This is a genomic window from Shewanella sp. BJSY2023SW001 (genome assembly GCF_047314685.1).
Taxonomy (GTDB): Bacteria; Pseudomonadota; Gammaproteobacteria; order Enterobacterales; family Shewanellaceae; genus Shewanella; species Shewanella indica.
Map to the genome: position 1 here is coordinate 114,288 of NZ_JBKORF010000011.1, position 107,310 is coordinate 221,597.

The window sequence follows — 107,310 nt, forward strand, 5'->3', positions numbered from 1 at the left end:
ACAGACTACTTATGGTACTTGACTGAGTCTGAGCTTGATAAAGACTATTAAAATAACTGCATAAGAACCAGGCCTCTGGCGACAATCAGTTATTATCAGAAACGTCGGAACAGCAGATCATTACGTCCGGACGCCTTAACCTGATACATCAAGCGATCGGCATCGGCAAGTACCGAAAGCGGATCTCGACTTCCCGGATCTGCGTAGACGGCTCCTATGCTAATACTGAGTGGCAGTTCGCCCACTTTGGTCGAAAATGGTGCTTGTCCTACGGACAACAATAAACTCCTTGCCAGCTTTTGGGTTCCGCTCTCTGTCATCCCCAATTGCAGGATACAGAACTCCTCTCCGCCTACCCGGGCAAATACGGCATCTTCTGGCAAAAGAGTTGCCACCCTCTGTACCAGTTGGCAGATGAGCTCATCCCCTACAAGATGACCATAACTGTCATTGATCCTTTTAAAATCATCAATATCAAACAGCAACAGGGTTAAACTATCGTAACTGCGGCTGTCGCAAGCTTGTTCCAATGCCTCCATAAATGCCCGTCGGTTGCTTATTCCTGTCAGGCTATCGGTTGCCGCCAAATGAAGCAACTCTGCGTTAACTGCTTCCAGTTCTGCAGTGCGGATAGCCACAGTGCGACGAAGCATAAATACGTAGCTTATGACAGCCAGAAAAAGCAAAGCCAAAACAACTTGCAATAGATAGCGTGGATAAACCGTTTCCACATACATCCAACGATTTAGGATCCTTTGGTATTCGGCATCAGGAATGCGCGCCAATCCTTGCCGAATTTCTTCCTGTAAAGTGATATTCCCCTCTTTGACGGCCGAGCGAATTTGAGCACTGTAAAGATGACGAACCGGAACAAAAAGTGTAGGTTCTTGCGAGGTGTAAAGGTAGAAATTGGCAACCTGGAGATCAGCAACAAAGGCTTTTAACCTTCCCGCTACTGCACTTTTGAGCATCTGCTCGTTACTGGCATAAACAATTAAGCTGGTATTTGGAAACTCTCGACGAACGAAAGCCTCTTCATAGCCGCCGCTCACCACTCCCACTTCACCACCGCTATCCAGATAACGGCCAGGCTCTGTACCGAGCAATGCCTGGTTGAAGAACAGTTGACTCTCTATGCCAAGTAGCCCCTGGGCATAATCGAGATAATGCTCTCTTTCCTGAGACCAAAGCAATCCGGCATGAATATCGGCCTGACCGCTGCGAACCAAATCCAGCGAGTGTTGCCAATCGGTCAATATGAATCGGATTTTGACTCGATTGGCCTTGGCATATTCACGCCAAATATCCACTAACATGCCGCTGGGTTCACCGGCATCATTCAGGTAAGAAAACGGTTTCCAGGAACCTGAGTTGGTGACAACAAGCTCTCTGATCGGAACTTCAATCTGACCCTTATTCGTTTGCTCTGCAGCCAGGCTTTGGCCAACTACCAATAGCAGAGGCAGAAAAACAAGCCTTGTTTGACTTTGACATAGCCGAGACAGAGTAATCGACAACAGCTGAAGCCAAGGAGTAAGAGAGACAATAACAGCAAGTTTCATCAGGCCGGAATATCCTTTCAAGGCGCGACATTGGCGGGTCATACCCAGGTTGGACACCCGGGTTCAAAGACGGCCACCAGAAACACAAAATACTAACATTGGAGCAGGCATTCCGGCATCAACTTTCAGCAACGGCGGATCCGTACCACTTTCATGGTTTCCATCTCAAATCCGGCTACTATAGTGGTTTGGGGATAATAATCGACCGATACTCTGGCGCCTTTGAGCGAACGGTATTTTTTGGGGCGTTTGAAACGAAATGGTGCGTCGCAATTTTCCAACATCAGTGTGTGTTGGATCCAGTCGCCTTCATCCCTTTGGGTATGGGAGACAACCGTCTTATCTTCGGTGTGATAAAGTGGTGAGTGTTTCTCTGTCAATACGTCAGCTATTGTCATAATGCATTTACCTCCGATAGGTCGCTTCTGACTATGTATCCAAGGTCCTGACGGGCCCGACCTTGCCCGTCCAGCTCGGGCAGTAGCTTCACCTTTTGCTTCCATTTCCTTTTAAGAAGCAAATGCGAGAGACCTGGCTGTAAAGTCGCTTCCGCTTTTAGTGGCGATAGCGGCAGGGAAAAGTATTCCTGCCGCGGCAGATTGGCGGTAGCTTTTCAGTCGGGTCTGGGCAAACAGAATCCCCCCGGACGTATAGTCTCCGAGGAAAGGTCAATATAAGGTGAGCAAACATTGTAGCAAATTTGCACAGAAAGATCTTGATGAAAAAAGAGACTGATATTTTGTTAAACCAAATTTTCAGCTAAAGCAGCCCCCATTAATAAGAGGTATCATTCTAAAAGACTAATCCCCACGGATAGCTTTTACCCCTGTTTATGGCCACTTGTCTCCTGATGACTCAAAATCATTGCTAGTCACCGTTATATGGAGAGCCTAAGGTATATGAACAGCTTAAGGTCGATAAGCCGCTCCCTTTCTCAAGGTGATTACCATGTTGGTTCCTGTCAGATTTTCCAAATGTTGCAGTCTTCTAATTGGGATTGCGCTGGGCCTGACCGCTTGTCAAGATAACACACAAGCGCTATGGCATGACTACGCGGAGCGTCTTAGCCGAGTCACTGAACAAAGCTTTATCGCCCCTGATTATCTTCCCAAGGATAATCGCCTCTTGAATAGCGTCGGCGAGATACAAGCTCCCTCCACAAGAATGTCATTGCCATTGCTGAACAGCCTGGGGTTGATGCATTGTCGTCTGGGTGAGCTCATAGCAGACCACAACTCAATTCTTGGTAAAGTAGCCGAGCCCAGCGAACAGTTTAAGTATCAACTGGCCTTTATTCAGGCTGCACCGGCTTGTTTGCAAAGCCTCAGCCTTGATGATCAAAGCAGACGATTGTTGACGGAAGCCAAGTTACAGAAACAAAGAGAGCTGATGGATTGGTTCTACTGGATGTTATTAAAAGACAGAGCTTTGGATAAACTCCTGTTCATCAGCCATGATTCACTTTCACGTAGATCCCCCCTTGCCGGACTAACCGAAACCGAATTGGCGCTAGCCAACTTGGTGAAACTCAAAACCGATATAGAGCTGGCACAATCTGGCCGTATTTCCTGGCACGCATTGGATGTCACAAACCTTGACTCTGCACTGACTGAATTGGCGCGCAGCCGGATTATCGCCCGTAACATGCGAAGCCAGTCGATCAGCCTTCTTTGGTTAATGCAGCTTAACGATTGGTTGGAACCACAGCTAGCTCTTCTTTTATGCCGTCCCGGCCATAGCAAACAACGTCAGGAGATATTGCAGCGAATACTAGTACGAAACTTCACCGGACCGATACAGCAGCAACTGAGTCACAGTCGTCACATACAGCGACGCTTGGGCAACATGTTGCAAAGTCTCTATCAAGGAACACCTCATGCTGAACGCATTGAATATTTCTTTGCCGAAACCACAGGTGGTCCGAAAGACCTCCTAAATGCACGTCTCAATGATGAACTCAAACGTCATGTACATTGGTGGCAAAAATTAAGAGACTCCTGCAACAGTACTCCGGCAGGTTGATTAATAACATAAACAATTGAATAATAGGCTTTTATAATTTAATTACTTGACGTGCCCTCAAAGAGTTATGTTGCTCAATGGTTGTATTTTGGTAGCATTGCAACAATATCCTATGCTATTCAATCAGTGAGTTTTAATGAGAATACTTCAGGTTAGTCGGTGGTTCAGTCCACTAATACATCAGTTTTTAGCTTTTACCCGTCGACTTCACTCAGAGATAAGCCAGCGACTTGCCAAATTAACCATAGCTCAAAAGCTCTATCTGCTGGCCCTTTTCAGCTTACCGTTTTATGAAGACCATCCGGCATTACCAACTTTGCTGACGGTAAGTGCATTGATTATTGAGTTTTGGCCATTATTTAACAAGCTGTGGCATTCATTAGCCGGCAAAGCCATGATACTGCTATTTTATGCCACCATTGCCAACTTTTCCCTGGCCAGCAGTGGTGCCATAGTTAATGAAGTCACAGGGGTTTCTGCGGCACATTTTAACTATACGCATAACTTTGCCCTGTTACTTGAACTCCCGGTTTGGATGGTTATCACCAGTAGTATCGCCTTGTTATTATTACAAATGCTGTTACCTTTCTATCTGGCAGGCCTATTATTGCTTAAATTGGTAGGGCTCATTGGTTTCAAGTGGCAGCCGAAATACGCTTATCCCGTCAGTACAGCATTTGTCAGACTCACATTGTCTTTTTTAATCCTTCATCATCTTATGTTATTGATAGATATGGAACATTTTATTGAGAGCCGTGTTCGACTTGATGATGATGGCGTGAGTTTCTCCTTCAATGGTCAATTCAAACCGGACAATAAGCAATTGAGTAATACTAACCAATCGAAAGCTGATGCTGATAACACTGACCATGTGAATTTGAAGGATGAAACTCACGAGGGAAACGCCATTAATGAGGATAACGCTGATCGTCCTGAGTCGGTTAAAGCCGAGGAGGAAGCTGCAGTTTATTCAAGGTTTACCGCGGCCTATCGCCAAAAAGTGAGACAACTGGTAGCGGATTTCGCTTTCGGTATGGAGGCAGATGGCCGTAGCCGCTGTCAGTTGGCTGAGTCTGCCCATGCTGTTGAGCTTAATGATTATGAGTTACTGCAAATCCAGCAGGATCACCAAACACTCTATGGTTATCGTTTTGAAGTAATCCCCTGTATTTCACCGGCCTTTCCAATAACAAAAACAAGACCTTGAGGCTTTTATTCTTCAAGCGCTGCAGAGCCCAAGTCGGCACTTGGGCTCTATAGCGTCATTCTGCCAGTTCCTTTTCCAACTGTTGAGCCACAGCTTCCGGTGAGCTGGACCGGCGGGCAAATAGTGAGTAAGCCACAGGGATCACCAACAGGGTAAACACTGTAGCCAGCAAGATGCCGGAGAGCACCACCACACCAATAACAAAACGGGTCTCGGCGCCGGCACCTTGGGCAAGCACCAGAGGCACGGCGCCGGCGGCCGTGGTTATACCTGTCATCAGTATCGGTCTGAGCCTTTGGTTGGCTGCCTGCAAAATAGCGGCGTCGAACTCAAGTCCCTTATCCCTGAGCTGATTGGCAAACTCGACGATAAGAATGCCGTTTTTGGCCGCCAGCCCTACCAACATGATGATGCCTATCTGGCTGTAGATATTCAGACTTTGGCCGGTCAGCAGCAGGCCCACCAAGGCGCCCACGGTTGCCAGCGGTACAGTCAGCATGATCACCATAGGGTGGATATAGCTTTCAAACTGCGCCGCCAATACCAGGAACACAATTCCCAGCGCCAACAGGAACACGAAGTACATGGAGCTGCCGGACTCCTGATAGTCGAGCGACTGGCCTTTGTAACTTATCAAGGCTTCTGCCGGTAGATAGGTGTGGGCCAAATCATTGAGATAATCGAGCGCCTCACCCAGGCTATAACCTTCCGCCAGACTGGCCTCCAGGGTTATCGCCCGCATCCGGTTGTAACGATTGAGCTGACTGGCGTCGGCAAACTCCTCTATGCTCACCAGATTCGAGAGCGGGATCAGCTGCTTACTGCGATCTGAGCGCACATAGATATTCTGCATATCCGAGGCGGTGTTCTGGCTTTCGCGGTTGCCTTCAATGATCACATCATACTCTTCACCGTCGCGCATAAAGGTGGTTACCAGGCGCGAACCCAACATGGACTCAAGCGTACGCCCGATATGAGCAATGGAGACCCCGAGATCCGCCGCCCTGTCTTTATCGATGACGACTCTGAGCTGAGGCTTGGTTTCCTTGTAGTCATGATCCAAACCGACCAGATTGGGATTTTCCGCCGCTTTTTCCAGCATAATGTCGCGCCATCTGGCGAGCTCCTCATAACTGGGACCGCCAATGACAAACTGTACAGGTTTACCGACACCGCGGCCAAAGGCCTGGCGCATCACGGGAAATGCCCTGACGCCGGCGAGATCGGCGAGCCTGCCACGGATATCATTGATGATCTCCTTGGCGGGACGGCGCTGGCCCCAATCATTGAGTACTATGATCGCCATACCGTTGGAGAAGTTGGCCGAGCCGCCCCAACCGCGAGGCGCACGGATCAACAAACGTTTGACTTCGCCGCTGTCGACCAAAGGCATCAAACGCTGTTCCACCTCGTTCATATAGGCTTCAATATATTCATAGCTGGCGCCCTCCGGGCCATTGACCATCAGGAACATTGAGCCTCTGTCTTCCTGAGGAGCAAACTCCTGCGGGATCTGTTTAACCATGTAGGCACTGGCCCCGAGAGCCACCACCACCAAAAGGGAAGCCAACAAGGGATGCTTCATGGCGCCGGTAAGACTGCGGCTGTAAAAGCCTGCCAGAGCGTTCATTCCCTTATCGACCTTGCGCATCAGCCAGGTATCCTGGCTCGCGGGTTTAAGCAGCTTGGAACACATCATGGGGCTGAGTGTCAGGGCCACTATCGAGGAAAACAACACGGCAGCACTCATGGTGACGGCAAACTCTTTAAACAACTTGCCGAGATCGCCATCAAGGAAGGTGATCGGCATAAATACCGCCACCAATACCGCCGTAGTAGCAATAACCGCAAAGGCCACCTCTCGGGCGCCGAGGAAAGCGGCTTTCAGTGGACTGTCGCCCTCTTCGATACGGCGGTGAATGTTTTCCAGCATCACGATGGCATCATCCACCACCATGCCGATGGCCAGGATCATCGCCAGCAGGGTCAAGAGGTTAATTGTGTATCCCAAGGCGTAAAGCACGATAAAAGTGGCTAGTAGCGATACGGGCACAGTTAGCGCCGGGATCAACATGGCGCGCACACTGCCAAGGAACAGGTAGATGACGATGATCACCAGAATAATGGCGATAAACAGCGTCTGATAAACCTCGTCGATAGAGGCTTCGATAAATACCGAGCTGTCGTAGGAGCGTTTGATCTCCATCCCCTGGGGCAGAGTCGGGTTGATCTCATCCACCAGTTTATTCACTGCCCGCGCCACTTCCAAAGTATTGGCGGTAGACTGTTTGGAGACCCCAAGGCCTATCATGGCCTCGCCGTTACCGCGGAACATGATCCGCTCTTCCTCCGAGCCAATTTCGACCTGAGCCACATCTCCGAGCTTAACCAGGTAACCGTCGCCCCCTTGGGTCAGCGCCAGGTTGGCAAAGTCTTCGGCGGTGCGAAAGCTACGCTCAAGCCGCACGGTAAAGTGGCGCTCTTTGGATTCGATGGAGCCGGCCGGCAGTTCGACGTTTTCCGATCGTAGCGCCGCTTCGATATCGGCCACCGTCAGGTTACGGGCTGCCAGCGCCTGGCGGTCAATCCAGACCCGCATGGCGTAGACCTTGCCGCCACCGACACGCATATTGGCCACCCCGTCGATGACGGAGAATCTGTCGGTGAGGTAACGACGGGCATAATCGGTGAGTTGCAAAGTGGTCATCTGATCCGACACCAGATTAAGCCACATGATCACTTCATCACCGCCATTGGCCTTTTGTACTTCCGGCGGATCGGCCTCTTCCGGCAGGTTATCGAGCAAACCTGAAATACGGTCGCGGACATCGTTGGCCGCGGCTTCAATATCGCGGTCGATATCAAATTCCAGCACCACGGAAGAGCGGCCGTCTGTACTGGATGAATTGATATGGCGTATGCCTTCAACGCCACTGATCCTGTCTTCAATCAGTTGAGTGATCCGGCTTTCCACCACGGAGGCACTGGCGCCGCGATAACTGGTATCTATCGAGACTATCGGTGGGTCAATATCCGGATATTCGCGCAGTGGCAACTTACCGAAGGACACCAGACCGAAAGCGATCAACAAAAGACTGATGACCGAAGCCAAAACCGGTCGTTTAACGGAAATGTCTGTCAGTATCATGCTGTGGTCTTCGCCTCTTCAGCCGTCAGGAAGCTGAAATGTTCCTTGAACTCCACCTTGACCTTGTCACCGGGACGGACCTTGAGGATCCCGCGAATGATCACCTGCTCACCCAGCTCGACGCCTTCGAGAATTTCCACCCAGCCACGGCTGCGCAGCCCTATGGTGACCTGTCGCTGTTCTACCACACCTTCGCTGTTGGCCAGATAGAGGTAGTGGCGGTTTTGAATAGGAATAATAGCCGACTCTGGCAGCAGTAACGCCTCACGGTTTTGCTTGATAAGCTTCACTTTCATCAACATACCCGGCAGCAGTTGACCATCCGGGTTGGGGATTTCGGCGCGCACCACGACTGCCCTTGTGGTAGGGTTAACCCGGCTGTCGATAGAAACAACCTTGCCGCGAAACAGCTTATCCGGATAGGCTACCGCACGGGCTTCCACGATTTTGCCCGGCAACAAGTCCTGAATAAACCGCTCGGGAACCGAAAAGTCCAACTTGATAACCGAGATATCATCCAGGGTGGTGATCACCACGCCCGGGGTCACCAGGCTACCGACCGAGACTTGGCGTAATCCCAGGCGACCGTTGAAGGGGGCGGTGATCTGCCTGTCCCGCAGTGCCGCCTGGGCCTGTTCGACTTCGGCCCTGGCACTTTCTATCAGGGTTTGCAGTCGGTCGCGTTCGGTTTCAGCCACTGTCTTGCTGGTGACAAGCGAGCTGATGCGGTCAAACTCACGGGTATTCTCCCGCACCTTGATCCTGGCCAATTCCACCCTGGCCTGCTGCTCGGCGTCCTGCAGTTTAGCAAGTAGCTGTCCTTGCTTGACTATCTGACCATCATCGAAACGAATCAAGGTCACCACATCACTGACTTTAGGGGTGATGGTTACTGATTCATAAGCCTTGGAGGTACCAAGTGCTTCCACTTCATCCCGTACGGCCTGAATGGCGGCCTTATACACCACAACATTGGGTACCGGGCGGGCCTTTTTCTCCGCCGGGGCTTGCTGCTGATGCCATTGTTGATAACCAATGGCAGCGGCCGCCAGTAGTACCACTAGGAGTATTGTTTTTTTCATTGATTGTCCGAAGGTACAGAGTTTTATGGGTAAAACAGTTTACCCTGCGACTTATCGGCTTCAATACGTTTTACTTTTACTTACAAATTACATTTATTTGACATAGATAGACACACAGTCAAAACATCTGCATTAACCACTACCAGCCAGAGATACCGGCCGCCTAATTCCACAGAAAACAAAGAGTGTTCTGCATAAGGCCATATAAGCAGTGACTGACTTATTTCATCATTCGTTCTGTATAACTGAATGCACAGCATAAAGATTACACAAAAACATTACAAATTAAGTGGTTATAGAGAAGAGTTAGTTGATACTGCCGAAGGGCTCTGGTGGCTAAAAGTCCCTATTGCCTGGCAAGCAATAAAAAAGGCGCCGAATTCGGCGCCTTTCCAATCAAACCGGCAGCAATAAACTAGAAGCGCTTAACGCACCTTGCGATCTTCGCGCATTAACTCCGCCAGATTCTGATAAACGGCTTCAATGGTTTCATTGGCGAGTGGCTGATCGGCCACATCGTGCAGACGAATTTCAGTCTGTTCTTTGTTGGCAGCATCTTCTTTCAGCAACAAACGATAACTGCCCTCTTTGAGCGCCAACTTGTTATCGCCCCACAAGGAACTCCAGAAGCCGGAGTTGTCATTCAGATTAACGTAGAACAAGCCTTTGCTTGAGTCCATGTCCACGACTTCCAAGCCAAGCTCCGGCAGTACTATCCGTAGACGATCCCAGGTGCGCTTGAAGGGCGCATCGGCCACCCAGTAGCTCTCACTGTCACCACCCTGAGACAGTGACATATCAATGCCCAGACTCTGCTTGATGCGGTTGGCCTTGATCATCTGTTCACGCTTGAGGCTCATATAGGCCACAGCACTGTTGAGCATGTCTATGGTGTAACGGCGCTTGTCTTCACCGCTGAGCAATACCGGCAGCTCTGAGCCGTCATAATGCTCTTCGTGGTCGATAAGTGTGATCAGCAAATTACCGGTACGGCCATGAGGGCGAACTTCAACATCAAAACGAAAACGCTGCCGCAGTTGGTAGACTTTATCGCTGCCAAACCAGGAAGAATCGAGCACCTGCTCTGTCTCGATCCAGTCGGTCTCGATAGAGCCTTTATCATAATCTTCAGAGACTACGCCATAGCTTTGCTTTTGCAGATAACCCTTAACTGTACTGTAAATCTCCTGTTTGAGATCAACACTGTTGTCAATGGACTCAACCACCACTTTAATGTTGTCACTGCCCTCTTCCACATGGGTGCCTTCCGCCATAGGCAGTACTTGCAAAGGCGGACGAATATCGAGTTTTTCACCGACAAACTCGGGATTGCTTTTGGCGCCCGCTTGCGGGATCTCAAACTCTTTACTGAATCTTGGAGTGTCCAAACCTTCCGGGATCACCAAAGGTGCTGAAGTGCCGGCATCTACGTATTCGAAGTCGCCATTGGCCTGGCGACGATCAATCGGCGTACTGCAGGCTGTAACAGCGACAACCATCACTAAGGGGGTAACTTGCTTTAGCATTAAATTATTCAACCTCTATCCCGGCTTTTTGCATTGCGTTAAGCAACAGACCATGAAACTCTTCGGAAAGTTCAGTCAGAGGCAAACGAATTGTGCCTTCGCTGATGAGTCCCATACGGTGAACCGCCCATTTAACCGGTATTGGGTTTGCCTCACAAAAGAGTGCGCTGTACAAGCCGCTCAGGGATTCATCAATGGCTTTTGCCTCTACGGATCTTCCTTGCAGCGCCGCATCACACATAGCCTTGAATGCCTTAGGGACGATATTATTGGCAACCGAGATCACCCCATTGCCGCCAAGAGCCAAAAATTCACGCGCCGTGGCATCGTCGCCACTGAACAGCAGAAAATCGTCACCGCAAAGCTCACGCAGTTGCTTCACCCGGGAGAGGTCGCCTGTGGCTTCTTTCACCCCAATGATGTTGGGCACATCACAAAGCTGGGCAACGGTTTCCGGCTTCATATCAACCGAAGTGCGGCCGGGAACGTTATACAGAATTTGGGGAACATCCGTGCTGGCTGCAACCGCTTTATAATGGGCAACCAAGCCTTTAGGTGTTGGCTTGTTATAGTAAGGAGTAACCCCCAACATGGCGGCCACGTCGAGTTTCGACAATTCCCGGGTCAGTTCTATGGCTTCGGCGGTGGCATTGGCACCATTACCCCCGATAACGGGAATACGACCTGCGGCAAAAGAAAGAGTTTGCGACACCACTTCAAGGTGTTCGTGAATGGGCAGAGTGGCTGATTCGCCTGTGGTACCAACTGCAACTATGGCATCAGTCCCCTGTTTGATATGAAATTCCACCAAACGCTCGAGACTTGCAAAATCCACTGAGCCATCGCCTTGCATGGGCGTAATTAAGGCTACGATGCTTCCGTTTATCATCTTATGTCCCCAAGATTTCAGGATTCGCTATGGTACTGGTGCAGCCAGCCAATGACAAGCACTGTCAGGGCTAACAAATCGAATAAGTTGTGGTAGCATGGTTGACTGCACAAAAAACTCAGCTCACAGGGGCTGAGTTTTCGCTCTATGATACCGGAAATATGAGGAAAATTCATGACCAACTACCTGGTCGTTACCGCTATGGGCGCCGACCGTCCCGGCCTGGTCAGCAAATTGGCAAGATTAGCCAGTGATTGCGACTGTGACATAGTTGACAGCCGCATGGCGCTGTTCGGCAACGAGTTTACTCTAATTATGATGTTGTCCGGCTCCTGGGCATCCATTACCAAGATAGAAACCAGCCTTCCCAGTCTCAGTGTCGAGCTTGAGCTGATGACAGTGATGAAGCGCACCTCCAAGCACACGCCGCAAAATTATATCTCGCGTATTGAAGTGACTTTCAATGGTCAGGATCAGCGTGGCACCATGAAGCGCATCTCGCAGTTTTTGGCAGACAGATCTTTGGATCTCGGTGCGGTACGCTCATATTCGGAAGAGTTGCCGGACGGCAGCCAGACTCAGCACGTTTTCCTGGCCATCAATATCCCGGAAAAAGTCGAATTGGATAAGCTGGAAACCAGCATTCAAGCCTTGGCCGAAGAGATGTCCCTGACCTGCAACATCAAACGTATGCAAGGAATTGCGGTTCCCAAGGCCGATTGAATCCCACTTATACCAAATAAAGATCAAAAGGATTGAACGCATGAACACCTTAAATGCAGGCGATAAAGCGCCACTCTTCACCCTTAAAAACCAAAACGATGAAAATGTTTCACTGCAAGATTGCCTGAAAAAAGGCCGGGTACTGGTGTACTTCTACCCCAAGGCGATGACGCCGGGCTGCACAGTGCAAGCCTGTGGTCTCAGAGACAGCAAGACGGAACTGGACGAATTCAATGTAACCGTGCTTGGAATAAGCACTGATCCCGTGGCGAGACTGGGCAAGTTTATCGATAAGCATGAGCTCAACTTCACTCTGCTCAGCGATGAAGATCACGCAGTAGCCGATGCCTTCGGCGTCTGGGGCGAGAAAAAATTTATGGGCAAAGTTTATGATGGTCTGCACCGCCTGAGTTTTCTGATTGACCAGGACGGCACCATCAGCCACAGATTCGACAAGTTCAAGACCAAAGATCACCATCAAGTGGTGCTGGACTATCTCAAGGGATAAATCCCGTGGCTAGTTTGCCGGCTTCTATTGCGGGCACTTGCTACATAGCTAACCTAAGTTCTGTAGCTCCGAGCCTGAAATACTAAAAAAGTCCGCAATGCGTAATGCCGTTCACTTAATGTGAACGGCATTAATCCATCGGCGTCATTATTGCTTAATCAAAAAATGAAAAAGCCCGCCTGTTTGCACAAACGGACTTCTCTGAATATGGCAAAGGAGCAGGGATTTGAACCCTGCATAAGGGCGCTATAAACCCAGCAATCCTCAAAGCGGTGCCAAGCTAGCAGCAATCATCAAAACTGAGAGACGAAAAAGCCCGCCTGTTTGCACAAGCGGGCTTCTCTGAATATGGCGGAGGAGCAGGGATTTGAACCCTGGATGGGCTATAAACCCATGCCGGTTTTCAAGACCGGTGCATTCAACCACTCTGCCACCCCTCCGAACGCTGCAAATACTATAGTGAGCGTCTGAGACTGTAAAGTAGAAAATGTCATGGTCTTATCTATTTGCTCAATCTGCACTCAGTCCTTAGGTGTTTCTTCTGCATGCATTGCCAAACGCGCCGGATCCGGCTTGGTAAAACCTGCCCTCACCTGCGACCAGTCGGCAAACTGACGCAGTTTATAGCCAGCAAATACCAGCACACTGCACCCCAGGATCCCCCAGGCAATAGCAGTTTCCCCGGCCGTGGCCCACACAGCAACCAGGCTTGATGCTCCGAATGCCAAGGTGATCTGTAAAAAGTTTTGCAGACCGGCCGCTTTGGAGGCGCACTGACTGAAATGTTGCAGCGCACTGTTAACCACTATCGGATAAATGGCACCATTGGCGGCGGCCAGTACAGAAAACGCAATTAGCAGTGGATAGATGGTTTGCGCCTTGAATACCAAAGTCGCCAAGGCTATCGCCAGCACACACAAACCAAACAGCGCCAGCAACAGTTTAAGCGTCATCTCACTGCCTACCCTGCGGATAAGCAACTTGCTGGCATAGCCACCGACGATAAACATGATGGTTTGCGGAATAAAGCTTAAACCTATGGCATCTGCCTGGTAGCCGTGCTGTTCCATCACTATCGGCCAGAGTGTCAGGTAGGCGAAGAAAGCCCCGGAACATGCACCATAGATGAGTACATTGCCCAAATAACCTGTGTTGTTGAAAAAGGTCTTGTAAGCCACTTTTTCTTCAGCTTTGGCCGAGCCTTCGCTTGCCGGCTTAACCAACACCATGGTCAATGCCATCAATGCCGTTGCCGTCGCTGCCAAAATGAAAAATATCGCTTCCCAGCCCAGATGCCCAAGCACCTTGGCGCCGAGAATGGGCGCCAATGCCGGTGACAAGGCCACCAAGGGCATGATGTTGGAGAAAATGCGCTGTGAGTCTTTGGCATCATACTGCTCTACCACCAAAGCCTGCCAAATGACGGCAGCACTGCAGACGCCTATCGCCTGGAAGAAACGGGCACAGTTGAGCATGATGATATTGTCACTGAAACCTATACTGACTGTCGCCAGGGCAAACAACGCCAAACCACCGAGCAGTGAGTTGCGTTTACCGAAACGCTGCACCAGAGGGCCGTAGAGCAGTTGCCCCAAGGCCAATCCGGCCAGGAAAGAGGTCAAGGACATGGCTACTTGAGAAGCGCTGGCATCAAGAGAGCTTTCAATTGCTTTGAATGCTGGGAGATACATGTCGGTCGCGATGAAAGCCAACATGCTCAGAAGCGCGAGATAGCATAAAAACATGAAATATTTAAGAGTCATATACAACCTGGTTACAACTTAAGATAAAAGTAATATGAATGCCGGTGCAGTCTAAAGCCTTGCTCTATCGAGGTGAAACGTTTATTTTTGACTTGTGCCTTCAAATATTCTCACAGCAAGGAATCGCCATGCTTTCTGAACAGTCGTTACAACTTATCGATATTGTTTCTCACCTTGGCAGTTTCACCGCCGCAGCCAACAAGCTGCATAAGGTGCCCTCCGCTGTGAGTTATGCCATTAAGCAGATTGAGGAGGAGCTGGGGGTTGTGCTGTTTGAACGCCATCACCGCAGCGTCAGTTTGACGCCCGCCGGAGCTCACTTCGTCAAGGAAGCCAGGATCATGCTCAAGCAACTGGACGATCTGAAACGGGAAACCCAGCGGGTGGCCAATGGTTGGCAACCGACGCTGTCCATCGCTTTGGATAACATAGTCAGGGCAGACAGGATCAGTGTGCTGATTGCCGACTTCTATCGCCACTTCACCGATGTGGAGCTGATCATTCGCATTGAGGTGTTCAACGGTGTTTGGGAAGCCTTGTCTACCGGGCGCAGCGATGTTGCCATAGGGGCGACCACCGCCATTCCGGTCGGCGGCGCCTACCATCACAGAGACATGGGCGACATCGAGTGGGCATTTTTGGTGAGCAAGTCTCACCCATTGGCGGCCATAGACCGGCCTCTGGAGGATGAAGAGCTCAGGCCCTTCCCCTCTATTTGCCTGGACGATACTTCCAGAGAGATCCCCAAGCGCCACACCTGGTTGCTGGACAATCAGCGCCGCTTGGTGGTGCCTGACTGGATCCGTGCCATCAACTGCTTCCGCGAAGGCTTGGGGATAGGCTATATGCCGGTGCACCTTGCCAGCCCCTTTATTCGCGCCGGAGCCTTGGTGGAAAAACAGTTAGCAACGCCGCTACCGGCCAGTTCCTGCTGTCTGGCTTGGAATGCCAATAAGATGTCACCGGCGCTCAAATGGGTACTGGATTATCTGGGCGATACCGAAAAACTGCACAGAGAGTGGCTCGCCTGACTTTAATTCATAAAGGATTCAGTGTTTAATGGCACAATCTATAACAGGAAACCTGCAGCGGAACCATATAAGGTTTAAGCTGCTCTAACATGGAAACTAGCCGGGCCATTAACCCTGGCTATGTCAGTCAACCTTCGGAGAAGCAAATGACTCAGCAAACCCTTTATTCGAGCCAAACTTCCACTATGGAAGTGAACAAAATGCTCAGAAACACCTACATGCTGCTGGCAATGACCATAGGGTTTTCAGCCGTATGTGCCGCCATCGCCATGGCGATGGGAATCGGCCCCATGATGTCACTGGGACTTTCCATCGGTGGCTTGGTGTTGCTGTTCGTTACCCTGAGAAAAGCGGAATCCGCCGCCGGGATCTTTTGGGTATTTGCCTTTACCGGTATGGAAGGTGCGTCTCTGGGTTATATCCTCAACCATTACGCCGGCATGAGTAACGGTCCTGAGTTGATTATTCAGGCCTTTGGTCTGACATCAGCCATCTTCGTCGCCCTGTCGGCCTATGCCGTGACCACCAAGAAAGATTTTTCCTTTATGCGCGGCTTCTTGATTGCTGGTCTGGTGGTCGTCATTGCCGCAGCAGTGATCAATATCTTTGTCGGTAACGGCGCAGTATTTATGGCGGTCAATGCGGGTATCGCCCTGCTGATGACAGGTTTTATCCTGTTTGATACCAGCCGTATCGTTAATGGTGGTGAGACCAACTATATCCGCGCTACTATCGCCCTTTACCTGGATTTCCTCAACCTGTTTATCAGCCTGCTGCACCTTATGGGTGTTGGTGGCGATGACTGATCCCCACGGGATGGAAAATAGGTTAAAATGGCCCTAATTCAGGGTCATTTTTTTTGGTATGAGCAAACTTATTATTATGGTGAATGGCAGTGTCTACGGCCCGGCGGCCGGCTTCCATGCACTCAAATATACTCGGGCTGCGCTGCAAGCGGGCCATGAGGTTCACTGCGTATTCTTTTATCAGGACGGCGTAAGTCAGTCCAATGCCCTATGCGCGCCGGCATCGGACGAATTGGACTTAACTGCCGCATGGCAACAGTTGGCAAAGGAGTGGCAGCTTAATCTGGTGAACTGCGTCTCTGCCGCCCTGCGCCGCGGTGTGCTTTCAGCACAGGACGCCAAGGACAACGCCAAAGCGAGTGCCAATCTGGCCGCTGGCTTTACCATGGGAGGGCTTGGCGAGTTGGTCACCGGGCTTGAAAAGAGTGATCGTCTGGTGAGTTTTTAATGAAGAAAATAACCATTATTTTTCGCCGGGCTCCGCATGGTTCGGCTTCCGGGCGCGAAGGCCTGGATCTGGCGCTGCTGAGCGCCAGTTTCGAGCAAGAGGTGAGCCTGATATTTACCGATGAAGGCGTGCTTACGCTGCTGAAGCAGCAGCAACCTGAGCTTATCGGCTGCAAGGATTATATCGCCACCTTAGGTGCGCTGCCGCTCTATGACATAGACACTGTGCTGGTCTGCAAGCAATCGCTGCAGGAATTGGGACTTGGCCGCACCGAACTGGTTATTCCTGCCACCATTTGTGATAACGAGCAGATCCGCCAGACTCTGCTTGATGCCGATGAGGTCATGGTTTTCTGATGATATTACACCAAATACAAACATCGGCGGCGCGCGATACTGCGCTGTCCTGCGCACTGAGATATGCCGGTAAGACAGATGTGTTTCTGCTGGCCGGCGATGCAGTAAGCGCCCTGCTGAAACGTCAATGGGCCATGGCGCTATCACCATTTAAAGTGGTGCTGGTGGCTGATGATGTTAAGGCCCGCGGGCTGGAAGACTTTCTTGGTAATTATGAACAGTTGGATTATCCGGCGCTGGTAGCGCTGACATTGGCTCATACAAAGGTTATTTCGTGGTAGATTTCATTCAATTCAATGACAAGCAGATAGCGACCGATCCTCAAGGGTACTTGAAGCAGGTTTCCGATTGGACGCCCGAGCTGGCGCCCGTTATCGCCGCAGGTGAAGATATAGAGCTGACCGCTGCCCATTGGGAAGTGGTTAACTTTGTGCGTCACTTTTATCTTGAATACAAGACCAGCCCGGCTATCCGGGTTTTGGTCAAGGCAATCGGCCAGGCGCTGGGGCCGGAGAAAGGCAACTCCAAGTACCTCTACACCCTGTTCCCTATGGGGCCGGCCAAGCAGGCAACCAAGATTGCCGGGTTGCCCAAACCGGCCAAGTGTATTTAGAGCAACTCGATTTCGCACACAAAAAAGCCCCGAACTTCGGGGCTTTTTACTATGCAGAATAACTATTTTAAATTCTCATATACCAGCATGGCTGCCTTGCCGAGCGTGGCTAAAAACAGGGCAGAAAAAACTGCGATGACGGCCACGTAGGCAAGCCAGCGCAGGTAGCGCTGACCTTTATCCATATGACCTCACCCATCAACCTATTTTTTCAATGCCACCCATATAGCTGCGCAGTGCTTCAGGTACTGTGACACTGCCATCGGCATTCTGGTAGTTTTCCAAAATGGCTACCAGCGTGCGACCAACTGCCAGACCTGAGCCATTCAGAGTGTGGATAAGCTTTGGCTTGTTGTCGTCTTTGGAGCGATAACGGGCCTGCATTCGCCGCGCCTGGAAGTCACGCACGTTAGAGCAGGAAGAGATCTCACGGTAGGTATTTTGAGCCGGAACCCACACTTCAACGTCGTAGGTCTTGGCGGCACCAAAGCCCATATCACCGGTACACAGGACGATAGTTCTGTGTGGCAGACCCAGCTTCTTCAGTACGTTTTCGGCGTGACCGACCAACTGTTCCAATGCGGCTTCAGAATCTTCCGGCTTCACCAATTGCACCATTTCGACCTTGTCGAATTGGTGTTGGCGGATAAGGCCGCGAGTATCTTTACCGTAAGAGCCGGCTTCACTGCGGAAGCATGGCGTGTGAGCAGTCAACTTGATAGGCAACTCGGCCTCATCCAGTATGGTGTCGCGGGCCAGGTTAGTCAGCGGCACTTCGGCGGTTGGGATCAGGCTAAGCCCCTGGCCTTCCTCTGTGGCCGGTTTGGTGTGAAACAGATCTTCACCAAATTTGGGCAGTTGGCCTGTGCCCTTAAGGCTGGCTTCGTTGACCAGTAAAGGCACATAGCATTCGGTGTAGCCGTGCTCCTGAGTATGCAAATCCAGCATGAACTGCGCCAGAGCGCGGTGCATACGGGCAATTTGGCCCTGCATAAAGATAAAGCGTGAACCCGTTACCTTAACGGCACTCTTGAAATCCAATCCTTTGAGCTGTTCACCGAGATCCACATGATCCCGTACCGGGAAGTCGAACTCCCTTGGTGTGCCCCAGCGGCGGATTTCCACGTTGTCGTTCTCGTCTGAACCCACAGGTACAGATTCATCCGGCAAATTGGGAATGCTCATGGCAATAGCATCCAGCTCTTCGAGCAGCGCACTCAGCTCCTGCTTTTTACTGTCCAGTTGGCTGCCGAGATCGCCTACCTGCGCCATGATTGGAGCAACGTCCTCACCGCGGGACTTGGCTTGACCTATGGACTTGGAGATGGCATTGCGACTGGCCTGCAGCTCTTCGGTTTCCACCTGCAGCGACTTACGCTTTTCTTCCAGCTTGGTCAGCCTGTCTACATCGAGGATAAAACCGCGGGTCGCCAGGCGCTCCGCAGTTGTTGCGAGTTCATTACGCAGATATTTTGGATCTAACATGTCTACTTGTCTTATCAGTTATACGCGTGAAAAAATCAGCAGTTGCCCCAGGTAAACCATGGCCAGGCACAGTCCCAGGTTCAACGCCACATTCAGAAATGCCTTTAGCAACTCACCTCCCTGTATCAGCAGTAAGGTTTCATTTGAGAAAGTCGAGAAGGTTGTCAGTGCTCCAAGAAATCCGACACCGACCAGCGCCTTGATCTCAGGGCTGATATGACTGAGTTCTCCCAGTGCATAGATCATCCCCATCAGAAATGAGCCAAGTACATTAACAACCAGTGTACCAAAAGGAAAACCACTGCCAAATAGCTGGAGCACAAATATCGATATCAGGTAGCGCAAAACTGCGCCGGTTGCACCGCCAAGGGCGACAACGGTCAGATTAATCATACCTTTTGTTCTCACTTTGGCGGTCGAGCTGGCAAAGCTGCGCCAACTTATCGCGGATCCGTTTCTCGAATCCCCGCTCAGTCGGATAATAAAAACGACTCTCGGCCAAGGCTTCGGGGAAATAACATTCGCCGGCGGCGTAAGCATTGGCCTCATCATGAGCATAACGATAGCCTTCACCGGCACCAATGGATTTCATCAGTTCGGTCGGCGCGTTTCTCAAATGCATGGGAACAGGCTGCTGGCCGGTTTCCCGGGCCAGTTGTCTGGCCGCCTTAAAGGCTGTATACACCGCATTACTCTTGGGCGCCGAGGCCAGATAAACAATCGCCTGCGCGATGGCACGCTCGCCCTCTGCCGGGCCGACCCGGTGGAAACAGTCCCAAGCGTTGAGAGCGACTGTCATTGCAGTAGGATCGGCATTCCCCACATCTTCAGAGGCTATCGCCAGCAGGCGTCTTGCGACATACAGGGGATCGCAGCCCCCTTCCAGCATGCGACAAAACCAATAGAGCGCCGCATCTGGCGCCGAGCCGCGAATCGATTTGTGCACGGCAGAGATCAGGTCGTAATATTGATCGCCATTCTTATCAAACCCCGCCAACTGTTCACCGGCTACCTGCACCAGCATGGCCTCGGTAAAACTACCGCCGTCCGGCAGCATGTCACTCATCAGCTCCACCAGGTTGAGAACCTTGCGGGCATCACCATCGGCGAGAGTCGCCAACTTGGCCATCAGCTCCTGCGGCATCTGCAACCTGCGTTTGCCAAGGCCACGCTCTTCATCAGCGAGCGCCTGGGTCACTATGGTAGCAATCTCGTCTTCATCGAGACGCTTAATCAGATAAACCCGCACCCTGGAAAGCAAAGCGTTATTGATTTCAAACGAAGGGTTTTCTGTGGTGGCGCCGATAAAAATCACAGTGCCATCTTCAATAAAAGGCAGAAAAGCATCCTGCTGGCTCTTGTTGAATCTGTGCACCTCATCGACAAACAGCAAGGTGCGCTGGCCGCGCGATTGCGCCACATTTTTGGCATGTTCTATCGCCGAACGGATCTCTTTCACCCCGGATGTGACCGCAGATATTCGTTCCACGTGAGCGTTGGCATAATGAGCGACCAGCTCTGCCAGTGTGGTCTTTCCGGTACCCGGCGGCCCCCAGAACATCATGGAATGGGCCTTGCCTGCCTCCAGTGCCAGTCTCAGCGGTTGCCCTGGTCCCAGCAGATGTTGTTGACCGACGTATTGCTCCAGCGTCGCCGGGCGCATTCTTGCAGCCAGAGGGCGAAAGTCGGGGGCGAAATCAAAGCTCAGGCTGGACAAGGTTAACCTTCCCGCCCTGGGCGCTGATCGTCAATGGAAACGCCTTCGGGAACCTCAAATTTAAACAGTGTCTTGTCGCTATCTGTCAACGGCTGTTGCCCGCTCAGGTTGAACTGACTGAGATTACCCTGAGTGTCTTTCAGTGCCAGTTGGGTCAAAGTATTATCATTGAAACAGACGCTGACCCGCTGTACTCCGGCCTCTTCAGTCTTGGGTGCTATCTGGAAACACTCTTTGTCCAGAGTGATGTTATAGCGAGCCCAACTGGCCTCGTCACGGCGCACCAAAAGCGTCATGGGCGAAGCGGCAATGGCATTTTCCAGCGCCAGCACGCTCACTTCCTCGGCGAACGGGTTATAGAGCCAAACGTCTTTGCCATCTGCCACTATCACAGATTCATCCGGCTGTTGCAGATGCCAGTAAAACTGATTCGGCTGCGCCAAGGCGAGCTCGCCACTGCCTTGCTGAATAAGTTTGCCATTAATATCTGTAACCTGCTGCTGGAAATCGGCTTTCAGACCGGCAATGGCATCTAACTTAGCTTTGAGTTGTCCGGCATCATCGGCCACGGCCGGTAAGCTCATTGCCAGAGCAAGAAACATAACGCTTTTTTTCATCTGTACCTCAATCTGTCTTATCTTGGCGGCGGTGGCGCCAAGACTTCGCGGTTGCCATTATGGCCCTGGGCACTGACCACCCCTTGAAGTTCCATCTGCTCTATGATGCGAGCGGCGCGGTTATAACCTATCTTGAACTTACGCTGCACACTGGAGATAGAGCCCCGGCGGGTTTCGGTAACAAAAGCCACGGCTTCGTCGTAGAGTGCATCCAGCTCCTCCTCGCCGCCTTCCGGTGCTTCACCGGGCAGCAACACCTGTTCGCCGTCACTGGCCCCCTGAAGAATTTCTTCAATATATTGAGGCTTACCGCGGGCATGCCAATCAGCAACGACCGCATGCACCTCGTGATCGTCCACAAAAGCACCGTGAACCCGGTTGGGCACGCCGGTACCCGGGGGCAGATAGAGCATATCGCCCATCCCGAGCAGGGTTTCGGCGCCTTGCTGATCCAAAATGGTGCGCGAGTCGATGCGGGAAGAAACCTGGAAAGCGATGCGGGTGGGAATGTTGGCCTTGATAAGGCCTGTTATCACATCCACAGACGGGCGCTGGGTCGCCAGAATCAGGTGTATACCGGCAGCGCGGGCTTTCTGGGCGATACGGGCAATCAGCTCTTCCACCTTCTTACCGACTATCATCATCATGTCGGCAAATTCGTCCACGACAACCACGATAGAGGGCAACTTGTCGAGTTCAGGCGCCGTATCTTCCATGCTTTCGTTGGACTTCCAAAGCGGATCGCATATTGGCGTACCAGCGGCCTTGGCCTCGGCGATTTTGGCGTTGAAGCCCTTGAGGTTACGTACCCCGAGCGCCGACATCAGTTTGTAGCGCCGCTCCATCTCACCAACACACCAGCGCAGGGCATTGGCGGCCTCTTTCATATCCGTAACCACTTCACACAAGAGATGCGGAATACCTTCATAGACAGAAAGCTCCAGCATCTTGGGATCTATCATGATAAAACGCACATCTTCCGGGCCGGATTTGTACAACAGACTGGTGATCATCACGTTGACCCCGACCGACTTACCTGAACCTGTGGTACCAGCCACCAAAAGGTGCGGCATCTTGGCCAAGTCCACCACGACCGGATCGCCGGCAATGTCCTGTCCAAGCACCATGGTGAGATTGGATTTACTGTCCTTGAATGCCTGGCAATCAAGCACATCACGCATAAATACGGTTTCGCGGAACTTGTTGGGCAGTTCCAGCCCCACATAGGCCTTACCCGGAATAACCTCGACCACCCGCACACTTTCAGCCAGCAGAGAGCGCGCCAAGTCCTTGGATAAGTTAGAAATTTTTGAAGCCTTGACCCCGGGAGCCAAGTCCAGCTCAAAGCGGGTAATCACAGGGCCGGGATAGACTCCGACCACTTGCGCGGTAATATTGAAGTCAGCGAGTTTGCTTTCCACCAAGCGTGCAACCTGATCCAGTTCTTCTTCACTGATGGGGTTCTTCTTGCGATTGGGCACATCCAAAAGTGAGATGCTCGGCAAGGGATCCATAGGTTGCTTACGTTCTTTGGAAGTGCCCTCTTCACCGGGCAAAATAATAATGCCGTTTTCAACCCTGGCTTTCTGGGCCTGCAATTGCCGCTCTTTATGACTGATAGCCCCAGTAGAAGCACGCTTGTCGAAGTCTATTGTGTCACTACCTTCGGTATTATTCTGCCAAGGCGGCGTGTCGGCAGCATTATCGGTCGCACTTCCGGCAACCCCGGAAAAAAGCACAGGTTCTACCCTGCCCTGACGCTTGTGCTCAGTATCAGTGTTCTCATCGGCCATTTCCGCGTCTTCCCGCTCCAGAGATTGCTGATCCTTTTTACGGAAACGACTCAGCAATCCAGGCTTCTTGGCGGGCGGCTCTATGACCTCATCTTCATCGTCTTCGAGCACTTCTTCCGGCTCAAGTTCATCGCGTTCACGGCGGAACTTGTCCACTACCGACATAAAGCCGCGGGTATCTTCGGTTTCTTTCGGACCAGACAGACGTGCCGGCAACTGTTTGAGCTTGAGAAAACACCAGATAGTTGCCAAGCCTGTGAGCTCGACTATGGTAAGCCAGCTTATTCCTGTCAGCAGAGTGAAACCCGCGCCGACAAAGCAAAGTAGCAGCAGTGTGGTACCCAACTGGTTGAAGTAAGGCAGCATGGCTTGGGCTATCACGTCGCCGGCCACGCCACCGGCAGAAAACTCATAGATATCACCGGCATTCATACTGGCCAAGGCAGCCAGGCTGAGCACCATCAACAAGAAGCCAATCAAGCGCAAGCCGACCGAGAAATAATCCACTTCCAACAGTTTGTGAGCGCGCCTGAAGATCAACCAACCGGTTCCGGCAATGATGATAGGGATTAAGTAGGCGGTGTAGCCAAAGAAATAGAACAGGACATCGGCCAGCCAGGCACCTACGGCACCGGTGACATTCTCGATCTCCCCTTGATAGTTAGACTGACTCCAACCGGGATCGCCCGGATGAAAGCTGCCCAGCGCCAACAGTATATAGATGGCGATCATGCAGCACAGAATAAGCCCCCCTTCCAGCAGGCGTTGCAGGCCACTGAGGGTTCTGACACTATTTCCCTGAGACAAATGCGATTTCCATAAGCAAACGAAAAACGGATGGATTTAAGATACCAGAATCAACCTGAATGTGCAGCGAATAAGCCTACGAAAGCCACTAAAAGCAAGTGGATAAGGAGACTTTGTGTATTAGACTTTCTATTCCGGATTAAAAAGCAAACAGCAGTGGTGAAAAAGGAGCCAAATTGACTCCTTTTTCGAGGACGATATCGGGATCAAGCTTCGGCTGAAATACTGATGGCTACTTTACTGGTTTGCTTCACTTCTTCCATTACCACATAGGTACGGGTATCGGATACGGAAGGCAATTTCAATAGGGTTTCGCCCAATAATTTACGGTAAGCAGACATATCCGACACCCGGGTCTTGAGCAGATAATCGAAATCGCCGGATACCAGATGGCATTCCTGAATATCATCCAAAAGCTGTACTGCACGGTTAAATTTATCAAAGACTTCGGGAGTATCTCTGTTAAGGGTGATCTCAACAAACACCAGTAAAGATGCACCTAAAAAGTGCGGGTTGACCAGTGCGGTATAACCGTTAATGTAGCCTTGTTTTTCAAGACGCTTAACGCGTTCAAGACAGGGTGTTGGACTCAAACCAACACGTTTGGAAAGCTCAACGTTGGAAATGCGACCGTCAATTTGCAGTTCATTAAGAATATTACGATCGATACGATCCAAGTCTTTTACAGGACTCTTTTTATTATTTACCATATTTTTAACCTTGTTTTATCACTAAAACAACATTTAATTTTGCGTATGTCACAAGTTTAGCAGCATAATCTGCCCGGGCAATACTATACTAGACTTTCCTGAATTGATCACGTTCAGGTCACTATAAAATAACAATTATGCCCATTAAAAGTGGGTTTTTTAGTATATTGAGGCTCGAAAATGATAATTGGTGTTCCAAAGGAAATCAAAAACCATGAATATCGCGTGGGTATGGTGCCGTCCAGCGTACGCGAGCTCACTATGCATGGCCATCAGGTTTTTATCGAAACGAATGCTGGTAATGGGATCGGTTTTACCGATCAAGACTATATCAATGCCGGAGCGTCCATTTTGGACACGGCCGCCGAGGTTTTTGCCAAGGCTGAGATGATTGTCAAAGTCAAAGAGCCACAGGCCGTAGAACGTGCCATGTTGCGCCATGATCAGATCCTCTTTACCTATCTGCACCTTGCCCCTGATCTGCCCCAGACAGAAGAACTGATTAGCAGCGGCGCTGTTTGTATCGCCTATGAAACAGTTACCGATGATCGTGGTGGCTTGCCTTTGCTGGCTCCCATGTCAGAAGTAGCCGGACGTATGTCCATCCAGGCCGGAGCAATGGCGCTGGAAAAATCCATGGGTGGTCTGGGCATGTTGCTCGGTGGTGTTCCCGGAGTTGAGCCAGCCAAAGTTGTGATCATAGGTGGCGGTATGGTTGGAACCAATGCCGCACAAATGGCAGTCGGTATGGGCGCCGATGTAGTGGTGCTTGATCGTTCTATTGATGCACTGCGTCGTTTGAACGTACAGTTTGGCTCCAAAGTTAAGGCTATCTATTCTACGGCAGACGCCATTGAGAAACATGTGCTGGAAGCCGATCTGGTCATCGGCGGCGTGCTGATCCCCGGGGCGGCGGCGCCCAAGCTGGTTACCCGAGAACATATTAAGAAGATGAAGCCAGGTGCCGCGATAGTGGATGTCGCCATAGATCAGGGTGGTTGTGTGGAAACCTCTCATGCCACAACTCACCAGGATCCTACCTATATCGTCGATGATGTAGTGCATTACTGTGTGGCCAATATGCCGGGCGCTGTGGCGCGTACTTCCACCTTTGCCCTGAACAACGCAACCCTGCCCTACATTCTCAAGCTGGCCCGTCTGGGTTACCGCGACGCGCTCTTGTCTGATAAGCACTTGCAAAATGGTCTTAACGTGATGCACGGTAAGATCACCTGTAAAGAAGTCGCTGTAGCACACAATATGCCTTATACCGCTGCCAACGAACTGTTACAGTAAATAAATTAGTTATAGCGTTAAAGGAGCCCAAGGGCTCCTTTTTTTCGATTAAGCCAATCTTGAAGATTCTGTTCCAAGCGCTTTACCCTTTGGGGGAAATTACCTACAATCGCTGCTATTTGCCAAGGCACGGAGAGAATAAAATGAGCCAAGCCAAACATTGTAACCTACTTATCTTGGGGTCTGGCCCCGCCGGCTATACCGCAGCCGTTTATGCTGCCCGCGCCAATCTCAAGCCAGTGATGATCACAGGTATCCAACAGGGTGGCCAGTTGACCACAACGACCGAAGTCGAAAACTGGCCCGGCGATGCCGAAGGCCTGACAGGTCCTGCGCTAATGGAACGGATGCAAAAGCATGCCGAGAAGTTCGATACCGAAATCATCTTTGACCATATCAATGAAGTTGACCTGCAGCAGCGCCCTTTCACCTTGAAAGGTGACAACGGTGAATACACCTGTGATGCGCTGATCATAGCTACCGGCGCCTCGGCCAAGTATCTCGGTCTGCCATCTGAAGAAGCCTTCAAGGGCCGTGGTGTATCTGCTTGTGCCACCTGTGACGGTTTCTTCTACCGCAACCAGAAGGTGGCGGTGATCGGCGGTGGTAACACAGCGGTTGAAGAAGCGCTCTACCTTTCCAACATCGCGGCTGAAGTACACTTGATCCATCGCCGTGACAGCTTCCGCTCTGAGAAAATTCTTATCGACCGTCTGATGGATAAAGTCGAAAACGGTAATATCATTTTGCATCTGGATAGGACTCTCGATGAAGTGACTGGCGATGCCATGGGGGTTACCGGACTCAAGATGAAGAGCACCAAAGACGCCAGTATTTCCGAGTTGGAAGTGGCTGGGGTATTTGTCGCCATTGGCCACAGTCCCAACACAGGTATCTTCGAAGGCCAGTTGGAGATGAATGGCGGTTATATCAAGGTCGAAAGCGGCCTTAACGGTAATGCCACCCAGACCAGCGTCAAAGGCGTATTCGCCGCCGGCGATGTGATGGATCAGCACTACCGTCAGGCCATCACCTCAGCCGGAACCGGTTGTATGGCGGCTCTGGATGCCGAGCGCTTCCTGGATGCCCAGAAATAAGCTCTGCCGATATACTGAAAAAGCCAGTCATTGATGACTGGCTTTTTTGTCTGAGACATTAAAATATAAGTAAATCACAGGCATGAAAAAAGGGACCTTAAGTCCCTTTTTAACAGCAACTACAACTTATCTCCTGAGAGATTAGTTTGCCAGTGCTTCCTTCGCTTTTTCTACCAGAGTAGCAAACACTACTTTGTCGAATACAGCGATGTCTGCCAAAATCTTACGATCGATTTCGATAGACGCCTTTTTCAGACCGTTGATGAAACGGCTGTATGAAAGACCATTCTGACGAGAAGCCGCATTGATACGTGCAATCCACAGTTGACGGAATTGACGCTTCTTCTGGCGACGGTCACGGTAAGCATATTGACCTGCTTTGGTTACTGCTTGTACCGCTACACGGAAAGTACGTGAACGGGCACCGTAGTAACCTTTGGCAAGTTTAAGAACTTTCTTGTGACGAGCTCGTGCAGTTACACCACGCTTAACTCTTGGCATTTTTCAATTCCTCCTAATTAAGCGTATGGCAGTTGGCGTGCAATCATTGGCACGTCAGCTTTGGCAACTAAACACTTGGCGCGCAGATGACGCTTACGCTTGGTGCTCTTCTTGGTCAGGATGTGACGCAGATGGGCTTGCTTACGCTTGAAACCATTGGCGGTTTTCTTAAAACGCTTCGCTACACCCTTGTCGGTTTTCATTTTAGGCATTACTAAAACTCCGCATTGGGATATTAATAAAACGCAAGGCGAGCAAAGGCCCGTAGACCTTTGCTACTTTTCAGGGTTGCCCTGCTATTTCTTCTTGGGCGCCAGCACCATGATGGCTTGTCGACCTTCCATTTTCGGGAAGGATTCAACAACCGCATACTCTTCCAGATCGGCCTTGATACGGTTCAAAAGATCCATACCCAGGTTCTGGTGTGCCATTTCGCGTCCGCGGAAACGCAGCGTAACTTTCGCTTTGTCTCCATCTTCTAGAAAACGAATCAGGTTGCGTAGTTTTACCTGATAGTCGTTTTCATCAGTACCAGGGCGGAATTTAACTTCCTTCACCTGGATCTGTTTCTGCTTCTTCTTCTGTTCTTTCTGGGCTTTTGCCTTGTCGAACAGATATTTACCGTAGTCCATGATACGGCATACAGGCGGCTCAGCATTAGGACTGATCTCAACCAGATCCAGACCTGCCTCATCGGCTACTTCCTGAGCCTCTTTGATGCTGACGATACCAATGGCTTCACCATCAACGCCATTCAAACGTACCTCAGGTACGCCGGTAATTTCTTCATTAATTCTATTCGGGGCCGCCTGACGGCCTGCTGATTTTTTGATCTTTATGACCTAATCCTCCAACAATTCAAGACTACGGAGCGAAATTTGTTGCTTGACCTTAGCGGCGAAATCATCGATTCGCATCTTACCTAAGTCCACCCCGTCTCGGGTACGCACAGCGACTTCCCGATTTTCCATCTCCTGATCACCTATGACCAGCAAATAAGGAACCCGCCTCAAAGTGTGCTCGCGTATTTTAAAGCCTATTTTTTCATTCCTCAAGTCTTTAGAGGCACGTATGCCCTGTTCCTTGAAGAATTCGACTACTTCTTCAACATAATCAGCTTGTTTGTCTGTTATGTTCATAACAACAACCTGCACAGGGGCCAGCCAGGTTGGGAAACGACCGGCGAACTCTTCGATGAGAATACCGAGGAATCGCTCCAAAGAGCCCAAAATCGCACGGTGGATCATCACAGGAGTCTGACGGCTGTTGTCTTCGGCAACATAAGTTGCGCCCAGACGACCTGGTAAAGCGTAGTCAAGCTGCACTGTACCACACTGCCAGGCACGGTCCAGACAATCGTGCAGAGTGAACTCGATTTTAGGACCGTAGAAGGCGCCTTCACCGGGCAGGATTTCAAATTCAATATCGTTGCTGCGCAGCGCTTGTTTCAGAGCTTCTTCTGCCCTATCCCACATGGCATCATCACCGATACGCTTTTCTGGACGGGTAGAGAGCTTAACCACGATATTGCTGAAGCCGAAAGTGGAATAGGTGTCGTACACCATCTTGATACACTTACTGACTTCGGATTGCACCTGCTCTTCAGTACAGAATACGTGCGCATCGTCCTGGGTAAAACCACGAACCCGCATAAGGCCGTGCAAGGCACCTGAAGGCTCATTACGGTGACAGCAGCCGAACTCGGCCATCCGCAGCGGCAGGTCACGATAAGACTTGAGGCCCTGGTTGAAGATTTGCACATGACCGGGGCAGTTCATCGGCTTGACGGCGTATTCGCGGTTCTCACTGCTGGTTGTAAACATCGCTTCGGCGTATTTATCCCAGTGACCTGAACGTTCCCACAGCACACGGTCCATCATCAGCGGGCCTTTCACTTCCTGGTAGTCGTACTGGCTCAGCTTCTGGCGAATAAAACGCTCAAGCTCGAGGAATACGCTCCAGCCGTCATTATGCCAAAACACCATGCCCGGCGCTTCTTCCTGCATATGGTACAGGTCCAGCTGCTTGCCGATTTTACGGTGGTCACGCTTGGCCGCTTCTTCCAAGCGAGTCAAATGAGTCTTGAGCGCTTTCTTGTCTGCCCAGGCAGTACCATAGATGCGCTGCAACATCTTGTTGTCTGAGTTACCACGCCAGTAGGCGCCGGCAACATTCATCAGTTTAAAGAAATGGCAGAAACGCATGTTGGGCACATGAGGACCACGACACATGTCTGTGTATTCTTCGTGGTGATACAGTGCCGGAGTGGCATCACGGCTAATGTTTTCGTCCAGGATTGCCACTTTGTAAGGCTCGCCGCGAGATTCAAAAGTATCACGGGCTTCCTGCCAGCTAACCACGCGCTTGACTACGTCATAGTTGGTCTTGGCCAGTTCCAGCATGCGTTTTTCCAGCTTCTCCAGATCTTCCTGGGTCAGTTTATGATCCAGGTCGATGTCATAGTAGAAGCCGTTATCAATAACAGGACCAATCGCCATCTTGGTTTCGGGCCACAGTTGTTTGATCGCATGACCCAACAAATGCGCGCAAGAGTGACGAAGGATTTCCAGCCCTTCTTCATCTTTGGCCGTGATGATCGACAGTTCTGCATCTGTTTCGATCAGATCACAGGCATCTTTCAACTCGCCGTTGACTCGTCCGGCAATACAGGCTTTCGCCAGGCCAGGACCAATATCAGCAGCAACATCGAGTGTAGAGACTGGGTTGGCAAACTCGCGTTTGCTCCCATCGGGAAGTGTAATTACGGGCATGAAAATTCCTTGTCCAGTGGTGACCCACACGTAGGGCCACTTGGTTATCAATGATAAAAAAGTATGTTAGCCCTTGGGTTAAGGCAGTACAGGAGCCTTAAGGTCTCCGCCGGGCAGACTGGTAATTTTACGGGATAAGGCCCGGCCCACGCAACCCAAAAACATTCAATGAATAAGCTTTGGCTCACAGGCCGGGGCTATACTTACTTTATGTTGTGAGCTTGGGTTCTATCGTCCAAAGGCATAGGGCTGAACGGCGGAGGAGGAAACTATGCAACTTAAAAGTCAAACTATTTGTTGCCCCCATTGTGGCCACCATCAAAAAGTAGAGCTCGATGCCAGCGGCGGCGACCAGGAGTTTTACAATGATTGTCGGGTATGCTGCAACCCCATCCACATGAGGCTGCACATCAATGACCAGAGGCATATGATAGAGCTTTACGTCGATGGCGATGACGAACAGCTCTACTGAGAGTTACCACATAAGATCGTCCGGAATGACATAATCTGCGTAAGGGTCCTCTTCATCCGGCACTTGCTCCGCGTTGTTCTCGGCTTGCCACAAATAGCCACACCAAGCCGGCACCAACAGATTGACCCGCTCGGCGAGTTTATGGGGCACCAGATAGCTGCTTTGCTCAATTCGCACTATCCCCAAACGGCCACCAAGTAGCTGATTCTGGAGTTTTTCATTGATATACAATGGGTATATCTTGTTCTCCAACGTATAGTTGAACTTGATTTCGCCATCTTTCGGCAGCGCCACCGCATTTTGCTTAATCTCAGTGACCAGGCCACGAACCAAGCCTTTCTCTGTGGCCTCGGCAAAGCGTTGTTCATTGAGTGCCTTATCCTTTTCTGCCTGCTGCTTTTTCTGCTGTGCGATTTGCGCCTTCAGCTGGGCAGAGCCATCATCAATATTGGACTTGCGGTTACGTTTCTTCTGGGTTTTGACATCGCGAACTTTTTGCTTGCTGGCGAGCCCCGCCTTAAGCAACTGTTCCTGTAATGCGTTTGCCATTTTATAATCTCTCTCTTGCTACTTACTTGATTCTAGCTTTGCTGCCAGCGCCCCGAGTTGACTCATGGCCGCACTGGCACCGCCAAGCGACCAACCACCGTCGACCGGTAATATGGTTCCGGTAATATAGGAAGCCATTGGCGAGGCCATAAAGAGTGCGGCATTGGCCAAGTCTTCGCCCTCACCATTGCGTTTTAACGGTACACTCTCTGCCACCTGTTGTTGCAACTGCGCCGACGGCGCCAAGCGATTAAATCCTTCGGTACCGGCAATTGGACCAGGCACCAGGGAGTTTATCCGTATGCCTTCAGGCCCCCATTCCAACGCCAGTGTGCGGGTCAACATATCGACTCCCGCCTTGGCGGCACAAACGTGGACCTGCATCGGCATGGCAATATACGCCTGCGGCGCCGAAATTTGAATAATGCTGGCGCCAGGGCGCTTAAGCATAGGATAGGCTTGTTTCAACACCTGAAAACTGCCCAACAAATCGATATCCATGACAGATTTGAAACCGTTGGCGCTGAGTTTGGCGGCGCTGGCTGGGAAATTGCCGGCGGCGCCACTGACAAGCACATCAATATGCGGGAAACTCTGGGCCAAAACTGTAAAGCCTTGCTCGAGTGCCGGCAAATCCCTGACATCGAAGCTCAGGCCCAGATGTTGACCTTGCGGATTGGCTTCATTCAATAACGCCACTGCGGCTGCCACTTTTTCCGGGTTACGGCTGGCAACCGCCACATGGGCACCGGCTACTGCGAACGCCTTGGCGATACAAAGGTTAATGCCGCTGGTACCCCCGACGACCACTACATACTTACCCTGATAATCGAACATTGAGCTTCTCTCCTATCCACTGATCATTCGTTATTCCGGTCCATACTGCAAGTCGCCGGTATGTCGCAAGTTTATGCCAACGATTGATGTATCGCCTGCAATGTCGCCAAAGGATCGGCCGCTTGAGTAATGGGTCGACCTATGACCAGATAATCTGAGCCCGCGGCCATAGCTTCGGCCGGGGTCATGATGCGTTTTTGATCGCCGGCGTCACTGCCCGCCGGACGAATACCCGGAGTCACCAGTTTGAAATCGGCGCCAAGTTCGGCCTTGAGCATACTGGACTCTCGGGCCGAGCAGACCACACCATCGAGACCGGCTGTTTGCGTCAGGCGCGCCAGTCTTCGAACCTGCTCTTCAGCACTGCCTTCAACACCAATAAGCTTGAGCTCATCGTCGCTCATTGACGTCAGCACAGTAACAGCAATCAGCAAGGGGGCGTTATCCCCATAAGGTAATAAGGCCCGGCGGGCAGCTTCCATCATGGCGAGACCGCCACTGGCGTGGACATTCACCATCCACACCCCCATTTCGGCGGCGGCAGCTACCGCTTTGGCCACTGTATTGGGAATATCGTGAAACTTCAGGTCCAGAAACAGCTCAAACCCTCGGTCATGGATCTCTTTCACCAGTTGAGGCCCGAACAGGGTAAACATCTCTTTGCCTACCTTAAGGCGGCACATAGACGGATCCAACTTATCAATAAGTTGCAATGCTTTGAATTTATTATCAAAGTCCAAGGCGACCACAATAGGTGTCTCTGTCATTTTTACTCCGTTATCTGAGGGTTATTCACCGTCCAAACCGCGAACCCGCTTAATACTGCCCCAGCTCTTGCAGGATGGGCAGTGCCAATACAAGGTATGTGCCGGGAAACCACACTCCCGGCAGCGGTAACTTGGACGGAATCTAATTTGTTGCTCTACCAATTTTTCCAGCATCGCCAGGCTATCTCGTGCCTGGCCCTGCTCAGCTTGCTTGATGTGCATCTGCATAAGGTGCTGGAACCCCCGCATGGTGGGGTGACGATAGAGAGCTTGCATCACCATGTCTTCGGCGCCTTTGATATCGCCGTCTTCAATCATACGCTGCGCCAATGCCACCACAACTGAAGCACCCGCGCCCTTATCTATGGCGTGAGCCAACAGTTCGCGATAACCTTCAATATCCTTGAGCTCTTGATAGAGCTGGCGGGCACAGGCGAGTGCATCGGCAAAAAGCTCGGCATCGGCGTCAATCAGTTGATTGAGCATCTGTTTGGCCTGAGGTAACTGTCCGGCATCCAAGTAGGCGTTGGCCAGTGACAACAAGGCGCGGCCACATTGAGGGTCTTGCTTGAGTGCGGCTTGAAAGCCCTTGAGTTTTCCCGCTTCATCGTCAGCTTCTTCGGCCAATTGGCAATGGAAATGGGCGATGACGGGTTTCAGACCCTGCTGGCTTTTTCGTGGCAAGCGCTTGGTGATATCTATCGCCTTTTGCCAATCTTTGGTGGTTTGGTAAATGGAGATCAGTTGGGTTTCCGCTTCTTCGCTGTGATCGTCCTGACTGACCAGGTTAAGGAAAATCTCCTCAGCCCTATCGTAGAACCCGGCGGCCATATAGTCCTTACCCAGCTCCATCATCGCCATGTCTCTTTGCTCGGTGGCGAGATTGGGCCTGGCTATCAGGTTTTGGTGAATACGAATAGATCTATCTACTTCACCCCGTTTGCGAAACAAGGAACCCAAAGACAGGTGAGTGTCTATGGTTTCATCATCGACATCCAACATGCTGATAAAGAGATCAACAGCCTTGTCCGACTCATTGGAGAGCAGAAAGTTGAGCCCGGTGAAGTAGTCTCGGCTCAGTTTCTTTTGTGCTGAATTCTGTTTCTGCTTCAAACTGCGGCGGCCCATGTACCAACCGTAAGCCGCAGCAATAGGCAGCAACAGAAAGAGGAGTTCGAGCATACTAGGCGTCTTGCCCCTGCTGCTGAGTTAAGGTCTGGATCTTCTTGCGGGCATTACGCAATGACAGTTTCAGCTTCATGATGTAGTAGAAAGCAATGACCCAGCTGAGGATAAACCCCGCCAGAAATACCACGGCCAACACCACAGGCAAGCGGAACTCTCCCTGTGCCACAAAATAACTGATGGTGACCAGCTGTTCATTACGAGAGCCAAATACCAGTGCCACTACAAACAACATTGCCACCAGTACGGTTGCGACAAATGACTTCACGTTGCACTCCATAAACGCGTTTCAATGTTCTGATTATCCAGTAATTTGACTGAGCTGACCAGCTTTAGCCAAGCTCCGGGCATAAAAAAGCCCCCTTTCGGAGGCTTTTAATACAACAGCGATTAACGGTTATAAGCGTCAACGCGTTCGCGCAGTTCTTTGCCTGGCTTAAAGTGCGGGACGTACTTGCCATCCAACTCGACTGATGTTCCCGTTTTGGGATTACGACCAGTGCGAGGTGCACGATAGTGAAGTGAAAAGCTGCCAAAGCCACGGATCTCTATGCGATCACCGCTTTCCAATGTTTTAGCCATTTGCTCCAACATCTCTTTGATGGCGCCTTCTACTTCTTTCGCCGACAGTTGCGACTGCCCACTGGCGAGTTTTTCGATCAGTTCGGATTTAGTCATCCTAGCTACCCCTATTATCAAGCCAAACACAGTCACCTAACAGGGGGCAAGCCCCCTGTACTACAGGCACTTACTTACGAGCTGCTTTAAACGCTTCAGCCATTGCATTAGTCATGATAGCGTCATCCTGCTTGTTCAGGTTAGCCATCACTTCTTTTTCTTCAGCTTCGTCTTTAGCACGTACAGACAGGCTGATTGCACGGTTCTTGCGATCTACGCCCATGAACTTGGCTTCAACGCTGTCACCTACATTGTAGACGCTTGATGCATCTTCAACACGGTCACGGCTGATGTCAGATACACGGATGTAACCTTCAACAGTGTCAGCCAGCTCAACAGTAACACCTTTGGCGTCAACAGCAGTAACAGTACCAACTACGATAGTACCTTTCTTCTTGTCGGCCAGGTAGGCGTTGAATGGATCGTCTTCAGTCTGCTTAACACCCAGGCTGATACGCTCACGCTCTGGATCAACAGACAGAACCACTGCAGTGATTTCGTCGCCTTTCTTGTACTCGCCAACAGCGTCTTCGCCGCTACCGTTCCAAGAGATGTCAGACAGGTGAACCAGACCGTCGATACCGCCGTCCAGACCGATGAAGATACCGAAGTCAGTGATAGACTTGATCTTACCGGTAACTTTGTCGCCCTTGGCATAACGGTTAGCGAAGTCTTCCCATGGGTTGGTCTTGCACTGCTTGAGACCCAGAGAAATACGACGACGCTCTTCATCGATGTCCAGAACCAGAACTTCAACTTCGTCACCCAGGTTAACAACCTTGGATGGGTGGATGTTCTTGTTGGTCCAATCCATTTCAGAAACGTGTACCAGACCTTCAACGCCTTCTTCGATTTCAACGAAGCAGCCGTAGTCAGTCAGGTTGGTTACGCGACCAGTCAGACGAGTGTTTTCTGGGTAGCGCTTGCTGATTTCCAGCCATGGGTCTTCACCCAGTTGCTTCAGACCCAGAGATACACGAGTGCGCTCGCGATCGTACTTCAGTACTTTGACGTTGATTTCGTCACCAACATTCACGATCTCAGATGGGTGCTTAACACGCTTCCAAGCCATGTCGGTGATGTGCAGCAGGCCGTCAACACCGCCCAGATCAACGAATGCACCGTAGTCGGTCAGGTTCTTAACGATACCTTTAACTGCTTGACCTTCTTGCAGGTTTTCCAGCAGAGCATCACGCTCAGCGCTGCTTTCAGATTCGATAACAGCACGACGAGAAACAACAACGTTGTTGCGCTTCTGGTCCAGCTTGATAACTTTGAATTCCAGTTCTTTGTTTTCCAGGTGAGCAGTATCGCGTACTGGGCGAACGTCAACCAGAGAACCAGGCAGGAACGCACGGATACCGTTCAGCTCAACGGTGAAACCGCCTTTAACCTTGCCATTGATGACACCGATTACAGTTTCAGCATCTTCGTAAGCTTTTTCCAGAACGATCCAGGCTTCGTGGCGCTTAGCCTTTTCGCGAGACAGTTGAGTCTCACCGAAACCGTCTTCAACGCTATCCAGCGCAACGTCAACTTGGTCGCCAACGGCGATTTCCAGTTCACCTTGAGCATTTTTGAATTGCTCAGCTGGGATTGGGCTCTCAGATTTCAGACCGGCGTCAACCAGTACCATACCGTTTTCGATGGCAACTACAGTACCACGAACGATAGAACCTGGGCGGAATTCCAGTTGTTGAAGGGATTGTTCAAACAGATCAGCAAAAGATTCAGTCATGTTAATTAACTTTAAGTAATAAACCACGTATCTATCCTGAACGTGGAGTCAGTAAAATAACTCGCCTCTTCCCTGTGGCGAATGCCTATCCCGCCAGTCTCAGAGACTGACGTCAGATAATTTGTCAACTATGTGCCTGAGCGCCAGCTCCAGCACAGTCTCAATTCCGAGTCCGGTAGTATCTATCACCAAGGCATCTTCTGCGGGCACCAAAGGCGCTACTGCGCGATTCATATCCCGGTGATCTCTTTCCTGGATCTCGGTTAAAAGACGCTCGATATTAACATCGAAGCCCTTGTCCTGCAACTGATTATAGCGCCGCTGGGCCCTTTCCTCAGCCGAGGCTGTCAAAAATAATTTGACCGGTGCATGCGGGAAAACAACGGTTCCCATATCCCGGCCATCAGCTATAAGCCCGGGGGCAACTCTGAAAGCGCGCTGCCTTCTGAGTAAGGCTTCTCTCACCCGGGGAAACGCCGCCACTCTTGAGGCTGCGTCAGAACATTCTTGAGTGCGAATGGCATGGCTGACATCTTCGCCTTCCAGCACCACTTTTATGGCTTCATTTCCGGCTCCCGCCAGAAACTGTACATCTAGGTGCGCGGCCAACAGGGTGATGGCTTCTTCGTTATCCAGTTCCACATCGTGGTGAATAGCGGCAAGTGCCAGCACTCGATATATGGCACCACTATCGAGCAGTTTCCATCCAAGTTTGTTGGCAAGCAACTGACTTATAGTGCCTTTTCCCGCACCGCTTGGGCCGTCAATTGTGACAACAGGCGCCCGTTCAGACATAAATTCCTCCGCAGTAATTATCATCTTCCATGAGGACACAGTATGAGTTCACCGAAAATGAGCGGCCAATATTATATATCAACTGCATGCTTTCCGTATGCTGAATTCAAGGTCAATTTCGGACTGCTGTTGTCAACAGCCCGAAATTCAGCCGCTTAACCGGCCAAGGCCGTAAAGCGTTGGAAGTAATCCGGGAAGGTTTTTGAGGTGCAATCCGGGTCATTAATGGTGACGCCGCAATCAGCAAACGCCAGCAGCGAAAAACACATGGCCATGCGGTGGTCGTTATAGGTATCGATGGCGGCATGCGTGGGCGCAAGCGGTGGATTTACCAAAATATAATCCTCACCCTCTTCCACCTCGGCACCAATTTTACGCAGTTCTGTGGCCATGGCGCTGAGACGATCTGTCTCCTTGATACGCCAGTTGTAGATATTGCTAAGGCGAGTCGGCCCTTTGGCAAAAACCGCAGCTGTGGCTATGGTCATTGCCGCATCGGGAATATGGTTCATGTCCATATCTATGCCCATGAGCTGGCTGCCCCTGGCAATAATATAGTCATCTCCCCATTCAATCTCGGCGCCCATGCTCGCCAGCGCATCGGCAAACTTGACATCACCCTGAATGCTGAGACGGCCAACTCCGGTAACTTTCACTTCACCGCCGGCGATAGCGCCTGCAGCCAGGAAATAAGACGCCGATGAGGCATCGCCTTCCACCAATACCTTGCCCGGTGACAGATAACTTTGACCGGATGGGATCTCAAAACGCTGATAGTCGTGGTTGATGACCTTAACACCAAATTGCGCCATCAAGGCCAAAGTAATATCAATATAGGGCTTGGAAACCAGTTCACCCTTGACCTTGATATTGACAGCGGTACCGGCCAGCGGCGCAACCATCAGTAACGCGGTAAGAAACTGGCTGGAGAGATTACCGGCAATTTCCACATCCCCGCCACTGAGGCCCGTTGCCTTGATTTTTAATGGCGGGAAGCCGGGATGTTTCAGATATTGAATATCTGCGCCCAAGGCCTTGAGACTGTCGACCAAATCTCCTATTGGCCGCTCCTCCATTCTGGGTTCACCCGTGAGAACAAACTCACCGTTCCCCAGAGTCAGCGCGGCGCACAATGGCCGCATAGCGGTGCCGGCATTACCGAGAAAAAGCTCTTGCAGCTTGTCGCTGTTGATTGCGCCGCCAAGGCCCTGCACACTACAGTGGCTTTTGTCTTCGGAGAGCTCAAATTGAACGCCGAGCTGTTTCAGCGCTGCCAACATGTGACGAATATCATCTGAGTCGAGCAGATTGGTCAGTTCTGTGCTGCCCTTGGCCAGGGTTGCCAATAGCAGCGCCCGGTTGGAGATACTCTTGGAGCCGGGGATGTTGACCTCCCCATGCATTCTACTTATGGGATCCAGTCGCAATTGCTTCATCTTTTTTGGATTCTTGCATCTGTGTTTGACGGCATTGCAGCGTTACGCCACATACCGCCAAAGCGGGTTAAAAGACCTTGTCACCGATTATGGGATAAAACCGGTAAATCAAGACAAAAGATTAGATACAGCGAGTGCTGATAGGCCTGAATTAAGTGTTCGTGGCATTAAAGTTACCTGAGCGCCACAGGGATTCAACCGTTTTTTGCTGAAAAAAGCCGATTTCAGCGGAAAATTATTCAACTAGCGCTAAATAAGCTCTTTAACTCTCCGATAGACGTTCCAACAAGTGATACAGAGAAACGACTCTGCTTTCTTGCAACAGAGCTTTACACCCTGGAAGCCCAGCTTGCCAGTTGCACCACTCAGACTATCGCTTACTGCAACCTCACCAGCCGTTAACAAATAACCTAAATATCGTTATGCTAATCTTCTTCAACAAGTATTCAATCCAGGGAACCCTATGTTCAGCACACTCAAGGCGATGCCAGCCGATCCCATTCTTGGGCTGCTCAGCCAATATCGCGACGACCCTCGCCATGAAAAAATTGATTTGGGCGTTGGTGTCTATAAAGACATCTTGGGAAATACCCCCATCCTCGACTGCGTTAAGACCGCCGAGCAGCGCCGCACCGCCACAGAAACCACTAAGGTGTATATCGGCCCTGCCGGTAGCAGTGATTTCAATCGTCTCATTGCCGAGCTGGCATTCGGTGAGCAGCACCCTACCCTGAGCGCAGGACGCATTCGCAGTGTATCCACTCCCGGCGGTACAGGCGCGCTGCGGGTCGCAGCCGACTTTATTAAACGTTGTCGCCCAGGCGCAACCATTTGGGTCAGCGATCCTACCTGGGCCAATCACACCGGACTTTTTGAGGCGGCCGGTCTCAAGGTTGAGCGTTACCCTTACTATGACTACGCCACCAAGGCGCTGAAGTTTGATGAAATGCTCGCCAAACTCAACACTCTTGGGGAAAACGATGTGGTGCTGCTGCATGCCTGTTGTCACAACCCATCGGGCCAGGACCTCAGCACCGAGCAGTGGGACCAAGTGGTACAAGTCGCCGTCAAACGCGGTTTTACCCCGCTTATCGATATGGCTTACCAGGGCTTTGGTGACGGTGTCGAAGAAGATGCTTACGGCGTTCGCAAGATGGCAGCGGCCGTGGAAGACATGTTGCTCTGCTCCTCTTGTTCAAAGAATTTTGGCCTTTATCGCGAACGTATCGGCGCTTGCAGCATCATAGCCAACAACAGTGCTGCCGCCGATGTCGCCTTGTCGGTACTGCTTTACGTGGTGCGTTGCCTCTACTCCATGCCGCCTGCCCATGGTGCCGCGTTGGTGGAAACCATTCTCGGCGACAATCAGCTCAAGCAGCAGTGGCTGGATGAACTCAAGGTGATGCGTGACAGGATAAACGGTAACCGTGCCATTCTGGTTGAGCGTTTAAAGGCGGTAGGCGTCGAGCAGGACTTCAGCTTTATCGCCCGCCAAAAAGGGATGTTCTCCTTCCTTGGGGTGTCGCCAGAGCAGGTTGAACAACTTAAGCAGGAGTTCGGTATCTATATGGTGGATTCAAGCCGGATAAGTATCGCCGGGATAAGCGATAGCAATGTCGATTACCTTGCCAAGTCTATCGCCAAGGTGTTGCAAGATTAAAATTGGAGAGTGAGATGAAAAAAGCGAATGCCGAGGCATTCGCTTTTTTATGGGATAGTTGTAATAAAACGATTTTCGCCAGGGTTCAGCTGCTGTGCTTCGCCGCAAACGCCTTCATAAAAGCAACCAGGGCCTCAACGCCGGCCAAAGGCATGGCGTTATAGATACTGGCACGCATCCCGCCGACAATTCTGTGCCCCTTAAGAGCCACCAAACCTGCGGCCTCCGCCTCTTTCAGGAACTCACCATTGAGCGACTCATCGGCCAATTGGAAAGTCACATTCATCCGCGAGCGGTTTGGCGTCGCCACACCATTGCGGTAAAAGTCCAGTTCATCGATACAGGCATAAAGCAGTTCGGCCTTGGCTTTGTTGAGCTCTGCCATCGCCTCGATACCGCCCACCCGGTGCAGCCACTCAAACACTTCGGCCGCCAAATACCAGGCAAAAGTAGGGGGAGTGTTAAACATGGAATCGTTTTCGGCCGCCAAGCGATAATCCATGATGGACGATTGCGGCATGGCCGGCAAAGCCAGCATCTCTTTACGCACTATCACTATGGCCAAACCGGAAGGGCCGATATTTTTTTGCGCCCCGGCATAAATGAGCCCGTAACGACTGACATCGATTTCACGGGACATGATAGTGGATGACATATCCGCCACAATTGGCCAAGGAGACTCCAACTCTTCAAAAATTTCGATACCATCTACCGTCTCGTTAGGGCAATAGTGCACATAACGATACTTGCCACTATCACCTTCCAGCTTAGGCAAGGTTACTTTGTTGAGTCCATTGATCTTTTCAACTATGCTTTGGCTATCAATCCTGTCATCTCCGGCCAGCTTCCTGGCCTCTGCCGTGGCTGATCTTGACCACTGACCGCTCTCCAAATACAGGGCTCTGCCGTTATTGCCCAAAAAATTATTCACGACAGCAGAGAACTGACCGCGACCACCGCCATGCATAAACAGTACATGGTAATCTTCGGGAATATTCATCAGCGAGCGTAATCTGGACTCGGCAGCCTTGGTGAGATCGATAAAGGCCTGACTGCGGTGACTGATCTCCATGACGGAGACACCGTGCCCCTGCCAGTCCAGTAATTCCTGCTGGGCTTTTTGCATTACCGCGGCCGGCAACATGGCTGGTCCGGCACAGAAATTATAAATCGTGCTCACTTCATTGTTCTCCTTGAAAAAAAGAGCGTCCAACTGGACGCTCATATATGCTTGATGCTGTTATTCCTGCTCGGCTTCAGGTGCTTCGGGCGCTTGGCCTTCAGTATCCTCGGCGGCAGGTTCGGCCGCTATGGGTTCGCCGTTTTCATCGAATTCCACTTCGTCTTCATCAGACTGGATTTCATCGATACGCTGTAAACCCACCACGGCCTCGTCACCGGCAGTGCGGATAATGGTCACGCCCTGGGTATTACGGCCTATGATAGAAACGCCGGCCGCCGGGGTTCTCACCAGTGTGCCCTTGTCGCTGATCAGCATTATTTCATCATTGTCGCCAACCTGAACCGCGCCGACTACGGCGCCGTTACGCTCGCTGACCTTGATGGAAACCACACCCTTGGTAGCACGGCTCTTGGTTGGGTACTCACTCAGCTCGGTACGCTTACCAAAACCATTTTCTGTCACTGTCAGAATGGCACCATCTTCTTTTGGCACTATCAGTGAAACCACTTCCTGACCATCTTCGAGTTTGATACCGCGAACACCGGTGGCGGTACGGCCCATGGCGCGCACCTGATCTTCGCTGAAGCGTACCACCTTACCTTCGTTGGAGAACAGCATGATTTCGTTGCTGCCATCGGTCAGGTCAACGCCGATCAACTGGTCACCGTCTTTCAGGTTAACGGCGATAATGCCGTTGGCTCTTGGACGACTGTACTCAATAAGCGATGTCTTCTTCACTGTGCCGTGGGAAGTCGCCATGATGATATACTTGTCGGCTTCGTATTCACGAACCGGCAGAATCGCCGTAATGTGCTCGCCCTCAGACAATGGCAGCAGGTTCACAATAGGTTTACCGCGCGACTGACGGCTGGCCAGCGGCAACTGATAAACCTTGAGCCAGTAGAGCTTGCCGAAGTCGGAGAAGCACAAAATGGTGTCGTGGGTATTGGCAACCAACAGTTTCTCAACGAAATCTTCGTCTTTAACCTTGGTAGCCGCCTTACCCTTACCGCCGCGGCGCTGCGCTTGGTAATCGCTCAGAGGCTGATACTTGGCATAACCCAAATGCGACAGGGTTACTACCACATCTTCTTCGCAAATAAGGTCTTCGAGGCTGATATCCACGGCTGAAGCATTGATCTCGGTGCGACGCTCGTCACCATATTGCTCAAGTACTTCTTCCAACTCTTCTTTGATCACTTCCATCAGACGCTCTGGGCTTCTGAGGATATGCAGCAATCCAGCAATCAGCTCCAGCAGTTCTTCATATTCCTGGAGGATCTTCTCGTGCTCAAGACCGGTCAGACGGTGCAGACGCAGCTCTAGGATAGCCTGGGCTTGCTGCTCAGTCAGATAGTAGAGACCATCGCGAATACCAAACTCCGGCTCCAGCCACTCGGGACGGGCGGCATCATCACCGGCTTTTTCCAACATGCCCTGCACGTTGCCGAGCTGCCAACCGGTTTCCACCAGTTTAACCTTGGCTTCGGCCGGTGTTGGAGAGGCCTTGATCAGCGCAATCACAGGGTCGATGTTGGCCAGGGCGATAGCCAGGGCTTCCAGAATATGCGCGCGTTCGCGGGCTTTACGCAGTTCAAACACGGTTCTGCGGGTGACCACTTCGCGGCGGTGCAGAATAAAGGCTTCCAGCATCTCCTTGAGGTTAAACAACTTGGGCTGGCCATTGGTCAAAGCCACCATGTTGATACCAAAAGAGGTTTGCATCTGGGTCTGGGCATAGAGGTTGTTGAGTACCACCTCGGCGACTTCGCCGCGCTTGACCTCAACCACAATGCGCATACCGTCTTTATCAGACTCATCGCGCAGGCCGCTGATGCCTTCAATTTTTTTGTCTTTTACCAGCTCGGCAATTTTTTCAATCAAACGAGCCTTGTTCACCTGGTACGGGATCTCGGTAACAATGATCCGCTCGCGGCCATTGTCTTCGGTTTCCACCTCAGCACGGGCGCGCATAATCGCCTTACCGCGGCCGGTACGGTACGCTTCCTCTATGCCTTTCTTGCCATTGATAATGGCGGCAGTCGGGAAGTCCGGGCCCGGGATATACTCCATCAACTGTTCGATAGACAGCTCAGGTTCTTCAATAAGCGCCAAACAGCCTTTAACCACTTCGTTCAGGTTATGCGGCGGAATATTGGTGGCCATGCCCACCGCAATACCGGAGGAACCGTTGACCAGCAGGTTGGGGATCCGGGTCGGCAATACGGCCGGGATCATTTCGGTGCCGTCGTAGTTGGGGACATAATCGACGGTTTCTTTCTCAAGGTCAGCCAGCAGTTGATGCGCCAGCTTTTCCATACGAATTTCGGTATAACGCATGGCCGCCGCGGCATCGCCGTCGATGGAGCCGAAGTTACCTTGACCATCTACCAGGGTGTAACGCAGCGAGAAAGGCTGTGCCATCCGCACTATGGTGTCGTATACGGCGCTATCACCATGAGGGTGATACTTACCTATCACGTCACCGACAACACGTGCCGACTTCTTATAGGGTTTGTTCCAATCGTTTTTCAGCTCGTTCATCGCAAAGAGTACGCGGCGATGCACCGGCTTGAGGCCATCGCGTACGTCTGGCAATGCCCGCCCGACGATAACGCTCATGGCGTAATCCAGATAGGAGTTCTTTAGTTCGTCTTCAATATTTATTGGCGAAATTGATAAAGCCAGATCAGTCATAAACTGCTCGATCCCCTTAAATTAGCTGACAACTTGTAATCCGTGTCATTGTCGAGCCCAACAAACGTGATTTGGCATTCTAACACAGTTATTTAATGTCGGAAGTCCTTAAAGCCGCCTTTGCAGCCAAAAACGCCAAGGGCATGATACAAGTCGCGAGCAGGGGCTGATATCACTGTCATAGACATGAGTTCCGTTGTTGTTTTTATCATCAAAAACCGAATCTTGCTGATATTTTGTCCAGCTTTTGGCCTTTAGTGCCGCCGATCACATTGAGGCGCCAATTTATACTGCCCTTCCCTATGGCTTATATGGTTATAATAGGCGCATCCTTAATATTGCTGTTTCAGGTCCGAATATGTCTTCTCAACCCAATGTCGACCCTCAGGAAATTGCCAAGTTTGAAAGTATGGCCGCCAGTTGGTGGGATCCTGCCGGTGAATTCAAGCCGCTGCATGAACTCAACCCACTGCGCCTTAATTATATAGATGCCCAATCCGGCGGTATCTTTGACAAACTGGTGCTGGATGTCGGCTGTGGCGGCGGCATTCTTTCCGAGAGCATGGCCCGCATTGGCGCCAAGGTCACCGGGCTGGATATGGGTTTTGAGCCGTTGGAAGTCGCCAGGCTGCATGCGCTGGAAGCCGGCGTTAGCATAGACTACCTGCAAGAAACTGCCGAAGTGCATGCCCAGAATCATCAGGGGCATTACGACACAATTACCTGTATGGAAATGCTCGAGCATGTACCGGATCCGCAATCTGTGATCCAGGCTTGTTGCGATATGGTCAAGCCCGGTGGTTGGGTGTTCTTCTCCACCATTAACCGCAACATCATGTCCTGGGTGCAAACCATACTCGGTGCCGAGTATGTGCTGAAAATGCTGCCGCCCGGAACCCATGACCACAGTAAGTTTATCCGCCCATCCGAGTTAATCGCCATGGCGGAAAACACTGAACTATTGTGTCGTGACGCGCTGGGCATAAAATACAACCCCTTGAGTGGCGTATTCAGTTACACCAAGAGCGTTGACGTCAACTACATGATTGCCTGTCAGCGCCAGGACTGATGCCATGACGCCTAAGCTGCCGTTTCAAGGGATTCTGTTCGACTTGGATGGAACTTTGGTGGATACCGCCGAGGACCTGACCGAAGCGCTGGCCTTGGCGCTGGCATCCCATGGGGTATCGATAGAAGATAAGCGCAAACTTTTGCGCACTCTGGCCTCTCACGGCTCGCTTGCCATGGTGCAAGCCGCCGTGCCCCAAGCCTCAGCCGAAGAGCAGGAGCATCTCCGGCAAGCGATGCTCAGGGAATATGATGCGGTCAACGGCCAAAAAGCCTGTTTGTTTGAAGGCATAGAAGCCTTGCTGGACAGTGCCCGTTCAAGAGCTATGCCGCTGGGGATTGTCACCAATAAACCAGCGCGTTTTACCCGTCCCTTGTTAGAGCGCATCGGGCTGCTTAAACGCTTTGATGCTGTGATCAGTGCCGATACTACCCTCTATCGCAAGCCCCACCCGGCTCCTATGTTACTGGGGGCCCAGCAGCTTAACTGCGCGACCGAACGTATTCTCTATCTTGGCGATGCAGAGCGCGACATAGCCGCGGCGCAGGCGGTTAATATGCCCTCTGCCATCGCCATGTGGGGATATCTGGCGGCAGAGGATAAACCGGCAGACTGGGGCGCAGATTGGCAGTTGAACCATCCACAGGCAGTAATGTCTCTGCCATTGTGGTAACAAGGTAAGAAAAACGCTAAATCGGCACTGTTTTCCCGAGGGGACAAGGCCTTAATGAAAGTCGCAGTCCGGATGCTACTTTAACCGAGCGGATCTGCGCAAGATCGCGGATCGCTGCTTATTTTAGCAGTCGATCACCTTGAGTGAGATCGCTTAATTTTCAACCATGATGACTGTGCGCCAGCAATGATGCAGCTTTGCGGAATCGGCCATTCAATATCCTCAAGATATCCACAAGATATACCCAAAACTCAGGCTTGCAAAAAGTGCCATACCTCACTATCTTGTTATCCAAGATATAGAAAAACACCATATCTTGTGTATCAGTCGCAATCAAACATACTAGTCTTGCACTGAAAACTCCCGGTTAACAGAGCCCACTCGGGCCGCCGTCGTTAACTGTTCGGTTGATTGTTTTACAAGGGAAGGTTTAATGACGCCGACGCGTCATTGTCACAGATATTACAACCAAGGCCTATCTTCAATGAATAGCACTATGACAGTTACCAAACGCAGTGGCGCACGCGAGACCATAGATCTCGATAAGATCCATCGCGTTATCACCTGGGCAGCCAAAGGATTAAACAACGTCTCGGTCTCCGAGGTGGAGTTACGTTCTCACCTGCAGTTTTACGATGGTATTCCCACTGAAGCCATCCATGAAACCATTATCAAGGCCGCAGCCGATCTGATCTCTCCCGACTCTCCGGACTATCAGTTCCTGGCCGCCCGCCTTGCTGTTTTTCATTTGCGTAAGAAAGCCTTTGGTCAGTTTGAGCCGCCAAAACTGGTTGATCATGTCAGCAAGTTGGTTGCCATGGGCAAGTACGACAAGCACCTGTTGGAAGACTACAGCCGTGAAGAGTTGGATGTACTCGACAGCTATATCGACCACTGGCGCGACATGAACTTCTCCTATGCTGCCGTCAAACAGCTGGAAGGCAAGTATCTGGTACAAAACCGTGTGACTCATGAAGTCTACGAAAGTGCCCAGTTCCTCTACATTCTGGTCGCCGCCTGTCTGTTTGCCCGTTATCCGAAAGAAACCCGGCTGCAGTATGTCAAAGACTTTTATGATGCGGTTTCTACCTTCAAGATCTCTTTGCCGACCCCTATCATGTCCGGTGTGCGTACGCCGACACGTCAGTTCAGCTCTTGCGTGTTGATCGAGTGTGATGACAGCCTGGATTCTATCAATGCCACGGCCTCATCCATCGTCAAATATGTCAGCCAGAGAGCCGGTATCGGTGTGAACGCCGGCCGTATTCGCGCCCTGGGCAGCCCTATTCGTGGCGGCGAAGCCTTCCACACAGGTTGTTTGCCTTTTTACAAATATTTCCAGACTGCGGTGAAATCCTGCTCCCAGGGCGGCGTTCGCGGCGGTGCTGCAACCCTGTTCTACCCTATCTGGCACCTGGAAGTTGAATCGCTGCTAGTACTGAAAAACAACCGTGGTGTTGAAGACAACCGTATCCGTCACCTGGACTATGGCGTTCAGATCAACAAGCTGATGTATCACCGGATGATCAAGGGCCAAAATATCACTCTGTTCAGCCCATCGGACGTTCCCGGCTTGTATGATGCCTTCTTTGCCGATCAGGACGAATTCGAACGCCTGTATGTGAAATATGAGCAAGATCCGAGCATTCGCAAGAAGACCCTTAAAGCGGTCGAGCTCTTCTCGCTGATGATGCAGGAGCGCGCCTCCACAGGTCGCATCTATGTGCAGAACGTGGATCACTGTAACACCCACAGCCCCTTCAACGCCGAAGTGGCCCCTGTGCGTCAATCCAACCTGTGCCTTGAGATTGCCCTGCCAACCAAGCCACTGAACAACATTGACGATCCCAATGGCGAAATCGCCCTTTGTACTCTGTCAGCGCTGAACCTGGGTGCGATAAAAGACTTGGGCGAACTGGAAGGCCTTGCCGATTTGGCCGTGCGCGCCCTGGATAACCTGCTGGATTACCAGGACTACCCTATTCCCGCTGCCAAGACGGCATCGATGAACCGCCGCACTCTGGGTATCGGGGTCATCAACTTCGCCAACTATCTGGCCAAGAACGGCGTGAAATACTCTGATGGCAGCGCCAACGGCCTGACCCACAGAACATTTGAAGCCATACAGTACTACCTGCTCAAAGCCTCGATGAATCTGGCCAAAGAGCTGGGTGCCTGCCCGCTGTTCCATGAGACCACTTATTCTCAGGGGATCATGCCGGTAGATACCTACAAGCGGGATCTGGACAAGATTTGTGATGAGCCGCTGCACCTGGATTGGGATGCCCTGCGTCACGATATCAAGCAGCATGGCCTGCGTAACTCGACTCTGTCGGCACTGATGCCATCCGAGACCTCTTCGCAGATCTCCAACGCCACCAATGGTATTGAGCCTCCACGCGGCCTTATCAGCGTCAAGGCCAGTAAAGATGGCCAGCTCAAGCAAGTGGTGCCCGATTTTGATGAGCTCAAGGACAAGTACGAGTTGCTGTGGCAGATGCCCAGCAACGACGGTTACCTGCAGTTGGTGGGTATTATGCAGAAGTTTGTCGATCAGGCGATTTCGGCCAATACCAACTATGACCCATCCAAGTTTGAAAGTAACAAAGTTCCAATGAAGCTGCTGCTCAAGGATCTGTTGACCGCCTACAAACTCGGGGTCAAAACCCTTTATTACCACAACACCCGGGACGGTGCTTCCGACAAATTCGATGACATTACCAGCATCGAGAAGGAAGACGACGGTTGTGCCGGCGGCGCCTGCAAGATTTAAGCAGGATTAAGTAACAAGTTCGGGGCCCAGGTGGCCCCGTTGTTTGGAAAGAGTAGATCATGGCTTATTCAATTTTTTGTCAAACCCCCAACGATGCCACCCGCGAACCTATGTTTCTCGGTCAAGCGGTTAACGTGGCCCGTTACGATCAACAGAAGTACGAAGTATTCGAGAAACTGATCGAAAAGCAGTTGTCTTTCTTCTGGCGCCCGGAAGAAGTGGATGTCAGCCGCGACAAAATCGATTTTGGCGCCCTGCCGGATCATGAAAAGCATATCTTCCTCTCCAACCTCAAGTACCAAACCCTGTTGGACTCGATTCAGGGCCGCAGCCCCAATGTGGCTTTCCTGCCGCTGGTGTCCCTGCCCGAGCTGGAAACCTGGATTGAAACCTGGTCCTTCTCCGAGACCATTCACAGTCGTTCCTACACTCATATCATTCGCAATATTGTCAACGACCCATCCGTGGTGTTCGATGACATAGTGGTCAATGAGGAGATCCTCAAGCGCGCCGGCGATATTGCCGAGTATTATGACCGCCTTATCGAGCTGACTCAGTTGTATCACCTGCATGGTGAAGGCAAGTTCGACGTTAACGGTCGCACCCTTGAAGTCACTACCCGCACCATCAAAAAAGCCCTCTATCTGTGCATGATGTCGGTCAATGCGCTCGAAGCGATACGTTTTTACGTCAGCTTCGCCTGCTCCTTTGCCTTTGCCGAGCGCAAACTGATGGAAGGCAACGCCAAGATCATTCGCCTGATCGCCCGCGATGAAGCTTTGCACCTGAACTCAACCCAGCACATTATCAACCTGATGCAGGGTGGCAAAGATGATCCTGAGATGGGTGAAATCGCCAAAGAGTGCCAGCAGGAAGCTTACGATCTGTTCCTGCGCGCCGCCGAGCAGGAAAAGGCCTGGGCCAAGTACCTGTTCAAGGATGGCTCCATGATAGGCCTGAACGAAACCATTCTCTGCCAATATGTGGAGTTCATTACCAATCAGAGAATGAAAGCGGTTAACCTGGGCGCACCATACAGTGAGCAGAGCGATCCCCTGCCCTGGATGAAAAACTGGCTGGAAAGCGATGCCGTACAGGTGGCGCCTCAGGAAGTGGAAGTATCATCCTATTTGGTCGGCCAGATAGATTCGGCTGTCGATGACGATGAGTTCTCCGACTTTGACCTTTAACAAAGCCCCTATCGTGCTGCTGCGCGGAGAGCCCTTGCTGCTGTATACCACAGAGCACAGGACTCTCCTGGCAGCGCTTGAAGCCCGTAAGGTGAGCATTTTTTCCGAGTGCCGCAGCGGGTTTTGCGGCGCCTGCAAGACCCGGGTGCGCAGTGGCTCGGTCACTTATCTGACCACGCCATTGGCCGAGTTAAAGGCGGATGAATGCCTGCCCTGCTGCTGTGTGCCTACGGAAGATCTGGACTTGGACCTCTCCAGCGAAGGTGCCGACATGCCGCTGCTGCGGGTTAAACATTTGGCCTGAAACAAGCGCAAAAAACGCCGTCAATGGCAGATCTCCTACAGTCAAACAAGCGTTTTTTCGTTGTAAATCCTGCCTGACTCCGGTACTCTGCCGGACTTATGAAATCAGACTCAAGTTATTCATTCAAAAGTCTTTATTGCGCTTTTGACCGCTACCCTCTGCCCAAAGGCGCTTCGACCCATATACGTTATATGGCGTCAACCCTGTTTGCCTTCCAGTCCCCCGGTATGCTCTATCTGCAAGGTGATCCCCAGATGCCTTCCTGGCAGCAGGAAACCCTGTCACTCGGCAGCAATCCCAGCGAGGTAAGCAGTGAGGTCAGTATCGTCAGGCACCAGCTAAACCCAAGTTCGGGCAATAACGTACTTGCCAAGGCGCTGGACTATGCCAATCAGCTTGGGGCGCTGCTCAGGCAAAATCGCGATACCCTGACATTGGCGCAGTTTCGTGATCCCTGGGCGGGGGTGCCTTTGCTGGATCATCGCAAGGACAATCCAGCGCTCAAGCTAGTTTATGAGGTCAATGCCCTGCCCAGCATAGAGCTGCCTATTCACCTGTCGCTGCCGCGAAAAACCCTGGCCAAAATCAGCGCCTGGGAGCAGCGTTGCCTGGATGGTGCCGATCTGATTGTGACCCCATCAAGAATCACGGCTGCCGGCCTTGAAAAACGCACTACCACTCCAGTAGTCTATCTGCCAAACGGCGCCGAGTTGCCGCCTGCCGAGCCATTGAGGCAAGCAGAGGATGCGAGGCTACCCAGGCTCATCTATTTTGGTGCTGCCCAGCGCTGGCAGGGGCTTAGGGATCTGCTCAAAGCCTTTGCCTTGGTGCGTCAGCAGTTGGAGGTCGAATTGGATCTCTGCCTGTCACTCGAAAATCGCCAGGCCCGGCAGGTAAAGGCCTGGCTCAAGTCCATGGAACTGGAAGATTGTGTTTCGCTGCATTTTGGGCTGGACCAAGCCAGTCTCAGGCAAAAAATCCAGGCCGCGAGCGCGTCTTTGGCGCCGCTCACGCCCTGCAGGCGCAACATGCTTCAGGGATGCTGCCCTTTGAAAGTACTCGAATCCATGGCTTGTGGCACCGCAGTTATCGCCTCGGATCTACCTGTCATTCGTGAGCTGGTAACCCATGAAGTCCATGGGCTCTTGGTTCCCCCCTCCAGGCCCTCCGAGCTCGCCAGAGCCTGTATTGAGCTGCTCAGTCAACCGGCCAAGGCCAAAGATTTGGGCCTCAAGGGCCAACAAAGGGTGACAGAGCAGTTCCAATGGCAACAGATCTGCACTCAACTCAGCGACTTGTATCAACAGCTGAGCCAAGGCCCCATGCAAGCTACCGCTTAATAGCACCTGTTTAATGTCAAGGAAACGATATGGAAACAGCCATAAACCCTTTTAACGCCCCGCTTCACTACTGGCGAATGCGCAAAGTGTTCAAGCAGTTAACCCCGGTGGAGCAAGAATTTATCCGCACCAGGAAGTTGGATGCAACCCATTCGACCCAGCACTGGTTACTGTTTCTCAAGCGCCTGACCCGATTGGATCGTATGGGCAGCCCATTGAGACGCCAGTTTCGCCGCAGCCGCAATTGGTTAATAGGTTTCACTATTGTCAGCATATTCCTGCCCGTACCTCACCTGGTGGTGTATGCCTTGGTGGGTTTGACTCTGGCCTCGATATTATTGCTTCACAGCTGCAACAATATGGACGTCAACGACAATGTGCGCACCGGCCTTATCAAATTGATGCAGGTACTGGCGATGGAGACCAACAGCGTGCAACTGAAACTGGATCTCGACTCCATACACAAGCGTAAGCCGGCCCGAACCGAAAAGCCTGAGAAAAATACCCAACTGGCCTACTTTGAAGTGCCACTGTTGCAATTCAGGGCCAAACTCAAGGACGGCAATGAGCTGCAACTGCGGGTGGATGATGTTATCTGTCGTCGTAAACGCACCCGTCGCAACGCCCGAGGCAAAGTCAAAACCAAGATCAAGTACAAGGGACGGCGCAGCATTCGCAGCTGCCTGACGCTGAATGCTGAATATTATCATCTACGCCAGGGTAAACTGGCACCAACGAGCAAGGCACAGACTCAAAACGGCATCACCAAGGTGAAATCCAACTCCACCTTTAAATTTATCGGTGAGTCACGTTTGATGGATGCCGAGAATATTCTCAGAACCATCGCCAAGTCCTATCAACAGACCAGTATTCGAGCCAGGGGATAATATGAGTCAGTGTCAGTTAAAAGTCGGTTTTTTCACCCTCAGCCCTTGCGGCCAACCTGCCGTTGGCAGTTGCAGTGAGTGCCAAGCCAGTGTCTGCGAGCATCATCTGGATCCCAAAACCTGTCTGTGTTTCCAGTGCGCCGCCAAACCCTTGAAGGTCGGCAAGGAAGTCTATGAAGATCCACACTCAGGCACCAAGTATGAGCAATTGAGCCTACAAGGCGTTAAACCTGAGGATCCGCTTGCCGGTTTCGCCCTCAAGCAACTGTATCTCGGCAGTGCCTGGTACCAACTGCACACCAAACACGGCAGTTACAATAAAGAGTTTGATGCCGAGGACTTTGCCGCTTTTGAGCTCCCTGTCGACGAAGATGATCAGCAGTTGCCGGATTACGAGTACCGGGATATCTATGACAGCTAACCCCAGGCTACTGTGGCTGACTCAACACTACCCGCCGGCCAAAGGCGGCATGGCATTGTCCTGCGATAGACTGGTGCGCCATTTGCGGCGGCTCGGGGTACATATCACCCTTTATCATTTACGCTCCGGCGGCCTGGAAAAGGAGACCGGCTATTTTGCTGAGCAGGGTTGCGATCACAGCTTTCCCATGGGTACAAACCCGGCGCACTCGCTCAATCTTCTGTGGCACAAGCTGGAAGGTGAATATGATGCTGTCGTTGCCTATGGCTATCCCTTCTCCATGCATGCCGGGCGGGTCTTTGCCGCCTGGCTTGGGCTACCGCTCATCACATTGCTGCGCGGCAATGACTTCGACTTGAGTATTCTCGATCATCGTCGCTATCAAGTGCTGCAGGATACGCTGCAAGCCAGCGCGCTGGTATTGACCGTCAGCGCCGACAAGGCAAAACGGGTCAAAGCCCTGTGGCCGCAAGTCAGAGTGCACAACATGAGTAATGGCCTGGATAGCGAACGTTGGCGACCACTGCCGCTGGATAAAGAGCAAGCCAAAGCCTGGCGTTCCAATAACCTGGAAAATCCCAGTCAGCCTGTGATTGGCCTGTTCGGCCATTTGAAAGAGAAAAAAGGTTTGGCCTTTTTTATCGAGACCTTCAAACGCAGCCCCTTGGTACACAACTGCCATCTGTTGTTGATTGGCGAGCTGGATGAAAGCGCCGCCGAGCTATTGCAAACCCTGCCCGAGGGCAGTTACACCCTGGAGCCGTTTCTTGACAGGTATCAGCTGATAAGCCGTTATCTGGTATGCGACCTTATCGCCATTCCCTCTTTCTATGAGGGAACACCCAATGTGCTGCTGGAGGCGGCGGCGCTCAACATCCCTGTGCTCGGCGCCTGCTGCGGCGGTATGGCCGATCTTATCTTCGACAGCCTGCATGAGCGCGAAAAGCATGTCTTTGATGGCCGTTTGACTGACAGTGACGCAGCAAATAATCTCCGCGGCCAAACGGACTCAGGTTATCTGTTTCATCCAACTTCGGCGGAATCGCTTTTGGATGCGTTGGTGCGTTGGCAAACCGATACCGCTTCGATTCGCGCCGCCAAGAGCCAGGCTTTGTACCAAACAGTACTGAGTCAGTGCAGCGCCGAGGCTGAAGCCGAGCGTTATTTTTCTGTCATCAAGTCTCTGGTCGCTCAAACGGCGAGTCACTGATGCTTATCTATTACGCCCCCGGCGGCGGACTCGGGCACTTGAGCCGGGCACTGAAAGTGCTCGGCTTTATCAAGGCGCAGCAAGCGTTGGTGATCACAAGTCCACTGCCGTTAGCGGTCGACACGCTGCTACCAAAGGGCATTCAACACATAAGTCTGCCGCCCGGGCTTCAAAGCCGAGCCGAACTCAGCGCTTGGCTCAAGCAGTTACTGGCATCGCTCAACAAGCAACAAGCGTGTCGGCTCATGCTGATAGATGCCTTTCCCGGGGGCATTTGGGGCGAGCTTGGTGATATCCCCTTGCCTGGCAAACTTGTCTATATCGCCAGATTGCTCAACTGGAATGTCTATCGCCAGCGTATTGCCCATATTCCCCGTTTTCAGCAAATCTGGTTTTGTGAATGGCCGACCCCGGAGCAAGAGCTGGCGCTCTCCAATCAAACGGGCCAACGCTTCTGGCTGCCGTTACTCGGCGAAGACAAGTCCAAAGGCGCAACCCCAAAGGGTCTTGAAAAGCCTAAACAGACTCTGGTGATCCACTCGGGAAGCCTTGCCGAGCAGGCTTTGCTGCTTGAACACGCCACAAAGGCGGGAGAAACGATAGATATTATTGCGCCGCCGCGCCCGAGCGCCGATGCAGGCTTTAATAACAAACCCCTTGATAGCAAATCCCTTGATAAGCGTGCTCTGAGCGAGTTCAACAACTGCAACAACAAAGAGCACAAACCTGGATTAACCCGGTTGCAGCTGTACCCGGCCTCAGATATTGGCTGGCAGTATCAAAGGGTTATCTGTGGCGGCGGCTTCAACCTGGTAAGCGAATATATCCTTCATCCAGGCGCCCTCTTCGTGCCCCTGACCCGGGCGCTGGATCTGCAGCATTTGCGTATCGACCGCGGCTTGGGTGGTTTTTTACCGCCGCCCGGGTTGAGCTCAATACCGAAAGATATCCTCAAGCGGCTTTGAAACGCTCATTTAGTGTTGAAAGCTTGTCACTCAAGGCTGTGACTCGGCTATCCGGGCGTGAATACGGTTGACCTCCAGCAAAGCCGCACTGCCGTACCAAGCTTTAAGTTCCATAATAAGGCTACCGGCCTGAACCGCAGGATCACTGGCCGTCAAGGCTTCAGCCTCAGCCAAACTGGCAACATCAAAGATATAAATCCCCCGCCACTCGCCGCCATCGATAAAGGGCCCGGCATGCCTTCAGTTAGATACCTTGAACGCCAATTGCTGAATAAGCCACTCTCTACAAAAGAGAAGGCCAAAAGGACTTATTCGCACCTTCCCTAAACCCGGTTAGAGACTAGATCCGCATCGCCAATTCTGCACCCTGACGAATGGCGCGTTTGGCATCCAACTCGGCAGCAACATCAACGCCGCCAATGAGGTGCATTGGCAAGCCGCACTCTTCCAGTTCCGGCAACAGCACACGGTTGGATTCCTGGCCTGCGCAGATCACCACAGTATCCACTGGCAGCAGTTGCGGCTTGTCATCAATCAGTATGTGCAATCCCTGGTCATCAAAGCGCTCATAGCTGACCCCACTGAGCTCTGTCACCTTGTGCTGCTTAAGCACCATGCGATGGATCCAGCCCGTGGTCTTACCTAAGCCTTTACCCAGCTTGCTCTTCTTGCGTTGCAACAAATACAGCTCTCTGGCCGGGGCATGCGCCTGGGCTTGTTTGGCCAGTCCGCCGCGCTCGGCGTAACTTGTGTCTATGCCCCACTGACGATACCAGCGCTCCGGCTCCAGCGTGCTGGACTCCTGCTCGCCGAGGAAATGCGCCAAGTCAAAACCTATGCCACCGGCGCCGATAAGTGCCACCCGCTGGCCGACTTCCACCTCGCCCCGCAGCACCTGTTGATAACTGACCACCTTGGGAGAATCAAATCCGGGCAAGTTGAGCTCTCTTGGTACAACACCACTGGCGACCACCAACTCATCAAAAGCCTCATCCCTGAGCACAGAGGCGTTGAGCGGCGTATTCAAACGCAGGTCCACCTTAAAGTGTGCGAGGCGATTCTTGAAATAGCGTATGGTTTCGTTGAATTCCTCCTTGCCGGGGATCTTGCGCGCCAGGTTAAACTGGCCACCGACTTCATCTCGGGCTTCAAACAAAGTCACCTTGTGCCCCCGCTCAGCGGCGTAGACGGCAAACGCCATCCCCGCCGGGCCCGCGCCCATCACAGCCAGGCGTTTGGGTGACTCAGTCTTGGGGAAATTAATCTCTGTCTCATAGCAGGCTCTTGGATTAACCAGGCAAGTAGCACGCTTGAGCGAGAAGGTATGATCGAGACAAGCCTGATTACAGCCGATGCAGGTATTGATGGCTTCGCTTTGATTGGCCGCGGCTTTGTTGACAAACTCAGGATCGGCCAGGAAAGGCCTGGCCATAGACACCATATCCGCCTGCCCCGAGGAGAGGATCTGCTCGGCTATCTCAGGTGTATTGATCCTGTTGGTGGCCACCAAAGGAACACTGAGTTCTTTTTTCAAACGTTCAGTGACCCAGGCAAAGGCGCCTCTGGGTACGCTGGTGGCTATGGTCGGGATCCTGGCCTCATGCCATCCTATGCCGGTATTGATGATAGTGACACCGGCTTGTTCCAGCGCTTTGCCGAGTTCTATGACCTCCTCAAGGCTTGAGCCCTTGTCGACCAGATCCAGCATAGACAAACGAAAGATAATGATGAACTCGGGCCCGACCTTGGCGCGGATAGCGCGAACAATTTCCAGTGGCAGGCGAATACGGTTGGCAAAACTGCCGCCGTACTCATCGCTGCGCTGATTGACCCGCTCACAGATGAACTGATTGATGAGATAGCCTTCAGAGCCCATCACTTCCACGCCATCATAACCGGCCCGTTTGGCCAATTCGGCAGAGGTGGCATAATCCTTTATGGTGCCACGGATTTGCCGCAAAGACATGGCGCTCGGCGTAAATGGGGTAATGGGTGACTTGACCTTGCTCGGTGCCAGTGAAAAAGGATGATAGCCATAACGACCGGCATGAAGGATCTGCATACAGATCTTGGCGCCGCCCTCATGCACGGCGCGGGTAACGATTTGGTGTTTGCCCACTTGCCAGGGAAAACTCAGCTGACAGGCGTTGGGGGCCAAACGGCCGCGAAAGTTTGGCGCTATGCCGCCGGTGACAATCAAACCCACACCACCCAGCGCCCGCTCCTTGTAGAAGTGTGCCAGTTTCTCAAAACCGCCCTTTTCTTCTTCCAACCCGGTATGCATGGAACCCATGAGTACCCGGTTTCTCAGCTGGGTAAACCCCAGATCCAAGGGTTCTAATAAATGAGGAAAGCCCGACATTAAAACATCCTTTTTAAACAAGTGATTTAAATCAGCATAACCTGAGCCGCCATCAAGCTCAACATAAAGCATGCATTGCGATCTCCCTTCGGCTAAGCCGGTAAAAGCACGCGTATAAAATCACTTACAAATGTGTTTTCCCGTTGCTGTTATTTTCAGTTAGCATTAGCGGAATGCATGGAAAAATGGAGTGGCTATGTCCGCAAAACCCCTGACAACCAAGAATACCCTGATGTTGATCTGGAATGTGATCAACTTCATTCGCAAGCTGGTGTTGAACCTAGTGTTCTTCCCGCTGTTCTTTATCGCTTTGATAGCCGTGGTCATCGCCATGGTCAGCAGTGATGAAATCCAAGTTGAGGATGGCTCGGCGTTGGTATTGAACCTGGCCGGCGGCATAGTGGATCAGAAACGCCAGATTGACCCGTTCGAGGCGATGTTAAACCAAGGCAAAGGACCCGATGTCAACGGCGAAATCTTATTGAGTGATGTGCTCTATACCATTAACAGCGCTACCAATGACAAGCGAATTAAGGCCCTGGTATTGGATCTGTCCGAGTTGCAATATGGCGGCCTGAGTAAGCTGAGCGCCATAGGCCAGGCACTCAATGAATTCAAGGATAGTGGCAAGCCTGTGGTCGCCATAGGTAACTATTATGATCAGAACCAGTATTTCCTGGCGAGTTTTGCCGATACTGTCTACCTCAACCCAGAGGGTATGGTGGCGGTAGATGGCTTGAGCCGCTACCGTCAGTACTATAAGTCGGCACTGGATAAGTTAAAAATCAAGGCGCACATTTTCCGTGTTGGTACTTTCAAGTCAGCGGTTGAACCTTTTATCCGTGACGACATGTCAGAAGCCGCCAAGGAAGCCAACTCTGTTCTGCTCAACGACATCTGGGGCAGCTATACAGACACAGTGGCAGCCAATCGTGGCATAGACAAATCCAGCCTAGGCCTTAATGCTAGCGCTTATTTGGCAGAGCTGGAGCAAGCCGACGGCGATTCAGGCACCATGGCAGTTAACCTCAAGTGGGTCGATAAACTTGCCAGCGCCGAGGACTTCCGCCTGGCGATGTTGGACTTGGTGGGCAAAAGCAAGGAAGGCGATAGCTTCAAGCAGATCAGCTACTATGACTACGCCAAGTTGATGGCACCGCTGCCCGAGTTGGTCCCCTCAGAAGAGATTGGCGTTATAGTGGCCAAGGGCAATATTCTCAACGGCAGTCAACCGGCCGGTGATATCGGCGGCGAAAGTACCTCCGCCCTGCTGCGTAAGGCGCGCTTCGACGACACTATCAAGGCCGTAGTACTCAGGGTCGACAGCCCCGGCGGCAGCGCCTTTGCTTCCGAGCAAATTCGTCAGGAAGTGCTGGCATTGAAGAAAGCCGGTAAGCCTGTGGTGGTCAGCATGAGCAGCATGGCTGCATCAGGCGGGTACTGGATTTCGGCCAGCGCCGACTATATCTATGCCAACCCCACTACCCTGACCGGATCCATCGGTATTTTCGGCATGATAACCACCTTCGAGGACTCCCTGTCTTCCATCGGCGTCAATACCGATGGGGTGGCCACCTCTGACTGGGCCGGTCTTTCTGTTACCCGGCCACTTTCCGATGGCGTCAAGGCGGTGATCCAGCGCCATATCGAACGTGGCTACAAAGACTTTATCTCACTGGTAGCCAACGAGCGCAATATGACACTCGAGCAGGTGGATAAGATTGCCCAAGGCCGCGTTTGGTCCGGCAAGAAAGCCCTGGAGCTGGGTCTGGTGGATGAGCTTGGCGATCTCGATAACGCTATCGCCAAAGCGGCCGAATTGGCCGAGCTCGATAAATTTGACAGCCGAGTGATAGAACAGGAACTGACACCTGAGCAACTCTTCATTCAGGAGATGTTCGCCAGTGTCTCAGCTTATCTGCCTCACAGCGTCAAGCAGTCCAGCGTACTGGAAAAGCTGCTGACTCAATGGAGCCAGGTACTGGAAGAGTTTGCCGCCTTTGACGACCCCAACGGCGTCTATCTCTACTGCGATAACTGCAGTTACTGATAATCCTGAAAGCCCGGTTCGCCGGGCTTTTTTGTGCCTTATGCTGTCGGGGTTGATTTGCTATAATCCGGCCTCTCTTTTGCTCCAATGATAAATAAAGCCAGATTATGAACAAAAAAAAGTCCATCTATGTCGCATACACGGGCGGCACCATAGGGATGCAAAAAACCAGTAATGGCTTTGCCCCGGTCGCCGGTTTCCTGACGGAATGCGTCAACTCCATGCCGGAGTTTTTCCATGAAGAGATGCCGACGTTCGTGATCCAGGAATATAGTCCGCTGATAGACTCCTCCAACATGGCTCCCAGCCACTGGCAGATGATAGCCGACGACATTCAGGCCAACTATGACAAGTATGATGGCTTTGTTATTCTTCACGGCACAGACACCATGGCGTTTACCGCCTCGGCGCTGTCTTTCATGCTGCAAGATCTCGGTAAGCCGGTTATCGTCACCGGCTCGCAAATTCCATTGGCGCAGCTGCGTTCAGACGGTCAAACCAACTTACTTAATGCGCTGTATATAGCGGCAAATTACCCAGTTGCCGAGGTTTGCCTGTTCTTCAACAATAAGTTGTTCCGCGGCAACCGTACCACCAAGGCTCATGCCGACGGCTTCGATGCCTTTGCTTCGCCGAATTTCCCCCTGTTGCTGGAAGCCGGGATCAAGATTCGCCTGCGCGCCGGTAAAATTGCTCCGCCCAGCGATAAGCCCCTGAAAGTGGCGCCCATTACCCCTCATCCTATTGGTGTGGTTACCTTGTATCCCGGCATCTCCACCGAGGTATTCAACAACATATTGCAGCAGCCGGTAAAAGCACTGATATTACTGACCTATGGTGTCGGCAACGCGCCGCAGGACCCCGCCTTGCTGGAAACTCTCAAGCGGGCCAACGACAAAGGCACAGTGCTTATTAATCTGACTCAGTGCCTGCAGGGAAAAGTCAATATGGGCGGTTATGCCACAGGCAACGCCCTGGCAAAAGCCGGCGTTATCAGCGGCGCCGATATGACCACGGAAGCCGCCTTGACCAAGTTGCATTACCTGCTCTCCCAAGGGCTGAGTACAGAAGAGATAAGACGGCAGATGCAACAAAACCTCTGTGGCGAACTCACTTCGGATTGAATTTAATTGATAGTAAAAAGCCCTGTTTATACAGGGCTTTTTTATCATTCGAATCCAGAAACTTAATTAAAGATCAGATTCTTTGAACTCAGCAATGCTCTCACCGCGAAACTGCTTTTTCAGCTGCGCCTTGGACAACTCGTTGAGTTGGCCACCGGCACCTATAGTAAAGTGTTCGGTTTGCTCCAAACGTCTGGCCTGATAGAGCATCACCAGTTGCAGCGTGTTTTCCCGCTGTTCCTCGGTCAGCACAGTGCCATCTTCCCACTTACCTATCTCGGCGGCGCTGCGCAGTCTCTCATAGACCTCAACCGGCATCTCTTCAATCACTTTGTTGATATCTGTCATACACTTTTCCGCTTGTGCAAAATAATACGTACCCGGGTTATCAGGTAACCTACGAAACCGAGCGTAAAGCAGACCGCACCGGCGATGGCTCGATTGCCTCCGGCGACTTCGCCACCCCAGAACCAGATAACCACCCCGGCGATAAACAGGGTCAAGGCCAGAAAGCTCTGATTCATCAGTTTGGTCGACTGCTGAATATGGCTAATCCTCGACAGCGACTCGGTGTTGGGTCCCAATTTGGAACTACAGTGCGGGCAACTGGGTGCCTTACTGGAGATCCGCTTGCGGCATAAAGGGCATTCAACCAGTGCCATAACTGCTCCTTACCTGAGTTTGTCCACGACGGCCAGCATGGCGGTCAAAGAGGCTTCACCCAGGTACAGGCAACGCTCGGGGGACCAGCCCACCAGCGGATCGGCCAGATTATCATTGTCTTTAAATGGCATTTCCAAGGTGTTTGACAGGCAGTTGAAGGTTTCGCCGACCCAGTTGGAACCTATGGTCAGGTTGGCCTTGCCGGGTTCGTCCTTTTCATAGCCATGTTCGCTCTGGAAATCCGGGCTAACCAGCAAGAGCGCCGAGGCAAATTCCTGCTGCAGCTGAGTCAAACGCTCATCCCAACAAGGAATGCCTTCACAGCCTGCCAGGAACACATAAGGCAGACCTTCATCACCGTGGACGTCATAGAAGAGATCCACACCGGTTTCTTTCATCTTTTGTACCACATGGTACACCTCGGGGCTCTTCTCCAGGCTTGGCGTTTGCCACTCACGATTTAGGTTAACACCGGCGGCATTGGTACGCAGATGGCCGCGGGCGCTGCCGTCCGGGTTCATGTTGGGTACAACATAGAAGTTGGCCTTATCCAGCAACTGTTTGGAGACAGGGTCATCCGAGTCCAGCAAACGATACAGCAAACCTTCCACCAGCCATTCGGCCATGGTTTCCCCTGGGTGCTGACGGGCTGTGATCCAGATATTGCGCTTGCTGTTATCGCCGTCACCCACCTTGACCAGCGTCAGATCGCGACCATCCAAGGTCAGACCCAGGTGCTCCAGGCTCACTTCAGGATGCACTTGCACAGCGCTGAGCAGGTCCAGGTGGCGCTCGTAACTGTAAGGTGCAAAATAGGCTATCTGAATCGCATCGGCGTCCAATTCCACATTGATACTCAATTTGCCGTCATCATACTTGGTCGGCAGGCGGAACCAGTGCTGGCGATCATAGCTGGCTACCGCCTGGTAGTTCTCCCAGCCTTTGGGATAAGAAGCGCTGCCGGCGTTGATGATATTGAGGGTGTAACTGTTTCCTACCTGGCCTTCAAAACGGAAATTGAACCACTGGTAGAACTCTCCGCCCTGATCCGGGCGGATCGCCAGTCTGATGTCGTCCTTATTATCAAGACTGATGACCTGAATATTGCCACCATCAAAATTCGCGCTGATCCGCATGATGTTTTCCTTCATTGCTTTTATAGGGTGTGGAGCCGAAAGGCTCGCGCAAGTGGGTTATAGGATAAACCAAATCGGCCGCGCTTGAAAACGCGGCCGACCCTGGCTTGATATTCGGGGAAAAATCAGTGGAGTTTACCAAAGGCTGAAACTGTATCCTTGGCCGCGCACAGTATTAATAAGGCTTCTTGGCAACCGGGTCTGCTCCAGTTTACGCCGGGTGTTGGAGATATGCATATCCAGGTTTCGGTCAAACCGCCCCAACTCTTTTTTTAACACCCGTCGCTGTAGCTCCTGCTTGGTAACCACCTGGCCCTTACGCTCAAACAGATATTTAAACAAACGAAACTCTGTCTGAGTCAATGCCAATTGCTGATCGGCAATGGCTACTGTGTAATCCGTCTCATCAAACTGAATATGCTTATTGAGCGCCAGATCGGTAGGTTCCTGCCCCTTGCTGATATTGATCCTTCTTATGAGCGCCTGAATACGGACCAACAACTCTTTGACGCTAAATGGCTTACTCAAAAAATCATCAGCCCCCAGCTCATAACCTTTAATCCTTTCCTCTTCGCTATCGACAGCCGAAATCACTATCACAGGTGTACTGTCCTTACGGGCAAGTAACATCTCAAAACCATTGAGTTTGGGCATCATTAAGTCGAGCAAGATAACATCCGGGGTAAAAGTGTCGAGTCTCATCAGTGCATCCAAACCATCAGCGGCACAAACAACATCGTGCCCCTCGCCCTCCAGTGCTTCCTTGAGCAAGTCCCTGAACTCCAGGTCATCGTCCACCAATAAAATTTTCGTCATTTTCGTTAATACAATTCTCAAATAAGAACCATTACCATTAACGTTAACATAATTATCCTGACCGAGCCAGAAAAATTCACTGGTTATAATGATGTAAGGTGCACAGAGTCACATATAACGAGTTATGAAAAAGGGACAGCCGGTCAAACTGTCCCTATAGTCAATAGTCAACTGAACAAGTTAAGTTTACCGCCACTGGGCAGTAAACTTTATCCCTGCCTTTTGTTGTCCACCTTACTTGTCTTGCATCAACTGACTGATGTATTTGACCGGAGCACTGCCATAACTGAGGAAGTTTTCGTGAAATGCCTTGAGCTCAAACGCCTTTCCTTGTTGCTGTTTAAGTTCTTCCCTGAGGTCGTAAATTTCACGATATCCGGCGTAATAGCTGGTTAACTGTACCTGGCTCAGCGTTGCCCGGCGCCATTTACCTTCCGCCTCGGCTTGCTGCTGGAAGGCTTCTTCAGTCATCAATTTGATGGCCTGCTCTTCAGTCATCCCCTTGACCTGAATGCTGTAGTCCAGAATGGTGTTACAAATCACCCTGAGGTTCCACTTGTAGTACATCAGCCACATTTCCGGCTCAAAGTTGCCATAGCCCTGTTCCAACATCATACGCTCGGCATAAACGGCCCAACCTTCGACCATGGCTCCGTTACCAAACAGGCTCTTGACCAGGCTCGGTGATTCATTGGAGTACACCAGTTGGGTGTAATGGCCGGGGATAGCCTCATGTATGTTCAGTACCTGCAATATCCAGTGGTTGTACTCGCGCAAGTAACTTTCGGCCTGCTCGTCAGTCATACCATCCAGGGGAGTCACGTTGTAATAGGTGTTGCCCCCCTTCTCATAAGGGCCGGGAGCACTGATGGAAGCACCGGCAAAACCTCGCATATATTCAGGTGTTTCCCTGACCACCAAAGGCTTTTTCGGATCCAGAGTCACCAGATCGTGTTGATTGACAAACTTCACCAGCTCGGGGATCTGCGCCCTCACCTCGTCCACAAAATCTTCTCGCTTTACATGCCGGGCCGAAAGCTTATCGATCAACTGTCTGATAGCCTTCTTCTCGTCTTGCGGCTTGGGCTCTTGGAAATACTTGCTCCAGAGCTTATCGGTAATTTTCGCCATTTCGCCCTGAACCCTGGCCTTATCGGCCAGCGCCTTTTCATAAAGGGCCTTGGCGCTCATACCGGCCTGAATATCAAAGGCAAACTTCTCCTCATAAAGTGCTTCTCCTATCCGAAAGCTACGGCTGCCTTCGCGCTTAAGTTGCTGCTCAAGCTGTTTTAGAAACTGGATATGCCCTTCGATGGCAGCCACGGCATTAGCCAGTCTTTGCTTGAACAACGCCTTTTCATCAGCGTTCAGGCCGGAGGCGTTCACTTTGACGAGCAGTTCATCGGACAATACCGTAAAGGCTCCCTGATTTTGCATGATGGCCAACTCTGTGTGCTCCAGAGTGGGATTCTCTATGTTTTGTTGCGCCGCCCGGTAATAGGCCGGCACATTTTCCAATCGGCCCAATACAGAGCGTAACCTTTGATCCAGAGGTGCAAAGTCCTCATTGATGATTTGCGCAAAACCTCCGGCCACGTTGTAACTGGATGGGTCCCACTGCCAGGACTTGAAGCGTTTGATTTCCCACTCCATGCTGCCGAGGACGTTTTCAATCAAGCGATAGTCAATCAGGTTGGCTGCGGTAAGCGCCGCAAAATCAAAGCTCGCCATCTTGGCACGCTGCTGCTGAATAAAGTTCAGCGTCACGGTGCGGCTGGCCGCATCCGGTACCAGGAGTTTGGCATCATATTGATGAAAACCATTATAGAGCGCCCAAGTCGGTGCAACTTGCCACAAAGAATCGATAAAACTTTGACTGAATGCAGTAAAGGCTTGGTTCTGATCTTGTTTGACGATAGCAGAAACGTTAGATGCCATCGCCTCCGGCGAGCTTTGGGTTTGACATGCGGACAGACCTGTCAGCGCCAGTGACACCGCCAGGCACAGGGTGAGTTTTTTCATATGATTTCCTTCCCGGCACCCGTATGTTGGAAATTTGAGTTTTTATCGGTTTTTCGGGTGCATAGTTTGCTAGTAAATCATGGAAGCAGGAACTTTTCAGCAATTGTTAGTAAAGAAACATGCTTTGTTACAGTTTGCGAGCTGGCATGAATTGCATGTGACCATAGTGAAGACAACGGTGAAGACAATAGTGAAGCCATTTCAAGCTGCTATGGAAAAGTAACTAATTACAGAAGAAGCATTTCACGCGCGGAAAAACAAAGAGTATCTGGCATAAAGAAGCTTCTTAAACGAGTTTTTATATTGTTTAATTTTAACTTTTTGGGCAACCGGAATATAAAGGATGATTGTGTGCTAGGGCGCCGTGCTTCCAGATAGGTTGAACAGAGAGTGTTCAAAATTCTGTGTCACGCTAAAAAATACCGCTCATTGTAAGTGAGCGGTATTTTGCTTCTAGGACAAGGCTATTGTTAGTCGCGGTAAACCTCACCGTAGAAGCTTGCCAGCAACAGGGCTTTTAACTCACTGATCAGAGGATACCTGGGGTTGGCACCTGTACACTGATCATCAAAAGCATCTTCAGCCAGTTCATCGAGCTTATCCAGAAAATCGGCTTCTGTGACACCGGCTTCCTGAATCGACCCCGGGATCCCCAAAGCCAGCTTCAACTGCTCAATTTTGGCTATCAAACGCTCGACTTTTTCGGTGTCACTCAGCTCGGCGTCTGTCAGCTTGAGATGATCAGCAATGGCAGCATAGCGGCAGAGCGCCTTGGGCCTGTCATACTGGCTGAAGGCGGCTTGCTTGGTCGGCAGGTCGGTGGCGTTGAAACGGATGACATTGCTTATGAGCAGTGCATTGGCCAAGCCGTGTGGCAGATGGAACTCGGCGCCCAGTTTGTGAGCCATAGAGTGACATATGCCCAGGAAAGCGTTGGCAAAGGCGATACCGGCAATGGTGGCGCCGTTGTGCACTTTTTCGCGGGCAATCGGCGCCGCGGCGCCCTCTTCGTAGGCCTTGGGCAGGTGCGTAACCAGAAGATCCAAGGCCTGCAATGCCTGGCCGTCACTGTACTCATTGGCCATCACGCTGACATAGGCTTCCAAGGCATGGGTAATGGCATCTATCCCGCCAAAGGCGGTTAAGGACTTGGGCATGTTCATCACCAGGTTGGGATCCACAATCGCCATGTTGGGGGTCAGTTCATAATCTGCGATAGGATACTTGGCACCTGTCTGCTCATCAGTCACCACGGCAAATGGTGTGACTTCAGAGCCTGTGCCCGACGTGGTGGGAATAGCGACCATCTTGGCCTTGCGCCCAAGTTTGGGGAACTTGTAAATACGTTTACGAATATCCATGAAACGCAGCGCCAGATCGGCAAAGTCCACCTGAGGATGTTCATACATCACCCAGATGATCTTGGCAGCGTCCATAGGGGAGCCACCGCCCAGTGCGATGATCACATCCGGTTGGAAACTCTCGGCCACCTTGGTGCCGGCGCGAACTACTGCTAAGGTAGGATCGGCCTCCACTTCATAAAACACTTCGGTATCCAGCCCCAAGCCCTTGAGGATCTTGACGGTTTCATCACAGTAGCCATTATTGAACAAGAACTTGTCTGTCACTATCAAGGCGCGGCGTTTGTCGGCCAACTCCTCCAGGGCAATAGGTAGACTACCGCGGCGGAAATAAATGGAGGATGGAAGTTTGTGCCACAACATATTCTCGGCCCTCTTGGCGACAGTTTTCTTGTTGATAAGGTGACTCGGGCCCACGTTCTCCGAAATCGAGTTCCCCCCCCAGGAGCCACAGCCCAAAGTGAGAGAAGGTGCCAGCTTGAAGTTATAGAGATCGCCAATCCCGCCTTGAGATGCCGGGGTGTTTATCAGAATTCGAGCTGTTTTCATCCGCTCACCGAAACGCTTGACCCGCTGCACCTGGGTATCTTGATCTGTATAGAGTCCAGAGGTATGACCGATACCACCGAGTTTCACCAAGGCATCGGCCTTATCCAGCGCCTCATCAAAGTCGTTGGCGCGGTACATACCAAGCAGCGGCGAAAGCTTTTCATGGGCGAAGGCTTCGGCTTCGGTGATTTCATCCACCTCACCGATCAGTACCTTGGTCCAGCTCGGTACGCTGAAGCCGGCCATTTCGGCAATGCGCGCCGCACTTTGGCCAACAATGGCGGCATTGAGCGCGCCATCTTTGAGGATAACCTGTTTCACGGCAAGGCATTCTTCGTCATTGAGCAGGTAACCGCCATGATGAGCAAAACGCTCCCGTACTGCTTGGTAGACGCTATCGAGTACCACTACCGCTTGTTCAGAGGCGCATACCACACCGTTATCAAAGGTTTTTGACATCAATATGGAAGCCACCGCGCGTTTGATATCCGCGGTTTCATCAATAACCACAGGTGTATTACCTGCGCCGACACCTATGGCAGGTTTCCCGGAAGAGTAAGCGGCTTTCACCATACCCGGGCCGCCGGTGGCCAGAATAAGATTTATCTTTTCGTGGGTCATCAGGTGATTGGAAAGTGCGACGCTGGGTTCATCTATCCAGCCTATAATGTCCTCGGGAGCTCCGGCCTTAATGGCGGCATCCAGTACTATTCGGGCGGCTGCGACTGTGGATGCCTTGGCTCTGGGGTGCGGGGAGAAGACGATGGCATTACGGGTTTTCAGGCTGATAAGCGCCTTGAAGATAGCGGTGGAAGTAGGATTGGTTGTCGGTACTATGCCGCAGATGATCCCCACGGGTTCGGCAATTGTGATGGTGCCGAAGGTGTCGTCTTCTTCCAGAATGCCGCAGGTCTTTTCATCTTTGTACTTGTTATAGATATACTCGGAAGCAAAGTGGTTTTTAATCACTTTATCCTCCAGCACTCCCATGGAGGTTTCGGCGGCGGCCTGTTTTGCCAACGCTATTCTGGCATCGGCGGCAGCCAGCGCGGCGGCGCGAAATATCTTATCGACTTGCTGCTGACTGAAACCTGCGAATTTCGCCTGAGCCTGGCTGACTCTTTCCAGTAGCAGATCCAGTTCCTGAGTATTGGTGACTTTCATAATCAGTTTCCCGTAAAAAAATTTAACAAAGGCTCATCTTGGTTAAACTCTCTCACATGAAATAAAATTACATCCAAACCGGGTGGACATCTGTGATCTTGGCCACAGGCATGGCGTTTTATGTAATTCAACAACGTTAAATCAGATTCAAGCATAGAAAAAATCTTTGTATTAGAATCGACTATACTGCAGCTTTGACTGCACTGATATTACGAAAATTTATTCGAAGTTGTGACCAAGTATAGAAAATCTCATTTCTGGGGTTTGTTAACTTAGGGTAGAGTATGCACCGTCTCAAGTTACTGTTTCCCGGTGAGTTCCCTACACTGGAAGGATACGAAATTGGATTTGACCCTGTACGTTAAATTTTTCCTCGGACTGGTGGCTATCATCAACCCGGTGGGCCTGTTGCCGGTATTTGTCAGCCTGACCAGTCACCAGACTGAGGCTGAGCGTAACCATACCGCTAAAATATCCAACTTTGCCGTGGTGGTAATCCTCTTGGTTACCACAGTGGCGGGTCAGTATATATTGAATATGTTCAGTATTTCGCTGTCGGCGTTCCGAATTGCCGGCGGTACACTGATTGCCATCATCGCCATGTCCATGTTGCAAGGAAAGCTTGGCGAGGTGAAACGCAACCAGGAAGAAGACAGAGAAGCCTCAGCGATGGAATCTGTGGCTGTGGTACCGCTGGCTTTGCCTCTGATGGCTGGCCCAGGGGCTATCAGCTCAGTTATCGTCTTTGCCGCCGAGCATAAAGGCCTGGCTAATCTGCTGGCCATGTCGGTGACTGTAGCGCTGTTTGGTCTGCTCAGCTTTGCATTGTTCAGAATGGCTTCGGTCATCAATAAGCTCCTCGGTAAAACAGGGATCAACGTGATCACCCGTCTGATGGGACTCTTGATGCTATCCATTGGCATTGAGGTAATAGCCGCAGGTTTTAAGGGGCTGTTTCCCAACTTACTGGGATAAAATCAAATCGGCTAATGTGTTGATATTATGGATACCCCTCTCACAAACTGTGCCGCAATACGTCAGGATTAGTCGTACAAAGCTAATTTGCTGCAGAAAGGTTGGGAATCTTGACCGCGCAGCCGCTATCATTCAAAGGACTATGCAAAGGACTATGCAAAGGACTATGCTCAGAAACGCAAAAACCCGACCTTATGGTCGGGTTTTTTTAATCTGGCGGTGAAGGAGGGATTCGAACCCTCGATACGTTGCCGTATACACACTTTCCAGGCGTGCTCCTTCAGCCACTCGGACACCTCACCGTTTCGATACTTTTTACTGTGGGTATCAACACATCTATCAGGAGTAATATCTCTATCCCCTTGATGGAGCGGTACTTTACGCAAAAGGCGAATGCCGGTCAAGCAAAAATCCGCCTTAATCTCCGTTTGCGTGTTTGATGAGCAAAGGCGATGAAAAATACTTCAATCAGTGTTCGTTTAAGCGGAATTTACTTACCTCATCGCTCATTTTGTTGGCGTCTTTAATCAGCAGTTCGTTGAGTTTGCCAAGCTCATTGGCTATATCCTGGGTATTGCGGTAGATATCACTGATCTGCATCGCATTGCGATTCACCTCTTCTGATACGGCCGACTGCTCATGGGTTGCGGCAGCTATCTGTTCATTCATGCTATCAATAACTTCCACGTGTTCAACTATGCGCCTGAGCTCCTCACCGGCGCGGTTTGCCTCATCAACACTGATGCCGGCCTGAGCCTTGCCTTTGGTGATAGCGGCTACCGCTACTTCGGCGCCCTGTTTGAGCCTTTCTGTCATATTACGGATATCTTCAGTGGAAGATTGTGCCCGCTGCGCCAGATTGCGCACCTCATCGGCCACCACGGCAAAGCCGCGGCCCATTTCGCCGGCCCGGGCGGCTTCGATGGCGGCATTAAGCGCCAGGAGATTGGTCTGCTCGGCTATGCCACTGATGACCTCCAACACACTGACAATGCCGTGAATATCTTTATCCAGTTTGGATATTGCATCGGCGGCATAACTAATTTCTTCAGCCAGTTCATTGATGGCCGATGCCGTGCGCCCCACTTCCAGGCTCCCTTCCCTGGCCTCAGTGCTGGCTTGATTGGATGCTTCAGAGGCCCGTACCGCGTTGGAGGCAATTTCCTGTACGGTTGAACTCATCTCTGTCATCGCAGATGCCACTTGCTCTGTCTCGCTGGAGCCAACCGCTACATCGGCCTGCATCTGAGTAGAATGCTGTTCCATCTGTTGTACCACTCCCAGCAAGGTCTTGCTACTGGAGCGAACCCGCAGTATCACCAGCTCAAAGTCGGCCATCATACTATTGAAGGATTCGGCCAGCTCACCAAACTCATCTTTACCCGTATGGGGCAAACGCACACTTAAGTCATAGTGAGCCCGGGCTCGGGTAACGCCCTGATGCAATTCTCGCAAGCTGCCATGCAGATATTTGAGTATGATGCTGGAGACCAGACTGACAATGATTAAACCAAACACCATAACCCCAAGTACTATCCAGGTCTGGTTAGTAGCATTTTGCTGTTTGTTCAAGGTCTCGGCCAGGAGTTTATTCGACAGCTTCTGCTCAAATTCATGTAACAGATTGATGCGTGCTGTCGACTGATTAAACCAAATCTCCGGAGATTGGGACTTGAGATCCTCGGTTTTCTGGCCATAAGCCAACTCCCTCAAGCGAGCGACTTCGGCGACAGCAGCTTGGGCTTGCAATACCTGTAAATCCTTGCGAGCGGTTTCATCAGCCAAGGCCACAAACCTTTCCTGGTAAGCGTTTTGTTCAGAGACCAAAGTGATAAATTTACGGTAGACACCGGGTTTGAACTCACTCTGTCCGAAGGTTGAACTGAGTACCGCCCGCTCGATACCTGCGCGTTCCTTCATCTGCAAAAACGCCGAAAAAGCGGCGGCCTTGATGGCAATCTGTTGATCGCCGCCCTTCTGCACACTAAGATCGACTATCGACAGCAGTAATTTATTCAGCTCAGTGTAAAATGCCACTTCTTCGGCAACGCTTATCCCTTGTATATCTACCAGATTGCGAATGTCTTGCAAACGGGCAATGCTATTTCTTGCCTTCGTTAAATCGGTAGCAAAATCGGCGGGAAGCTGATGATTATTCAAGAAATCATTAAATTGCTGGAGTTGTTTATCTGTGAGTTGCCGCTGGCCCGGTAGTTTATCGGCAAAACTCTTGCCCTTGGAACCGAGATAACCCGCGCTCATGCCGCGCTCTTTTTGCAGTTCATGTACCAGCGCCGAGTTGACCACCGCCAACTCACTGAGATCCAGCACCTCTTCCAGACCATTGGCGAGCGACAGTCGATCGCTGAACAATAAAATACCAAATAGGGTTGCCGCGATAAAAGGCGGCAGGATAACCAAGAGAAATTTGTGTTTCAGAGGAAGATTTTCAATCCATTGCCATTTCATTGATGCATCCTTTAAGCAGCTAACTAATTCATTTATTAATATGAAATTTATTTTTCAGTATACGTTGGCAAGTATAGTCGATGCCAATGGATGTCAATGGAAAAAGAGCCTACAAATGTAGGCTCTTTATTGGCTTGTCGAATAAAAAACAGTTTAAGCTATTCAGGCGTTGCCTTTGACCTGCATGTTGAGGGTTTTGGCAAAATCCAACATTCGAGTCAGAGGCACCAAAGCGCCTTGACGCAGCGCTTCATCGACGAAAATCTCATGTTGACTGTTATCCTGGTTTTCCAGCGCGCTGGCAATCGCCTTGAGACCATTCATTGCCATCCAGGGGCAGTGAGCACAGCTGCGGCAAGTGGCACCTTCACCGCCGGTTGGGGCTTCAATCAGGGTCTTGCCCGGCGCTGCCTGTTGCATCTTATAGAAAATGCCTCTATCGGTGGCCACGATAAAGGTATCATTGTCCATGGTCTGGGCAGCTTTGATCAACTGACTGGTTGAACCTACGGCATCGGCCATTTCCACAACACTCGCCGGAGATTCAGGGTGAACCAGAATGGCGGCGTTCGGGTGCAGCGCCTTTAATTGACGCAAGGCGTTGGCCTTGAATTCATCGTGCACAATACACTCGCCCTGCCACATCAACATCTCGGCACCAGTTTGCTTGGCAATATAACTGCCCAAGTGACGATCCGGCCCCCAGATGATCTTCTTGCCTTCGCTGTCCAGGTGTTCCACGATCTCCAGCGCTATGCTGGAAGTCACTACCCAATCGGCCCGGGCTTTGACCGCAGCCGAAGTATTGGCATAGACCACTACCGTGTGATCCGGATGCGCGTCGCAGAAAGCACTAAACTGCTCAATAGGACAACCAACATCCAGAGAACAGGTGGCTTCCAGAGTCGGCATCAGAATGGTTTTTTCCGGGCTCAGGATCTTGGCGGTTTCCCCCATAAACTTAACCCCGGCAACGATGAGCGTTTTGGCGGGATGATCACGCCCAAAACGCGCCATTTCGAGCGAGTCGGAAACGCAGCCACCGGTTTCCTCGGCCAGAGCCTGAATTTCAGGGTCCGTATAGTAATGGGCAACCAGCACCGCATTCTGCTCTTTGAGCAGTTGCTTGATCCTGGCTTTGTATTCGCTTTTTTCCTGTTCAGACAAGGGAACCGGTTTTGGCGGGAAAGGATATTGAATATTTTCTATGCTTGGTGCTACCTGACTCATAACAGACCCAATGCGACTAATACTGTTGGCAATTATACGAAATCTGCCATCAAATCGTAACCACTTTGTGCTCAGGATCAAATAAAGCCATTGCCTTAAGCTGGCAGGAGTAATCTTGCTCCCGAAACACACCTAAAACAAGGCCCCGCAATGCGGGGCCTCCAATCTTATCTCATCGCCAACAGCATTTCCTGCGGCTGCTCGAGATATTGTTTCCACAGATTACAGAAGCGGGCAATGGTGCCGCCATCTATCACTCTGTGATCGCCTGACCAACTGACCTGCATCAGTTTACGAGCTTCCACCTTACCCTTAGCATTAAAGCGCGGCAGGGTTTGCACCTTACCCAAGGCCACAATCGCCACCTCGGGTTTATTGATAATGGGCGTTGCCACAGTGCCGCCCAGCGCGCCTATGTTGGAGATGGAGATGCTGCCATCTTTAAGATCGGCAGGCGCCACTCTACCTGAGCGCGCGGCCTGGGTCAGACGGGTGACTTCGGCAGCAACATCCAGAATCGATTTATCCTGTACATCCTTGACGTTAGGCACCAACAAACCGACCTTGGAGTCGACGGCCATCCCTATGTTGTGACGACCAAGATAAGTGAGTTCGGTACAATCTGCGTTCACTCGGCTGTTGATCACCGGAAACTCGGTCAGCGCCAGCGACATGGCCTTCATAAAGAAAGGCATCATGGTCAGCTTGAGCTCGTCATTGGAGTACTTGGCCTTCATCGCTTCACGAAGGGCGATAAGCTCGGTCAAGTCCAGCTCTTCGCAATAAGTAAAGTGCGGAATGCTGGAGACGGACTCTGTCATCATCCGCGCCATCACGGCACGAACGCCCTTGATAGGCTCTACCCTATCGCTTGCCGTTGCCGCTTTGCTGGCTTGCACTTGGCCCTCTGCCAAAGTTTGGGTTTGGGCTTGTGCCTGAGGAGTCGCCCCCTTGAGGAAACGCTCAATATCCTCTTTATAGACCCGGCCGTTTTTACCGCTGCCAGGCACTTTGGCGATATCGACATCCAGACTGCGAGCCATACGTCTTACCGCTGGGCTCGCCAGCGCCTTGCCCTGGGGCACCATACTGCAGGCGGCAGTTTGCGAGCTGCTCTGGGCTTGAGCCTGTGCTTGAGAGACGGCAGATGCTGAGCCTGATGGAGCACTTGTTTCAGCGGTTTGAGCCACGGCTGCACTACCGGATTCAGCGGCAACTTCAATGGCAAACAGTGGCTGATGCACCTGGGCCAACTGGCCCTTACGGTAGTGCAGCTTGACAATTTTACCGGCCTTCATCGCCGGGATTTGCACCAACGCCTTATCAGTCATTACATCACAGATAGGTTGATCTTCAACCACAGTGTCGCCTTCTGCGACCAGCCACTCCACCAGTTCGCACTCGACTATGCCCTCGCCGATATCCGGCAGCATAAAGTCTTCCACCTGGCTGCCGGCGCTAGCCGTAGTGTTAGTGCTAGACGATGCAGCAGTATCGGCGCTGGCTGCAGGTACAGGCGCTTCGCTGTCTGCAGCATCCACTTCCACGGCATACAAAGGCTCATGCACCTTGGCAATTTCACCCTTGGCGTAATAAAGCTTACTGATAACACCGGGGAAAGGCGCAGGAATTTGCACCAGTGCCTTGTCTGTCATCACATCACAAACAGGTTGATCTTCGGCGACTGTATCCCCCTCTGCCACCAACCATTCCACCAGTTCACACTCGACAACACCTTCGCCTATGTCGGGCAAAATAAAATCTTTAATCATCCTGGCTCTCCTAAAAATTCACCGAGGCCTTGATGGCTTCAAAGGTTTTAAGCGCATCCGGCATATATTCTTTTTCGTGGATTAAGGGATATGGCGTATCCAGACCACAAACCCGGCTGATGGGCGACTCCAGGTACAGGAAACATTCCTGTTGGATGGTAGCGGCAATTTCACCGGCAAAACCACCGGTCAGTGGCGCTTCGTGGTTGATAAGCAATCTGCCGGTCTTTTTCACCGACTCGGCCACGGTTTCCACATCCCAAGGGGCCAGAGTACGAAGGTCGATGACTTCGCAGTCAATACCTTCCTCTTTGGCCATATCGGCTGCTTTCTCTATGATTTCCATCTGCGCGCCCCAGGCCAGCAGAGTGATATCTTTACCTTCACGAACCACTTCGGCTTTACCCAGCTCCAGTTGATAATCGCCTTCCGGCACATCGCCGACAGAGGCGCGGTACAAGCGCTTGGGCTCAAAGAAGACCACAGGGTTGTTATCACGAATGGCGGCCAGCAACAAACCCTTGGCTTGGTATGGGTTACGGGGAACCACTACCTTGAGACCGGGCGTTTGGGTAAAGTAGGCTTCCGGTGACTGGGAGTGGTAATGACCGCCGGCAATGCCGCCGCCATAGGGGGTTCTGAAGGTCAGGCCGCCGACATCAAACTCGTTGCCGCTTCGGTATCTGAACTTGGCTGCTTCGTTGACGATTTGATCGAACGCCGGGAAGATGTAGTCGGCAAACTGGATTTCCGCTACCGGCGTCATGCCGTTGGAAGCCAGGCCGTTGGCAAAGCCGGCTATACCCTGCTCGGTAAGTGGAGTATTGAAGCAGCGCTCACGGCCAAACTTTTCCTGCAAACCGGAAGTTGCCCGGAACACACCGCCGAAATGGCCTACGTCTTCACCGAAAACCAGCATCTTGTCGTCGGCTTCCATCGCTATGGTCAGGGCATTATTGATGGCCTGTAACATATTCATCTGTGCCACGCTTATGATCTCCCTGCTGTTTTAGGATAGGCTTTCGGATACTTGGCAACATGGGCCTTAAGCTCGGTTAATTGCTGCTTGAGCGCCGCAGTCGGCTGATCAAAAACGTCTTCTATGATGGCTTCTATGGCTGGTGCCGGAACCTTTTCGGCCACTTTTACCGCGGCCAGCACTTCCTCACGATACTTCTCATACAGCTCGGTCTCGTCGCTTTCCTTGAGCCAGCCTTTGTTGATCAGCCACAACTTGAAGCGTTTCACAGGGTCGTGCTGTTGCCACTTGGCTTCTTCCTCTTTGGAGCGATAACCGGATGGATCGTCAGAAGATGAGTGGGCACCCAGGCGGTAGGTCATGGCTTCAATCAGCACAGGCGCGTTGTTTTCAAGCGCGTAAGCTCTGGCTTGCTGAGTTGCGGCCAGAACCGCCAACATATCGTTACCGTCGACTCTGATGGTGTGCATGCCATAACCAACGCCGCGGCTGGCTATGCCGTTACCGGCGTACTGCTCTTCCGTAGGGGTTGAGATGGCGTAGCCGTTGTTACGGCAAAAGAAGATAACCGGCGCTTTATGAACTGCGGCCATATTGAGACCGGCATGGAAATCGCCTTCAGAGGCAGCACCTTCACCGAAGTAACAGATGGCGACATTACGCTTGCCTTGCATCTTCAGCGAGTAGCCTACACCGGATGCCTGCGGGATCTGAGTCGCCAGCGGTGAAGAGATGGTTTGGTAGTTGAGTTCACGGCTGCCGTAGTGAATAGGCATCTGCCGGCCTTTGCCCAGATCTTTCTCATTGCTGAACATCTGGTTCATAAACTGCTCTGTGCTAAAGCCGCGATAACGCAGTGCGGCATGTTCGCGGTACTGGGCAAGGATCACATCCTTGTCATCCAGCGCGGCGGCACTGCCGATAACAGCGGCTTCTTCACCGATACAGGTCATGTAAAAACTGATCCTTCCCTGACGCTGGGCGCCCAACATACGTTCGTCCAGGACACGCGTAAAGACACAGGTATCGAATATCTTGCGTGACAGGGCTTCATCTATGACGGGCAATACCGCCTCTTCATAGGTGGTGCCGTCGGCCTGAAGTATTTTGAGTACAGGGATATGCAGCGAGTCCTTGTTCAAAAAACTCACCCGATGCACCGTCTCGTTCATATTTGTTGCGTTGCTCATAGTGTGCTCTTGTTGTCTCTGGGTTTGTCCGGCTCGAAACCGGCCCTACCGATTTTTTCAGTACGCGCCCCGAACATTACGTTAACGTAAACTAGCAAGCAACTCCCACCATGGGTGCTTTGCCAACTAGCATGGGATCGGCGCGTATATATTGGTTTACAATTCAGGCCAATGGCACCTCTTTGGCTTGAACCAGGCAGATTACTGTACGTTGGCCAATGGGCACCTTGGCGTTGGGAAACACCACGGCTTCCGAGTCCTGTTCTACTCGAATATCCCTGCCCGCTTCCCGCGCCAGCACATAACCCTTGGGGAAAGCGCTGAAGTTTTCCACATCACTGGCGAAGGTAAATTCAAAGTCGTCGGCCTGCTTATTGATGACCCTACAGACCTGATAGATATTGACCCGCTCAAGCGCCTGCTCCTCGAGTTCGAGCGATTGTTTGCAGATCAAACGACTCAGCATCTCCCGGGTAGCGATAAAACGTGTCATATCGTTTTGTCCCATGGGGTAAACCTTGCCCAGCTCAATGGTAAAGGCGTCGGCGCCAAACTGATTTGACGAGAAATAGCTGAAAGTGGTTGTGGGTTCGTGATGCAGCAACACGGTATCGACTCCGGCCGCCTCCAGGAACATCAATTGTTCACGGCTGTAAGCCTTACCCGGTCGATAGGGATAGATGGCAAACTTTTCATGTTTGGAGCCGCGAATGGCGGTGTGCAAATCGTAATGGATCCTTTGTCTTGCCCCTTGTGGTGCGTCTTCGAAGAAACGTGTGACATAAGTTTCCAGCTTCTTGGCGCGGATCCGCTCCGGGTTCACCAGCCCGGGGGGATTGGAATGCTCGCCACTGAACAGTCGGTTGAGGTTTTCATCGACAATACGGGTGCCACGGTTAATTGCCGCCGGGTTACCGAATATGAAAAGTACTCGCTGCCCTACCCGTAGCTCTTGCTTCAACAGCGACTTGATAATGCCATTGCACAGCTCGATAGGTGCAGTTTCATTGCCGTGTACCCCGGATGACAGCACAATATCTTTATCACTTTGGTTATCCAGAGGCTCGAACAGCAAGACTCCTGTGTCCCAAATCGCTATCCGGGTGTGGTCGCCAAGCGTGCCGCTAACACTTTCCAGAGAATTGGGGTTATCCAGAGTCAATGACAGGAAGTCAGGATTATCCTTCAAGGCTTGTAACACGAAATACTCCTTCTTATTGCCGCTTTGGCTGTTGTTTCCATTAACGCTGCCTCCTGGGAACTTGTCAAAATGCGTTTGCTTGTTGAGACCAGCGCCAGAGAGCAAGGTTTCATAGTATCACAGCTTAACCTGTTGGCTATGTGACTAAATACCTCGCTTCGCAGGAGTTTTATCAAAACGGCTGTCGCCAAAAGCCACCTCGAGCTGGCCAGGGCCTATTCAAAAGAGAGCTAGCTATATGCACAAGTCAAAATCAGTCAAACACGACACTTGACAGGAAAACTTATTGCGCATAATTTTAGCCATCTGGACATCTGGAAGGTAAATTAAATGGCGGTAGCAACATTCGGTGGCGGTTGTTTTTGGGGAGTAGAGTATTTCTTTCGCCAAGTACCCGGCGTATTAAACGCCAGCAGTGGTTATATGGGGGGGGATGATAGAATCAACCGTTATGAAGAGGTAAAACAGGGCAACAGCGGCCATGCCGAAGTGGTTCAGGTGGAATTCGATGACACCCAGGTTTCATTTACCGAGCTGCTGCAAGTTTTCTGGCGTAATCACAACCCTACCAGCCTAAATCGCCAAGGAGGCGATATCGGCACTCAGTATCGGAGCGTGATTTTTTTTCACAGCAAAGAGCAAAAGGAGCAGGCCGAGGCCTCAAAACTGGCATTAGCTCGTAGTGGAAAGTGGGGACAGCGGCACATAGTGACGGAAATTGTGCCAGTGAAACAGTTTCATCGCGCGGAAGAATATCATCAGGATTATATCCAGAAGAATAACCTGCCCAGTTGCCATCTGGAATATTGATCCCCGGGAATAAAAAAGCGCAGCTGTGTTCACGGCTGCGCTTTTTTACTGAACTGGCAATCTCTTAAGCTCAGTTCGGCTTGCCTTTTAGGGCGCTGGTTATCAGCGCTCTCGCCTGTTCCAATATCTGCTGCAGATGCTGCTCGCTGACAAAGCTTTCGGCGTAAATTTTATAAAGTGCCTCAGTGCCTGATGGTCTGGCGGCAAACCAGCCGTTGTCAGTTAACACCTTAATACCGCCAATGGCACCATCATTGCCGGGAGCCTTGGTCAGTACCGCCTCAATCTTGTCTCCAGCCAAAGTCTCTGCCCCCAAGGTATCTGCATTGAGGGTGGCAAAACGCGCCTTTTGCTTGGGATTGATTGGGCTGTCTATCCGTTTGTAGAAGCAATCACCGTGTATGGCAGCCAGTTCTGCATAACGCTCGGCTGGATTTTTGCCGGTCACGGCGAGGATTTCAGCAGCCAGCAGCCCGAGAATAAAACCGTCTTTGTCCGTGCACCAAGTTGTACCGTTACGTCGAAGGAAGGCGGCGCCGGCGCTTTCTTCACCGCCAAAGGCCAGGCTGGCTTCACTCAAGCCACTGACAAACCACTTGAAACCAACCGGCACTTCACAAAGCTGGCGCCCGTGTGAGGCAACAATCTTGTCTATCATGCCACTGGAAACCAAGGTCTTGCCTATTTGCAGCGTCTGTGGCCAATCGGGTCTGTGTTCCAGCAGGTAATCTATCGCCACTGCCAAAAAGTGGTTGGGGTCCATCAACCCTGTCTCTGGGCAGACTATCCCGTGTCTGTCGTAGTCAGGATCGTTGCCAAGACAGATATCAAACTCATCCATGTGCTTAAGCAAGCCTGCCATGGCAAAAGGTGACGAGCAGTCCATACGGATCTTGCCGTCTTTATCCAGTGGCATAAAGCCGAAACTGGGATCGACCCGATCGTTGACCACTGTGATATTCAGCCCATAACGGTCGGCAATATGTGACCAATAATGGATGCCTGAGCCGCCCAGGGGGTCGACACCTATGCGAATGCCGGCATCTTTGATGGCTTGCATATTTATTACAGAGGCGAGATCGGCAACATAGGGCTCAATAAGATCGGTCTCTTTGATGAGTCCGATACTGGCGGCTACGCCGTAGTTGAGTTTCCTGACCCCTTCCAGCTGCGCCTTGAGATAATCATTGGCTCGCTGCTCAATCCAGGCGGTAATCTCACCTTCAGCCGGCCCACCATGGGGCGGATTGTACTTAATTCCACCATCCTGCGGTGGATTGTGGGACGGGGTAATAATAATGCCATCACTGAGCTCGGCGGCATTTCGGTTTGCGCTAACTATGGCATGGGAGATAACAGGCGTTGGCGTAAAGCCCTGCCTCTCTTGCACCACCAACTTCACATTGTTGGCCAGCAAGACTTCAATGGCTGATATATAAGCAGCCTCGGACAAGGCATGAGTGTCCATGCCCAAATAAAGCGAACCTTCAATCCCCTGAGATTGGCGGTAATCTACCACTGCCTGGGTAATGGCCCAGATATGATTTTGATTGAAACTGCCATTGAAGGAGCAGCCCCTGTGCCCAGAGGTGCCAAAGCTCACTTTCTGGGCAGGGTCATCACAGTTGGGGACAATTCGATAATAATGGCTCATCAGCCGCGGAATATTAACCAGATCCTTCTGTATGGCCCTTTTACCGGCCCGCTCATGAATAGCCAAAATAGTACTCCTTGATGACAGATGTTGATAAACAGATTTACGCTTTAATCGGCAGCGCCAGATCGGCTATCACTTTGGCCTTGTCGCCGTCGCAGCCCATCTTTTCCAGTACTTCGGTCAATATGGTGTGCTTCTTGGCAGTGTTGTTATTGGTGGTTACCCAAAAGCCACTGCTGCCGACTTCTTTGGGGTTGGCCGATTTACTGGCCTTCAATAGCGCTTCCTTCGAGGTGGCAAAGTAAAGACGGTCGCGCCCTTGAACCTGCAGCACCTGCTCAAACCCTTTTGGGTCCTGGTTATAGAGGCATTCGAGGGCAAACAAAAAACGGCCAACAGCCCCCTTTTGAGCTTCGATAGCCGCACTGCTGAATAGATTGTCAAAGTCCAGGGTTGACTCGGCCTCGGGTAATGTATTGGGACGATAACCCTGCTCCATGCTTGGCTGGCTGATGTCAGCCGGTGCCTTGGGTTCAACAGCCGTCGCATCCAAGCCCAGCAGTCGACGAAGAATGTCCGATGCACTTTCACCTATCCTTTCGGTTTTCCCGGCAATAAAGCGATACAGTTCCTCATCCACCTCAATATATTTCATGGCCCGATTCCTTTAGTTTCAACTTGTTCTATGTAGCCATCATGACATTGCCGTCACAGCGCCCGTGGTCGCGGCTACGAGATTTGGCTCAAAGTATGCCATAACTCGCCTGCGGGGGAAGGCTGAATCGCGCCAAAATGAGATAATTGGCTTACAAACCTAAGACTTGCACTGCAATTTGTTGAAAAAGCAATCAAAGCGATGTTTAATCCGCATCCATCCTTGTCAAATACCGGCCTTTGTCGCAGAATTTGCCCCCTGCTGAAATACCGGCAACAAACTCACTGTGAAGGGGGCTGTATGCACTTTATCTCGACCGGAAGCGGTAGTCCGGTATTGCTGATCCACGGCTTATTCGGTGATTTGGATAATCTTAAATCGCTCGGGACCCTGCTTGAGCAAAATCACCAAGTGATAAGAGTCGATTGCCCCAATCACGGCCAGAGCGAACATTGGCCGCAAATGGATTATCCAGGGCTTGCAAACGCGCTTGTGTCCCTGCTTGATAAACTGGCGATAGACAAGGTGCACCTGGTGGGCCATTCCATGGGCGGCAAGATTGCCATGGCAACGGCGCTGGCTTATCCGCAGCGGGTACAGTCTTTGACCGCCGCCGATATTGCGCCTGTGGCCTATTTGCCGAGACATGAAAAGGTGTTTGCCGGCCTAAGCAGTATGCCGCTGGATATTAAAGACAGACGTCAGGCGCTGGCACATCTTTTGAACCATGGCATCGACGAGGCGACGGCGCAGTTTCTGCTCAAGAGCTTACGCCGCACCGAATCCGGCTTTGAGTGGAAGATGAATTTACCGGGGCTGATTGACAGTTATCCGGCGATCATAGGTTGGCATAACGGCCCTGAGCGCTGCGACGGCCAACTGAGCTATCAAGGGCCCACCTTGATGATCCGCGGCAGTGAGTCAAATTATGTGACCGCCGCTTACAAAAAAGAGATTGTGACTCAGTTTCCTCAGGTCAAAGCCAAGACCCTTGAGGGGTGTGGACATTGGTTGCACGCCCAGAAACCGGCGATATTCAACCGTATAGTGTCCGACTTCATTGACAGTAACGATTAAAATCCAAGGTCAGGGCGTGGGTAAAGGCGGTAGCAGCCCCCGAACCAATATGCTATATTCGCGCCTCTTTTTGGCTAGGGAACACCGGGAGGCTGCAGCGTGTTGAACCAGTATATGCAACAGATAGAAGCCGTTGGACTGGATCTGTTTTTCGCAGCAATTTTCTTTTTTATCGGTATGGCCATCAGGGATGTACTCAATCAGGGTAACGTGCCTAAGTTTGGTCGCTTTATTGTTTGGTTGGTACTCTTCCTTGGTTGTGCAGGCTTTGTCGTCAAGGGGATAATTCAAATGACCTGGGAAGGCTCAGGTATAGGTTAAACATCAGATTTCAAATGGCAAAAGAAGCAACAGATAGAACAACCATAGACCTTTTTGCCACTGAAAAGCGCCGCGGACGGCCTAGAAGCAACCCTCTGCCCCGCGAGCAGCAGCTCAAGGTGAATAAACGTAACCAGATCATGCGGGATCGGGCGAAAGGTCTGAAACGAATAGAGTTAAAAGTGTCACAAGATTTATATGACGCCTTGAATGAGAAGGCTTTGGCCAGTAACATCAGCCGCAGCCAGTTAATAGAATTGATCCTTCAGGAGCAGCTAGGTTAGCCCCTGTCAGGAAAGATCGAAGTAGATAGCGAACTAGACATTAAAGGAAAGACAATGGCAACTGTAGGTCTTTTTTTCGGTAGCGATACAGGTAACACCGAAGCTGTAGCCAAGATGATCCAGAAGAAACTGGGCAAGAAGATGGTTGAGGTGAAAGATATCGCCAAGAGCACCAAAGAGCAGATCGCCGAATACGACCTGCTGATCTTCGGGATCCCAACCTGGTACTATGGTGAAGCTCAATGTGACTGGGATGACTTCTTCCCAGAGCTGGAGCAGATTGATTTTACCGATAAGCTGGTAGCCATTTTCGGTTGCGGCGATCAGGAAGACTATGCCGAGTACTTCCTTGATGCCATGGGCATGATCCGCGATATCGTTGAAGAGCGCGGCGCAATAGTCATTGGCCACTGGCCGACTGACAGCTATAACTTCGAAGCCTCTAAAGGGCTGGTTGACGACAAGCACTTTGTTGGTCTGGGTATAGATGAAGACCGCCAGCCTGAATTGACCGAAGAGCGTGTCGACGCCTGGGTTAAACAGATTTACGAAGAGATGTGCCTGGCCGAGCTGGAAGACTGATATTCGCTCCCCGGTATGTCTCCGGCGGCCTATATGGCCGCCTTTTTATTGGCTATTACTCAGGAAAATAAAAACAAGATGCAAGCCGACAATCTGCGTCATTGGGATATCTTCTGTACTGTGGTGGACAACTATGGCGACATAGGCGTTACCTGGCGCCTGGCGCGGCAGCTGGCCGGCGAATACGGTATTGAGGTACGCTTGTGGGTCGATGATCTCAACAGCTTCGCGCACATTTTACCTGAGCTAAACCCGGCCCTTGTCAGTCAACACTTTGGTGGTGTTGAAGTCATCCACTGGCGCGCTCCCCTCCCCCTGACCTGGCAACCGGGCGAAGTTTTGATAGAAGCCTTTGCCTGCGACTTACCCTCGGAGGTGCTTACAAGCCTGCCAGAGCTCGCCAAGGCGCCCAAATGGATAAACCTGGATTATCTCAGCGCCGAGAGCTGGATAGATGATTGCCACGGCCTCAGCTCACCGGCACTCAAAGGAGTCAAAAAGACCTTTTTCTTCCCGGGCTTTACCCCAAAGTCAGGTGGACTCATCTGCGAGCAATCCCTATTTAGCGAGCGTGATGCCTGGCAAGCAACGCCTGAGCACGCTTTGGCCCACTTTGCAAAAATGGGGCTGAGTGATATTAGCACTGATGATTACCTCATCAGCCTGTTCAGCTACGAGACCCAAGCCTTGCATGCGCTGCTTAAGCTTTGGCAACAGAGTGAGCGGCGGGTACAATTGTTAGTCCCCAAGGGACGCAGCTTAGGCTGTATCGCGCCTTTGCTTGAGCAATTTAACCAAGACTCCGGACCCAAGGTCGACTGGCAAGATCCCGCCAGTTGGCAAGCCGGTCAAAGTTTCAGCCGCGGCGCACTCAAGGTGCAAGTCCTGCCGATGACAGATCAAAACGGCTATGATCGCCTGTTGTGGAGCTGTGATTTCAACATAGTTCGCGGCGAAGATTCCTTTTTACGAGCACAGTGGGCCGGCAAACCTTTTATCTGGCACATCTATCAGCAGGAAGAGCAAGCTCATCTGCTAAAATTGGATGCTTTTATGGCACGATACTGCGATAATCTGCCTCCCCTTGCCGCCCAAACCTGGCGAACGCTGAATACCGCGTTCAACTGCGGCCAGGGAGATCAAGCCAGCCAAAGCTGGCTGGCACTGAATTCTGCCATGCCGACATTGATACAACACGCAAAAAAATGGCCGGCTGAAGCAATAAATGAAGCAGATCTGGCAAACAGGCTAGTGCTAATGGCCAAAACCGGCTAAGATTCTGCGCTGAATTGAAAAACCGTTTATATAGGAACATACGTAATGAAGACTGCTCAGGAAGTCCGCGCAGGTAACGTTATCATGGTTGACGGCAACCCTATGGTTGTACTCAAGACCGAGTTCAACAAATCCGGCCGTAACGCTGCTGTGGTAAAGATGAAGCTGAAGAACCTGCTGCAAGGTTCCGGTACTGAAACTGTATTCAAGGCTGACGACAAGCTGGAAGATATTCAGCTCGAGCGTCTGGAATGCACCTACTCTTACTTTGCTGATCCTATGTATGTCTTTATGGACTCAGACTTCAACCAGTATGACGTTGAAGCCGAAAACATGGGTGATGCCATTAACTACATAGTTGATGGAATGGAAGAGATCTGTCAGGTCACTTTCTACGAAGGCAAAGCTATCTCTGTAGAACTGCCTACTACTATCATTCGCGAAGTAGGTTACACTGAACCTGCCGCCCGTGGTGATACCTCTGGTAAGGTAATGAAGCCAGCCTCTATCGTAGGTACAGATCTGAAGCTGATGGTTGCCGACTTCGTTAAAGAAGGCGACAAGATCGAAATCGACACCCGCACCGGTGAGTTCAAGAAGCGCGTTTAATTAGAGCGCCCTCCTTTGTAAAAGCCAGCATCATTGCTGGCTTTTTTGTATTTGAGTTATTTCTCGCTTCACCTGGAGTAGCTCAATTATCCGGGTTACGCTGAGCCAGTACGCGCTCAACTGTATCGACTATGGTTTGAGTCTGACTGTCGATTTCAATATTCAGCCAGTCCCCTTCCCGATAATCCTCTAGATTGGTCAATCTGAGAGTCTCAGGAATAAGATGCAGCATAAAGCGGTTACCTTTGACCTTGCCGATTGTGAGACTACAACCATTGATACCGATAAAACCTTTGTAGAAGATGTATTTCAACCAGGCTTCAGCCACTTCCAATTGCATATTGTAATGGCTGTCACTGACGTCCAGTTGCACCAACTGCGCTTGGGTATGTACATGGCCGGAGAGAATATGGCCCCCCAGCTCGGCGCCAAATTTGAGTGACCTCTCTATATTAACCTTGTCACCCACCTTAAGGCCGACAAGATTAGTCACTGCCAGAGTCTCTTCCATTACGTCGAAAAACGCCCTATCATCAGCAAGCTGGGTTACCGTCAGACAAACGCCGTTATTGGCGACACTCGCTCCTATTTCCAATCCCTCACGCAAGGCAGGAGGCAGAGCGACTTCGAGGGTATTTAACCCCGGCTTTTTCTCGATCGCCAGGATTTCACACTTGGCTTGAACAATACCTGTAAACATTTTCTCACTCGCTTAGTTGTTAGGGCTGCTTTCATGAATCACACCGGCTTTCAGGCCAAACGCTTAGTTCAACTGGCTTTGCCTGTGCTTATTGCACAGCTTACCCAGACAATGATGGGGTTTATTGATACCCTGATGGCCGGCAGAGTCAGTGCTGTCGACATGGCAGCCGTCGCTGTCGGAACCAGTCTCTGGCTACCGGCCATTCTGTTCGTTCAAGGCCTGTTACTGGCATTTACTCCCATGTTCGCCCATCATCATGGTGCAAATAACCAAAAGGCGATTCAGCCACTTGCCTTTCAGGCTGCCTATATTGCCATAACAGGTGCCTTGGGTGTGATGCTGTTTCTGGCATCTGCGCCACATATTTTAGATTGGATGGAACTGGAGCCCGAACTCAAGCGCCTGACCATAGGTTATCTTGACGGCATTCTCTGGGGCGCGCCGGCCTTTGTGCTCTATCAAGTACTCAGGGGCTGCAGCGAAGGGATTTCCTATACCCTGCCGACCATGGTCATCGGCTTTGTCGGTCTGGCGGTGAATATCCCCGCCAACTATATCTTTATCAATGGTCACTTCGGCATGCCCGCCATGGGCGGCGCCGGCTGTGGTGTCGCTACCGCTTTGGTATTTTGGGCTATGTTGTTTGCCATGGCCATCTATATGCAGTGGCATAAACGCTTTGCCGAACTGGCGCCTTTCAAGGCATTTCATAAGCCTCATTTACACACCATTGTTGAGATGACCAAGCTGGGCATGCCTATTGCCATGGCGCTATTCTTTGAGGTCAGCCTCTTTGCGGTGATAGCCCTCTTATTGGCGCCTCTCGGTGCCACTGTCGTGGCCGGGCACCAAATTGCACTGAACTTCTCCTCGATTGTGTTTATGTTGCCACTCTCCATTGGGATTGCCGTTTCAATTCGGGTCGGTTATTACCTTGGGCGTGGTCAGAGCGAGGTATCGGCACTGGTGACCAAGGTGGGATTATCCATTGCCTTCTCTCTGGCCATGCTCACTGCGGTGGCAACTGTGGTATTCAGGTATGAGATAGCCCTGCTCTATAACGACAACCCCGAAGTGGTTACTCTGGCAGGCAGCCTGATGCTGATGGCTGCCCTGTATCAACTATCCGATTCAATTCAGGTGGTTGCCGCCGGAGCCCTGCGCGGCTACAAGGATACCCGCAGCGCCTTTTTCATCACCTTGTTTGCCTATTGGGCAGTAGGTATGACCCTGGGTTATGTATTGGCGTATACCGATTTTCTGGTGCCCGCTATGGGGGCACACGGATTTTGGATTGGGCTTATCGCCGGTTTAACCGTAGCGGCTATACTCTTTGCCATTCGCTTGAGATATATACAGAAAAGCGGCAAGCAGTTTGACGTCATCTCAGATGAGGCGACGAATTAAACCAAATACGATCAAAGCCTCGGCAAGTTGTGCAGCAATTCGCCACTCGACAAAAAAATCTGTTTTTTTACTTGCAACTAGCGGCTGCTCGCCCTTAATATAGCGCTCGTTCGAGGGCGACAGCCTGAAAAACACAGTACACCCGTAGCTCAGCTGGTTAGAGCACTACCTTGACATGGTAGGGGTCGGTGGTTCGAGTCCACTCGGGTGTACCAAAATTTGCAATACACCCGTAGCTCAGCTGGTTAGAGCACTACCTTGACATGGTAGGGGTCGGTGGTTCGAGTCCACTCGGGTGTACCAAATCAACCTGCTTAAAGCAGGTTTTTTTATGCCTGAAATTCCCCTTTCCCGCATTCAAATTTGCGTTTCCTCTTGCTCTTGTCTTTTCATTCACGAAAAAAGAGTAAGCACCTCTACTGAATGGTATTTTTTGTAAATCAAGCCCTACTTTTTGCATATTGCTTACTTGCTCAGGCCATGGAATCATGGGGTATAGACCAAAGTCCTTTGTCGACAGGGAAATCCATGAGCCAACGTACTCTGCACACGCTGTTCAAACCCGGTTCCATCGCCGTCATAGGTGCATCCAATCGCGACAAACGAGCAGGCAATGTAGTAATGAAAAACCTGCTTTCGGGCGGCTTTGCCGGGCCGATTATGCCGGTCACTCCCAAATACCATGCAGTGATGGGCGTGCTGGCCTACCCCAATATCGAATCTTTACCGATCAAACCTGATCTGGCCATCATCTGTACCCGTGCCTCCAGCGTGCCGGCAATAGTGGAAACTCTGGCCCAATTTGGCTGCAAAGTGGCTATCATCATGGCTTCAGGCATGGCAGATGAATTAAACGACCAAGGCGAAAACCTGCTTGAACTAACCCAAGGTAACGCCAGACGTTACGGCATGCGGCTCCTCGGTCCCAACAGTTTGGGAATGATGTTGCCACCTTTGGGCCTCAATGCCAGTTTGGCCCATGCAGGCGCGCTGCCCGGCAAGATAGCTTTTGTATCCCAATCAGCAGCCATCTGCACTACAGTGCTCGACTGGGCCAACAACAAAGGGATCGGTTTCTCTTCCTTTATTTCGCTTGGCGATGCCACCGACATAGACTTCGATGAATTGCTGGATTTTCTTGGTCGCGATTCCCGTACCAGCGCCATCATGCTCTATATAGATTCGGTCAATGAGAAGCGTCACTTCCTGTCAGCAGCCAGAGCCGCAGCCCGCCATAAACCTATACTGGTGATCAAATCAGGTCGCAGCGCCGAGGGCGGTAACGCTGCCAAACTGCACACCGGAGGTATAGCTGGTAATGACGCCGTCTACGAGGCCGCCTTTCGCCGTGCCGGTATGCTGCGGGTCACCGACTTGGTTGAATTGTTTGCCGCACTCGAGAGCCTAGCTCACCTCAACCCACTCAATGGTGAGCGTCTGTGTATTCTTTCCAACGGTGGCGGCCCGGCCGTGCTGGCGGTGGATGAACTGGTACTCAAAGGTGGCAAGTTGGCACAATTGTCCGAAGCCACCCTGGAGAAACTCTCTCAGTTATTGCCCTCTACCTGGTCCGGGCAAAACCCGGTGGACATTATAGGCGATGCCGGCGCCGAGCGTTACAGCCAGGCACTGTCGGTATTAATGGACAGCGATGAGCTGGACGCCATCTTGGTACTGCACTCCCCTTCGGCCCTTGGCGAAAGCGTCACCATAGCCGATGCCTTGATTGAAACTGTCAAACAGCACCCGAAACGTAATCGGGTAAGCATCTTAACCAACTGGAGCGGGGAAGATGCCGCTTACCGGGCTCGAAAGCACTTTTCCAAGGCGGGGATCCCAACTTACCGTACACCCGAGGGCGCCGTGCGCGCCTTTATGCATATGGTTGAGTATCGCCGCAACCAAAAACTGCTGCAGGAAGTACCACAATCGATACCGGATTCAATTCCCACGGATAGCGCTACCGCCAGAAGTTTGCTGCAGCAAGCCATTGCCAAAGGCAAACGAGTACTGGAAACTCATGATGCCCGCAACATACTCAACGCCTATGGCTTGGATACTATAGATACTTGGTATGCCAAAGATGCCGCCGAGGCTGTCGCTATTGCCGATAAGGCAGGCTACCCTGTGGCATTAAAAGTGCAATCACCGGATATTTTGCATAAATCAGACGTTCACGGGGTGATGCTGAATCTGACATCGGCAAATGAGGTCAATCAGGCCGCAGCAGCCATTGTCGAGCGGGTCCACACAGCTAACCCAGCCGCTTCGGTCGAGGGCATGATAGTGCAAAAAATGGCGCTTACCGCCGGCGCACAAGAGCTCAGAGTTGCGGTAATAAGCGATCCTGTATTTGGCCCAGCCATCATGCTCGGTGAAGGTGGCTCCGAATGGGAACCCACCCGGGATGCTGCAGTCGCTTTGCCGCCACTGAATATGGCACTGGCACGTTATATGGTGATCCAGGCACTCAAGACCCAAAAGATCCGCGATCGCCACTTGCCCCAAGGCTTGGATATGCGCGCCCTATGCCAGATGTTGACTCAAATCTCGCAGCTCATTATCGATTGCCCCGAAATCGAAAGTTTGGATCTCAATCCTGTATTGGCGGCGGGCGATAAAATTACCCTCTTGGATGTCAATCTGCGTCTGAATCCGGAAGTCACGGATAATGCCGGCCGACTGGCCATTTTACCCTACCCCAAAGAGCTGGAAGAAAAAGCCAAACTGCGTAATGGCCTTGAGGTGATGTTGCGGCCGATACTACCGGAAGATGAACCCAAACATCTGGACTTTGACAACTCGCTTACGGATGAAGACAGATACAAGCGCTATTTTGGAGTACGCTCGCGTATGACTCACGAAGAGATGGCGGTATTGACCCAGATAGATTACGCCCGTGAAATGGCGTTTATCGCCACCATAAGAGATGAAAATGGTGAAGAGGAAACCTTGGGCGCAGTGCGAGCCTCTATCGATCCGGACAACACTGAGGCGGAATTTGCCATGGCAGTTCGCAGTTCTCATCAGGGTATTGGCATAGGCAAGTTGCTGCTGGAGAAGCTAATCAACTACTACCGCACCACGGGCACTCAGGTGTTAACCGGCTTCACCATGTTTGAAAACCGCAATATGGCCAGCCTCGCCAAGAGTCTTGGCTTTACTGTCACCTTTGATATGGAAGAACACCTGATCAAGATGCATATGGAGCTGCCGGGCAAGGAGCCATAGACTCCCCTTATTTAACACCTAAAAACCAATAACCCGGCCAACGCCGGGTTATTGATCATTTGAGCAGACAGTCTCAGCGACGACACAGGGCGATTAAATCCAATTCAGGCAGGTACACCTTGCTGCTGACATCGAATAGCCCTAACAGTGTATCGAACAGGTTGTCGTGGGAAACACGCTTCACCGCAGCTTCCCTTGCCAGGCAGTCATCATTCAGCCCAAGTTGTTGCTTGAACTGATTGGAAAACCAAGCCATCCAAGGCACCCGTGTTTGTTCACTCGGCGCTATGGCATAGGGAGAGCCGTGTAGATACATGCCCTTCTCCCCCAAGGATTCACCGTGATCAGACAGATACATCATGGCGGTATCATAGTCGCCACTGCGGCCCTTTAGCTGCTCGACCACCTGAGAGACGATATAGTCGGTATACAGAATCGTGTTGTCATAGGTATTGGTGAGCTGCTCGCGGCTGCAGTTTTGAATGTCACTGCGCTGGCAATCCGGGGTAAAACGGCGATATTGTTCCGGATAGCGCAGATAATAGGTAGGTCCGTGACTGCCGATGATATGCAACACTATCAAGCGATCCTGACCATTGTTCGGCTGCAACAAGGCTTGTTTGAGTTCATCAAGCAGTACCTGATCCTGACAAAACTGACCGTCGCATAGCTTAGGGTCGGCATTCAGCGCTATCAGCTTGTTTTCCACCCTGTCACACACGCCTTTACAGCCACTGTCGTTATCAAACCACTGCACTTTCACACCGGCGTAGTTGAGCACATCCACAACGGTATCCTGAGCCTTGGCAGCTCGGGAGTGATAATCTTCCCGGCTCATTCGGGAAAACATACAGGGCAAAGACACCGCCGTGGCCGTGCCACAGGAGCTGACATCGCCGAAGATCAGCGGTGAAATCGCCTTGGTGTAGACATTGGTTGTCCTGTCATAACCATAGTATTGATAATTTTGCGCCCTGGCGGTTTCACCGACCACCAGTACCATCAGTCTGGGTTTGGTTGCACCGGCTGATTTTACCTGCTTGGCATCTGTACCCAATTTTTGATATTCGAGCGGCTTTTCCAGGTAGTGCTGATTGATGTATTTGACCGCCGAACCGACAAAATAAGTCGGCACTATGTAACGTTTAATTTCATCATGATTGCGGCCAAAAGCCAGATAGTTCTGCATATAGAAAAAGCCAATCACCACTATGATGAGCACATTCGCTACTATGTATAGCGCCTTGTACGCCAGTTCCTTGCCTATGGGCTTATAGTCAACCTGAATACGATACAAAAGCAGCGCAGGCAGAGCCCCGGTCAACAGCAGGTTTAATATTGATGCCCAGTTCACATAAGTCATGGCTTCTGCGCTGTTGGTTTGAAAAGTGTTTTCAATCATGCCGGTATCGAATACTACGCCATATTTGAACGCGGCAAAAAATACCCCAGATGAACACAGCAGCAACACAATAAAGAAAGGTTTGAGAATATATTTAAAACTGAACAGGGAAAACAGTATCCCCAAAGCTGAGATCAAGAAGATGGGAATGGTCGCCACAAACAAAGGGTCCACATGCGCTTGGTTCTCGAGTCCCTGTTTGACTATAGTAAAAAAAGGCACATTGAACACGGCCACAAAAAACAGTGCCAGTAAAAAGGTCAGGCGATTGACGGAGATGGGATTCAACACACTCATTCCTAAATGACGGTTAAAATTGATGCAAGGCTCAGAAATTTTAACTATTGGTTAACTAAATATTAATATAACAATTTTATCTTAAGGTTCCCTTATCGGTTCCTACATCGCTCATGGGGCCGAATTAAGCTTTCAGACTCTGTGCCAATGGGAAAGTTCGCGATGCACCATACGCTAAAACTGCGGTATAAAAGGTTAAAAGAGTCGCTTGATAACTCAAGAGCCGCTTTGCATGCAAATGTCCCGCAATTGTAAGTTGTGCAAGCTTGATGAGTGTTCGGCGATTATTAATATTCTAGAAAAAGAAAGCGCCCAGAGAAGGCGCTTTGTGGTTTTATATCAGGGTAAACAGTCGCAATTAAAATTCGCTGTTGAGCCGCTTGAAGAACCCAAGCAGTTGCTCCAGCTCGGCGTCACTGAATTTCGCTGTCATCTCACGGGTTAATTGCAGATGCAAGGCATCATGCTCCTTAAACATCAGCTCGCCTTTTTCGGTTAAAGATACCTGAATGGCGCGTCTGTCATTTTCCAGTGATTGACGCTCGGCCAGGCCCGCCTTGACCAAACGTTCAACCTGCACGGTCAAGGTGCCTGTGGTAATACCGAGCTTTTCCGCCAGTTCCTTCATCTTCATAGGGCCGTGAGCGCCCAGGATCTCCACAGTGTGGATCTGCGCCAATGAAGCGCCTTGATCTCTGACTACGCTCTGCTCCCAAGAGGATAGACGCTCATAAAACTCTATGATGGCGTGGTTGATTGACTGTTGCAGCGAATCCTGCCGCTGTTGCTGTTTCATCTATTTTTGCACCTTAATGATGATGGTGATGATGTCCTGTCTCTGTGTGGCTCGCTTGCTCACGCTCATTGGCTCTCGGCGTTGCCGCCTTCTTGCAGTCGGCACACTGATTAACTTCAATGGTCAGGTGATCTATGCGGTTAAAGTCCGCCAGCAACTCATGATAATAGTCGGTACTGTGGGGAGCATGGCTCACCAAAGAGATCATGGCTGCGTGATGATCGGCACTGACCGGCCACACATGGATATCGGTTACCTTGTGATCTTTTTCGGCTTCTATCCGTTCCACCAGCTTGCGACTGAACTCGGCTTCAACACCTGCATCGAGCAACACGGGACTGGTCTGACTGATAAGTCCCCAAGCCCAGCGACTGATGATAACAGCTCCGACAATTCCCATCACGGGATCGAGCCAATTCAAACCAAAATATTTACCGGCCAACAGCGCGCCAATTGCCAATAAGGAAGTCAAGGCATCAGCCAATACATGGAAATAGGCCGCACGCAAATTATGATCTTTGTGTCCGTGGGAATCCCCACTGTCATGGTTGTGGTTGTGGTTGTGGTTGTGGTTATGGTTGTGGTTATGGGCGTGATTATGTCCATGGTTGTGCCCATGACTGTGGCTGTGGCCATGATCGTGACCGTGGTGATCCTTGAGCAAAAACACACTGACGATGTTGACAGTTAAACCTATGATGGCCACCAAAATCGCCTGGTCAAAATGAATATCTTCCGGATACAGGAGTCTGGAGCCGGATTCTATCAGCATTAACAATGCCACTAACCCCAGAGCTATAGCACTGGTAAAACCGCCGAGCACACTGACTTTACCAGTACCGAAGGCAAACCTGGGGTTGTTGGCGTGTTTCCTGGCGTAAGAGTAAGCAAACAGCGTCAGCATAAATGCCGCAGCATGAGTTCCCATATGCCAGCCATCAGCCAGTAGCGCCATAGAACCATATATGGTACCGGCAACAATCTCGGCCACCATGGTGACCACAGTCAGCAAGAGCACCCATTTGGTACTCTTCTCTCCCTGCTCATTATGGTGGGTAAAATTATGCTTATGCTGCCAGCGCGTGGTGGTGTGAAACTCTGAACTCATAGTAAGCCACTCTTATATTTTGATATTCAAACTATTTGACGAGCAAAGCATCCCCCTTTCCTTTCACAATTTCAAGTCTTGAGATTGAAAAAGTCACAAACAACACCAGAGAATTAACAATTTAATTCTCAAAATGGGGGCTATGTCTTATTTGTGTCACTTTAGCGTTATCTGGCTGTCATATGGCGTCATTAGTCTTTGCGTCGCATTTGCAATTCCTATAATGAGATAGAAGATCACGGAGTGAAATCTTATGAGCAAGGCGACTTTCGATCCGACGCAGTTTAATAAAAGTCAGAACGAACCTTTTGCCCAGGTGTTGGATAAGCACCTTTCCCGGCGCAATTTTGTAAAAAGTGGCTTGGGCGTCAGTGCCTTGACTGCATTTGGCGGCTTCGGCCTCGCCGGTTGCGGTTCAGATAACAATAACACCTCTGGCACACCGGATCCTGTGCCCCCTACTCAGGTTCCACCCAGTCAATCCAGCGTGACACTGGGATTTGAGTCAGTTGCCGGTTCTCGCCTTGATGCTGTGGTTATTCCACAAGGTTACCAGGCTCAGGTTCTGGCTCCCTGGGGGACTCCGCTGAATAGTAAAGCCGCCGAATGGCAGGCTGATGGCAGTAATACCGCCCAGGATCAGGCCAACTCCGTAGGTCAAAACCACGACGGTATGCATTTCTTCCCACTCAATGAAGCCGGAACCGATGGCCTCTTGTGTATCAACCATGAATATATTGAGCCAGATGCCCTGCACCCCAACGGTCCAACTGTGGATGCCAATACCGGTTTGAGAACCTTGGTCGATGAAGTCCGCAAAGAGATCAATGCTCACGGCATGACAGTGGTGCGTATCAAACTTGACGGCAGCAACTGGGAAGTGGTCAAAGATGACAAGCATAATCGCCGCTTCACCGGTGCTTCCACCATGGATCTCAGCGGCCCGGTAGCCTATACCGACAAAGTCGTTACCGCCTTCTCCCCCGATGGCAGCCAGACCCGAGGCACTTTGAACAACTGTGGTAACGGTTATACCCCTTGGGGCACTTACCTCACCTGTGAGGAAAACTGGCCCGGCTACTTCGTCAACAAGGGAGAAATGACCTCAGCACAACGCCGTATCGGTGTCAGCAAAAAATCTACCCGTTATGGCTGGGCCGATCTGGCCGGTCATGCCGAAGAGCGCCTGGATGAATTTGCCCGTTTCGATGTCACTCCCAAGGCCAGTGATGCCATATACGACTATCGCAATGAAGACAACGGCTATGGATATATCGTCGAAGTCGACCCTTACAACCCTAATTCCCGCGCAGTTAAACGAACCGCGCTGGGGCGTTTCCGTCATGAAGGCTGCGCTTTTGGCAAGCTGGCCGAAGGTAAACCACTGGTATTCTACTCAGGCCATGACTCGCGCTTTGAATATATGTACAAGTTTGTTTCAGCGGCGCTCTGGGACCCCAAGGATGCCGACAGCAGCAACCGCCTGGCAACAGGTGCCAAGTACATGGATGAAGGTACCCTGTATGTGGCCAAGTTTACCGAAGGTGGCGTAGGTGAATGGTTGCCGCTGACCCTGGATGCCATGACAAAGGACGGCAAGACCCTGGCCGATACATTTGCCAGCCAGGCCGATATCATCATCAACACCGCCGGTGCCGCCGATTTGGTTGGCGCGACGCCAATGGACAGACCCGAGTGGTGTGTAGTGGATCCTTTCACCGGCAGTGTCTATCTGACCCTGACCAACAACTCCAAGCGGACTGAAGCCAATGCCGCCAACCCAAGGCTGAAAAACAACTTTGGCCATATCATCCGTTGGGATGAAGGCGCCAGTGATACCGAGTTTAGCTGGGATATCTTCCTGTTCGGTTCTCCGGCCGACGGTGACGACGCCACCAACCTCTCCGGCCTGACTGAGCTTAACCAACTGGCCAGCCCGGACGGCCTGGCGTTCGATGCCCGCGGTATTCTGTGGATCCAGACAGATAATGGCGCCAAAGAGGTGACTGAGCACACCAACGACCAGATGCTGGCAATAGTGCCATCCAAGATGGTCGATGGCGACGGCAAGCCTTTGACTGTTACCGCCGATAATCAAACCGAGCTGAAGCGCTTCTTCGTCGGCCCCAACGGTTGCGAAGTCACAGGCTTTGCCATCTCGCCGGACTACACTTCGGTATTTGCCAATATCCAGCACCCGGGGAATTGGCCGGTCTCTGCCAATGCCGCCGAGGAAACACCCATAGGCACCAGCATTCGCCCAAGGGCAGCGACCGTGGTGCTGCGCAAAGTCGATGGTGGTGAAGTCGGCATTTAAATAATCCGCAGCGTTCAAACGAACCGCCCTAAACTGACAACGCCCGCCAGGCTGAGCCTGGCGGGCGTTTTAACTCTCAATTACCTGAACCTAAAACAGATACATAACGGGTACTATTTTGATTTGTATGGCAATACAAAATTATTTATGATTTTTTTGAAAATAAATAACCCTTTCTCAGCAGCTGGCCGTTTAACACTACAGAAGCGCAATCATACACAGCGCCAATCCAATAATTGATTTTCGCCCATAGCGGGCCCATAAGGAGAAAACCTATGCTTAAGTCCGGCAAACTGAAACTGGCACTTATCGCTTCCGCTTTGTTATCTGCCCAGGTTTTGGCAGTCAGCCCGCCGCATCCACAGGGGTACAACCAGAACATGATTACCGCAAACCAATTTGATGCCGACAACTATGAGCCACAGGATAGCAGCAAGATGTTCCCCGCCCCCAAAGAAGGCATGGTGCAACACATACTGACTCTGCCCCAATTGGAAAACGAAGATGACTACATGGTTGAAATTCAGGTGGGCCAAACCCAGATGGTTGACTGCAACAAGCACGGCCTGATGGGCGAGCTGAAGCAGATGGATCTCAAAGGTTGGGGTTACACCTATTGGGAGCTGGATGAAATTGGCCCGGGGCGCTCGACCATGATGGCCTGTTTCGATAAGGCCAAGCATCAGGAGTTTGTTCGCATTCCGGGTGAATACAAACTGAGATATAACAGCAAGTTGCCTATGGTTATCTATCTGCCTGAAAATGCCGAGCTGCGCTACCGGGTGTGGCGCGCCGACACTGTGTTCAACTATTCCAAGTAACGCGGCGACTTACCCTCTCTGACTGAACCAATAAAGCTGCAATAGACCTTTTCCCGGCCGGTTGCAGCTTTTTTGCTTTATTCTCGATTGCAGAACCTTATAATCGCTGCAGTTTTCCTTTAGAGCCTTTTTTCGGATGAAACTCAGCTTTGTACTCGTCTCCCCTGCTCGCGCCGCCAATGTTGGCGCCGCAGCCCGCGCCATCAAGACCCAAGGGTTCAGTGAACTCATCGTGGTGAATTCCCAAGCTCATCTGGAAGAGGAAGCGGCCTGGGTCGCCTGCGGCGCCGAGGACATACTAACCAACATCCGTGAAGTGGCCAGCCTGGAGGAGCTCAGAGAAGAGTTTGAGCTTATGGTGGCCACCACAGCAAGAGAACGTGGCAGCCCAAGACACTATTTAAGCCCGGCAGAACTCGGCGAGCAACTGAGTATCCAGCAGGAACAGGTGCAACACGCCGCCATCGTCTTTGGCTGTGAGGCCAGTGGCCTGAGTAACGCCGACTTGGCGATTTGTGACTTACTCAGCTACGTACCACTGGCCACCGAATACCCTTCCCTCAATCTGGCGCAAGCCGTGATGGTCTACTCCTACGCTCTGGGTCAGGCTTTGACCTGTGCCGATGGCCGCCTGGGGCTGAAAGATGCTCAATCGCCGTTGCCGCAACTCAGTGCCCTCAAACAAAAGGCCGCCACTTTGCTGGAGAGGGTCGGTGCCGCCGATGATGCCAAGTTAAGCCTGTGGTTGAATGAAAGCCTCTCTCGCTTAAGTGACAGAGACGCCAAAATGACCCACCAACTGCTGGGCGATATCCTCAAGAAACTCAATTGAACCTACTGTGTTCCCTGGATTAACTCTTCGCCGGTGCGCCGCCACGCAGGGCGCGGTAGAGGGCTATCATAGCCAGCAACTTATCGCGTTTTGACTCGCTCAACGACAGCTCGGCGCTGAAACGTTGGCGCTGGGCATCCATCAAGTCAAGCGAAGTTGCGACGCCGTTCTGGTATCTGAGCCGCGCCAGGCGCACGTATTCAGAGGCTGCATCAAGCAAGCGTTGTTGCTCTATCAGAGCCTGCTGCGTTCTCTGATAATCATTCATCGCATTGCGCACTTCCATATAGGCGTTCAATACCGTGCTGCGATAAGCAAGCATGGCCTGCAGCTGCGCCTCGTTGGCTATCTCATATTCGGCACTTATCTTGCCGGCATTGAAAATCGGCGCCGTGATCCCACCGAGCAGCGACCAGGTGAGTCCCTTGGAACTGAAAAGGTTATCCAGGCTATCGGATCCGCGGCCATATTCGGCGGTAATGGTAAACCCGGGGAAAAAGGCACTCTTGGCGACCCCGACCTCCGCCGTGGCCGCTACCAGGGCCAACTCGCTGGCGCGAACATCCGGGCGGCGCGACAGTAACTGTGAAGGCACCCCAACCGCCAGAGACTCGGGAAACTCGCTACTCACCAGTTTGGGAAGCTCTGGCAAGGGGTGATCGTAAGCTCCAAGTAAGATAAGCAACTGATTGCGCTTGGCCTTGCTGTCATATTCGAGCTGAGGCAAGGTCACCATGGCGGTTTGATATTCCACTTCAGCCTGGTGTACATCAAGACCCGAGATCATCCCGTTGGCCCGCCTGAGTTTAGCCAGTTTCAGTTCCTTGGCGCGGATCTCGGCCGTTTCCCGAGAGATCTTAAGTCTTTGCTCTATATCGGTCAGCTGATAAAAGGCAGTCGCGATATCACTGATAAGGCTGATTTTGGATGCCTCAAGCAGCTCTGCCTGCGACAGCGTATTGGCCAGTGCCGCCTCACTGGCCCGGCGGTTGGCGCCCCAAACATCCAGCTCCCATGAAGCGACCCCCTTGAGATTAACATCTGTCTCGGCACTGGGATCTTTATTGGTAATGGCGCTGCTTAGTGCCCGTTCGGCTTCAAACTCAAGCCCAAGCTCGGGCCACAGAGCCGCATCAACCACCCGCCCTTCGGCTCTGGCGGCTCGCAGTCTGCTTTGCATCATCGCCAGGTCGATATTGTTATTCAGCGCCTGACGAATAAGTACCTGCAACTCGGGATTGAGGAAAAACGTCTGCCACTCATCCTTAACGGCTTCATCGGACTCGACTTGCGGCAGCGCCTTATCAAACTGCGCCGGCATATTGAGCTCAGGGCGCTGATAATCCGGTCCCAGAGTGCAGCCCCAAAGGCCCAAGGAAAGTGTCAGGGCGAGCAGTTCCGGTCTAGTGCGTTTACTAAGGACCGGTAGCTTAATCGGTTTCACCGGGCTCATGGTTAATACCCCTGTCTTCATACGCCTTCCTCCGTGGTCGACTTTTGGCTTGCCGAGTCACCCTTAACCTTGGTGCGAACCCAAGCGGCTGTGGTCACAAAGAACAGCGGCACCAGTACAATCCCTATGCTGGTAGCAAGCACCATGCCGCCAAGGATGGGAATAGATACAGAATGACGACTGACAGAGCCGGGTCCGGCGGACAAAACCAGCGGCAAGACACCGAGAATAAAGGCCATGGAGGTCATCAAAATCGGCCTGAAGCGCATTGCGGCGGCTTCCATTGCCGCCTCCAGCCGTGAACGGCCCTCTCGGTGCAGTTGGTTGGCGAACTCGACAATCAAAATCGAGTTTTTGGCCGCCATCCCGATAAGGGCAATGAAGGCAACCTGGAAGAAGAGATTACTCTGCATACCACTGAGCAGTGTTGCCAAAGAGGCTCCCAGCATGGCAATGGGCGCAATAAGCAGCACGGCGACAGGAATGGTCCAACTCTCGTACAACGCCGCCAAAAACAGGAACACGAACACCAAGGCCAGCGTAATGGCGATACTGGTCTGGTTGGCCGAGCGCACTTCCTGGAAGGTGAGCCCTGTCCATTCATACTTGAACTCGGGCGGTAACATGGGCTTAGCCACCCTATCGATGGCTTTTATCACATCACCGGTCGCATACCCGGGCGCCGGAGTGACATTGATGGACGCACTGGAGAACAGATTGTAATGGGTCACAGCCGCGGGCCCCACAGTATATTCATAGTCGGCCAAGACCCCTATCGGCACCATGGCACCATTGGATGACCGGACATAATAATCTTTGATCTGCTGGGGAAACTGACGATAACTGTCTTCGGCCTGTACTCTGACGCGGTATACCCGACCAAACAGATTGAAATCATTGACCGTGGCCGAATCGGTAAAGGTCTTGATGGTACTGTAGAGATCGGCCACATCTACCCCGATAGCCATCGCCTTGGCTTCATTGACCGAGAGGTACAGCTGTGGAATGGATCCCTGCAGCGACATGGCCGCTGCCGCAACCTCAGGTTGCTGCTTGAGCTGCTCCACCAATTCGTTGCTGGTTTCCATCAATCCTTTGAAGTTGGTTCCCGAAGTATCCTGCAGCACCATCTCCACCCCGGAGCCGTTACCCAGACCGGGCACGGCCGATGGCAGATAGAGGTTGAACTCAGCCTGCAATACCTGGCTGAGCTGATATTTAAGCTCTTTCATTACCTTCTGCACTGTGGCCTGATTTTGTTCCCGTTCGGCCCAGGGTTTGAGGATCACTTCAAACTGGCCGTTGGCTTGATTCGACCCAGAGCGGCGGTTTTCCCCGGCCAGGGTAAAAGACCAGGCGACGGCCGGATGGGCCAGCACATGGCGCTCGGCAATCTTGAGCACCTCTTGGGTGCGGTTGACCGTCGCCCCGGCAGGCAGCGTCATATCGATGAAGAAACGGCCCTGATCCTCATCCGGCATAAAGCTCGATGGCAAATGGCTCATGATGTACCAAACCGCCACCACCATGGCGCCAAACACCAGGTAACTGCGCCGCGCATGCTTGTTGGCTAAGCCTACCAGGGACACATATTTGTCGGTCAATTTGGAGAGACGGTTATTGAGCCAGAAGAAGAAACCGCTGTTGGCCGCATCGCCCGGCCGCAACAGCAAGGCGCAAAGTGCCGGGCTCAAGGTCAATGCCACCACAGTGGAGATCAGCACCGCCACGGCAATGGCGACAGCAAATTCACGGTACATAATGCCGGTGATCCCGGCAAGAAAAGACACAGGTACAAACACGGCGCACAGCACCAAACTGGTTGCTATCAAGGCACCGGATAACTCTTTCATGGCGCTGCGGGTGGCCGCCATCGGGCTCATGCCCTTTTCATTGATAAGTCGCTCGACGTTTTCCACCACCACAATCGCATCATCGACCACAATGCCAATGGCCAAAACCAGTGCCAGCAGGCTGACGGTATTAATGGTAAAACCGAAAGCCAGCATGGCGGCCAATGTCCCAATCAGGGAGACAGGTACCGCAATTGCCGGGATCAGGGTCGCCCGCCAATTCTGCAAGAACAGGTATACCACCAGCACCACCAACACCAGGGCTTCGATCAGGGTTTGCACCACCTCATCGATGGATTCTTCAATAAACACAGAAGCATCGTAAAACACCTGCCATTCCATACCGCTGGGAAACTTGGTCGCCAGCTCCGCCATGGTTTCCTTGACCTTACGGGTCACCTCAAGGGCGTTGGCACCGGGCAACAGATACACCTGCAAGATAGTGGCATTCTGGCCATTGAGTTGGGATTGCAAGGTATAAGCCGAGGAGCCGAGTTCCACCCTGGCAATATCACGCAGGCGAATGATGGATCCGTCCGGATTGGCGCGAACTATGATCTCTTCAAATTCCCTGACACTGGACAGCCGCCCACTGGCGGTTATCGGCAAGGTCTGGCTCAAGGCATCACTATTGGGTTGGGTACCCACAGTACCGGCCGGGGTTTCCTTGTTTTGTGCCTTGATGGCGTCAGTAACATCTGTCGTGGTCAGGCTATGACCCGCCATGGCATCCGGGCGCAGCCACACCCGCATGGCATAACTGCGGGAGCCGGTATTCCGGGTACGACCAACGCCGGGGATCCGTCTCAGTGCCGATTCGATATTAATGGAGGCGTAATTGGAGAGGTAAATTTCATCGAAACGAGGATCTTTGGAGGTCAATGCCAGCTTGAGCAGCTCCACCGAGGAATCCTTGGAGACAGAAACACCTTCGGTTTGCACATTGATTGGCAAATTACCCAGAGCCTGCTGAGTCGCGTTCTGCACATCCACTGCCGCCAGATCCGGGCTTGTGCCTACATCAAAAGTGATGGTGACATTGGTGCCGCCAGAATTGGTGCTCTTGGAGCTCATATAGATCATATTGGGCACACCATTGACCTCCTGCTCCAGCGGTGTTGCCACTGACTCTGCGGCGGTTGTGGAGGCGGCTCCCGGATAGGAAGCCGAGATACTCACCTGCGGCGGCGTGATATAGGGATATTGATCCACCGGCAGCTGGAACATGGCTATCAAGCCCAAGAGCACAATAACAATACTGATAACGGCCGAGAACACGGGTCGGCCAATAAAGAACTGAGCCATCTAGTTACGCTCCTGTTCTTTTGATTGCTGCTCCAGTGCCTCCTGCTTTTCCTGCTCGTCGAGACGCTTCTGATACTCTTTGGCATCAAGCGGCTCGGCCAGTTGGCCATGACGCACACGGTGCATGCCTTCGACTATCACACGTTCACCGGCGTTGAGACCACTCTTGACCACCACGCCCTCAGGCCCCTGATGCTCAATCACGATAAAGCGCCGCTCAACTTTATTGTCCGGCATCACCACCATCACATAAACGCCGCCCTGATCCACTTGGGTCGAACGCTGCGGTATCACTATGGCATTGTCTATCTCACTGAGTTTGATCCTGACATTGGTGTATTGACCCGGCAGCAACTCTTTGTCCGGATTGGGCAAAACCGCTCTCACCTCAAAAGTACCTGTACTGGGGTTAACCTGAGGATCGGTGAAACTGACGTTACCCAGATAGCGATATTCACTGTTGTCCGGCAAGGTGATACGTACAAACCCCTCTACCGCCTTGCCTTCAGTCTCGGCTTCCTGTTGCTGGTTGTAACTGGTCATGCGACGTCTGGCATTGAGGTAATCCAGCGCCGACATATTGAAATTGACATAAATGGGGTTCACCTGCTTCACCCGTGTCAGCAAGGATTGCCCCTGGCTACCGACCAAGGCGCCGATATCCACCTCGGAGCGACTGACTAAACCTGCGATCGGCGCCTTTATCTCGGTGTAACTAAGCTCCAGCAGCGCTTCTTCCAACTCGGCGTGGCCGGCGGCCAGAGCCGACTTGGCCTGAGCCAACGCCGACAGCGCATTGTCATAATCCAACTGACTGGCGGCATCCTGTTCATAGAGAGGTTTCAGACGCTTCACATCCCGCTGCGCCTTTTCCAGTATCGCCTGCTGTGACTCAACATTGGCCTTGAGTCGGTTAACCACTGCGTTATACGGCTTGTTATCTATCTTGTATAAGATATCGCCGGCATTGACAGCGCTGCCCTCGGTAAAGAGTCGCTCCTCGACAAAGCCATCGACTCGGGCCCTGACCTCCACATCCAACGAAGCTTTGGTGATACCGACATAATTACCGTAAACAGGCACAGTCGCCTGCTCAACCTCTTCCACCACCACCAGTTTGGGGGTGATGGTCACGGGTTCAGGTTCACAACCGAGCAATAAAAAACCACTGACAATGAGCAGTGGCAATAGTGGAGCAATCGAGTGATTGAAATAACCCTTACGGGCAAACACGGGTTTTAGTGCAGTAACAACTAAGGACATGGCAGCTTCCAACATTCAATGGGCGGTCCTGATGGCTCAACAACCCGGCGTTTGGCGCCAGATTGTTTTATTTCCCAGTGTAAGTGCTTGAAGCTACTTGTCAATTATCATCCCTGGTTAGGGACGATAAGTTATCTGTTCGGAATACAAATCGGCGACCTGGCGGGTAAACTGCTGTTTGAGTATTTGAATTTGTTCTGGCTTATTTTTTACCAAGCGACTGCGGGTTGCCAAACTGCTGCTGATAAAGAGCTTAAACCAGGTATCCAAGGCTTCGGCGCAGCCTTGTTCCCCTAAAGATTGCAGAGTTAATATCGCCACTTCGGCGGTGCCCATCTGAAAGTCGCGGCTGCCCTTTCTAAGCTGATAGCGAGCCAAGGTTTCAGCGCTGAATGACAGCATAGGTAATTGATGCAGATAACTACTCTTGCGAAACATCTTCACCGCCTCACGCCAACTGCCATCGAGCACAATAAACAGCGGCAGCTTGGCTTGCTCGGGCTCTCCCTGATTAGCGAGCACCTCACTCAAAGCCTCAGTCACCACCTCTTGCCCAGGTAAGGCATATTCCCCAGGAAACACCAGGTAGGGTTGATAATCCGGGTTTTCCAGCAAGGCCAAGAGTTGAGGGTCCGGCTGAGTTCGCGACCAGAGAAAGGCATGGGTATCCGGAATGAGGTCGGCTATCAAACGCCCACTGTTGCTGGGTTTCAATACCTCGGCATCATACATAACCAGCGCAAACGCCGCTTTGGAAGGCAACAGTCGCCTGTACTCACAAGTACAAAAGCTCTGCTCCAACAGACAGCGACCGCAGCGAATAAGATTCTTGCCCCTTGAGGCATAAGGTTTGGTCGACAGCGACTGACGGTATTCATACAAGCGGTGAACCGCGTGAGGTTGAATTGACATGAATATCCCGAATGACAATGACTTAATAGCTAGTTTGTGCCACTGGATTAGGAGTGGTGTTGAGGCAGTGACAGCCGAATCTAATGGCCGGCGCAGTTTACTGCCGCATCCTGGTTGCAGCAAGCGCTTTAAGCTCACTCTTTCTAGGATGGAACGCTGGCCGCTTGCCGATAACACGAGTAACAGGCTTGAGATCCAAAAATTAATTTACCAAAGCAGACTGTAAACATATTATTCCGCACCAATATTCAACTGCTGACTTCAAAACCAATAAAAGCGAAGGTGCGCGGGTTACAGAGATGACTTACTGTTGGCTTTGCCCAAGAATCAACCCAACAACTGTAAAAAAATAATTACACGCTATTGTGCCGGATGAAAAGTTATCAACATCCCTAGTTTTTTCTTGTTTAACAGCGACTTCTGTCATTGAAATTGCAAAATAGCCGAGTATGATAGCGCCCGTCTCGGGGAGACCCCGAGCAGGAAGATGCGCCTCCCTATCCGGCACTCGTCTTTGCGTATCTTCCCAAACGATCTTTTAGTTCTGTATCAAGGTTGTGGAGTATTGACTGTGGTACCTGATGAGAATGTTTCCGGCGTATCCTTGAGCCCCCTGTTAATCATGCTGGTGATGATGGTCGCCTGCGGCCAGATAGCCCAAACCATTTTTGTGCCCGCTCTGCCTATGATGGGTGAGCAATTCAGTGTCAGCGCCGGTCAGTTACAGGCGATTATGGGCACTTATCTGTTGGCCTATGGCCTGCTGCAATTTGTTTATGGCCCGGTATCGGACAGATTCGGCCGTAAGCCGCTGCTGCTTATCGGTCTCAGTCTGTTCGTTGTAGGCGCTATCATTGCCGCCTGCGCCGAGAGCTTTAACACCTTGTTGCTTGCCAGTGCCATTCAAGGCTGCGGCACCGCCAGTGCCGGCGCCCTTTGCCGTTCTATTCCAAGAGATTTCTTCTTCGGTGAAAAACTGGTGCGCTTCAACAGTTACGTGTCCATGGCCGTGGTGTTCTCACCGCTGCTGGCTCCTTTTATTGGCGGGGTGTTGAGTATGCATTATGGCTGGCATGCCGTGTATTGGTTCCTGGCTTTTTTCGGGATCTTTGTGGTAATCACCCTGGCGCTGAAATTCAAGGAATCCCTGCCCAAAGAAAAACGCCAGCCGCAATCTGTGCTCAAGTCTTATGCCTTGGTGCTCAAACACAGAGCCTTTCGCGGTTATCTGCTGTCTTTGGTGGCTACCTTCGCCGGGATTGCCGCCTTTGAGGCTATTGCCGGTATTCTCTATGGTCAGGTGTTGGCCATGAGTCCCATGATGGTCAGCTGCTATTTCGTGGCCCCTATTCCGGGTTATCTTTTGGGCGCCTGGTATGCCGGCAGACAGGCATCACTGCATAAACTGTTTCACCACGGCGTAGCTCTGCTGGGCGCCGGGGCGCTATTTTTACTACTGCCCGGCCTGTCAACTTTGGTGATAGGCTGGTGCCTACTGATTGGCTCTGTGCTCTTCTTTACCGGGGCAGGCATACTGTTTCCGGCACTGACATCGGCAGCGCTTGAACCCTTCCCGCGCCAAGCCGGAGTTGCCGGTGCCCTGCTCGGTGGCCTGCAGAACTTTGCCGCCGGTCTTGCGGCCATGTTAATGTCGCTGGTGCCCATGATGGGACAACTCAGCATAGGGCTTTTGACTTCTTCTATGGTGCTGCTGGTGGTGTTGGCACTCAACTATGCCAGAACCCATCCAGATATTGATGTGCATACGGCTGGAGATCCACTCTAAACTTTGCCACAACAAGTGCGCAAACAAGCCTTGAAACTGTAGCAGATAATGAAGTACTTCCAGCGTTACTGGCTCCCCTAAGACGCAAACTTAGACAAGTCTCCGCTGACGGGGCTTACGATACCAAAGCTTGTCATAAATTATTGCGACGAAAGCAGGCGAAGCCAACGATTCCACCTCGCTC

The 107,310-nt window shown here is 51.6% G+C and carries 94 protein-coding genes, 4 tRNA genes and 1 pseudogene (1 of these 99 cut by a window edge); 44 read left to right on the top strand and 55 right to left on the bottom strand.

Features of this window, described 5'->3' with window-relative positions; genetic code table 11:
- Positions 1-26, top strand: the 3' end of a protein-coding gene (gene dgt, locus ACMHXH_RS02250) for a dGTPase (RefSeq protein WP_256213841.1). 1,432 nt of this gene lie to the left of the window's left edge; the window shows 26 of its 1,458 coding nt (coding positions 1,433-1,458); the start codon falls outside the window, past its left edge; the stop codon is at positions 24-26.
- A 69-nt stretch (positions 27-95) separates the two neighbouring features.
- Here the strand turns inward: dgt and ACMHXH_RS02255 are convergent, their stop codons facing one another.
- A complete protein-coding gene (locus ACMHXH_RS02255; protein ID WP_413737569.1) occupies positions 96-1,604 on the bottom strand; it encodes a diguanylate cyclase domain-containing protein in 1,509 nt (502 codons plus the stop codon).
- Positions 1,605-1,687: 83 nt separating this feature from the next.
- Positions 1,688-1,960 (bottom strand): hypothetical protein, encoded by a 273-nt coding sequence (locus ACMHXH_RS02260; protein WP_052247918.1) that lies wholly within the window; start codon positions 1,958-1,960, stop codon positions 1,688-1,690.
- A 550-nt stretch (positions 1,961-2,510) separates the two neighbouring features.
- Between ACMHXH_RS02260 and ACMHXH_RS02265 the strand changes: the two genes are divergently transcribed.
- Positions 2,511-3,584, top strand: coding sequence for a DUF3080 family protein (locus ACMHXH_RS02265; protein WP_082014211.1), 1,074 nt, complete (start codon positions 2,511-2,513; stop codon positions 3,582-3,584).
- A gap of 136 nt (positions 3,585-3,720) precedes the next feature.
- Positions 3,721-4,791, top strand: a complete 1,071-nt coding sequence (locus tag ACMHXH_RS02270) for a hypothetical protein (RefSeq protein ID WP_162206371.1) — start codon at positions 3,721-3,723, stop codon at positions 4,789-4,791.
- Between the two features lie 55 nt (positions 4,792-4,846).
- Here ACMHXH_RS02270 and ACMHXH_RS02275 read toward each other — a convergent pair whose 3' ends face one another.
- The 4 genes from ACMHXH_RS02275 to dapA form a co-directional block, all read right to left on the bottom strand.
- Positions 4,847-7,939, bottom strand: a complete 3,093-nt coding sequence (locus ACMHXH_RS02275) for an efflux RND transporter permease subunit (RefSeq protein WP_162206370.1) — start codon at positions 7,937-7,939, stop codon at positions 4,847-4,849.
- Positions 7,936-9,021 (bottom strand): efflux RND transporter periplasmic adaptor subunit, encoded by a 1,086-nt coding sequence (locus ACMHXH_RS02280; RefSeq protein WP_039032961.1) that lies wholly within the window; start codon positions 9,019-9,021, stop codon positions 7,936-7,938. The genes ACMHXH_RS02275 and ACMHXH_RS02280 overlap by 4 nt, the downstream gene beginning before the upstream one ends.
- Positions 9,022-9,446: 425 nt before the next feature.
- Positions 9,447-10,547 (bottom strand): outer membrane protein assembly factor BamC, encoded by a 1,101-nt coding sequence (gene bamC / locus ACMHXH_RS02285; RefSeq protein WP_039032962.1) that lies wholly within the window; start codon positions 10,545-10,547, stop codon positions 9,447-9,449.
- Between the two features lie 4 nt (positions 10,548-10,551).
- A complete protein-coding gene (gene dapA / locus ACMHXH_RS02290) occupies positions 10,552-11,436 on the bottom strand; it encodes a 4-hydroxy-tetrahydrodipicolinate synthase (RefSeq protein ID WP_039032963.1) in 885 nt (294 codons plus the stop codon).
- A gap of 174 nt (positions 11,437-11,610) precedes the next feature.
- On the opposite strand from dapA, the gene ACMHXH_RS02295 reads away from it, so the two are divergent.
- Positions 11,611-12,159, top strand: coding sequence for a glycine cleavage system protein R (locus tag ACMHXH_RS02295; RefSeq protein ID WP_025009712.1), 549 nt, complete (start codon positions 11,611-11,613; stop codon positions 12,157-12,159).
- A gap of 40 nt (positions 12,160-12,199) precedes the next feature.
- Entirely contained in the window at positions 12,200-12,667 is a 468-nt protein-coding gene (gene bcp / locus ACMHXH_RS02300; RefSeq protein ID WP_039032964.1) for a thioredoxin-dependent thiol peroxidase, read from the top strand.
- Positions 12,668-13,016: 349 nt separating this feature from the next.
- Here the strand turns inward: bcp and ACMHXH_RS02305 are convergent.
- Positions 13,017-13,107 (bottom strand) — tRNA-Ser (locus ACMHXH_RS02305).
- Between the two features lie 81 nt (positions 13,108-13,188).
- Positions 13,189-14,430, bottom strand: coding sequence for a purine nucleoside transporter PunC (punC, locus tag ACMHXH_RS02310; RefSeq protein ID WP_234500649.1), 1,242 nt, complete (start codon positions 14,428-14,430; stop codon positions 13,189-13,191).
- Positions 14,431-14,558: 128 nt separating this feature from the next.
- Here punC and punR point away from each other — a divergent pair, with 128 nt between their 5' ends.
- The 6 genes from punR to ACMHXH_RS02340 all read left to right on the top strand — a co-directional run bounded on the left by punR (position 14,559) and on the right by ACMHXH_RS02340 (position 17,684).
- Positions 14,559-15,461 carry a DNA-binding transcriptional activator PunR gene (gene punR / locus ACMHXH_RS02315; RefSeq protein WP_039032966.1) on the top strand — a complete coding sequence of 301 codons (903 nt, stop codon included), beginning with the start codon at positions 14,559-14,561 and terminating at the stop codon, positions 15,459-15,461.
- 146 nt (positions 15,462-15,607) lie between these two features.
- Positions 15,608-16,267 (top strand): Bax inhibitor-1/YccA family protein, encoded by a 660-nt coding sequence (locus ACMHXH_RS02320; RefSeq protein WP_100143689.1) that lies wholly within the window; start codon positions 15,608-15,610, stop codon positions 16,265-16,267.
- 58 nt (positions 16,268-16,325) lie between these two features.
- Entirely contained in the window at positions 16,326-16,715 is a 390-nt protein-coding gene (gene tusD / locus ACMHXH_RS02325; RefSeq protein ID WP_039032967.1) for a sulfurtransferase complex subunit TusD, read from the top strand.
- The gene (tusC, locus tag ACMHXH_RS02330) at positions 16,715-17,071 is read left to right on the top strand and encodes a sulfurtransferase complex subunit TusC (protein WP_071475558.1); all 357 of its coding nucleotides are present in this window, start codon (positions 16,715-16,717) and stop codon (positions 17,069-17,071) included. Before tusD ends, tusC begins: the two co-directional genes overlap by 1 nt.
- Positions 17,071-17,352 (top strand): sulfurtransferase complex subunit TusB, encoded by a 282-nt coding sequence (tusB, locus tag ACMHXH_RS02335; protein WP_025009739.1) that lies wholly within the window; start codon positions 17,071-17,073, stop codon positions 17,350-17,352. Before tusC ends, tusB begins: the two co-directional genes overlap by 1 nt.
- Positions 17,346-17,684 (top strand): TusE/DsrC/DsvC family sulfur relay protein, encoded by a 339-nt coding sequence (locus ACMHXH_RS02340; RefSeq protein ID WP_039032969.1) that lies wholly within the window; start codon positions 17,346-17,348, stop codon positions 17,682-17,684. Before tusB ends, ACMHXH_RS02340 begins: the two co-directional genes overlap by 7 nt.
- A gap of 62 nt (positions 17,685-17,746) precedes the next feature.
- On the opposite strand, the gene ACMHXH_RS02345 is transcribed toward ACMHXH_RS02340, so the two are convergent.
- The 7 genes from ACMHXH_RS02345 to lrp form a co-directional block, all read right to left on the bottom strand.
- Complete coding sequence (locus ACMHXH_RS02345) at positions 17,747-17,869, bottom strand: hypothetical protein (protein WP_025009737.1); 123 nt, start codon at positions 17,867-17,869, stop codon at positions 17,747-17,749.
- Positions 17,870-17,882: 13 nt separating this feature from the next.
- Entirely contained in the window at positions 17,883-19,169 is a 1,287-nt protein-coding gene (serS, locus tag ACMHXH_RS02350) for a serine--tRNA ligase (RefSeq protein ID WP_039032970.1), read from the bottom strand.
- Positions 19,170-19,187: 18 nt separating this feature from the next.
- The gene (gene crcB, locus ACMHXH_RS02355) at positions 19,188-19,562 is read right to left on the bottom strand and encodes a fluoride efflux transporter CrcB (protein WP_071475559.1); all 375 of its coding nucleotides are present in this window, start codon (positions 19,560-19,562) and stop codon (positions 19,188-19,190) included.
- Positions 19,555-20,886, bottom strand: a complete 1,332-nt coding sequence (locus tag ACMHXH_RS02360) for a replication-associated recombination protein A (protein ID WP_039032972.1) — start codon at positions 20,884-20,886, stop codon at positions 19,555-19,557. The genes crcB and ACMHXH_RS02360 overlap by 8 nt, the downstream gene beginning before the upstream one ends.
- A gap of 2 nt (positions 20,887-20,888) precedes the next feature.
- Positions 20,889-21,503, bottom strand: a complete 615-nt coding sequence (lolA, locus tag ACMHXH_RS02365; protein WP_335911690.1) for an outer membrane lipoprotein chaperone LolA — start codon at positions 21,501-21,503, stop codon at positions 20,889-20,891.
- A 17-nt stretch (positions 21,504-21,520) separates the two neighbouring features.
- The gene (locus tag ACMHXH_RS02370) at positions 21,521-24,103 is read right to left on the bottom strand and encodes a DNA translocase FtsK (RefSeq protein ID WP_335911689.1); all 2,583 of its coding nucleotides are present in this window, start codon (positions 24,101-24,103) and stop codon (positions 21,521-21,523) included.
- A 206-nt stretch (positions 24,104-24,309) separates the two neighbouring features.
- Positions 24,310-24,813 carry a leucine-responsive transcriptional regulator Lrp gene (gene lrp, locus ACMHXH_RS02375; RefSeq protein ID WP_025009731.1) on the bottom strand — a complete coding sequence of 168 codons (504 nt, stop codon included), beginning with the start codon at positions 24,811-24,813 and terminating at the stop codon, positions 24,310-24,312.
- A gap of 180 nt (positions 24,814-24,993) precedes the next feature.
- On the opposite strand from lrp, the gene ald reads away from it, so the two are divergent.
- Together ald and trxB are read left to right on the top strand one after the other, a co-directional pair.
- Positions 24,994-26,109 (top strand): alanine dehydrogenase, encoded by a 1,116-nt coding sequence (gene ald, locus ACMHXH_RS02380; RefSeq protein WP_039032975.1) that lies wholly within the window; start codon positions 24,994-24,996, stop codon positions 26,107-26,109.
- 143 nt (positions 26,110-26,252) lie between these two features.
- Positions 26,253-27,206: a thioredoxin-disulfide reductase gene (gene trxB, locus ACMHXH_RS02385; protein WP_039032976.1), complete on the top strand. Its 954-nt coding sequence runs from the start codon at positions 26,253-26,255 to the stop codon at positions 27,204-27,206.
- A gap of 141 nt (positions 27,207-27,347) precedes the next feature.
- Here the strand turns inward: trxB and rplT are convergent, their stop codons facing one another.
- The 4 genes from rplT to thrS all read right to left on the bottom strand — a co-directional run bounded on the left by rplT (position 27,348) and on the right by thrS (position 30,478).
- Positions 27,348-27,707 (bottom strand): 50S ribosomal protein L20, encoded by a 360-nt coding sequence (gene rplT, locus ACMHXH_RS02390; protein WP_025009729.1) that lies wholly within the window; start codon positions 27,705-27,707, stop codon positions 27,348-27,350.
- A 17-nt stretch (positions 27,708-27,724) separates the two neighbouring features.
- Positions 27,725-27,919, bottom strand: coding sequence for a 50S ribosomal protein L35 (rpmI, locus tag ACMHXH_RS02395; protein WP_025009728.1), 195 nt, complete (start codon positions 27,917-27,919; stop codon positions 27,725-27,727).
- Between the two features lie 84 nt (positions 27,920-28,003).
- The gene (infC, locus tag ACMHXH_RS02400) at positions 28,004-28,546 is read right to left on the bottom strand and encodes a translation initiation factor IF-3 (protein WP_039032977.1); all 543 of its coding nucleotides are present in this window, start codon (positions 28,544-28,546) and stop codon (positions 28,004-28,006) included.
- A 3-nt stretch (positions 28,547-28,549) separates the two neighbouring features.
- Positions 28,550-30,478, bottom strand: coding sequence for a threonine--tRNA ligase (gene thrS / locus ACMHXH_RS02405; protein ID WP_039032978.1), 1,929 nt, complete (start codon positions 30,476-30,478; stop codon positions 28,550-28,552).
- Positions 30,479-30,749: 271 nt separating this feature from the next.
- Here thrS and ACMHXH_RS02410 point away from each other — a divergent pair, with 271 nt between their 5' ends.
- Positions 30,750-30,950: a CPXCG motif-containing cysteine-rich protein gene (locus ACMHXH_RS02410; RefSeq protein ID WP_039032979.1), complete on the top strand. Its 201-nt coding sequence runs from the start codon at positions 30,750-30,752 to the stop codon at positions 30,948-30,950.
- Between the two features lie 3 nt (positions 30,951-30,953).
- Here the strand turns inward: ACMHXH_RS02410 and ACMHXH_RS02415 are convergent, their stop codons facing one another.
- The 9 genes from ACMHXH_RS02415 to aroA form a co-directional block, all read right to left on the bottom strand.
- Entirely contained in the window at positions 30,954-31,499 is a 546-nt protein-coding gene (locus tag ACMHXH_RS02415; protein ID WP_071475562.1) for a DUF2058 domain-containing protein, read from the bottom strand.
- 18 nt (positions 31,500-31,517) lie between these two features.
- A complete protein-coding gene (locus ACMHXH_RS02420; protein WP_071475563.1) occupies positions 31,518-32,336 on the bottom strand; it encodes an SDR family oxidoreductase in 819 nt (272 codons plus the stop codon).
- Positions 32,337-32,407: 71 nt separating this feature from the next.
- On the bottom strand, positions 32,408-33,103 hold the full coding sequence (pyrF, locus tag ACMHXH_RS02425) for an orotidine-5'-phosphate decarboxylase (RefSeq protein WP_071475564.1): 696 nt from the start codon (positions 33,101-33,103) through the stop codon (positions 32,408-32,410).
- 21 nt (positions 33,104-33,124) lie between these two features.
- A complete protein-coding gene (gene lapB / locus ACMHXH_RS02430) occupies positions 33,125-34,285 on the bottom strand; it encodes a lipopolysaccharide assembly protein LapB (RefSeq protein WP_071475565.1) in 1,161 nt (386 codons plus the stop codon).
- A 1-nt stretch (position 34,286) separates the two neighbouring features.
- On the bottom strand, positions 34,287-34,556 hold the full coding sequence (locus ACMHXH_RS02435) for a LapA family protein (RefSeq protein ID WP_039032984.1): 270 nt from the start codon (positions 34,554-34,556) through the stop codon (positions 34,287-34,289).
- A 122-nt stretch (positions 34,557-34,678) separates the two neighbouring features.
- On the bottom strand, positions 34,679-34,966 hold the full coding sequence (ihfB, locus tag ACMHXH_RS02440; protein WP_025887377.1) for an integration host factor subunit beta: 288 nt from the start codon (positions 34,964-34,966) through the stop codon (positions 34,679-34,681).
- A gap of 70 nt (positions 34,967-35,036) precedes the next feature.
- The gene (gene rpsA, locus ACMHXH_RS02445) at positions 35,037-36,704 is read right to left on the bottom strand and encodes a 30S ribosomal protein S1 (RefSeq protein ID WP_025010414.1); all 1,668 of its coding nucleotides are present in this window, start codon (positions 36,702-36,704) and stop codon (positions 35,037-35,039) included.
- 99 nt (positions 36,705-36,803) lie between these two features.
- A complete protein-coding gene (cmk, locus tag ACMHXH_RS02450) occupies positions 36,804-37,499 on the bottom strand; it encodes a (d)CMP kinase (RefSeq protein WP_039033034.1) in 696 nt (231 codons plus the stop codon).
- Positions 37,500-37,654: 155 nt separating this feature from the next.
- Positions 37,655-38,935 (bottom strand): 3-phosphoshikimate 1-carboxyvinyltransferase, encoded by a 1,281-nt coding sequence (gene aroA / locus ACMHXH_RS02455; RefSeq protein WP_039032985.1) that lies wholly within the window; start codon positions 38,933-38,935, stop codon positions 37,655-37,657.
- Between the two features lie 463 nt (positions 38,936-39,398).
- On the opposite strand from aroA, the gene ACMHXH_RS02460 reads away from it, so the two are divergent.
- Positions 39,399-40,595, top strand: a complete 1,197-nt coding sequence (locus tag ACMHXH_RS02460; RefSeq protein WP_335911688.1) for an amino acid aminotransferase — start codon at positions 39,399-39,401, stop codon at positions 40,593-40,595.
- Positions 40,596-40,680: 85 nt separating this feature from the next.
- Here the strand turns inward: ACMHXH_RS02460 and serC are convergent, their stop codons facing one another.
- Together serC and gyrA are read right to left on the bottom strand one after the other, a co-directional pair.
- Positions 40,681-41,775 carry a 3-phosphoserine/phosphohydroxythreonine transaminase gene (gene serC / locus ACMHXH_RS02465; RefSeq protein ID WP_071475575.1) on the bottom strand — a complete coding sequence of 365 codons (1,095 nt, stop codon included), beginning with the start codon at positions 41,773-41,775 and terminating at the stop codon, positions 40,681-40,683.
- 60 nt (positions 41,776-41,835) lie between these two features.
- Positions 41,836-44,475 (bottom strand): DNA topoisomerase (ATP-hydrolyzing) subunit A, encoded by a 2,640-nt coding sequence (gyrA, locus tag ACMHXH_RS02470; RefSeq protein WP_101096456.1) that lies wholly within the window; start codon positions 44,473-44,475, stop codon positions 41,836-41,838.
- A 358-nt stretch (positions 44,476-44,833) separates the two neighbouring features.
- Between gyrA and ubiG the strand changes: the two genes are divergently transcribed.
- From ubiG to ACMHXH_RS02520, 10 genes are all read left to right on the top strand, one after another.
- The gene (gene ubiG, locus ACMHXH_RS02475; RefSeq protein ID WP_335911687.1) at positions 44,834-45,544 is read left to right on the top strand and encodes a bifunctional 2-polyprenyl-6-hydroxyphenol methylase/3-demethylubiquinol 3-O-methyltransferase UbiG; all 711 of its coding nucleotides are present in this window, start codon (positions 44,834-44,836) and stop codon (positions 45,542-45,544) included.
- 4 nt (positions 45,545-45,548) lie between these two features.
- Positions 45,549-46,217, top strand: a complete 669-nt coding sequence (locus tag ACMHXH_RS02480) for an HAD family hydrolase (protein ID WP_144361490.1) — start codon at positions 45,549-45,551, stop codon at positions 46,215-46,217.
- Between the two features lie 484 nt (positions 46,218-46,701).
- Positions 46,702-48,990: a class 1a ribonucleoside-diphosphate reductase subunit alpha gene (gene nrdA, locus ACMHXH_RS02485; RefSeq protein ID WP_335911722.1), complete on the top strand. Its 2,289-nt coding sequence runs from the start codon at positions 46,702-46,704 to the stop codon at positions 48,988-48,990.
- 59 nt (positions 48,991-49,049) lie between these two features.
- Positions 49,050-50,180 (top strand): class Ia ribonucleoside-diphosphate reductase subunit beta, encoded by a 1,131-nt coding sequence (gene nrdB, locus ACMHXH_RS02490; protein WP_025010421.1) that lies wholly within the window; start codon positions 49,050-49,052, stop codon positions 50,178-50,180.
- Positions 50,149-50,484, top strand: a complete 336-nt coding sequence (gene yfaE / locus ACMHXH_RS02495; protein WP_071475569.1) for a class I ribonucleotide reductase maintenance protein YfaE — start codon at positions 50,149-50,151, stop codon at positions 50,482-50,484. Before nrdB ends, yfaE begins: the two co-directional genes overlap by 32 nt.
- A 98-nt stretch (positions 50,485-50,582) precedes the next feature.
- On the top strand, positions 50,583-51,824 hold the full coding sequence (locus ACMHXH_RS02500) for a glycosyltransferase family 4 protein (RefSeq protein ID WP_335911686.1): 1,242 nt from the start codon (positions 50,583-50,585) through the stop codon (positions 51,822-51,824).
- Between the two features lie 29 nt (positions 51,825-51,853).
- A complete protein-coding gene (locus tag ACMHXH_RS02505; RefSeq protein ID WP_039032992.1) occupies positions 51,854-52,711 on the top strand; it encodes a hypothetical protein in 858 nt (285 codons plus the stop codon).
- A 1-nt stretch (position 52,712) separates the two neighbouring features.
- A complete protein-coding gene (locus ACMHXH_RS02510) occupies positions 52,713-53,132 on the top strand; it encodes a hypothetical protein (protein WP_052247922.1) in 420 nt (139 codons plus the stop codon).
- A complete protein-coding gene (locus ACMHXH_RS02515) occupies positions 53,122-54,342 on the top strand; it encodes a glycosyltransferase family 4 protein (RefSeq protein ID WP_186300046.1) in 1,221 nt (406 codons plus the stop codon). Before ACMHXH_RS02510 ends, ACMHXH_RS02515 begins: the two co-directional genes overlap by 11 nt.
- Positions 54,342-55,307 (top strand): hypothetical protein, encoded by a 966-nt coding sequence (locus ACMHXH_RS02520; RefSeq protein ID WP_144361487.1) that lies wholly within the window; start codon positions 54,342-54,344, stop codon positions 55,305-55,307. The genes ACMHXH_RS02515 and ACMHXH_RS02520 overlap by 1 nt, the downstream gene beginning before the upstream one ends.
- Before the next feature lie 30 nt (positions 55,308-55,337).
- On the opposite strand, the gene ACMHXH_RS02525 is transcribed toward ACMHXH_RS02520, so the two are convergent.
- Together ACMHXH_RS02525 and ACMHXH_RS02530 are read right to left on the bottom strand one after the other, a co-directional pair.
- Positions 55,338-55,529, bottom strand: coding sequence for a YciI family protein (locus ACMHXH_RS02525; RefSeq protein WP_083399733.1), 192 nt, complete (start codon positions 55,527-55,529; stop codon positions 55,338-55,340).
- A gap of 118 nt (positions 55,530-55,647) precedes the next feature.
- Entirely contained in the window at positions 55,648-57,669 is a 2,022-nt protein-coding gene (locus tag ACMHXH_RS02530) for an FAD-dependent oxidoreductase (RefSeq protein WP_039033038.1), read from the bottom strand.
- 196 nt (positions 57,670-57,865) lie between these two features.
- Between ACMHXH_RS02530 and sppA the strand changes: the two genes are divergently transcribed.
- Together sppA and ansA are read left to right on the top strand one after the other, a co-directional pair.
- Positions 57,866-59,719 (top strand): signal peptide peptidase SppA, encoded by a 1,854-nt coding sequence (sppA, locus tag ACMHXH_RS02535; protein WP_335911685.1) that lies wholly within the window; start codon positions 57,866-57,868, stop codon positions 59,717-59,719.
- A gap of 107 nt (positions 59,720-59,826) precedes the next feature.
- A complete protein-coding gene (ansA, locus tag ACMHXH_RS02540) occupies positions 59,827-60,843 on the top strand; it encodes an asparaginase (protein ID WP_215774354.1) in 1,017 nt (338 codons plus the stop codon).
- Positions 60,844-60,909: 66 nt separating this feature from the next.
- Here the strand turns inward: ansA and ACMHXH_RS02545 are convergent, their stop codons facing one another.
- The 6 genes from ACMHXH_RS02545 to adhE form a co-directional block, all read right to left on the bottom strand.
- A complete protein-coding gene (locus ACMHXH_RS02545) occupies positions 60,910-61,191 on the bottom strand; it encodes a YeaC family protein (protein WP_039032997.1) in 282 nt (93 codons plus the stop codon).
- Positions 61,188-61,505, bottom strand: a complete 318-nt coding sequence (locus tag ACMHXH_RS02550; RefSeq protein WP_335911684.1) for a zinc ribbon domain-containing protein — start codon at positions 61,503-61,505, stop codon at positions 61,188-61,190. The genes ACMHXH_RS02545 and ACMHXH_RS02550 overlap by 4 nt, the downstream gene beginning before the upstream one ends.
- Before the next feature lie 9 nt (positions 61,506-61,514).
- On the bottom strand, positions 61,515-62,642 hold the full coding sequence (locus ACMHXH_RS02555) for a M14-type cytosolic carboxypeptidase (RefSeq protein WP_071476035.1): 1,128 nt from the start codon (positions 62,640-62,642) through the stop codon (positions 61,515-61,517).
- A gap of 135 nt (positions 62,643-62,777) precedes the next feature.
- Complete coding sequence (locus ACMHXH_RS02560) at positions 62,778-63,458, bottom strand: response regulator transcription factor (RefSeq protein WP_039033000.1); 681 nt, start codon at positions 63,456-63,458, stop codon at positions 62,778-62,780.
- A 234-nt stretch (positions 63,459-63,692) separates the two neighbouring features.
- Positions 63,693-65,480 (bottom strand): DUF885 domain-containing protein, encoded by a 1,788-nt coding sequence (locus ACMHXH_RS02565; RefSeq protein ID WP_335911683.1) that lies wholly within the window; start codon positions 65,478-65,480, stop codon positions 63,693-63,695.
- A gap of 470 nt (positions 65,481-65,950) precedes the next feature.
- On the bottom strand, positions 65,951-68,554 hold the full coding sequence (gene adhE, locus ACMHXH_RS02570) for a bifunctional acetaldehyde-CoA/alcohol dehydrogenase (RefSeq protein WP_101096539.1): 2,604 nt from the start codon (positions 68,552-68,554) through the stop codon (positions 65,951-65,953).
- A 342-nt stretch (positions 68,555-68,896) separates the two neighbouring features.
- Between adhE and ACMHXH_RS02575 the strand changes: the two genes are divergently transcribed.
- Entirely contained in the window at positions 68,897-69,529 is a 633-nt protein-coding gene (locus ACMHXH_RS02575) for a YchE family NAAT transporter (RefSeq protein ID WP_025010407.1), read from the top strand.
- A gap of 214 nt (positions 69,530-69,743) precedes the next feature.
- Here ACMHXH_RS02575 and ACMHXH_RS02580 read toward each other — a convergent pair.
- The 7 genes from ACMHXH_RS02580 to astE all read right to left on the bottom strand — a co-directional run bounded on the left by ACMHXH_RS02580 (position 69,744) and on the right by astE (position 78,370).
- Positions 69,744-69,831 (bottom strand) — tRNA-Ser (locus ACMHXH_RS02580).
- Between the two features lie 166 nt (positions 69,832-69,997).
- Positions 69,998-71,998, bottom strand: coding sequence for a methyl-accepting chemotaxis protein (locus ACMHXH_RS02585; protein WP_335911682.1), 2,001 nt, complete (start codon positions 71,996-71,998; stop codon positions 69,998-70,000).
- Between the two features lie 162 nt (positions 71,999-72,160).
- Positions 72,161-73,228 (bottom strand): quinolinate synthase NadA, encoded by a 1,068-nt coding sequence (nadA, locus tag ACMHXH_RS02590; RefSeq protein WP_039033005.1) that lies wholly within the window; start codon positions 73,226-73,228, stop codon positions 72,161-72,163.
- A gap of 167 nt (positions 73,229-73,395) precedes the next feature.
- The gene (locus ACMHXH_RS02595) at positions 73,396-75,000 is read right to left on the bottom strand and encodes a dihydrolipoyllysine-residue acetyltransferase (RefSeq protein ID WP_335908722.1); all 1,605 of its coding nucleotides are present in this window, start codon (positions 74,998-75,000) and stop codon (positions 73,396-73,398) included.
- A 10-nt stretch (positions 75,001-75,010) separates the two neighbouring features.
- Positions 75,011-75,988 (bottom strand): alpha-ketoacid dehydrogenase subunit beta, encoded by a 978-nt coding sequence (locus ACMHXH_RS02600; protein ID WP_071476039.1) that lies wholly within the window; start codon positions 75,986-75,988, stop codon positions 75,011-75,013.
- Positions 75,989-75,990: 2 nt separating this feature from the next.
- The gene (locus tag ACMHXH_RS02605; RefSeq protein ID WP_039033008.1) at positions 75,991-77,169 is read right to left on the bottom strand and encodes a thiamine pyrophosphate-dependent dehydrogenase E1 component subunit alpha; all 1,179 of its coding nucleotides are present in this window, start codon (positions 77,167-77,169) and stop codon (positions 75,991-75,993) included.
- Positions 77,170-77,332: 163 nt separating this feature from the next.
- Positions 77,333-78,370 carry a succinylglutamate desuccinylase gene (gene astE, locus ACMHXH_RS02610; RefSeq protein ID WP_071476040.1) on the bottom strand — a complete coding sequence of 346 codons (1,038 nt, stop codon included), beginning with the start codon at positions 78,368-78,370 and terminating at the stop codon, positions 77,333-77,335.
- Between the two features lie 330 nt (positions 78,371-78,700).
- Between astE and msrA the strand changes: the two genes are divergently transcribed.
- The gene (msrA, locus tag ACMHXH_RS02615) at positions 78,701-79,180 is read left to right on the top strand and encodes a peptide-methionine (S)-S-oxide reductase MsrA (RefSeq protein WP_144361482.1); all 480 of its coding nucleotides are present in this window, start codon (positions 78,701-78,703) and stop codon (positions 79,178-79,180) included.
- Between the two features lie 70 nt (positions 79,181-79,250).
- Here the strand turns inward: msrA and pgm are convergent, their stop codons facing one another.
- Together pgm and seqA are read right to left on the bottom strand one after the other, a co-directional pair.
- The gene (gene pgm, locus ACMHXH_RS02620; RefSeq protein ID WP_071476041.1) at positions 79,251-80,900 is read right to left on the bottom strand and encodes a phosphoglucomutase (alpha-D-glucose-1,6-bisphosphate-dependent); all 1,650 of its coding nucleotides are present in this window, start codon (positions 80,898-80,900) and stop codon (positions 79,251-79,253) included.
- A 37-nt stretch (positions 80,901-80,937) separates the two neighbouring features.
- On the bottom strand, positions 80,938-81,492 hold the full coding sequence (seqA, locus tag ACMHXH_RS02625) for a replication initiation negative regulator SeqA (RefSeq protein WP_039033012.1): 555 nt from the start codon (positions 81,490-81,492) through the stop codon (positions 80,938-80,940).
- A gap of 300 nt (positions 81,493-81,792) precedes the next feature.
- Between seqA and ACMHXH_RS02630 the strand changes: the two genes are divergently transcribed.
- The 6 genes from ACMHXH_RS02630 (at position 81,793) to efp (ending at position 85,640) form a co-directional block, all read left to right on the top strand.
- On the top strand, positions 81,793-82,569 hold the full coding sequence (locus ACMHXH_RS02630) for an alpha/beta fold hydrolase (protein WP_039033013.1): 777 nt from the start codon (positions 81,793-81,795) through the stop codon (positions 82,567-82,569).
- Between the two features lie 99 nt (positions 82,570-82,668).
- Positions 82,669-82,890: a DUF2788 domain-containing protein gene (locus ACMHXH_RS02635; protein WP_039033014.1), complete on the top strand. Its 222-nt coding sequence runs from the start codon at positions 82,669-82,671 to the stop codon at positions 82,888-82,890.
- Positions 82,891-82,904: 14 nt separating this feature from the next.
- The gene (gene ybfE / locus ACMHXH_RS02640) at positions 82,905-83,174 is read left to right on the top strand and encodes a LexA regulated protein (RefSeq protein ID WP_025010403.1); all 270 of its coding nucleotides are present in this window, start codon (positions 82,905-82,907) and stop codon (positions 83,172-83,174) included.
- 54 nt (positions 83,175-83,228) lie between these two features.
- A complete protein-coding gene (gene fldA, locus ACMHXH_RS02645) occupies positions 83,229-83,756 on the top strand; it encodes a flavodoxin FldA (protein WP_039033015.1) in 528 nt (175 codons plus the stop codon).
- Between the two features lie 78 nt (positions 83,757-83,834).
- Entirely contained in the window at positions 83,835-85,031 is a 1,197-nt protein-coding gene (gene earP, locus ACMHXH_RS02650) for an elongation factor P maturation arginine rhamnosyltransferase EarP (RefSeq protein ID WP_144361542.1), read from the top strand.
- A 45-nt stretch (positions 85,032-85,076) separates the two neighbouring features.
- Positions 85,077-85,640 (top strand): elongation factor P, encoded by a 564-nt coding sequence (gene efp, locus ACMHXH_RS02655; RefSeq protein WP_039033016.1) that lies wholly within the window; start codon positions 85,077-85,079, stop codon positions 85,638-85,640.
- 82 nt (positions 85,641-85,722) lie between these two features.
- On the opposite strand, the gene ACMHXH_RS02660 is transcribed toward efp, so the two are convergent.
- Positions 85,723-86,340 (bottom strand): riboflavin synthase subunit alpha, encoded by a 618-nt coding sequence (locus ACMHXH_RS02660; RefSeq protein WP_144361478.1) that lies wholly within the window; start codon positions 86,338-86,340, stop codon positions 85,723-85,725.
- Between the two features lie 33 nt (positions 86,341-86,373).
- On the opposite strand from ACMHXH_RS02660, the gene ACMHXH_RS02665 reads away from it, so the two are divergent.
- The 4 genes from ACMHXH_RS02665 to ACMHXH_RS02680 all read left to right on the top strand — a co-directional run bounded on the left by ACMHXH_RS02665 (position 86,374) and on the right by ACMHXH_RS02680 (position 90,981).
- Entirely contained in the window at positions 86,374-87,750 is a 1,377-nt protein-coding gene (locus ACMHXH_RS02665; RefSeq protein WP_039033018.1) for an MATE family efflux transporter, read from the top strand.
- Positions 87,751-87,888: 138 nt separating this feature from the next.
- A tRNA-Val gene (locus tag ACMHXH_RS02670) sits at positions 87,889-87,965 on the top strand.
- A gap of 11 nt (positions 87,966-87,976) precedes the next feature.
- Positions 87,977-88,053 (top strand) — tRNA-Val (locus tag ACMHXH_RS02675).
- 225 nt (positions 88,054-88,278) lie between these two features.
- Positions 88,279-90,981, top strand: coding sequence for a bifunctional acetate--CoA ligase family protein/GNAT family N-acetyltransferase (locus tag ACMHXH_RS02680; RefSeq protein WP_039033019.1), 2,703 nt, complete (start codon positions 88,279-88,281; stop codon positions 90,979-90,981).
- 73 nt (positions 90,982-91,054) lie between these two features.
- Here ACMHXH_RS02680 and ACMHXH_RS02685 read toward each other — a convergent pair whose 3' ends face one another.
- From ACMHXH_RS02685 to dmeF, 3 genes are all read right to left on the bottom strand, one after another.
- The gene (locus tag ACMHXH_RS02685) at positions 91,055-92,680 is read right to left on the bottom strand and encodes a phosphoethanolamine transferase (RefSeq protein ID WP_039033020.1); all 1,626 of its coding nucleotides are present in this window, start codon (positions 92,678-92,680) and stop codon (positions 91,055-91,057) included.
- 358 nt (positions 92,681-93,038) lie between these two features.
- Entirely contained in the window at positions 93,039-93,476 is a 438-nt protein-coding gene (locus ACMHXH_RS02690; protein ID WP_101096435.1) for a MarR family winged helix-turn-helix transcriptional regulator, read from the bottom strand.
- A 13-nt stretch (positions 93,477-93,489) separates the two neighbouring features.
- A complete protein-coding gene (gene dmeF / locus ACMHXH_RS02695; protein WP_319619493.1) occupies positions 93,490-94,584 on the bottom strand; it encodes a CDF family Co(II)/Ni(II) efflux transporter DmeF in 1,095 nt (364 codons plus the stop codon).
- A gap of 253 nt (positions 94,585-94,837) precedes the next feature.
- Between dmeF and ACMHXH_RS02700 the strand changes: the two genes are divergently transcribed.
- From ACMHXH_RS02700 to ACMHXH_RS02710, 3 genes are all read left to right on the top strand, one after another.
- Positions 94,838-96,901 (top strand): PhoX family protein, encoded by a 2,064-nt coding sequence (locus ACMHXH_RS02700; protein ID WP_144361475.1) that lies wholly within the window; start codon positions 94,838-94,840, stop codon positions 96,899-96,901.
- Positions 96,902-97,176: 275 nt separating this feature from the next.
- Positions 97,177-97,722 carry a serine protease inhibitor ecotin gene (eco, locus tag ACMHXH_RS02705; protein WP_144361474.1) on the top strand — a complete coding sequence of 182 codons (546 nt, stop codon included), beginning with the start codon at positions 97,177-97,179 and terminating at the stop codon, positions 97,720-97,722.
- A gap of 136 nt (positions 97,723-97,858) precedes the next feature.
- Positions 97,859-98,554, top strand: a complete 696-nt coding sequence (locus tag ACMHXH_RS02710) for a tRNA/rRNA methyltransferase (protein WP_144361473.1) — start codon at positions 97,859-97,861, stop codon at positions 98,552-98,554.
- Positions 98,555-98,573: 19 nt separating this feature from the next.
- Here ACMHXH_RS02710 and ACMHXH_RS02715 read toward each other — a convergent pair whose 3' ends face one another.
- From ACMHXH_RS02715 to ACMHXH_RS02730, 4 genes are all read right to left on the bottom strand, one after another.
- Complete coding sequence (locus tag ACMHXH_RS02715; RefSeq protein ID WP_335912908.1) at positions 98,574-100,028, bottom strand: efflux transporter outer membrane subunit; 1,455 nt, start codon at positions 100,026-100,028, stop codon at positions 98,574-98,576.
- The gene (locus ACMHXH_RS02720) at positions 100,025-103,165 is read right to left on the bottom strand and encodes an efflux RND transporter permease subunit (protein ID WP_144361472.1); all 3,141 of its coding nucleotides are present in this window, start codon (positions 103,163-103,165) and stop codon (positions 100,025-100,027) included. The genes ACMHXH_RS02715 and ACMHXH_RS02720 overlap by 4 nt, the downstream gene beginning before the upstream one ends.
- On the bottom strand, positions 103,166-104,428 hold the full coding sequence (locus ACMHXH_RS02725; protein ID WP_083399774.1) for an efflux RND transporter periplasmic adaptor subunit: 1,263 nt from the start codon (positions 104,426-104,428) through the stop codon (positions 103,166-103,168). It lies immediately after the preceding gene.
- Positions 104,429-104,545: 117 nt separating this feature from the next.
- Entirely contained in the window at positions 104,546-105,340 is a 795-nt protein-coding gene (locus ACMHXH_RS02730) for a tRNA-uridine aminocarboxypropyltransferase (RefSeq protein WP_052247925.1), read from the bottom strand.
- Positions 105,341-105,905: 565 nt separating this feature from the next.
- Here ACMHXH_RS02730 and emrD point away from each other — a divergent pair.
- Both emrD and ACMHXH_RS02740 read left to right on the top strand, forming a co-directional pair.
- Complete coding sequence (emrD, locus tag ACMHXH_RS02735) at positions 105,906-107,126, top strand: multidrug efflux MFS transporter EmrD (protein WP_260852978.1); 1,221 nt, start codon at positions 105,906-105,908, stop codon at positions 107,124-107,126.
- Between the two features lie 14 nt (positions 107,127-107,140).
- Positions 107,141-107,310, top strand: a pseudogene (locus ACMHXH_RS02740) (transposase); the annotation flags it as partial.

Bases quoted from the DNA above. Each gene is read 5' to 3' on its own strand.
- ACMHXH_RS02255 (WP_413737569.1), bottom strand. From the start codon at position 1,604: ATGACCCGCCAATGTCGCGCCTTGAAAGGATATTCCGGCCTGATGAAA.
- ACMHXH_RS02260 (WP_052247918.1), bottom strand. From the start codon at position 1,960: ATGACAATAGCTGACGTATTGACAGAGAAACACTCACCACTTTATCAC.
- ACMHXH_RS02265 (WP_082014211.1), top strand. From the start codon at position 2,511: ATGTTGGTTCCTGTCAGATTTTCCAAATGTTGCAGTCTTCTAATTGGG.
- ACMHXH_RS02270 (WP_162206371.1), top strand. From the start codon at position 3,721: ATGAGAATACTTCAGGTTAGTCGGTGGTTCAGTCCACTAATACATCAG.
- ACMHXH_RS02275 (WP_162206370.1), bottom strand. From the start codon at position 7,939: ATGATACTGACAGACATTTCCGTTAAACGACCGGTTTTGGCTTCGGTC.
- ACMHXH_RS02280 (WP_039032961.1), bottom strand. From the start codon at position 9,021: ATGAAAAAAACAATACTCCTAGTGGTACTACTGGCGGCCGCTGCCATT.
- bamC (WP_039032962.1), bottom strand. From the start codon at position 10,547: ATGCTAAAGCAAGTTACCCCCTTAGTGATGGTTGTCGCTGTTACAGCC.
- dapA (WP_039032963.1), bottom strand. From the start codon at position 11,436: ATGATAAACGGAAGCATCGTAGCCTTAATTACGCCCATGCAAGGCGAT.
- ACMHXH_RS02295 (WP_025009712.1), top strand. From the start codon at position 11,611: ATGACCAACTACCTGGTCGTTACCGCTATGGGCGCCGACCGTCCCGGC.
- bcp (WP_039032964.1), top strand. From the start codon at position 12,200: ATGAACACCTTAAATGCAGGCGATAAAGCGCCACTCTTCACCCTTAAA.
- punC (WP_234500649.1), bottom strand. From the start codon at position 14,430: ATGACTCTTAAATATTTCATGTTTTTATGCTATCTCGCGCTTCTGAGC.
- punR (WP_039032966.1), top strand. From the start codon at position 14,559: ATGCTTTCTGAACAGTCGTTACAACTTATCGATATTGTTTCTCACCTT.
- ACMHXH_RS02320 (WP_100143689.1), top strand. From the start codon at position 15,608: ATGACTCAGCAAACCCTTTATTCGAGCCAAACTTCCACTATGGAAGTG.
- tusD (WP_039032967.1), top strand. From the start codon at position 16,326: ATGAGCAAACTTATTATTATGGTGAATGGCAGTGTCTACGGCCCGGCG.
- tusC (WP_071475558.1), top strand. From the start codon at position 16,715: ATGAAGAAAATAACCATTATTTTTCGCCGGGCTCCGCATGGTTCGGCT.
- tusB (WP_025009739.1), top strand. From the start codon at position 17,071: ATGATATTACACCAAATACAAACATCGGCGGCGCGCGATACTGCGCTG.
- ACMHXH_RS02345 (WP_025009737.1), bottom strand. From the start codon at position 17,869: ATGGATAAAGGTCAGCGCTACCTGCGCTGGCTTGCCTACGTGGCCGTC.
- serS (WP_039032970.1), bottom strand. From the start codon at position 19,169: ATGTTAGATCCAAAATATCTGCGTAATGAACTCGCAACAACTGCGGAG.
- crcB (WP_071475559.1), bottom strand. From the start codon at position 19,562: ATGATTAATCTGACCGTTGTCGCCCTTGGCGGTGCAACCGGCGCAGTT.
- lolA (WP_335911690.1), bottom strand. From the start codon at position 21,503: ATGAAAAAAAGCGTTATGTTTCTTGCTCTGGCAATGAGCTTACCGGCC.
- lrp (WP_025009731.1), bottom strand. From the start codon at position 24,813: ATGGTAAATAATAAAAAGAGTCCTGTAAAAGACTTGGATCGTATCGAT.
- ald (WP_039032975.1), top strand. From the start codon at position 24,994: ATGATAATTGGTGTTCCAAAGGAAATCAAAAACCATGAATATCGCGTG.
- trxB (WP_039032976.1), top strand. From the start codon at position 26,253: ATGAGCCAAGCCAAACATTGTAACCTACTTATCTTGGGGTCTGGCCCC.
- rplT (WP_025009729.1), bottom strand. From the start codon at position 27,707: ATGCCAAGAGTTAAGCGTGGTGTAACTGCACGAGCTCGTCACAAGAAA.
- rpmI (WP_025009728.1), bottom strand. From the start codon at position 27,919: ATGCCTAAAATGAAAACCGACAAGGGTGTAGCGAAGCGTTTTAAGAAA.
- thrS (WP_039032978.1), bottom strand. From the start codon at position 30,478: ATGCCCGTAATTACACTTCCCGATGGGAGCAAACGCGAGTTTGCCAAC.
- ACMHXH_RS02410 (WP_039032979.1), top strand. From the start codon at position 30,750: ATGCAACTTAAAAGTCAAACTATTTGTTGCCCCCATTGTGGCCACCAT.
- ACMHXH_RS02415 (WP_071475562.1), bottom strand. From the start codon at position 31,499: ATGGCAAACGCATTACAGGAACAGTTGCTTAAGGCGGGGCTCGCCAGC.
- ACMHXH_RS02420 (WP_071475563.1), bottom strand. From the start codon at position 32,336: ATGTTCGATTATCAGGGTAAGTATGTAGTGGTCGTCGGGGGTACCAGC.
- pyrF (WP_071475564.1), bottom strand. From the start codon at position 33,103: ATGACAGAGACACCTATTGTGGTCGCCTTGGACTTTGATAATAAATTC.
- lapB (WP_071475565.1), bottom strand. From the start codon at position 34,285: ATGCTCGAACTCCTCTTTCTGTTGCTGCCTATTGCTGCGGCTTACGGT.
- ihfB (WP_025887377.1), bottom strand. From the start codon at position 34,966: ATGACTAAATCCGAACTGATCGAAAAACTCGCCAGTGGGCAGTCGCAA.
- rpsA (WP_025010414.1), bottom strand. From the start codon at position 36,704: ATGACTGAATCTTTTGCTGATCTGTTTGAACAATCCCTTCAACAACTG.
- cmk (WP_039033034.1), bottom strand. From the start codon at position 37,499: ATGTCTGAACGGGCGCCTGTTGTCACAATTGACGGCCCAAGCGGTGCG.
- aroA (WP_039032985.1), bottom strand. From the start codon at position 38,935: ATGAAGCAATTGCGACTGGATCCCATAAGTAGAATGCATGGGGAGGTC.
- ACMHXH_RS02460 (WP_335911688.1), top strand. From the start codon at position 39,399: ATGTTCAGCACACTCAAGGCGATGCCAGCCGATCCCATTCTTGGGCTG.
- gyrA (WP_101096456.1), bottom strand. From the start codon at position 44,475: ATGACTGATCTGGCTTTATCAATTTCGCCAATAAATATTGAAGACGAA.
- ubiG (WP_335911687.1), top strand. From the start codon at position 44,834: ATGTCTTCTCAACCCAATGTCGACCCTCAGGAAATTGCCAAGTTTGAA.
- ACMHXH_RS02480 (WP_144361490.1), top strand. From the start codon at position 45,549: ATGACGCCTAAGCTGCCGTTTCAAGGGATTCTGTTCGACTTGGATGGA.
- nrdA (WP_335911722.1), top strand. From the start codon at position 46,702: ATGAATAGCACTATGACAGTTACCAAACGCAGTGGCGCACGCGAGACC.
- nrdB (WP_025010421.1), top strand. From the start codon at position 49,050: ATGGCTTATTCAATTTTTTGTCAAACCCCCAACGATGCCACCCGCGAA.
- yfaE (WP_071475569.1), top strand. From the start codon at position 50,149: ATGACGATGAGTTCTCCGACTTTGACCTTTAACAAAGCCCCTATCGTG.
- ACMHXH_RS02500 (WP_335911686.1), top strand. From the start codon at position 50,583: ATGAAATCAGACTCAAGTTATTCATTCAAAAGTCTTTATTGCGCTTTT.
- ACMHXH_RS02505 (WP_039032992.1), top strand. From the start codon at position 51,854: ATGGAAACAGCCATAAACCCTTTTAACGCCCCGCTTCACTACTGGCGA.
- ACMHXH_RS02510 (WP_052247922.1), top strand. From the start codon at position 52,713: ATGAGTCAGTGTCAGTTAAAAGTCGGTTTTTTCACCCTCAGCCCTTGC.
- ACMHXH_RS02515 (WP_186300046.1), top strand. From the start codon at position 53,122: ATGACAGCTAACCCCAGGCTACTGTGGCTGACTCAACACTACCCGCCG.
- ACMHXH_RS02520 (WP_144361487.1), top strand. From the start codon at position 54,342: ATGCTTATCTATTACGCCCCCGGCGGCGGACTCGGGCACTTGAGCCGG.
- ACMHXH_RS02530 (WP_039033038.1), bottom strand. From the start codon at position 57,669: ATGTCGGGCTTTCCTCATTTATTAGAACCCTTGGATCTGGGGTTTACC.
- sppA (WP_335911685.1), top strand. From the start codon at position 57,866: ATGTCCGCAAAACCCCTGACAACCAAGAATACCCTGATGTTGATCTGG.
- ansA (WP_215774354.1), top strand. From the start codon at position 59,827: ATGAACAAAAAAAAGTCCATCTATGTCGCATACACGGGCGGCACCATA.
- ACMHXH_RS02545 (WP_039032997.1), bottom strand. From the start codon at position 61,191: ATGACAGATATCAACAAAGTGATTGAAGAGATGCCGGTTGAGGTCTAT.
- ACMHXH_RS02550 (WP_335911684.1), bottom strand. From the start codon at position 61,505: ATGGCACTGGTTGAATGCCCTTTATGCCGCAAGCGGATCTCCAGTAAG.
- ACMHXH_RS02555 (WP_071476035.1), bottom strand. From the start codon at position 62,642: ATGCGGATCAGCGCGAATTTTGATGGTGGCAATATTCAGGTCATCAGT.
- ACMHXH_RS02560 (WP_039033000.1), bottom strand. From the start codon at position 63,458: ATGACGAAAATTTTATTGGTGGACGATGACCTGGAGTTCAGGGACTTG.
- ACMHXH_RS02565 (WP_335911683.1), bottom strand. From the start codon at position 65,480: ATGAAAAAACTCACCCTGTGCCTGGCGGTGTCACTGGCGCTGACAGGT.
- adhE (WP_101096539.1), bottom strand. From the start codon at position 68,554: ATGAAAGTCACCAATACTCAGGAACTGGATCTGCTACTGGAAAGAGTC.
- ACMHXH_RS02585 (WP_335911682.1), bottom strand. From the start codon at position 71,998: ATGAAATGGCAATGGATTGAAAATCTTCCTCTGAAACACAAATTTCTC.
- nadA (WP_039033005.1), bottom strand. From the start codon at position 73,228: ATGAGTCAGGTAGCACCAAGCATAGAAAATATTCAATATCCTTTCCCG.
- ACMHXH_RS02595 (WP_335908722.1), bottom strand. From the start codon at position 75,000: ATGATTAAAGATTTTATTTTGCCCGACATAGGCGAAGGTGTTGTCGAG.
- ACMHXH_RS02605 (WP_039033008.1), bottom strand. From the start codon at position 77,169: ATGAGCAACGCAACAAATATGAACGAGACGGTGCATCGGGTGAGTTTT.
- msrA (WP_144361482.1), top strand. From the start codon at position 78,701: ATGGCGGTAGCAACATTCGGTGGCGGTTGTTTTTGGGGAGTAGAGTAT.
- seqA (WP_039033012.1), bottom strand. From the start codon at position 81,492: ATGAAATATATTGAGGTGGATGAGGAACTGTATCGCTTTATTGCCGGG.
- ACMHXH_RS02630 (WP_039033013.1), top strand. From the start codon at position 81,793: ATGCACTTTATCTCGACCGGAAGCGGTAGTCCGGTATTGCTGATCCAC.
- ybfE (WP_025010403.1), top strand. From the start codon at position 82,905: ATGGCAAAAGAAGCAACAGATAGAACAACCATAGACCTTTTTGCCACT.
- fldA (WP_039033015.1), top strand. From the start codon at position 83,229: ATGGCAACTGTAGGTCTTTTTTTCGGTAGCGATACAGGTAACACCGAA.
- earP (WP_144361542.1), top strand. From the start codon at position 83,835: ATGCAAGCCGACAATCTGCGTCATTGGGATATCTTCTGTACTGTGGTG.
- efp (WP_039033016.1), top strand. From the start codon at position 85,077: ATGAAGACTGCTCAGGAAGTCCGCGCAGGTAACGTTATCATGGTTGAC.
- ACMHXH_RS02660 (WP_144361478.1), bottom strand. From the start codon at position 86,340: ATGTTTACAGGTATTGTTCAAGCCAAGTGTGAAATCCTGGCGATCGAG.
- ACMHXH_RS02665 (WP_039033018.1), top strand. From the start codon at position 86,374: ATGAATCACACCGGCTTTCAGGCCAAACGCTTAGTTCAACTGGCTTTG.
- ACMHXH_RS02680 (WP_039033019.1), top strand. From the start codon at position 88,279: ATGAGCCAACGTACTCTGCACACGCTGTTCAAACCCGGTTCCATCGCC.
- ACMHXH_RS02685 (WP_039033020.1), bottom strand. From the start codon at position 92,680: ATGAGTGTGTTGAATCCCATCTCCGTCAATCGCCTGACCTTTTTACTG.
- ACMHXH_RS02690 (WP_101096435.1), bottom strand. From the start codon at position 93,476: ATGAAACAGCAACAGCGGCAGGATTCGCTGCAACAGTCAATCAACCAC.
- dmeF (WP_319619493.1), bottom strand. From the start codon at position 94,584: ATGAGTTCAGAGTTTCACACCACCACGCGCTGGCAGCATAAGCATAAT.
- ACMHXH_RS02700 (WP_144361475.1), top strand. From the start codon at position 94,838: ATGAGCAAGGCGACTTTCGATCCGACGCAGTTTAATAAAAGTCAGAAC.
- eco (WP_144361474.1), top strand. From the start codon at position 97,177: ATGCTTAAGTCCGGCAAACTGAAACTGGCACTTATCGCTTCCGCTTTG.
- ACMHXH_RS02710 (WP_144361473.1), top strand. From the start codon at position 97,859: ATGAAACTCAGCTTTGTACTCGTCTCCCCTGCTCGCGCCGCCAATGTT.
- ACMHXH_RS02715 (WP_335912908.1), bottom strand. From the start codon at position 100,028: ATGAAGACAGGGGTATTAACCATGAGCCCGGTGAAACCGATTAAGCTA.
- ACMHXH_RS02720 (WP_144361472.1), bottom strand. From the start codon at position 103,165: ATGGCTCAGTTCTTTATTGGCCGACCCGTGTTCTCGGCCGTTATCAGT.
- ACMHXH_RS02725 (WP_083399774.1), bottom strand. From the start codon at position 104,428: ATGTCCTTAGTTGTTACTGCACTAAAACCCGTGTTTGCCCGTAAGGGT.
- ACMHXH_RS02730 (WP_052247925.1), bottom strand. From the start codon at position 105,340: ATGTCAATTCAACCTCACGCGGTTCACCGCTTGTATGAATACCGTCAG.